Here is a 111,423-nt window from a genome sequence, read left to right as displayed (position 1 = left end):
CGTCGTCATGATCCTGATCTCGATCGCCCTGACCGGGGTGGTCCTGCTGCAACGCTCCGAAGGCGGCGCCCTCGGCATGGGCGGCGGCCCCTCGGGCTTCATGACCGCGCGCGGCGCGGGCAATCTACTTACCACGGTCACCTGGTGGCTGGCCGGCGCCTTCTTCGCCTGCGCCATCGGCCTGACCATCCTGGGCAACATCCAGCGCGGCAACGCCTCGGTGATCGACGCCAAGGCCGTCGGCTCCATCGCCGTCGACCAGGCTCCGGCCCAGACGGCGCCCGCCCAGCAGGCTCCGGCGACCCCGGCCGCTCCGGCGGCTCCGTCGCTCGACGATCTGGAGGCCAGCCTCCCGACCGCGGGCGTCGCCCCGGCTCCCGCCCAAAGCGCTCCGGCGCCCAAGCAATAAGGTGAGGACGGCGGGACCTTCCCCCCGCCGCTCCCGCCCCCAGTCCCCCCAGCGAGCGCGACCGGAGCCGATCCGGACCGCGCTCGTTCTGTTTTCAACAGCCGTTTCGTTCGCGATCCGGTCGAGCGGCCGCGAATCAGCGGTAAGGTGATCCCCCATGGCCCGTTATGTGTTCATCACCGGCGGCGTGGTTTCCTCTCTCGGAAAAGGCCTCGCTTCCGCCGCTCTCGGCGCGCTTCTGCAAGCGCGCGGTTACAAGGTGCGTCTGCGCAAGCTCGACCCCTATCTGAACGTCGATCCGGGCACGATGAGCCCCTATCAGCACGGCGAGGTCTTCGTGACCGACGACGGGGCCGAGACCGACCTCGACCTGGGCCACTATGAGCGGTTCACGGGCGTGTCGGCGGCCAGGTCCGACAACATCACGACCGGCCGCATCTATTCGACCATCCTGGAGAAGGAGCGTCGCGGCGACTATCTCGGCGCGACCGTCCAGGTGATCCCGCACGTCACCGACCAGATCAAATCCTTCTGTCTGACGCCCGCCTTCACCGACATCGGCGAGGACGTGGACTTCGTGCTGGTAGAGATCGGCGGCACCGTCGGAGACATCGAGGGCCTGCCGTTCTTCGAGGCCATTCGCCAGCTGGGCCAGGACCTGCCGCGCGGCCAGAGCTGCTTCGTGCACCTGACCCTGCTGCCCTTCATCAAGACCGCCGGCGAGATGAAGACCAAGCCGACCCAGCACTCGGTCAAGGAGCTGCGCTCCATCGGCATCCAGCCCGACATCCTGCTGTGCCGCTGCGAACAGCCGATCCCGGCCGAGGAAAAGCGCAAGATCGGCCTGTTCTGCAACGTGCGCGAAAGCGGCGTCATCCAGGCGATGGACTCGGCCGACATCTACGCCGTGCCGCTGGACTATCACCGCGAGGGTCTGGACGCCGAGGTGCTGGCCCACTTCGGGATCACCGACGCCCCGAAGCCCGATCTGACCATGTGGGAAGAGATCGCGCGCCGCCGGCTGCACCCTGACGGCGAGGTCACCGTCGCCGTGGTCGGCAAGTACACGGTGCTCAAGGACGCCTACAAATCCCTGATCGAGGCCCTGCATCACGGCGGGGTGGCCAACAACGTCAAGGTCAACATCGACTGGGTCGAGGCCGACACCTTCGAGGGCGACCGCGACGCCTGTGAGGAACGTCTGCAGTCGGCCCATGCGGTGCTGGTGCCCGGCGGCTTCGGCGAGCGCGGCTCCGAGGGCAAGATCGAGGCGGCCCGCTTCGCCCGCGAGCGCAACATCCCCTATTTCGGCATCTGCTTCGGCATGCAGATGGCGGTGATCGAGGCGGCCCGGAACCAGGCCGGCTATCCCAAGGCGTCCTCGACCGAGTTCGGCCCGACCGAGGAGCCGGTCGTGGGCCTGATGACAGAATGGACCCAAGGCAACCAGCGCGTCCTGCGCCAGCAGGGCGGGGACCTAGGCGGCACCATGCGTCTGGGCGCCTATGACTCGACCCTGGCTGCGGGCTCCAAGATCGCCGAGATCTACGGCTCGACCGCCATCAGCGAGCGGCACCGCCACCGCTATGAGGTCAACATCAACTACCGCGACGCCATCGAGGCCAAGGGTCTGGTCTTCGCCGGCCTGTCGCCCGACGGCGTCCTGCCCGAAACGGTGGAGCGCAACGACCACCCGTGGTTCATCGGCGTCCAATATCACCCCGAGCTGAAGAGCCGGCCGTTCAAGCCGCACCCGCTGTTCGCCAGCTTCATCGGCGCGGCCGTGGTGCAAAGCCGACTGGTCTGATCCCTCCGGCGCCACGCTCGCCAAACGCGAAAACTTGAACACGGTTTTTGAACGGTTTCATGTTACACATGTGACGCGTTCGATCCGTCGCGCGCGTGTTGAGGCTCCGAAAGCGAAGCGTCTTGGAGGGCGCGGGCGATGGTTGGTGAGTTCATCACCTTTCTGCACCGGCACGTCCGGATCGTGACCCCGGCCGTGGTGCTGGCGTTCGGGGCTGCGACCTTCGCCGTCTTCCATCTGCTGACCGCCCGCTAGACCTTCAATCCCGCTGGCCAGCCTTCGCGCTTTGGCGGAAGGTGAGCGTATGATTCAGCGCACCCTGTCCCGCCGCTCGACCTTTGCCCTGATGGCCGCCGCCGCCGCGACGCCAGCCTTCGCCCGCCAAGGGACGCCCCCGGAAGACTGGGTGGCTCTCGGCGCCGATGTGAAGGCCGAGTTCAAATGGGCCTGGGACCACTATGTCGACAAGGCCTGGGGCAGGGACGAGATCAATCCGGTCTCGGGCACGTCGCAGTCGTTTTTCATCGAGGGCCATGACCTCGGCCTCTCGCTGGTCGAGGCGCTGGACACCCTGTGGATCATGGAGCTGGACGACGAGTTCCGGGCCGGGGTCGACTGGGTCAAGGCCAACCTCGACTTCGACATCGACGGCGAGGCCCAGGTGTTCGAGACCAATATCCGCCTCGTCGGCGGGCTGCTGTCGGCCCATCTGGCCTGTGGCGATCCGGTGCTGCTCGAGAAGGCGAAGGATCTGGCCGACCGGCTGATGAAGGCCTTCGACGCCTCGCCGCACGGCCTGCCGTACCGATACGTAAACCTGAAGACCGGGGCGGTTCGCGATCCCGAGACCAACCTCGCCGAGATCGGCACCTATGCGACCGAGTTCGGCCTGCTGGGCCAGTTGACAGGCGACGACCGCTATTACGCCGCGGCCAAACGGGCGATGAAGCACGCACTGGACATGCGTTCGCCGCTGGGCCTGATGGCCGCCAACATCCATGCCGAGACGGGCAAATTCACCAGCCGCAACGCCTCGATCGACGTCTATGCGGACAGCTTCTACGAATACCTCTGGGACAGCTGGGAGATGTTCGGCGACGCGGAGATGAAGACGGCGGCCGAGGAATGTATGGCCGCCATGATCGCGCACCAGGGCCATCGCTATGACGGCAAGCTGTGGTTCCCCATGGTCGATTACGAGACCGGGGCGGTGACCAACACCTCCCAGACCGTGCTGGGCGCCTATCTGGCCGGACTGCTGGGGCAGGTGGGGCTCAAGGCCGCCGGCGACGACTTCCTGGCGACCTATACGGCCATGCAGGACAAGTACGTCATCATCCCGGAGTCGACCGATGTGACGACAGGCACGGCGCGCACCAAGCGGACCGGCCTGCGGCCCGAGTTCGCCGACGCCTGCCTGAACCTGTGGCTGGGCGATCGTGACGACCGGTATCGGGGTCTGGCCGCCATCCACTATCGCAACATGAAAACCACCTCGAAGGCGGCCTTTGGCTACACGGCGCTGAAGGACATCACGACCCGTCCGATGGAGCAGGGCGACAACTGCCCCGGCTACTGGTGGTCCGAGCAGATGAAATACTACTACCTGCTGTTCGCCGACGCGAAACGTGTCGACTACGGCCGGCTGCAGCTGAGCACGGAGGCGAATGTGCTCAGGGGATTTGTGAAGGCGTAGCGCGCCCTCCGGGCGCTACCGCCCGAACCCCGTCATCGAATAGGGCCGCGCCGCCTGCGCCGCCCCCCAGGTGCGGTTTGGCCGCGCGCTCATGATGAAGCGGAGTTCGCCACCGGCGCGGATTTCGTCGTCGCCGATCCAGCTGCGGGTGAGGGGGCGGCCGTTCAGGGTCGCCGAGGCGATGTAGGGGTGGGCGTCCGACAGGCCTTCGGTCGCGACGGTGAAGGTCTTGCCGTTGGGCAGGTTCAGGACGGCCCGGTCCACGAACGGCCGACCGATGACGTACTGGTTCGAGCCGGGCGTCACCGGATAGAAGCCCAGCCCCGTGAACACCAGCCAGGCCGACATCTGGCCGAGGTCGTCGTTGCCGGCAAGGCCGTCGGGGCGGGCGTGGTACTGGCTGTCGACGATCTGCTTCAGCCGCGCCTGGGTGCGCCAGGGCGCGCCCGCATAGACGTACATATAGGCAGAGTGGTGGCTGGGCTCGTTGCCGTGGATGTACTGGCCGATCAGGCCGGCGATGTCCTCGGCGTGGGAGTAGTCGAGCTTGGAGTTGTCGAAGTCGAACATGGCGTCCAGCTTGGCCACGGTCGCCGCATCCCCGCCCATGGCGCCGACGATGCCGCCGAGGTCCTGGGGTGCGAACCAGGAATACTGCCAGGCATTGCCCTCGGTGTAGTCGGATCCGTAGTTGATGGCGGTCGGGTCGAAGGGGGTGCGGTAGCTGCCGTCGGCCTTGCGGGCGCGCAGGAAGCCGGTCTCCAGATCGAAGCTGTTCCGCCAGTTCTGCGCGCGCTTCTCGAAGGTCGCGGCGATGTCGGCATGGCCGAGATCGCGGGCCATGCGGGCGATGGTCCAGTCGTCATAGGCGTATTCGACGGTCTTGGACGCGGCCTCCGGCTCCCGGTCGATGGGGACATAGCCGAGGTCCATATAGTCGCCGAGGCCGCCGTAGGGGCGGTAGGTGGCGCTGGCGACCATGGCCTTCAGCGCCACCTCGCCGTCGAAGCCGCGGATGCCCTTCATCCAGGCGTCGGCGATGACCGGAACGGCGTGATAGCCGATCATGGTCCAGGTCTCCTGACCCGAGAACTGCCAGACGGGCAGCAGGCCATAGGGGCTGTGCTGCTGGGACGCGATCAGGGAGTTGATCATGTCGGCGTTGCGCTGCTCGGGCTGAACGAGGGTCAGCAGCGGGTGCTCGGCGCGGAAGGTGTCCCACAGCGAAAAGGTCGAATGGAAGGTGAAGCCCTCGGCCGTATGCTCGGCCTGATCCGGCCCGCGATAGCGGCCGTCAACGTCGCCCATGACACTGGGCGCCATCAGGGCGTGATACAGCGCCGTGTAGAGGGTGGTGCGCATTTCGGCCGGGGCGTCGATCTGGACTGCGCCCAAGGCCTGTTCCCACTGCGCTTTCGTCGAGGCGCGCAAGCCGTTGAAATCGAAGTCGCCACCCTCGCTGTCGAGGTTCTTGATGGCGCCGGCTTCGTCAACTCCCGACAGAGCGACCTTGACCGTGAGCGGGCCGTCAATCTGGCCGAAGTCGAAGACGGCCTCCAGCGCGCGGCCCTCGACCTGGGCGCGGTCCTCGGGGGTGCGGCCGGGCTTGGTGAAGCCGTTGTAGGCGACATTCTCCTCGCGGTTCTGGATGGAGCGGCTGACCATGGGCTTCGAGAAGCGCATGGCGAAATAGAGCTGGCGGCCGGGGGCCCAGCCGCGCGTCTCGCGATAGCCGGTGACCGTGCCATCGGGCGTCACGCGGATGCGGGACCACGACACCTTGCCCGGGTAGTCGTAGATGGACGGGCGGAAGTCGAGCAGGACCCGGGCCGGGGCGCCGGCAGCGAACTGGTAGCGGTGCATGCCGACGCGCGTGCCGGCCGTCAGCTCCGCGTGGACCCCGCTGTCGGTCAGGTTGACGGCGTAATAGCCGGGCTCGGCGACCTCGGAGGCCTTGTCGTAGCGGGAGCGGTAACCCGAGCCGGGGGTCGCGGCCTCGCCGGGCTCCAGCTTCACCTCGCCGCCCCCCAGAGGTGTCAGCAGGACGTCGCCGAGGTCGGAGTGGCCTGAGCCCGAGAAATGGGTGTGGGAGAAGCCCAGAATGGTCGGATCGTCGTAGCGATAGCCCGAGGCCCAGTCGTAGCCCTGACGCAGCACCTTGTGCTCGGTGTCGGGGCTCAGCTGCACCATGCCGAAGGGGGCGACAGCGCCGGGGAAGGTGTGGCCCTGACCGGCCGTGCCGATGAAGGGATCGACGGCGTCATAGGGAGAAGGGGAGGGAGAGGGCGGCGCACTCTGCGCCATGGCCAGACCGCCGGGCCCGACGGCCAGCGCCGCACTGAGGACCATCGCCACCATCCGACGCACCATGACTCACTCCTGCTGACTGCGCCGGGACTTCACATGATCACGGGAGCGATCTCAAGCGGTCGCGGATGCCCGCGAAGCGGCGCGGCGCCAGTTTCGCGTGTGTGGGGTATGGACTTGGCGCGGGCCTTGACCGGCCCACAGATAGCGCAGGGCTGTCAGGCCGGAGCGGGGGCTCCGGAGCCCTTGGGGAAGAAGTCGTATGCCGCAAGAAATCATCGCCGGCGCCGTCGGTATGGGCCTGGTCGCAACCGTGTGGGCCGTGCAACGGTTGATCGTCCTTTCGGTCTCGCGACGGGAACGTCTGCGTTTCTGAGGGTGCAAACCCCTGTTTTCTATGGTTCATAGATAACGACTGAGGGGGCAAGCCTTGGTCAGGCGGCCCGGTGGATTTTCCAGTCACCAAGCCGGGTCGCCTCCACCCCTCTCCGGGGGCGAAGTCGCCAATCCCATAGTTCCAGCCTGTTTCCACCGTCCGGCGTCTGATGGCGTTCGTCGGCAAACGACGGTCTTTCGAAAAACCTGAGGTCGCGTGCGCGCGGCGACGTCCTACGAGCGGAGCCCTGTGTCAGGGGCATGGAATCCGCGTGGGAGGCCGTCTTGCTCTACAGCGAACTCACCCCCGAAGAGGTCGATGTCTTCCATCTGCTGGCCGAGCACGCCGGACAGGTCGCGCATCGGCTGCTGGCCGAACGGGGCATCGAACATCTCGAACAGGTGACGGCCGAGGCCGGGCGACGCGTCCTGCTGCAGGCTTGGCAGGAGGTGGCGGAGGCCTATTTCGCGCACATGGACGGCGTGGACCTCCGGTCGGCCATTCCCGAGTTCGTCGAGGCCATGATCGGCTGCTGCTCGACCGTCGGAACGCCCGGGCCGACCCTGCATTGACCTGCGTCAGTCGCCGAACAGGGCTTCCAGACCGCCCGGCAGGGCAGAGGCCTTGTCCGTGAACACGGCCTTGCGCTTTTCCATGAAGGCGGCGACGCCCTCCTTGCCGTCGGCCTGGCTCATGTCGAACATGGCCAGGCTCTCGATCAGATGCGCTTCCAGCGGACTGGGCAGGGCCGGGTTCCGGCGCAGCATCTGGCGTGTCAGGGCGACGGCGGCCGGCGACCGGTCCTTGATCAGCCGCCGCGCGAAGGCCTCGGCCTCGGCCAGTAGCTGATCCGGGGCGTGGACCGAGCGGATCAGCCCCGCCGCATGGCCGGTCGCGGCATCAAAGATGTCGCCGGTCAGGCACCACTCCAGGGCCTGCTGCTGGCCCACGAGGCGCGGCAGGAACCAGGTCGAACAGGCCTCGGGCACCACGCCCAGCCGCGCGAAGACGAAGCCGATCTTCGCCTCGGTCGAGGCCATGCGGAAATCCATGGCCAGGGTCATGGTCGCGCCCACGCCGACGGCGGCGCCGTTGATGGCGGCGATCACGGGCTTGCGGCAGTTATGGATCGCCAGGGCGACGCGGCCGCCCTTGTCCCGGATATTGCGGACCACATAGGGCTTGTCGAACCGCTCGCGGAGCATGGCCAGGTCGGGCCGCGCGGTCTCGTCCAGGGCGAAGACATTGTCCGCGCGGGTGAGGTCGGCGCCGGCGCAGAAGCTGCGGCCGTTCCCGGTGACGATGATCGCGCCCACGGCGTCGTTCGCGCTGGCGTCGATAAAGGCCGCCTCCAGCTCGTCGCCCATGGCCTCGTTGAAGGCATTGAGCTGGTCCGGGCGGTCGAGCCGGATCCAGAGGATGCGGTCGTCGAGTTGGAGATTCAGAGTCGTCATGGCGGCCACCTGTATCGAAGTTGCCGAAAGGGCGAAACGTCGCAGGCGCGACGGGGCGCGGCATCCTGTGCTATCCGGAGCGGATGCTGAAGGCGGCGCGACAGATTCTGCGGCGGTTCGGGGTGCTCGGCGCCCTGCTGATGGCGCTCGTCGCCATCGTGCCCGCCGGCGAGGCCCTGGCCTGCGCCGCGCCCGAGGCCGCCACGGCCGTGGCCCGGACGCCCGCGCCGGAATCGGACGGGTGCCGGGATTGCGGCCCCGCCTGCCTGCACGGCTGCTGCCACGCGTCCCACGTCGCCCTGCCGGGCGAGGACCGGCCTGTTCTGGCGCCGCTCCGCTTCCGGTCGCCCGTGTCCTGGACCCACATCGCCGGGGTTCCGCTGGGCGCGCCTGAAGGTCTCGACCGCCCTCCACGGGGCTGAGGCGTCCCCCTCATCGCCGCCGTGCACCAGGGCCTTGGCTCGTGCGCGACGCATCCGTGGACCCTGAGTGTCCGGCCGAAGGCTGAAACACGCCTCGCCGGACCGTGCGAGACCTTGAATGACTATCGACAGACACTGGCTGATGACCGGCGCCGCCGTCATCGCCGCTCTCGGCCTTGGACTGGGAGGCGGCTTCGGCGCGGCCCGCTGGCTTGAGCCCCGGCCGGCGAACCCCGCCGAGGCCGAAGACCACGAAGAGGCCGCGCCGGAAGGCGTCATCGCCCTGTCACCCCAGGCCGCCGCTGCGGCGGGCGTGACTATCGTCGAGGTGGCGCGGGGCGGAGGCTCCGAACTGATGTTGCCGGGTAGGGTGCAGACCATGCCCGGAGCGGAGGCGGTGGTGGACGCGCCCCTGCCGGGGACCGTCGTCCGGGTCCACGTCGGGCCGGGCAGCCGGGTCGCGGCGGGCGCGGTGCTCGTCACCCTGCGTAGTCCGGAGGGCGCCGCGTCGCGGGCCTCGACGGAGGCGACGGCCGCCGCGGCCGAGGTGGCCACGGCGGCCCTGCGCCGCGACCGCGCCCTGTTCGAGCGGGGCTTTATCGCCCGGGCCCGGCTGGACATCACCGAGGCGGAGGCCCGACGCGCCGATGCCGAACTGCGCGCCGCGCGGGCGAGAGCCGCCGCCTATGGCGCGCCGGGCGCGGACGGGCTGGTGCTGGTGCGCAGTCCGATCGCCGGCGTCGTCACCCGCCTGACCACGTCGCCGGGTCAGGTGCTGCACGAAGAGGATCAGGAGGTGGCGGCAGTGTCCGACGCCCGTCGGGTCGAGCTGGCCTTCGAGGCTCCGCCGGCGGCGGCGGCCCTGCTGCGGGTCGGCGACGCCGTCGAGGGCCGCACGCCGGACGGGAGGGCCGTAGCCGGCACGGTGACGGCCATCGCGCCGGCGACGGAGGCCGGGGTGGTGCTGGTCCGCGCCCGCATCGAAGGCGCTCCCCCGCCGGCGGGAACGGTGGTGTCCGCCCGGGTGTCCGGCGACGGCGGGCAGGGCCTGACCGTGCCGACGGACGCCGTACAGACCGTCGAAGGCAAACCCGCCGTCTTCGTCGTGGAAGGGCAGGGGTTCCGCGCCCGCCCGGTCGTCACTGGCCGCATCGCCGGGGGCCGCACCGAGATCGTCTCCGGCCTGACCGGATCCGAACGCATCGCCGGGACCGGCGCCTTCCTGCTCAAGGCCGAACTGGCCAAGGGCGAAGCCGAGCACGGACACTGATCATGCTGGACCGGATCATCGACGCCTCGGTGCGTTTCCGCTGGTGGGTCGTGGGCATCGCCTGCGTCCTCGCTGTCCTCGGCGCGCGCGAACTGCTCAAGCTGCCCATCGACGCCGTGCCCGACATCACCAACCGTCAGGTGCAGATCACCACGGTCGCCCCCGCCCTGGGGCCGGAAGAGGTGGAACGGCAGGTCACCTTCCCGCTGGAGACGGCGCTGGCGGGCCTGCCCGGCCTGACCGGGACGCGATCCCTGTCGCGCCATGGCTTTTCCCAGATCACCGCCGTCTTCGCCGACAGCACCGACATCTATTTCGCCCGCAACCTCGTCAACGAGCGCATCCAGTCGGCGCGGGAGGACCTGCCGGGTGGCCTGTCACCTTCGATGGGACCGGTCGTGACCGGTCTGGGCGAGGTCTATATCTGGACACTGGAGTTCAAGGGAGCGGCCGCGCAGACCGGCGTGCCCTATGTGACTCCGGAAGGGGAGCGGCTGGTCAGCGATGCCGAGAAGGCGACCTATCTGCGCACCGTGCAGGACTGGATCGTCGCGCCCCAGCTGAAGACCGTGCCGGGCGTCGCCGGGGTCGATGTGCTCGGCGGATACGTCAAGGAATATGCGGTCCATCCCGATCCGGCGCGGCTGGCGGCCTATGGCGTCGGTCTGGTGCAACTGGTCGAGGCGCTGGAGCACGCCAACCGCATCGCCGGGGCCGGCTACGTCAACCGGGCGGGCGAGGCCTATATCGTGCGCGCCGACGCGCGGGTGAAGTCGCTGGCCGAACTGGCCGAGACCCCGATCCTGAACCGGGGCGGGCAGGTGATCCGGGTGTCGGACGTCGCCGTGGTCGAAACCGGCCGGGCGCCGCGTCTGGGCTCGGCCAGCGCCGACGGCCGCGAGACCGTGGTCGGCACCGCCCTGATGCTGCAGGGTGAGAACTCCCGCGAGGTGGCGCACCGGGTCGGCGAACGGCTCAGGGCCATTGCGCCCAGCCTGCCGCCCGGCGTCGCCGTGGTTCCCGCGCTGGACCGGACCGAACTGGTCGAGGCCACCATCAGGACGGTGGAGCACAATCTGGCGCTCGGAGCCTTGCTGGTCATCGCCGTGCTCTTCCTGGCGCTCGGCAATGTGCGGGCGGCGATCATCACCGCCCTGGTGATCCCGCTGGCCTTCCTGTTCGCGGCCTCGGCCATGAACCGGTTCGGGATCAGCGCCAATCTGCTGAGCCTCGGGGCGCTGGACTTCGGCCTGATCGTCGACGGCGCCGTGGTGGTGATCGAGAACACCCTGAGGCGGCTCGGACTGAAACGGCATGAAACCGGACGGCCGCTGACCGTGGCCGAGCGGCTTTCGGTGGCGGCAGAGGCGGCGCGGGAGATGGCACGGCCCGCCGCCTTCGGTCAGGCGATTATCCTTCTCGTCTATGCGCCCCTGCTGATGTTCGAAGGGGTTGAGGGCAAGATGTTCGGGCCGATGGCCGCGACCGTCATGCTGGCGCTCCTGGCCGCCTTCGTCCTGAGCTTCACCTTCGTGCCGGCCATGGCCGCCCTGTGGGTGAAGGAACCGAAAGAAGACCACGAGGAGACGCGACTGACCCGGGCCGCCAAGGGTCGTTACCGGCCACTGTTGGAGGCCACCGTCGCTCGACCGCGCGCCGTGCTGGCGGGCGCGGGCGTCGCGCTTCTGGCCGGGGTCGTGGCCTTCCTGATGCTGGGGCGAGAGTTCGTGCCGACGCTGGACGAGGGCGATGTGCTGGTTCAGGCCATGCGCGTGCCCTCCACCTCGCTGGAACAGAGCCAGGCGATGCAGTTCCGTGTCGAACGGACCCTGAAGGGCATGCCCGAGGTGGAACGGGTCTTCACCCGCACCGGGACGGCGGAGGTGGCGTCGGACCCCATGCCGCCCTCGATCTCGGACACCTTCGTCATCCTGAAGGACCGCAAGGACTGGCCGAACCCGAACCTGCCCAAGGCCGAGCTGGTTGAGCGGATGGAGGGCCAGCTCGGCAAGCTGCTGGGCAATGCCTATGAGTTCACCCAGCCGATCCAGATGCGATTCAACGAGCTGATCGCCGGAGTTCGCTCCGACGTCGCGGTCAAGGTCTATGGCGACGATTTCGCGGCCATGAGCCGGACGGCCGATCAGGTCGCCGGCATCCTGCGCGATATCGAGGGGGCTGCGGACGTCAAGGTTGAGCAGATCAGCGGCCAGCCGACGATCACAGCCGGGGTCGACCGGACGCTCGCAGCGGCCCAGGGCATCCATGCCTCCGACGCCGCCGACGCCTTGGCCATCGCCCTGGCGGGACGCGAGGCCGGTCAGGTCCATGAGGGCGACCGGCGCTTCGACGTCGTCGTCCGGCTGGCCGACGATCTGAGGAACGACCCGGCGGTCATGGCCCAGTTGCCGGTCATGCCCGAGGACGCCGAATCCGGAGCCCCGACCGTGCCCCTGTCCGCCGTCGCCCGGTTCGACACCGCTGAGGGGCCGAACCAGATCAGTCGAGAGAATGGCAAGCGGCTGATCGTCGTTCAGGCCAATGTCCGCGGCCGCGATCTGGGGAGCTTCGTGAAGGAGGCGCAGGCGGCGATCGACGGCAAGGTCGCGCCCCCGCCCGGCGGCTGGCTGGACTGGGGCGGGCAGTTCGAGAACCTGCAACGAGCCTCGGCCCGGCTGGGGCTGATCGTGCCGATCGTCTTCCTGACCATCGGCGGGCTGCTGGTGCTGGCGCTGAGGTCGTGGAAGGACGCGGGGCTGGTGTTCGCGGGCGTGCCTCTGGCGCTGGTCGGCGGGGCGCTGGCCTTGCTGGCGCGAGGCATGCCGCTGTCGATCTCGGCAGCGGTGGGCTTCATCGCCGTGTCGGGGGTGGCGACCCTGAACGGGCTGGTGCTGATGCAGGGCATCCGCGAGCGGCTGGACGCGGGGATCGCGCCGGAGACGGCAGTGGTCGAGGGGGCGGTCGGGCGGCTGCGCGCCGTCCTGACCACGGCCCTGGTGGCGGTGCTGGGCTTCGCGCCCATGGCCTTCGCTTCGGGAGCCGGGGCCGAGGTGCAAAAACCGCTGGCGACGGTCGTCATCGGCGGCCTGATCACCGCGACCCTGCTGACGCTGATCGTCTTGCCGGCGCTGGGCGCAGCCCTGGTCAGGCGCGGCGGGCCTCGTCCCGGCGTGGCCTCGTCAGTCGGGGAGTGACGTGTCTCCGGTTGGCGGCTTCCTGACCGACTTGGCCACGATCGCGCCGATGATCAGCAGGAAAGCCGCCAGCCGGAGCAGATAGAAGGGGCTCTGCTCTTCCTTGGGAATGTGCAGGATCGCGGTCAGGCAGGGCGTCGCGGCCATCAGCAGGAAGGCGGCGGAGAAGGCGAGGAACAGGCCGTCACGCGTCCGCCGCCAGAACTTCAGGAAGAACAGGCTCGCCAGGGCGTAGCCCATGACGATCGCGCCGGGCGCCAAAGCGCTCATCGCTCGCTCTCCCAGACGAAGCCGTAGAGCAGGGTGGCGACGGCGGCCAGGGCGCTGATCTGGCGGGCGAGGGTGAAGTCGATGTCCGCGAAGATCACCATGTCCAGAACCACGAACAGGTTGTTGAGCGCCAGAAGGGCGAAGCAGATCGCACTCCAGAACAGCAGGGGCTGGCGTGAGGTCCACCAGGCCCGGCTGAGCAGGACCGCGCACACCATGCTGGCGAGCAGGCACAGGCCGTAGACGATCTGCGGACCGGGTTCTGTCATTTGTGCTTTCCCCCAAGCCGGAAGGCGTTCGCGAACGTCGCCAGGGAGCCCGCCCGACGCCGGATGATGGCGTTGACGACCGACACCGGACGATCACGGTAGGTCGCTTCGATGGCGGCGCAAAGTCCGTCGATCGCGGCGGGAGGGGCGTATCGCCAGTCCGCGCCTTCTGTGACGACGACGCCCGCGCGCTCGAGGGACCTGAGGCTTTCCGTGACGATCTGATCGCTGGCGCGCAGGGCGATGACCAGGGCGTCAGACGACCAGACGCGGCTGGAATCGTCCCGCATCAGGATCATCAGATCGAGCGCCCAGACGGAGGGAATCGCCGCGTCGATAAAGGAGATCAGCTCGTCGCCGAGGGTGTTTGAAGCCACTGGGCCTTTCCGGTGTCGCCGCGTTTTCGGCATCGGTTTCAGCGGGCCGGAGGCTAGCGAGTCCGGCCCCCGACGCAACCCGCGAAGTTTTCGCCGGCGTACGGAACCCGACGGCGGGTTGGTGGGTTTGTTTGGGTTGGTTGGGGCTTACGGGGACAGCGCTACATTCAGGTCGGGCTTCGGAGCGGAGACGCCCCCGTCGTCATGTCCCACGTGTTCGCTGCTTGCGGGTTCAGGCCGATTTCCGGGCCGTGGCCCTGTCTGTAGTGAGCGCATGATGACCGCTGCCGCCGTGGCTCAACCCACCCTCGACAACCGCCAGCTTCTCGCCGCGCTCCGGGCGTTCCGGCGTGGCGATTTCTCCGTCCGCCTGCCCGACGATCTGACCGGGATGGACGGCGATCTGGCCGAAGCCTTCAACGACGTCGTTGAGCTGAACGACGGAATGAGCAGGGAGTTCAATCGACTCGGCGAAATTGTGGGGCGGCAGGGCAAGATCAATCACCGGGCCAAGGTGGCAGGCGCCACGGGCTCCTGGGCCGCCAGTGTCGATGCGGTGAACACCCTGATCGCCGACATGGTCCACCCGACCGCCGAAATGGCGCGGGTGATCGGCGCCGTGGCCAAGGGCGACCTGTCGCAGACCATGGATCTGGAGAACGAGGAGCAGCCCCTGCGCGGCGAGTTCCTGCGCATCGGCCGGGTCGTGAACACCATGGTGGGCCAGCTCGGCTCCTTCGCCTCGGAAGTGACGCGGGTGGCGCGTGAAGTGGGCACCGAGGGCAAGCTGGGCGGTCAGGCGAACGTGAAGGGCGTCGCCGGCACCTGGAAGGACCTGACCGACAATGTGAACTTCATGGCGGCCAACCTGACGGGTCAGGTGCGCAACATCGCCGAGGTGACCACCGCCGTCGCCAACGGTGACCTGAGCCGCAAGATCACCGTGGACGTGAAGGGCGAGGTGCTGGAGCTCAAGAACACCATCAACACCATGGTGGACCAGCTCAACTCCTTCGCCTCCGAAGTGACCCGGATGGCGCGCGAGGTCGGGACCGAGGGCAAGCTGGGTGGTCAGGCGAACGTGAAGGGCGTCGCCGGCACCTGGAAGGACCTGACCGACAACGTGAACTTCATGGCGGCCAACCTGACGGGTCAGGTGCGGAACATCGCCGAGGTGACGACCGCGGTGGCCAAGGGCGACCTGTCCAAGAAGATCACCGTGGACGTGAAGGGCGAAATCCTCGAGCTCAAGTCCACGATCAACACCATGGTCGACCAGCTGAACGCCTTTGCTTCCGAAGTGACCCGGGTCGCGCGCGAAGTGGGCACCGAAGGCAAGCTGGGCGGGCAGGCGAGGGTGGAAGGCGTCGGCGGCACCTGGAAGGACCTGACCGACAACGTCAACCTGATGGCCGATAACCTGACCGGTCAGGTGCGTAACATCGCCGAGGTGACCACCGCAGTGGCCAAGGGCGATCTGTCCAAGAAGATCACCGTGCAGGTCCGGGGCGAGGTGCTGGAGCTGAAGGACACCATCAACGTCATGGTGGACCAGCTGAACGCCTTTGCCTCGGAAGTGACCCGCGTGGCCAAGGAAGTCGGCACCGACGGCAAGCTGGGCGGTCAGGCCCAGGTGGAGGGCGTCACCGGCGCCTGGAAGGACCTGACCGACAACGTCAACCTGATGGCCGACAACCTGACGGGTCAGGTCCGGAACATCGCCGAGGTGACCACGGCCGTCGCCAACGGGGACCTGTCCAAGAAGATCACCGTCGATGTGAAGGGCGAGATCCTGGAGCTGAAATCGACCATCAACGTCATGGTGGATCAGCTCAACTCCTTCGCCTCCGAAGTGTCGCGGGTGGCGCGCGAGGTCGGCACCGAGGGCAAGCTCGGCGGTCAGGCCAATGTGCGCGGCGTCGGCGGGGCCTGGAAGGATCTCACCGACAACGTGAACTTCATGGCGGCCAACCTGACCGGTCAGGTCCGGAACATCGCCGAAGTGACGACCGCGGTGGCCAACGGCGACCTGTCCAAGAAGATCACCGTGGACGTGAAGGGCGAGATTCTCGAGCTCAAGTCGACCATCAACGTCATGGTGGACCAGCTGAACGCCTTCGCCTCGGAAGTGTCGCGCGTGGCGCGCGAAGTGGGCACCGAGGGCAAGCTGGGCGGTCAGGCGCAGGTGACGGGCGTCACCGGCACCTGGAAGGACCTGACCGACAACGTCAACTCCATGGCCGACAACCTGACCGGCCAGGTGCGCAACATCGCCGAGGTCACGACCGCTGTCGCCAACGGCGACCTGTCCAAGAAGATCACCGTGGATGTGAAGGGCGAAATCCTGGAGCTGAAGTCGACGATCAACACCATGGTGGACCAGCTGAACGCCTTCGCCTCGGAAGTGACCCGGGTGGCGCGTGAAGTGGGCACCGAGGGCAAGCTGGGTGGTCAGGCGAATGTGAAGGGCGTCGCCGGCACCTGGAAGGATCTGACCGACAATGTGAACTTCATGGCCGGCAACCTGACCGGTCAGGTGCGTAACATCGCCGAAGTCACAACCGCCGTGGCCAAGGGCGACCTGTCCAAGAAGATCACCGTCGATGTGAAGGGCGAGATTCTGGAGCTGAAGAACACCATCAACGTCATGGTGGACCAGCTGAACGCCTTCGCCTCGGAAGTGACCCGGGTGGCCAAGGAGGTCGGCACCGAGGGCAAGCTGGGCGGGCAGGCGAGGGTGGAAGGCGTCGGCGGGACCTGGAAGGACCTGACCGACAATGTGAACTCCATGGCGGCCAACCTGACCGGTCAGGTGCGCGGCATCGCCGACGTCGTGACCGCGGTCGCCAACGGCGACCTGAAGCGCAAGCTGACCGTTGACGCCAAGGGCGAGATCGCCTCCCTGGCCGACACCATCAACGGCATGATCGAGACCCTAGCCATCTTCGCCGACCAGGTGACCAACGTGGCGCGCGAGGTCGGGATCGAGGGCAAGCTGGGCGGCCAGGCGCGGGTGCCGGGCGCGGCAGGCCTGTGGCGCGATCTGACCGACAACGTGAACCAGCTGGCCGGCAACCTGACCACACAGGTCCGCGCCATCGCCGAGGTCTCGACCGCGGTGACCAAGGGCGAGTTGACCCGGTCCATCACCGTCGAAGCCTCGGGCGAGGTCGCGGCGCTGAAGGACAACATCAACGAGATGATCCGGAACCTGAAGGATCAGACGCTCAAGAACACCGAGCAGGACTGGCTGAAGACCAACCTCGCCCGCTTCACCCGCATGCTGCAGGGCGAGCGCGATCTGGCGACGGTGTCGAACATGGTGCTGTCGGAGCTGGCGCCGCTGATCAACGCCCAGCACGCGGTCTTCTACGTCTCCGACCGGGACGCAGAGGAAGAGCCCATCCTGGTGCTGGCGGCCGCCTATGCCGCGACCGAGCGGGAACTGCTGTCGAGCACCTATCGCATGGGGCAGAGCCTGATCGGCCAGTGCGCCAAGGAGAAGGAGCGCATCCTTCTGACCAATGTGCCCCAGGACTATATCCGGGTTGCCTCGGGTCTGGGCAGCGCCGCGCCCCTGAACATCATCGTCCTGCCGGCCCTGTTCGAGGGCGAGGTCAAGGCGGTGATCGAGCTGGCGACCTTCGGAGAGTTCTCCGAGACCCACCAGTCCTTCCTGAGCCAGCTGATGGAATCGATCGGGATCGTTCTGAACACGATCGCGGCGAACATGCGCACCGAGGGGCTGCTGTCCCAGTCGCAGCTGCTGACGGCCGAGCTTCAGGTCCAGCAGGGCGAGCTCAAGACCACCAACGACCGGCTGGAACAGCAGGCGGCCTCGCTGCGCCAGTCCGAGGAATTGCTCCGCGCCAAGCAGGAGGAGTTGCAGCAGTCCAACGCCGAGCTTGAAGACAAGGCGATCCTGCTGTCGACCCAGAACAAGCAGGTGGAAGCCAAGAACCGGGAGGTCGAACAGGCCCGTTTCGCCCTGGAGGAAAAGGCCGAACAGCTGGCCCTGACGTCGAAATACAAGTCCGAGTTCCTGGCCAATATGAGCCACGAACTGCGCACGCCGCTGAACAGCCTGCTGATCCTGTCCAAGATGCTGAGCGAGAACACCCAGGGCAATCTGACGCTCAAACAGGTCGAGTTCGCCAAGAATATCCACGCCGCCGGCTCGGACCTGCTGGGTCTGATCAACGACATTCTCGACCTGTCCAAGATCGAGTCCGGCACCGTCACCCTGGACGTCAGCGACACGCCGTTCGCCTCCCTGCGCGAGCAGATGCAGCGGACCTTCGCCCAGCTGGCGCAGGACAAGAAGCTGGATTTCACGATCGACATCGATCCGACCCTGCCGGCCTCGATCTACACCGACGACAAGCGGCTGCGGCAGGTCATCAAGAACCTGCTGTCGAACGCCTTCAAGTTCACGGCGGCGGGCTCGGTGGCCTTGCGCGTCGCCCGGGTCGAGAGCGGCTGGACGCCCGGCAACGAGCATCTGGCGGCCGCCGACAGCGTCGTCGCCTTCTCCGTTCAGGACAGCGGCATCGGCATTCCGGAAGACAAGCAGCGGATCATCTTCGAGGCCTTCCAGCAGGCCGACGGCACCACCAGCCGCAAATACGGCGGGACGGGCCTCGGTCTTTCCATCAGCCGCGAAATCACCCGCACCCTGGGCGGGGAGCTTAAGGTCGAGAGCGAGCCTGACCAGGGCAGCGTCTTCACCCTGTATCTGCCGCTGGCCTTCACCCCGGCCCTGGCCCAGGCGCCGTCGACGCGCGAGCCGATGAAGCAGGTCACGGTCCGCAGCGCGCCCGCCGAAATGGTCGAGGACGTGGTCGAGCCCGTGACCGACGACCGTGAAACCCTGTCGCCCGAGGATGCGGTGGTCCTGATCGTCGAGGATGATCCGCGCTTCGGATCGATCCTGCTGGCCCTCGCCCACGACTGCGGCTTCAAGGGCGTGATCACCCGCGAGGGGATCACGGCGGCGTCGCTCGCGCTACGCTACGCGCCACAGGCCATCATGCTCGACGTCGGCCTGCCGGACATGGACGGGCTGGCGCTGCTCGATCTGCTGAAACGGACGCCCGAGACGCGTCACATCCCGGTGCACGTCATTTCCGCCGACGATCAGGCCGGCCTCGGCCTTGCCATCGGCGCCTTCGGCTTCACCGCTAAGCCGGTCGACCGGGAGGGGGTTGTCGCGGGGCTCGACGAGGTTCGCCGCTTTGTGGCGACGTCGGAGAGGCGTCTGGTCCTGGTCGGCAAGGGCGCCGAGGCGGTCGCGACGCTGGAGGCGGGCTTCGGCGCCGTCACCCGCGTGGCGCGCCTCAAGGACCTGGCCAAACTGCCCGCCCTGGCCAGCGACAGTCTGGTGATCGAGGTCGACGCCGCCTCGGTGGGCGAGCTGATCGACTATCTGAAGACGGCGGAACGTCCTGCGGTCGTCTACGCCGCCGGCGCCCTGTCGGCCGAGGACGAGCGGCGGCTGAGACTGGCGGTGTTCGCCGGCTATCTGCGGCTGGCGCGGACGCCGGACCAACTGGTCGAGCAGGCCACACTGATGCTGCACGAGCCGACCGACCGGCTGTCGGAATCGGCCCGCGCGACCCTGGCCCAGACTCGCAAGGAAGACGCCATCCTGACCGGACGGACGGTGCTGGTCATCGACGACGACATCCGCAACATCTTCTCCATGGCCAGCGCGCTGGAGGAGTTCGGCGTCGATCTCCACTATGCGGAAAGCGGCCGCGCCGGGATCGACCTGCTGCGTCAGCATCCGGAGGTCGATGTCGTTCTGGTCGACATCATGATGCCCGACATGGACGGCTATGAGACCATGAAGGAGATCCGCTCGCTGTCGAACTTCGCCAACCTGCCGATGATCGCCGTGACCGCCAAGGCGATGAAGGGCGACCGGCTAAAATGCATCCAGGCCGGGGCGTCGGACTATGTCTCCAAGCCCGTGGACATCGACTATCTGATTTCGGTGATGCGGGTGGCCATCCAGCGCACCGACGCCACCCGCTTTGCGTCCCAGACCCTGATGGCCGCGCCAGAACCGGCGGCCGGCTAGGATGGAAGCTTCAGACAAGCTCGGATCCCCGCCGCTTACGGCCAAGGTGCTGATCGTCGATGATGACGAGCGCAACGCCTTCGCCGCGACCGAAGCCCTGGCCTCGCTGGGGCATGAACTGATCATCGCCCGGTCCGGCGAGGAGGCCCTGCGCTGCCTGCTGACCAACGAGTTCGCGGTCATTCTGCTCGACCTGCACATGCCGGGAATGGACGGCTACGAGACCGCCCGGCTGATCCGCGAACACCCGCGGACCCGCGACACGCCGATCGTCTTTGTCACGGCGGTCTTCCGTGACGAGGCGCATATCTTCCAGGCCTATACCGCGGGCGCCGTGGATGTGGTGTTCAAGCCGGCGGACCCGTTCATCCTGCGCTCCAAGGTCGCCATCCTGGTCGATCTCTATCTCAAGACGCTGGAGGTGCGCCGTCAGGCCGACCAGAGCCGCCGGCTGCTGGAAGAGAACGCCCGGGTCAGCGCCGAGAAGAGCGAGGCCGAGGCCGCCCTGCGTCGCAGTCATGCGCGTCAGGACGCCATCCTCCAGTCGCTGCCCATCGTCTTCACCTCGCGCGCTCCGACCCATCCCTTCGGCGCCCTGTTCGTCAGCGACAGCATCACGCCGATGACCGGCTTCGCGCCGATGCGCTTCGTCGAGGAGCCCGAGATCGGTCTGGGCCGCATCCACCCCGACGATGTGTCGGCGGTCGCGGACTGCCTCCTGGCTGCGTCCGAGACCGGCGCCTACGCCTGCGAATACCGCTGGCTCTGCGCGGACGGGAACTACCGCGTCTTCCTCGACCAAGGCGTCCTTGCGCCCCGCCATGACGGCGACGGGATGGAGATCATCGGCACCATCCTGGACGTCACCGACAGGCGGTCGCTGGAGGAGCAGCTCACCCAGGCCCGCAAGATGGAGGCGGTGGGCCAGCTGACTGGCGGCGTGGCGCACGACTTCAACAACCTGCTCACCGTGGTCCTCGGCAATGCCGACATCCTGTTGCGGCGGGGCCTGTCCGACGAGAAGCAGACCCGGCAGGTCGGCGCCATCCGCCAGGCCGCCGAGCGTGGACAGACCCTGACGCGTCAGTTGCTCGCCTTCTCGCGTCGCCAGCAGCTGAACCCGGTGGTGGTCGAGCTCAACGGCCTGGTGCGCGACTTCGCCCCTCTGCTGCAGCAGGCGGTGGGCGAGGGGGTGACGCTCAATCTGACCCTGTCCGACGCCGCCGTCTGCGCCCATGTCGATCCGACGCATCTCGAGAACGCGCTGCTCAACCTCGCGGTCAATGCCCGCGACGCCATGGCGCGGGAGGGCACGCTGTCGATCCGGGTCGGGACCGGCGCCGAGGGGAAGGAGGCGGACGGCCGTGTCCTGATCACCGTCAGCGATACGGGGGCGGGCATGGCGCCCGAGGTCGCGGCGCGGATCTTCGAACCCTTCTACACCACCAAGGACGTCGGCAAGGGCTCGGGCCTGGGCCTGTCACAGGTCTATGGCTTTGTCCGGCAGTCGGGCGGGGAGGTGACCGTCGACACGGCGCTGGACCGCGGCGCCGCCTTCACCCTGAGCCTTCCGCGCAGCGCCGAGCCCGCGGAAAGCCGGACCCAGGCGGAGCCGGAGACCCTGGCCCAGGCGTCGGAGCGGGTGCTGATCGTGGAGGACGATCCCGAGGTGCTGAACCTCTGCGTCGACCTGCTGGAGTCGCAGGGCTATCGCTGCGACACGGCCTCGAACGCCGCCGAGGCGCTGGATCGGCTGGAAGGCTCCGGGCCCTATGACCTGCTGTTTTCCGACGTGGTCATGCCCGGCGGCATGACCGGCATCCAGCTGGCCCGAAAGGCCGTCGAGCGGTTCCCGCGGATGCACATCCTCCTGACCTCGGGCTATGTCGGCGAGAATGGCCTGCAGGAGGCGCATGAGTTCGACGTGATCGACAAGCCGTATGAGCAGATCGGACTGTCCCGCCGGCTGCGGCTCCTTCTCGACGGCGAAGCGGCCAAGGCGGTGGCCTGACGGGACGGCTGCGGATCGCGACGCCAACTGAGACTTCCATTCAGCACACTGACCGAGGTTTCGGGCCGGGCGGGGCGGGCGTAGCTCTGGTCGCCAACGACCGGGCAAATCCGGCGTGGCGAGGAAGCCGGGACATGCACACCACCATCGATCTGCCGACTTCAGACGCGGGGCCCGTCGTCGACGCCGGCCCGATCCGGAGAACTGCCTGGGGCGCGGTCATTCTGGTCTCGACCATCATCCTGATGGCCGGGATGGTGCGTCTGGCCTTCTCGCCGCTCCAGGAGGCCGCCAAGGCCGAACTGGGCCTGACCGACTATCAGATCAGCCTGATCCAGGGCATCGCCGCCGCCCTGCCCATGGCCCTGATCGCCATTCCGCTGGGCTGGCTGACCGACCACACCAATCGCGCCCGGATCATGCTGGTTCTGGGCCTGTGCTGGACCGTCGGCATGGTCGGTTCGGCCTTCGCCAACGACTTCACCACCCTGTTCGTGACGCGGATGCTGGCCGGGCTGGGCACCATGAGCCTGGTGCCGGTGGCCATCTCGGTGCTGGCCGACATGTCGGCGACCCAGCAGCGGGGCAGGGCCATGCTCTTCCTCGGCATGGGCAATACGCTGGGGCCGGCGCTGGCCTTCGTCATCGGCGGGGCGCTGTTCACCGCCTTCTCCGGAAACCTCAGCCTGCCGGGGATCGCCCTGACGCCCTGGCGCGAGACCTCCCTCGTCTTCGGTCTGGCCAGCGCCGCGATGTTGCTGCTTCAGTTGCTGGTCCGCGAGCCCGCGCGTCACGAGGTCGAGAACACCAGCAAGACCCTGAAGCCGCTGGTCCAGGCCCTGCTGCGTCGCTGGAAATTCCTCCTGCCCCTGTTCGTAGGCCAGATCAGCGTGATCATGGCCGACGCCGCCGCAGGCGTCTGGGCCGTGCCGGTGATGCAGCGCGACCTCGGCATGAGCGTGGGGGAGGCGAGCGGCCTGCTCGGCGGCATCCTTCTGCTCGCGGGCGTTCTCGGGCCGGTGGTCGCCGGCTTCGTCGCCGACCGGGGACACAAGAGTTCGATCCGCGGCGGCATCATGATCGGGGCGGTCATCGCCTCGGCCATCGGCATTCCCGCGGCCCTGTTCCCGATCATGACCAGCGTACCGGTCTTCGCAGGCGTCCTGTTCGTGCTGCTGATCGCCGGCTCCATGACCGGCCTGATCACCGCCACCGCCATCGCCGTTCTGGTGCCCAATGAGGAGCGTGGCGTCTGCCTCGGCGCCTTCATGATCCTCGGCGCCCTGATCGGTCTGGGCCTGTCGCCGATACTGGTGACGCTCGGCAGCCGCGCCTTGGGCGGCGAGAGCCATCTGGGTCTGTCCCTGGCCATCGTCGGGGTGGCGACCGGCGTGATCTCCTTCGCTGGCTTCGTCATCTCGATGATGAACGCCCCGGTGCGCGCCGTGCTGACGAGCCCCGACCATGGCTGAACGATCGCGGAAGTCGCGCTGGGCGGCACGGGGCTGCCTCTGCGTCCTCCTCATCCTGCTGGTGGTGGTCGTTCTGGCGACCGTCTTCGTCTGGATGCAGGCGCGACGCACCCCGGCCGGACCGCACGATTATGTGGCGCTGGGCAGTTCCTACGCCGCCGGCGCGGGGCTTGGAAAACTCGTGAAGGACAGTCCGCTGCTCTGCGCCCGTAGCGTCAACGGCTATCCGCAGCAGCTCGCCCGTCTGCGTCGCATCGCCATCACTGACATGAGCTGCGGCGGGGCGGTGACGAAGAATGTCCTCAAGGGCGGCCAGTTCTTCCAGGGACCACAGATCCGCACGATTGGCCCCGACACCCGTCTGGTGACCCTGACCGTCGGCGGCAATGACATCGGCTATGTCGGCGACCTGTCCCTGCTGGCGGCGCGCAAGGCCGACAGCCTGTTCGGCTGGACGGTGCGACGCCTGTGGAAGGGACCGAAGTCTCCGGCGGACCGCGACTACGCCGGTCTGCAGGCCGAGCTGGTCGCGACGCTGAAAGCGATCCATCAGCGCGCGCCGAACGCCACGGTCGTGGTCGCCACCTATCCGGCCATATTGCCGCCGTCGGGAACCTGCGCCCACATCAGCCTGACCGTCGCTGAGGCCGATATGATGCGTCAGGTCGGCGCGCGGCTGGCCGAGACCACGCGTGCGGCGGCGAAAGAGGGCGGGGCGATCCTCGTCGACATGAATGCGCTGGGCGCCGATCACCACGCCTGTTCCGTCTCGCCCTGGACCAGCGGTTGGCCCAGCCAGAACGGCGCGCCCTTCCACCCGACGCTTCAGGGGGCCGAGGCGGCGGCGGCCGCGGTCTCCGCCGCGCTGGACGGACGGCGATAAACCGTCAGGCGTCGTTGGCGCTCGGCCGTCCCGACATTCCCTGCAGCACATCGTCGATCGCGGCGTCGAAGTGATCCTGCATGGCCGCAACGGCGGCGACCGGGTCCCGGTCGCGGATGGCGTGGGCGACGGCGAGGTGGCGATCCAGTGTCGCCTGTTTGTCCTCTTCCTCCACCCGGGTGTCCCAGGCGGCGGGCACGGCCACCTCCATCAGATGGGCGAAAGAGGAGACGATCTGGACGAACAGGGCGTTGTGGCTGGCGGCGGCGATGGCCTGATGGAAGGCGATGTCGTGGCGCGTCATCGTCGGCCGGTCATCCACGTCGCGGACCATGGCCTCGGCCAGACGGACGATCCCGGCGGCCTCGGCGTCGGTGCGCGAGGTCGCGGCCAGAGCGACCGTCCGGGCCTCGATCGTGCGGCGCACATCCCAAACCTCGGGGACGGTGATCTGGGCCGTGGAGACGGCGTGGTTCAGGGAGGAGGCGATCACCGAACCGTCGATGGCCCCGACCCGGGCGCGGCGACCGTTGGCCACGTCGATCAGACCCAAGGCGGCAAGAGCCCCAAAGGCCTCGCGCGTCACGGCCCGGCTGACGCCCAGGCTGGCCACGAAATGGGACTCGCCCGGCAGATTGTCGCCGACGCGCAAGCCGTGGTCGCGGATATGGTCGGTGACGGCGTTGATCGTCGTCTGCACGAGGGAGACCGCCTGGGTCTCGGGGCTCGAGCCGGATGCGAACGGAATCCCCATCAGGCGGCCAGCCGGGCGGCGCGGTAGTCGGAGGGCGTCTGGCCGAAGCGGCGGCCAAAGGCGCGGGCGAAGCTGGCGTTGTTCAGATAGCCGTTCTCATAGCCGATGGAGGAGACGGGCAGGTCGGTGGTTTCCAGCATCCGGCTGGCCTCGATCAGGCGGCGCTCGACGATGGCCTCGGCGACGGTGCAGGCGAACATCTCGCGGAAACCGCGGGTCAGCTTGTCCCGGTTCAGGCCGCACTGGGCGGCGATGGAGCCCAGCGACAGCTTCTCGTGCCAGCGGGCGTCGATCAGTTCGCGCACGGCGAGGATCCGAACGGCGTCGGTGTGCGACAGCGACCCGTTGGTCGACAACGGCGTCAGGGCCCGGGCGTCCAGCCGACGCCAGGTCTCCCACAGCAGTTCGATAGCCTTGGCGGCGCGATAGATCTGGCCGGCCTCGCCGAAGCGGTCGCAGTCGCGCAGGGCCAGGGCGATGGCGCGCAGTTCGGGCGGCAGATGATAGCCCTGATGCGCATCGGCCTCCGGCTGGCTGACGCCCTCGATCCGGGCCAGGGCCGTCGGGGCGACCAGCAGCAGGATGCGGGTGGCGGCGGCATCCTCGGCGAGCAGATCGCTCACGGCATTGGCGCCGTAGACATGAACCGACGGCGCGACCTCGATCGCCCCGAGGCCATAGGCGACCGCGATGGCCTGGTTCGGAAGGACGATGCCCTCGAACGGGCCACGGCCAATCAGGACCGTCATCTCGGGCGAGACGACCAGGCTGATGAAGCGGGACGGACCCGAAGACGGAGTCCGGGCGTCAGGATGCGCGTCAGGCTGCATGATGTTCCTCCTGCTTCTCTGCTGGAAGCTAGAAGGGGACGATGCACCTATCCGATAGGTCGCGCAAGACCTTTCAGATAGGTCTTAAGTCAGGACGCGATGCAGGGCGGCGAAGCTGTCGCGGCGGGCCTGTTGGGCGACCGAAGCGGCCGGATCGAAATCGAAGCCGTGATAGCCGCCGGGATAGACATGCAACTCCGTCGCCACGCCCGCCCGAAGCAGCCGCCGCGCATATTCGAGGTCCTCCTCGAGGAAGAGGTCCAGCGATCCCGTCGAAACGAAGGTCGGCGGCAAGCCGGTCAGGTCTTCGGCGCGGGCGGCGGCAGCATAGGGGCTGACGCCGTCGGAACCCGGCTCGACGCCCAGAAGGGCCGCCCAGCCGAAGCGGTTGTTGTGCGGCGTCCAGATGAACTCGCCGGTGTGGGGATGCGGATCGGCATGGGTGACGGTGCGGTCGTCCAGCATCGGATAGATCAGGTGCTGGAAGGTGAGGGCGTATTCGCCACGGTCCCGGGCCAGCAGCGCCAGAGACGCGGCCAGACCGCCGCCGGCGCTTTCGCCCATCACGCCGATGCGCGCCGTGTCGACGCCGAGTTCGACGGCGTTGGCGAATGTCCAGGCCAGGGCGGCGTAGCAATCCTCGATCGCGCCGGGGAAGCGAGTCTCGGGCGCCAGCCGGTAGTCGACCGTCACGATCACGCAGTTCAGCCGGGCGACCATGCCGCGATGCTGGGCCTCCTGACCGTCCACGGCCCCGATCACATAGCCGCCACCGTGGATGTGGAAGATGCAGGGGAAGGGACCCGGGCCTGTCGGCCGATAGACCAGCACGCCGACATCGGGCGCGCCGTCCGGGCCGGGTACGGTGCGCCGCGTCAGTTCGACGGCCTTCGACGCCGCGTCCAGCTCGGGCGCCGGCAGGCGGTCGGCGCTCCTCAGGGCGGGCAGCATGTCCTCGGTCAGGTCCACCTTGGGCCAGGCATCGAGCAGGGTCAGCAGCTCCGGATCAACGAGGCGGCGGGTGTCGGTCGGTGTCATGAAGCAGTCTCTACAGGCTGAAGATCTTGCCCGGGTTGAAGAGGTCCTTCGGATCCAGAGCGCGTTTGATCATCCGCATAAGATCGACCGCGTCGCCCAGTTCCGCCACCAGCCAGTCCTGCTTGCCCAGGCCGATGCCGTGCTCGCCAGTGCAGGTGCCGTCCATATCCAGCGCGCGTTGCACCAGAAGCTGGTTCAGGGCCTCGGCCTCCTCGGCCTCTTCCGGCTTGTTCGGATCGAGGACGAAGACGACGTGGAAGTTTCCGTCGCCGACGTGGCCGAGAATGGTCGCCGGGATGCTGGCGGTGGCCAGATCCTTCTTGGTCTCGAGGATGCATTCGGCCAGTCGGCTGATCGGGACGCAGACGTCCGTGGCCCAGCCGACGCAGCCTTTCCTCAGGCCGACGGCGGCATAATAGGCCTCGTGCCGCGCCTTCCACAGTTTGGCCCGCTCCTCGGGCAGGTTGGACCAGCGGAATTCGCCGCCGCCGTTCTCGGCTGCGATGGCGGAGACGGTCTCGACCTGCTCCTCGACATAGCGTTCCGAGCCGTGGAACTCGAAGAAGAGGGTCGTCTTCTCGGGATAGTCCAGCTTCGACCAGGCGTTGACCGCCTTCATCTGCATGTCGTCGAGGATCTCGACGCGGGCGAGGGGAATGCCAAGCTGGATCGACTGGACGACGGTGTCGACCGCGCCGCCCAGGGTGTCGAAGCTGCACACCGCCGACATGATGGCCTCGGGGATGCCGTGCAGCCTCAGGGTCACCTCGGTGATGATCCCCAGAGTCCCTTCCGACCCGATCATCAACCGGGTCAGGTCATAGCCGGCGGCCGACTTGCGGGCGCGGCGGGCGGTGCGGATGTCGCGCCCGTCCGGGGTGACCACGCGCAGATTGAGCACCGCCTCGCGCATCGTGCCGTAACGCACCGCATTGGTGCCCGAGGCCCGCGTCGAGGCCATGCCGCCAATCGTGGCGTTGGCGCCCGGGTCGATCGGAAAGAACAGGCCGACGTCGCGCAGATGCTCGTTCAGCTGCTCGCGCCGCACCCCGGCCTGGACCGTGACGTCGAAGTCCTCGGCGTTGACCTGCAGGATGGCGTTCATCTCCGACAGGTCGACCGTGACCCCGCCCCGCGTCGGCGTGGTGTTGCCCTCGATCGAGGTTCCGGCGCCGTAGGGGATGACCGGGGTGTCGTGGGCGACGCACAGCTTGACCAGCGCGACCACTTCCTCGGTCGAGTGGGCGAAGACCACGGCGTCGGGCAGCACGGTCTCGAAGTGAGCCTCCGAGGCCCCGTGCTGGGCCCGCATCGCCTCGCCCAGGTGCAGGCGATCCTGGAAGATCGCCCGCAAGCCCGTGAGCACGGCCTCCGGCAGCGGTGGCGTCGTCACCGACGTCAGCAAGGCGCTCATGACGCTATCCCCCGCCTTCGCCCTAGAACTTCGCGCTCAGCCGCACGCCGACCCGCCGCCCGTCGCCCGTGATGCCCAGATCATGGACCAGCGCCGACGGGAAGCCGAAGGCCGCCAGCAGGGACTTGTCGAGATAGCTGTCATAATAGTCGGCGTCGAACAGGTTGGTCGCGAAGATCGAGGCCGTGTAGTTGCCCCACTCGTAGGCGACGTTGGCGTTGACGATCGTATAGGCTTCCAGCGTCGGGAAGACGGTCGGGCTGAGGGTCGAGCCGACGCGTTCGCCCTTGTAGCTGGCGGTCAGGTCGGTGCGCAGTTCGCCCGAGCCCAGCGGGTAGGTGAAGCTGCCGGTGACATAGCCGTTGACGTCCGGCTGGAACAGGATCCGGTCCGACGGCAGGCCGTGGCCGATGATCGCCGCGTACTCGCTGTCGTCGGTGATGCGCGCGTGGTTGTACGTGCCGCCCGCCTTCAGCTGGAACATCGAGTTCGGCGTCCAGACGCCTTCCAGTTCGACGCCGTAGCTCTCGACCGAACCGGTATTGAGGTTCACGGCGATCAGGCTGGGGGTCAGGGAGTTCTGGCCGATGTAGTGGCTGTAGTCGTTATAGTAGATCGCCGAGTTCAACGTCAGGGTGCGGCTCTCGTTGGTGAACTTGTCACCGATCTCATAGGTCCAGACCGAGTCGCCCTGATAGAAGGGGTTGGGCGCGCCGGCCGGGTTGGCGCCGCCGCCGCGGAAGCCGCGCGAGATCGAGGCGTAGCTGGAGTGCTGCGGGTTCCAGGTCCGGCGCAGGGTGACCCGCGGCTCCCATTCGTCCGCGGTGTACTGGCCGACGGTGCCGTCGATCGACACCTCCTGATGGTCGAAGCGGATGCCCGCCGACAGCTCCCAGTCCGAGCCGAGGTTGTAGAAGCCGTTGGCGTAGATGGCCTCGGACTGCAGTTCGCTGTCGCGAATGGTGTGCTGCGGCAGGACCAGGGCGCCGAGCGGCAGGCCGAGCAGGAGGTAGCCGACGTCGAGAGTCTGGCTGATGTCGTCGGTATTGTCCGACTTCTGGGCGAAGGCGCCGATCAGGGTCGAGAAGCGATCGTTCCACTGAGTGTCGAACCGCGCCTCGCCGGTATAGGTCTGGCGATCGTTACGGCCGTCGAGGACGTTGATGGCGTTGACCGCGCCGAAGTCGCCATCGCCCGAGGCCCGACCGTCCTTGTCGTCATAGGCCAGGATGGTTGTCATGGTGGTGTTCGGCGTCAGGTCGACCACCAGCTTCGCGTTGATCCCCGAGTAGGTGTACTCGGCGACGCTGTTGCGGTTCAGCAGGACGTCGTCGACATAGTTGGTCGGGCTGTTGACGGTGTTGTAGGCCGTCTGGGAGCCCGTCACGCGGTTCCAGTAGGCGTTGAGGCTGAGCTCGGTGCGCTGGGCCTGCGGGACTTCCCAGACGAGGGTCCCGTTGACCGCCTGGGTTTCCAGAGGACGGGCGTTTCCACCGGCCAGCAGGTTCTTCGAGAAGCCGTCCTGGGTGTGATAGTTGGCCGCCAGACGGCCGCGGAGGCTGCCCTGGATGATCGGCCCCGAGATGCTGGCGCCGTAGGTCTGATAGTTGTCCGGTCCGGCGTAGGAGGCCGTCGCGCGGCCTTCGAAATGGTCGGTCGGGGCCCGGGTGATGACGTTGATCGCCCCACCCAGGGTGTTGTTGCCGAACAGCGTCCCCTGCGGTCCGCGCAGCACCTCGATCCGCTCCACATCCACGACGGGGCTGTTCAGATAGGAGGTGTTGGGCTGGTAGATGCCGTCGATGAAGATGCCGACGCCCGGCTGGACGCTGTCGATCAGGGTGTTGCCGACGCCCCGGATGGCGAGGAAGGCGCGGCCGACGGCGTCGGAGGAAATGTTCAGGCCCGGGGTCAGGGCGGCGACGTCCTTGACCAGATTGATCTGCTCACGCTCCAGGGTCTCGCCGCTGGTGGCGGTGACGGCGATCGGCACGTCCTGCAGGCGCTCTTCGCGCTTTCGGGCGGTGACGACGACGTCGTCGACCTGGGAGGCGCCGTCAGGGCCGGCGGTCTGGGCGGTCTGGGCGTTGGCGGCGCCGCAGGTCATCAGGGTGGCGATCGCCGTGCCGGCGGCGAGGATGGTGGTCAGGCGCATCGTGTTTCCCCCTATGGGTCCGCGCCGGGATTTTTCCCGGTCGCTGTTGAGGGGAGGCTAGGCGCGCAACCGACCTGTCTGAAAGGTTCGTCGGTGTGCTGGCCCGCAGGAATTATGCGCAGGCCTGTGCCGGCCGCGGGATCGGGGCCGTCTCGCTTCCGTCGAGCGCGCCGAGTCCCAGGGCGATCGAGCCCAACGGCCCGGCCCGGTTGCCGAGTGCGGGATGCACGAGGAAGGCGTCGACATCCCCGGCGATTCGTGGCGCGACGGCATAGCCGTTCAGGCTCTCGACCAGGGCCGCACGAATGCGGGGCATCAGGTGCTTCTGGCCTAGGCCGACCCCGCCGCCGATCAGGATGCGCTCGGGCGCGGCGGTCAGGACCAGATTGTGGAAGCAGCCGGTCAGGGCGTGGACGACATCGTCCCAGACCGGATCGGTCCGGCTCAGGCTCTCGGCAGGGAAGCCTGCCTGGATGGCGATGGCGGGTCCCGAGGCGATCCCCTCGACGCAGTCGCCGTGATAGGGGCAGCCCCCCGGCCACGACCGACCCGCGAGGCGAGGAACCCTCAGGTGACCGAGCTCGGCATGGCCGAGACCGCGGATGGGCCGCCCCTCCACGATGGCGCCGACGCCGATCCCGGTGCCGACGGTGACATAGGCCCAGGACTGCAGGCCCTGCGCGCCGCCCCATCGGCCCTCCGCCTGGGCCGCCGCATTGACGTCGGTGTCCAGTCCGACCGGCACGCCGAAGCGCAGGGCGCGCTGGATCAGGGAGGTCCCGTCCCAGCCCGGCTTGGGCGTATTGACGATACAGCCGTAGTCCGCCCGTCGCGGATCGAGCGCCAGCGGGCCGAAGCCGGCGACGCCGATGGCTTCGAACCGATGTTTGATGCGCCATTCCCTCAGACGGTCCTCGATGGCGTCGAGCGTCTCCTGCGGGGTGGTGGTGGGGATCCGGGCTTCGGCGCGGATGTCATCCGGGCCCGTGGCCAGAAGGACGACGCATTTGGTGCCGCCCAGTTCGATCCCCGCGACCAGCGGAGCGTCTTCATGCGCGTTCATCACCAGCAACTGTACCCGCCGTCGGCGAGGACGATGGAGCCGGTCATCAGGCTGGAGGCGTTCGAGGCGAGGAACAGGACGACCGAGGCGACCTCTTCGGGCTCGCCCAGCCGCGCTATCGGAGTGGAATCGATCCAGCGTTTGTACATCGGCGCCTCGCGGTCGGCGAAGGCGTTCAGCGGGGTGGCGATATAGGTCGGGGCGACGGCATTGACCCGCACCCCGCGCGGGGCCCATTCGGCGGCGAGGGACTTGGTCATCTGATGCACGGCCGCCTTGGAGGCGTTGTAATGGGCCTGACCCTGCGGGCGGTTGACGATGAAGCCGCTCATCGAGCCGACGTTGACGATGCTGCCCGACCCTTGCGCCAGCATGTGGCGGCCAAAGGCGCGGGCGCACCAGAAACTGCCGTTCAGATTGACGTTCAGGACGTCGAGCCAGCGCTCGTCCTCCATGTCCTCGGCGGCGATCTCGCTGCGGGCGATGCCGGCGTTGTTGACCAGAACGTCGATGCGGCCGTGGCAAGCGACGACGTCGGCGGCGGCCTTCTGGACGGCGTCGGCGTCGGTGACATCCAGCGTCAGCCCTTCGACCGAATGCCCTTTGGCGGACATCTCGGAGACGGCGGTGTCGATGGCGTCGGGGTTGCGGTCGGCGATGATCACCCGCGCACCTGCCTCGGCCAAAGCGTCGACGCAGGACAGGCCGATGCCGCTGGCGCCGCCGGTGACGAAGGCCACGCGGCCGGTGAGCTTGAACAGATCGAGATACATGTCGGCCTCAGGACCAGAAGGGGGCGCAGGGGAGTTCGGCTTCGTGTTCGGCGACGCCCTTTTCCGGCCGGTAGACCTGCCGTGTCTTCGCGTCGAACTCGGGCCAGGGCAGGGAGCCGTCGCGAGCATAGTTGACCCAGATCCTGTGCACGTGGTCGGCCAGGGCCTGGGGCGGGGTCTCGCCGAGGAAGCCCTTCGCCCCCGTGCCGGTCGGCAGGGTGTCGAACACGAACGGCACCTCGACCGCATGGCAGGCGCCGAGTTCGCCGTCGAAGGCGGCCGAGCGCCAGCCGAACTCATACATATGGGTCCGGCCCTTGTGCGCGGCGGCATAGACCCGGGCCGGCCAGCGGAACATCAGGTCCCCCATGGCCTCGGTCAGGGCCTCGCCGGGCTTGCCGCCGGGTTTGCGATAGGCCTTCAGCGTCGCCCCGGCGCGCGGCGCCGAACGGCTGAGGACGAACCAGGCCAGCAGCTTGCCGACCTTGGCCTTCACCCCGGTGGGCACGAAGTAGAGGTTCATCTCTTCGCTGTTGGTGCCGATGAGGACGTCGACCTCGGCGCCCGCGCCCTGTTTCAGGGCGTCCAGCGGCTTGATCGGGATGATGTCGTCGCCGACGACGGGGGCGAAGCGGCTGACGCCGAAGGTCGGGTCGCGGCCTTCTTCATCGCGCATGTTGATGCGGGTGGTCGGCAGGGAGATCTTCTCCAGCGCCGCGAGGCCGCGCTCGATGGAGACTGAGCGGAAGCCCGCCAGCGTCGGGGCGACGCCCAGAAGCTTCGCCATCTTCGCCGTCACCCGTTTCGCGACCGACAGGGGGCGAACGATGGAGCCGTGACCGCTCTGGATGATGGCGCGGCGGAAAAGACCCTTGGCCGCCGGAGAGGGGACGAGGTCGCCGATCGACATGGCGCCGGCCGACTCACCAAAGACGGTGACGTTCGCCGGGTCGCCGCCGAAGGCCGCGATATTGTCCTGCACCCAGCGCAGGGCGGCGAGGGTGTCGTGCAGGCCGAGGTTCAGCGGCGCGCCAGGGATGGGCATGAAGCCGTCGACGCCCAGCCGATAGGTGATGGAGACCAGAATGACGCCGTCACGCGCGAAGGCGGTTCCGTCCTGCACCGGCGCCATGGCCGAGCCGCCGACCCAACCGCCGCCGTGAACCCAGACCATGACCGGCAGGCCGCCTTGAGACTTCTCGGGGGTCCAGATGTTGAGGTTCAGATAGTCCTCGCCCTGGTCCCAGCCCGATCCGACGAGAGGGACGAGGTCCAGCGCGGGAAAGTCCTTGAGCAGCCACGGCGCGCTGGGACCTTTGGTCCGGCCGTCCCACTCGTCCCATGGCGCATGCGGCTCGGGCAGGGCAAAGCGGCGCTCGCCGACGGGCGCGGCCGCATAGGGGATGCCGAGGAAGCGCGAGACGCCGTTCGCCGTCGTCCCCCTGACGGGGCCGCTACGGGTCGTGATGACGGGATCGGACATGGCGGGCTCCGGCGGATACGAAGACGCAGACTAGAGCCAAACGGCAGGTCGCGGTGCGGCGGCTATTTGCCGTTCCGCAGTTCCGCCTTGCGCGCGACGTGCTGTTCGACCCACGAGACGATCGTGGCGGTGGGCATGACGCCGGACGACCGGGCCACCTCGCGGCCGTTTTGCACGAGAATAAGGCAGGGAATGCCCCGGATGCCGTAGCGCTCGGCGATCGCAGGCTCCGCCTCGGTATCGAGCTTCGCCAGCCGAACGCTGGGCTCAAGCGCAATCGCTGCGGCCTCGAAATTCGGTGACATCATCCGACAGGGCCCACACCAGGCGGCCCAGAAGTCGATCACCACAGGCAGGTCGGCCTTGACGGCGTGGCGCTCGAACGTGGCGGCGGTCAAAGCAACGGGGCGTCCCTGAAACAGGCGCTGGCCGCAGGTTCCGCATTTCGGATTGTGTTGGAGTTTGTCGTCCGGGACGCGGTTCAGGGCTGCGTCATGAGGGCAGGCGACGATGGTGTGGCTCATGGCGCTACTCCGCCGCGAGCGGCGGGCGGCGGGCGGCGACGGGCGGAGCCGCTGCGCGCCAGGGCGTCGGGCGCGAAGTCGTCGACGGCGATGACAGCGGCGACGGCCTCGTCAGCGGCCTGAAGACGGGCGACGTCTTCCGGCGACAGAACGCCCTGGTCGCGCGCGTCCTGCCAGCGACGGATGCGCAGCCGGCGCATTTCGTCGTGCAAGGGCTGGGTGTCGATGACCTGTTCGAACGCATGCTCCAGCCGACCGACGGCGCCGTCGCCAATATAGACATTCTCGGTCAGCCGGTCCCGGGTCGGCGAAGGCTCCAGCAGAAGCCGGGCGCAGGCGCGCGCCGTCGCGTCGCGCGGGCCGGTGCGAACCACGCCGAACGGCAGGACGAAGACCCGCAGCAGCCAGGCCGCCGGGCGGCTGGGGAAGTTGTCGAGGATCTCCTTCAGCCGGCGTTCGATGGTCAGGAAGCCGTCGGCCATCACATAGTCGAGCAGGGGGCGATCAGCGGCCTGTTGGCCCTCGTCTTCCCAGCGCTTGAGGGCGGCGCTCAGCAGGTAAAGCTCCGACAGGATGTCACCGAACCGGGCCGACAACATTTCCTGCCGCTTCAACGAGCCGCCCATCGTCAGCAGGGCCATGTCCGAGGCGAGAGCGAAGGCCGCCGCATATCGGCCCAGGCGCCGATAATGCCGGCGCGCGGGGCTTGAGGCGGGGGCGGACCCGAAGGCGCCGTCGGTCCAGGCCGAGGCGAAGGCCCGGCGCGCGGTCCTGAGGCTATGGACCACATGAGTCCAGAAGACCGCGTCGAAGGCCTCGAGGCCGCGTCCGACATCCTTGTCGGCGAGGGCCTCCATTTCCTTGAGAATGTAGGGGTGAGCCCGGATCGCGCCCTGGCCGAAAACGATCAGGCTGCGGGTCAGGATGTTGGCGCCCTCGACGGTGATCCCCACCGGGACCGAGCGATAGAAGCCGCCCAGATAGTTGTTGGGCCCGTCGATCACCGCCTTGCCGGCGTGGACGTCCATGGCGTCATTGGCGGCGATGCGCATCCGCTCGGTCGCGCCGTGCTTCATGATGGCCGAGACGACGGACGGGTGATGGCCGAGAGCCAGACCCGAACAGGTGAAGCGTCGGGCGGCGTCCAGCAGCCAGGCGTTGGCGGCGATACGGGCGAGGCGCTCCTGCACCCCCTCGAACTCGCCGACGGGAATATGGAACTGCTGGCGGACTCGGGCATAGGCGCCGGTGGTGCGCGCGGCGAGGGCGGCCCCGGCGGCCGAGAGGGAGGGCAGGGAGATGCCACGCCCGGCGGCGAGGGCCGCATTGAGCATCATCCAGCCTTGGCCGATGCGTTCGGGACCGCCGAGGATGGCGTCCAGCGGCAGGAAGACGTCGTGGCCCTCGTTGGGGCCGTTGATGAAGGCCTGCATCGCCGGAATGTGCCGACGGCCGATGACGACGCCAGCGGTGTCGGTCGGGATCAGGGCGACGGTGATGCCGAGATCTTCCTCGCCGCCCAGAAGGCGGTCGGGGTCGCGCATCTTGAAGGCCAGCCCCAGCACTGTCGCGATCGGCCCCAGGGTGATGTAGCGCTTCTTCCAGTTCAGCCGCACGCCGAGCACCTTGCGGCCCTCGTATTCGCCCTCACAGATCACGCCCTCGTCGGTCATGGACGCGGCGTCCGATCCGGCCTCGGGGCTGGTCAGGCCGAAGGCCGGGATCTCCCGGCCGTCAGCCAGCCGGGGCAGCCAGCGCTCGCGCTGTTCATCAGTCCCGAACTTCATCAGGAGTTCGCCCGGCCCGAGGGAGTTGGGCACCATGACAGTGACGGCGGCCGCCACCGACCGGGTGGATATCTTCCGCACCACCTCGGAGTGGGCGTAGGCCGAGAACTCCAGACCGCCGTAGCGTTTGGGAATGATCATCCCGAGGAATTTCTCGCGCTTGATGAAGGCCCAGGCCTCCGGCGACAGGTCCATGTCCTCCCAGCTGATCTTCCAGTCGTCCAGCATGGCGCAAAGGGTCTCGACCGGCCCGTCGAGAAAGGCCTGTTCCTCTGCGGTCAGCTCGGCCGCGGGGATGTCGAGCAGGGCGTCCCAATCGGGCGCGCCGGTGAACAGTTCGGCGTCCCACCAGACGTCACCGGCCTGAATGGCTTCCGCCTCGGTCGCCGACATCTCTGGCAACACAGTTTTGGCCCAGGCGTAGAGCGGACGGGAGAGAAGGTCGCGGCGCAGGTCGGTGGGGGTCATCACAGCTCCAGAACAGGTCCGATCCGTAACGGCTCCGTCGCGGCGAGGTTCAGCACACAGGGTCGCTTCAGACGTCCGGATACGACCCGCGCAGAGCCCTGCGCCCCCGAAGAGGACGAACTCGCGCCGGCCTCACGCGTTGCCCTCGTTCATTTTCTGGAGAGCCCTGGTGCCCGACTACACCCTCTACTACTGGTCCGCGCCGTTCCGTGGACAGTTCGTCCGCGCCGTTCTGGCCTGGGCTGGAAAGACATGGACCGAGGCGGGTGACGAGAAGATCGGGGAGCTGATGGAAGGCCCGGTCAAGGCCATGCCGGCCCCCTTCATGGGGCCGCCGGTTCTGGTCGACGATCGATCCGGCTTCGCGGTCTCCCAGATGCCGGCCGTTCTGCTCTACCTCGGCGAAAGTCTCGATCTGTTGCCGGAGGACCCCGCCCAGCGGGCCCTGACCTTGAAGATTGTGTGCGACGCCAATGACGTCATCGACGAACTGACCCGCGACGGCGGCAAGTCGATGTGGACCGACGACCGCTGGACCGAGTTCGAGCCACGCCTGAGGAAGTGGATGTCGTTCTGGGAGGAGATGGGCCGCCGCAACGGGCTGACGATGACGGCCGGATATCTGCTGGGCGGAGACGCGCCGGGCATGGCCGACGTCGTGACGGCGACGCTGTGGACCACGATCACGGATCGGTTTGCGAAGATCGGTGAGATTCTGACGGAGACGGCGCCGCACACGGCGGCTCTGGCTCACCGGGTTTCGGACCTTCCGGCTCTGGTCGCGCTCGCGGACCGGGCGCGCGCGGACTACGGCGAGACCTGGAGCGGCGGGGAGATCGAGGCGTCCCTCCGCAAGGTGCTGAGGGCCTGACCCGTCTGGAGAAGGCGTTCTCCAGGGCGATGCCGCCGGACACCACGCAGCGGCGACGCGGACGCCTGTCTATCGTACGCAGATCCGCGTCCGGGCGTTGACCCAGCATCCTGCCTCAGGCGTGACGGTCCCGAGCGGATCCCAGGCGTGACTGTCGTCGGGGTCCTTGTTCCAGCTCGCGTCGGCAGGGCCCTGGCCGTTGATGGACACGACGGCAAAGTGCGATTGGGCGGGCTTGCCGTGGCTCCAGACATTCAGCGTGAACCCGCCGTCGCCCATCGGATAGACGAGACAGCGGCCGCTGACGTGGGTCACGCCGTCGACGACGAGCAGGCAATCCCGCTCCGTCATTGTCGGATCCACGGTCCCCGACGCACTCTCCCCGGCGCGGGCAGGCTTGTCAGAGGAGGGGGGAGCCACCGGTGCGGCCTTCGCATCCACGGCGATCGGGCTTTCGGACGGCTTGGGATCAGGACGCTGACGCTCGTCTGAGCAGGCGCTCACGGTGACCAGCGCGCAAACGGCGGCGATCGTGGGAAGGGCAGGGCGGGAGACCATGGGGCGCGATCGCTCGAGTTAGACTTCAAACACCCGGTAAGGCGTGTCGCCGAGGGTGCGCAGGACGGGCAGGGCGACGTTGTAGACGGGCGTGCCCTTGTGGGTCTTGCCCTCAGGCGCGCCGCGATGGGCATGGCCGTGCACGACCAGGCTGATGTTGTCATACCGGTCGATGGTCTCGGCCAGCCGTGAGGAGCCGAGGAAGGCGTGAATTTCCGGCGGTTCGCCAACGACCGTGTCGACCACCGGCGAATAGTGCAGCAGCACGACCGAGCGCTCGGTGCGCAGGGTGCGGATCGAGTTCTCGATCAGATTGGCGTCCTCGACGGCCTCCTGGACGAAGGTCTTGATCGAGCTCTCGCCGAAGGAACTGAGCATGTAGCGCCCGAAACCGCCGACGAATCCCTTGCCGCCGGCGAAGCCGACGCCCTCGATCTCATAGGCCTGACCGGTCAGCATCTTCACCCCGGCGTCGCACAGCATCTTCGTCACATGCTCGGGCTGGCCGCATTCGTGCTCGTGATTGCCCAGCACCCCGACCATGGGGATTTTGCACGACCGAATGTCCTCCAGCAGGATCTCCACCTCGCGCGTCTTGCCGAAATTGGTCAGGTCGCCGCACAGGCAGAGGACGTCGGCGTCCTCATGCACATTTTCGAACAGGGCGCGGTGCGGCCGGTCGTGATTTTCGCCCACATGCAGATCACCGACGGCGGCCACGCGGAGCTTCTTCTTCGGACCGGTGTCCATGCCGGGCTGGGGCGTCTGGGGGGCGGTCGAAGCCGGGGGAATATCGCTCATGCCGTCGCCTTCAGTGACCGAGGTCGACCGGATCGTGCCGCTCGTCGAGGCCCTTGCCGACCACGTCGCCGAAGCCCCATTCGGAGATGTCGAGGACATAGTCTCGCGCGCTGAACAGCCGCCCACGGCAGACCTTCACGCGCGGCGACGGCAGGGTCACCTGCGCCTGAAGCCGCTCGGTCAGCTCCTTCATCAGCCAGGCCGGCGCCTTGTCCCGTTCGGTAGGATAGGCGAAGCGGAAGTTCAGCAGATGAGCCATCAGCACCTCCCAGTAGAGATCCATCTGGTCGAGCAGGGCCTTCCAGTCGATGGCGTCGGACTGCTTCAGGATGATGTGATTCACATCGGCGCCGTCGTAGCGGTAGCGGTCCTGGATGAAGACCTTGGACAGGATCAGGGCCGTGGGCGGGGTGATCGCGACCTCATGGCCATAGACCTCGATCCGGTCGTCGCCGAACCAGCTGTCGTTGACCGCGATCGTGCCGTTGGACATGGCGAAGATGACATCGAAGAAATGCTTTTCGTCCTTCCAGACCTTGGCGATCCAGCGCTCGTCCTCGACGTCGGTCCGGTAGCCGCGAGCCTGGAACCAGGCGAGAATGCGAGGGTAGTCGCCGGGCTTGCAGAAGACGTCCAGATCCTTGGTCGGGCGCCGGATGCCGGTATAGGCGGTCACCGCATAGGTGCCGCTCAGGAGGAAGGGGATGCCGCTTTCCTTGAGCAAGCGCAGGCTCTCCTCATAGAAGGCGAGCGCATCCGCCGGCGGATGGAAGGTGGGTTCAGGAACGATATCGGACACGCGGTTCAACTCTCTGGAAGCGCTGAACAACGAGCCTTGCGGAAAGGGGTTCCGGCTTGCGCCCGGGGGCCGCGGCGCGGCTGGAGCCCTCGGGTCCTGACCGGTTGCTGGTCCTTCGATCAGGCCGGCTCAACTGCGCCTGGCGATCCGGGCCGTGGCCGCGCCTGGCGCACAGCCAGATGCGCCTTTTCCGGACGGATGTAGATCGAGGTGATCTCAGGGAAGGCCGCCTTCAATCGGCTCTCCAGCTCCTCGATGATCGTTTCGGCCTGACCCAGCTTCAGATCGTCATGGAAGTCAGCGCTGATGGCGACGAACACCGCATCCGGGGCGGTGTGGATGGTCCGCACGTGGTTGACTGCCGTGATGGCCGGACTGGCCTCGACCACCTCCCACACGCCCGCGACCAGTCGAGGGTCCGCGCTCTCGCCGATGATCAGCCCCTTGGCCTCGCGGGCCAGCAGAAGCGCGACGACGGCCAGTATCGTCCCGATGACCATCGAGGCCAGACCATCGATCCGGGCGTCGCCGAAAGCATGGCTGGCCCAGACCCCGAGCCCCGCGACAGCAAGCCCGACCAGGGCCGCGCTGTCCTCGAACAGGACGATGAAGCCGGCCGGGTCCTTGGAGCGTCGGATGGCGCGCCACCAGCTGGCGCCCTGACGCTGGCCGTTGAATTCCTTGACCGCGATCGCCCAGGAGCTGCCTTCCAGAAGCGCGGCGATGGCGAGGACAACGTAGTTGAGCGTCGGATTGCGTAGCGGCTCGGGATCCATGAAATGGAGCCAGCCCTCGTAGATCGAGACCCCCGCGCCGACGGCGAAGATGAGGATCGCGACCACGAAGGCCCAGAAATACAGCTCGCGCCCGTAGCCGAAGGGATGCTGGGCGTCCGGCGCGCGCCGGGCCTGTCGCTGTCCATAGAGAAGAAGGATCTGGTTGCCGCTGTCGACGAGGGAGTGAACCCCTTCCGTCAGCATCGAGGACGAGCCGCTGATGGCGGCCGCCACGAACTTGGCGACGGCGATGCCGAGGTTGGCGAACAGGGCCCCGAAGAGCACGATGTTCGCCTTGAAGCCCTCGCGCGCCCCTGTTGCGCCCGGTCCATCCGTGGCGGACGCCCCGGGCGACGATCGACGAACGGGCGAAGACGCCATCAGCATTGCCTGCGAAAGAGGGTGGGCGCTTGAACGGCCTTGTGGGCCGCCAAGGCGCTCACAGGTTTGACCAAGTGTGGGGCGGCGCATTGAAAGCTCCCGCGGGGCAAACCTGTTCCGTCAACCCTCGGCGGTGCTGTCCCTCGGGGGCCGACATGTCTCTATCGGCTGCCTCGAGGACCCTCTCTAGACAATCGGTTGCGGCCGATCGCGGATCCACTGCGACAGCAGCCATTTGCCGCCGGAGGTCGGCGGCAGGCCGGCATGGACTGTGCGCGGATCGCCGCGACCTGAAGCATCGACGTTCCAGAACACGAGAGCGTCACCGGCCTGGCCCTTGAAGCGAACACCGAGTTCCGGGAAGTCCGTCTCGCCGCCCTCGTAGTCGTCGTTGAGATAGATCAATGCCGTGGCGATGCGCTGACCACCGCTGGCCACGACCTGCGCCAGTTGAGGGACCGACGTGTTGAAAAAGTCGAAGTGGGGCTCGTATCGCTGGCCTGGCGCGTAGTGCAGCACGTTTGGCGGCTCGAAGCATGGCGTCGTGAGACCCGTCGCCGCGGCGAGGCGGGCGCGGATCATCGCCATAACGACATCCGATTCCAGAACACCGAAGCCGGCGCCCCGCGCCGTGCGTATTCCCAGGGACCGATTGCCGGCGCCGTCGGCGCCGACGACGGCCGTCTGTTGCAGGCGGCCAGCCGCACATTCACGGATCCAGTCGCAGGCCGCTGACGGAATGAACCGCCGGTACACACGGACCAGCGGACTCTCACTCAGCACTTCGGGGGCGGTGACCCGGGTCCACGCTGCGGGGTCAATGGAGCGCCGCGCGTGCGTCAAGGCGTTCTCCGAGATGGCTTCTGCGCTTTTTAGCCGCGCCGACATGCCTTCAATGGTCGACAACGCCGCCAACTCCTGTCGCGCAGCCGCGCTGCCTCCGATCGCCGCCTTCAGGAGTTCATCCAGGGCGCGATGGAGATTGCAGGGTTCGCCGATACCGGCGGCGATGAGGGCGGATGCGAGGCGGCGTGAAGCCGGACCGCCGGTCTCGCCGGCCCGTATGAGCCAACGTGCGCCAGCCTCCGGTTGATAGGGCGCTTGAGCGCCGCGGATCAATCGTGCGCCGAGCATCGTCATCGCCGTCGGGTCACTGTTGCGCGACGCGGAGTGAAGAAGATCGAGCGCCTGCGAGTGCTGGCCGGCTTGATCCAGCTCGGCGACGCGAGAGAGGTCTACTGTAGAGGGGGGCAATCTACGCATACCCCCCTCTGATACCGCTGCCCGGTGGCGAAGGGGAGCTAAAGTTGACCGAACGTCAGGATGTGGACCTGGGATTTTCTCCGTGCTGGCGGCGAGGTCGTCACGCCCACCCCGCCGGGAGTGTCCTGCAGCGAGCGGATGAGGGCCGCCGTTTAGCTTTTCTCGGATCGGGTTCAGCCGATCTGGAGTGCCGCCCTCCGGAGGGCGGATTAGGTGACTCTCATGGAAGGCTGAAGTCTTGGCGCCCCGTAACGCCATCTCCGCGTCCGGCCGATGTCCGGGCGGTCGCCTAACCTCTGAAGGAACGAGCCATGGGCGATGTCGCGCGCGCCGACCTGTTTCTGCTGAAGCCGGGCTTCGAGGATCCCGCGTTTCCGGGGCAGGCCTTCTTCGACCGCTATTCGGCGCTGCTGGAGGGCGTTCTCCAGTCCTTCCCGGTCCTGCGCGAGCGGCTGGCGGTGCACAGGGTCGAGTTCGAGCGGCCGCGCAATGCGGTCGCGGCTTTGGCGGGGGAGGAGAACCAGACCCTGCCAAGACTGGTGCTGCCGGCCGGCGCCGCCTCTGCCCATTCGGCGTCGGAGCATCTCGGGCGGCAGTCGGTGGTCGGGGTCTCGGCCGTGATCGCGGCCCTGGTCGAGCTCTACGGCATCGAGCCGCCCCACCCGTAGGCAGGGCGGCGTTTCGCCGGTCAATTGGCGGGGATGACCGCGCCGTCGTATTTGCGAGCGATGAAGTCCTTGACCGCCTGGCTGCGCAGGGCGGCGGCGAGCGCCTGAACGCGCGGGTCGTTCTGGTTGTCGGCGCGGGTCACCAGATAGTTCACATAGGGGCTGTCGCCGCTCTCGAGGGCCAGGGCGTCGGTCCTCGGCTTCAGGCCCGCGTCGAGCGCATAGTTGGTGTTGATCACCGCCAGATCGACCTGATCGAGGATGCGGGGCAGGGTGGCGGCCTCGATCTCGCGGAACTTGAGGCCCTTCGGATTGCCGGTGATGTCGCGCACGGTCTGCAGCGGGTTCTGGCCGTCGCGCAGGGTGATCAGCCCGGCCTTCTGCAGCAGCAGCAGCGACCGGCCGGTGTTGGAGGCGTCGTTGGGCAGGGCGACATCGGCGCCGTTCGGCAGCTCCGCCAGCGTCTTGTGCTTGCGCGAATAGGCGCCGAGCGGCTCGACGTGGACGCCCGCCACCGTCACCAGGGTCGCGCCGCGCGCGGCGTTGAACTCGTCCAGATAGGGCTTGGTCTGGAAGTAGTTGGCGTCCAGCCGGCGCTCGGCGAGTTGGGTGTTGGGCTGAACATAGTCGTTGAAGACCTTGATTTCGATCGGCGTTCCAGCGGCGGCCAGGGTCGGCTTGATGAACTCGAGGATCTCGGCATGGGGCACGGCGGTGGCGCCGATGATCAGCGGGCCCTTGCCGTCGGCCTTCGGCGCGGCGCCCTGGCCGCAGGCGGCGAGAGTCAGGCCGGCGGCGGCGATGAGCAGGAACGAACGACGGATCATGACAGGGCCTCGGGTTCGGGGAAGGGACATCAGCGGTGCGACACCCGGCCGACCAGACGGTCACCGAGCATCTGAAGAATCTGGACGAGCACCAGCAGCAGGACCACGGTCACGACCATGACGTCTGTCTGGAAGCGCTGATAGCCGAAGCGGACGGCGAGGTCGCCGAGCCCGCCCGCGCCGACAACGCCGGCCATCGCGGTGTAGCTGACCAGGGCGATGGCGGTGACGGTGGCGCCGGCGAGGATGCCGGGCAGGGCCTCGGGCAGCAGGGCGCGGGTGACGATCTGGAAGGTCGAGCCGCCCATGGCCTGGGTCGCCTCGACGACGCCCTTGTCGACCTCGCGCAGGGCCGTCTCGACCAGCCGGGCATAGAAGGGCGCGGCGCCGACGACCAGCGGCGGAATGGCCCCGGCGACGCCCAGCGACGTCCCGACCAGCAGCACCGTCACCGGCAGCATGACGATCAGCAGGATGATGAAGGGCACGGACCGCAGGATATTGACCACCAGCGACAGGACACCGTTCAGCAGCGGATTGGCCGCCAGCCGTCCCTTGCCGGACAGGTAGAGCAGGACGCCCAGCGGAATGCCGAACGCCACGGTCAGGACCATGGACCCGGCCAGCATCAGCAGGGTGTCGAGCGAGGCCTGGGCGATCTCGGTCCAGTCGACATTGGCGAAGAGAGCTTGCATCAGATCGCCTCCACCACGACGCCGCGTGTGGTCAGTTGCGTGATCGCGGCCTCGGCGTCGCCGCCGGTGAAGGCCACGACCATCTGGCCATAGGGCTCGTCCCGGATGCGGCTGATCCGGCCGGACAGGATCGAATAGTCGATGCCGGCCGAGCGGGCGACACGGCTGAGTTCGGGCTCATAGGTGGCCGGGCCGCGGAAGGTCAGCTTCGCCAGCCGTCCGCCGGCGGGCACGATCGAGGCGTCGAAGCTTTCGGCGCCTTCGCCCTCGGCCAGCATGGCGCGGGTCGCTGCGGCCTTCGGATGCAGGAAGACGTCGGCGGTCGCGCCTTCCTCGACCAGACGCCCGTCCTGAAGCACGGCGACGCGATCGCAGACGCGGCGCACCACCTCCATCTGGTGGGTGATCAGGACGATGGTCAGGCCCAGTTCGCGGTTCAGCCCGTCCAGCAGGGTCAGGATCTCGTCGGTGGTCTCGGGGTCGAGCGCGCTGGTCGCCTCGTCGCACAGCAGGACGCGCGGTTCGCAGGCCAAGGCGCGGGCGATGCCGACCCGCTGCTTCTGGCCGCCGGACAGCTGGGCCGGATATTTGTTCGCGTGCTCGGCCAGACCCAGCCGGTCCAGCAGGTCGGCGACGCGACGGTCGATCTCGGCGCGCGGACGGCCTTCCAGCTCCAGCGGGAAGGCGACGTTCCCGGCGATGGTGCGGGCGTTCAGCAGGTTGAAATGCTGGAAGATCATGCCGATCCGGCGGCGCGCGGCGCGGAGCTGGGCGGGCTTCAGGGCGGTGATCTCGTCGTCGCCGACGAAGATGCGGCCGGCGTCAGGCGTCTCCAGCCGGTTGATGGTGCGGATCAGGGTGGACTTGCCGGCGCCCGAGCGGCCGACGACGCCATAGACCTGACCCTCGCCCACATTCAGGCTGACGGCGTCCAGCGCCACCCGCTCGCCCGCCGCGCTGCGATAGCGCCTGGTCACCTGTTCAAGCCGGATCATGTCGAACGGGTCGCAAGGCGGGAGGAGTGGGGCAAGGTCTGTCCGGTCGGGAAGGCGAAACGTCAGGCCGGATATAGGCCAGTACGGGGATTTGGCCAGCCGCTAAGGGTAGGCAGGGCCGGTCGAAAGAGGTTCAGTGTCCCCGGATCTGGGCCGGACGCGAAGCAGGCGGCTGAGGCGTCGTCGGCCCCGTCTCCGGGCGCAGGGTCGGGGCGACGTTCGGATAGATGACCTCGATCTCCGCGTCGCTGACGTGCGACGGAAGGCCATAGCCGTTCACCGGCTGGGCGCGATTGACCCAGAGCGCATAGTGCAGGTGGTCGGCCCTCGGGTCGTTGGTGTTCGGATGCAGCAGGATGGTCAGGCCGAGGCTGTTCAGTTGCAGCCACGGCACGATCACCGGCAGCAGGTCATTGGTGAAGCCGAAGTAGAACGACGGCGTCACATGCGGTCCGCGCGGCTGCAGGTTCCAGTTGCCCAGCTCGACCGGGAACCGCTCGATCGTCCATTGCCGCAGCAAGGCCGCCTTCTGGTAGCTGTCCTCATCGAAATAGATGTGGGCGTGATAGCTCCGGATGTCGGTGTAGGGGCGCGGCGCCGTGGGCAGGGTTTGCTCGCCGGGGCGGATGCTGGCCGGGCGCGTCGCCGGCTCCTTCCAGGTCTCATAACCCCAGGGGCTTTGGCCCTCGGGATGCGCCGGCTCCGTCGGCGCGGGCGTCGACGCGGGCGCCGTCTGGGCCGAGGCTGAGGACGCCGTCAGCGCGCCCGCCGCCGCCAGACCCGAACCGATCAGCAGCCGTCGCCGTCCGGGCGACAGCAGGTCGGCCCATTGCTGGTCGTCATCCGGGCTGGACGGGAGATCGGTGCGGGCGTCTGTCATGTCGGGATCCGGGAGTGTCTGCTGGAGGAAGGCGGGCCGATCGTCTTCTCGCGAAAACGACCGGCCCGGCCCATCACCACTTCAGGCTGACGCGGGCGTAGCCGTAGCGGCCGTTGAAGCCGTAGGGCGAGTAGTAGGGGAAGCCGAGGACGCCGTTGGAGTTCAGCGCCGCCGGGACCGCGTCGGGGTATTCGTCGAGCAGGTTGTCCACCCCGACCGACAGTCCGACCCGGTCGGTCAGCTGGAACCGGCCTTCCAGATCCACGACAGTCTTGGCGCCGGTCGAATAGTCGGCCGCCGCGGTCGAGCCCGGCTGGACCACATCGCCGTAATAGGTGGCGCGCAGGGTTCCGCCGAGACGGCCCGAGGTCCAGTCCGCCGAAGCCGAGACCTTGGTGTCCGGCGTGCCCTGCTGGATGGTCTCGATCCGGCTGCGCGCGAACAGGGTCGGCACGGGGTTCAGGACCGAGGAGGAGGTCGGGACCTTGGTCACCTCCACATCGTTGAAGTTGGCCGCGACGGTGAAGTCGAAGGCCCCGGCCGCTTCGGTGCGCCAGCGGTAGTGGCCGACCACGTCCACACCCTTGGTCGTCGTCTCCACGCCGTTGAGGAAGAAGCGCGCGGCCTGGATGCCGAGCGGATCGAGCAAGGCCGCAACCTGGGTCGAGAAGCTGCGGTTGATCAGCTCCGACAGCACGATCTGGTTCTCGATGTCGATCTGATAGGCGTCGACGGTGAAGTCGAAGCCGCCGAACCGGATGACCGTGCCCAGCGAATAGTTGGTCGAGGTCTCCGCCTTGAGCGGACGGCCCCCGAGAAGGGTGGCGACGGCGCTGGTCGAGGGGAAGGTGCCGGTCTCGACGACCGCGCCGTTCTGGATCACCGACGAGGTCGAGGTGAAGTAGCTCTGTTGCAGCGACGGGGCGCGGAAGCCGGTCGAGACCGAACCGCGCAGGGCGAAGTTCGGGCTGAAATCGTAGCGGGCCGAGAACTTGCCGGTCTGGCTGTCGCCGAAGTCGGAATAGTCCTCGAAGCGGACGGCGCCTTCGACGGTCAGCTTCTCGGTCAGCGGGATTTCGATGTCGGCATAGACCCCGACCGCGTCGCGGTCCTCGTCCACGACGTTCGAGGGCTGGAAGCCGACGAAGCCCTGGGCGCCGCCGGCGAGGGCGGTGTTCGACCCCAGCGGGCCGCGGTTGTAGCTGGCCGCTTCGCCCGCCTGGATCTCATAACCTTCGCGACGCGCTTCCAGACCAAAGGCCAGGTTCAGCGGGCGGCTGAGGCCAACCTCGAACTGACGATTGAAGTCGGCGCCGAAGACGAGCTGGTCATAGATCAGGCTGCCGTCGTCGAAGCTGGTCTGGGAGGCCGCGCCATAGGTGGCGTTCAACGTGTTCTCGGTGCGGAAATCGAGCGCATTGCGGCCGTAGACCAGGTTGAAGTCCGCGTCCCAGCCGCCGATCTGGCCGCGCAGGCCGCCGGCGACAGACAGGTCCTTCGACGTCACATTGATCAGCGGCAGGAAGCCGTTCGGATAGATGGAGACGACGTTGTTGACGTTGTCGGCCAGGCGCGGGAAGGCCGCGCTCTCGCTCTCGCGCTGCTGATAGCCGGCCCAGCCATAGGCTTCCCACCCTGCGGCCAGCGGCTTGCCGGCGTTGGCGAAGACGGTCCACTGGTCGACCTCGGGATCGCCGACGCGGGCGGTCACCCGGTTCGGCGTCACGCGCGGGTCGAGGTCCGAACGGTTGGTCGGATCGCGTTGCAGATACTCTCCCGACAGGGTCAGGAAGCCGTCCGAGCCGAGGGCGAAGCCCTGCCACGCCGAGGCGGTGACCGTCTGGCCGTCGGTCTCGTCGCGCGAGCCCCGGGCGGTGTCGACGCTGGTAAAATACTGGCCGTAGGTGACGTTGGCGCCGCCGCCGGACGAAGCCTCACGCAGACGCAGGTTCACAACCCCGGCGATGGCGTCGGAACCGTACTGGGCCGAGGCGCCGTCACGCAGGACCTCGACGCGGTCCAGCGCCACGGTCGGGATGGTGTTCAGGTCGACGGCGGCCGAACCGCGCCCGACCGAGCCGTTGACGTTGACCAGGGCCGAGGCGTGGCGGCGCGTGCCGTTGACCAGCACCAGGGTCTGGTCGGGCGACAGGCCGCGCAGGGTTGCGGGGCGGATGGAGTCGGTTCCGTCGACGACCGCGGGGCGCTGGAAGGTCAGCGACGGAATGGCCTGTGCGAGGGCGGCGGCGAACTCGGTTGTGCCGCGGTTCTGCAGGGTCTGGGCGGTGACGACGTCGACGGGGGCGAGGGTGTCCAGCCGCGAACGGTTGGGCACGCGGGTGCCGGTGACGACGACGTCCTCGACGGCGGCGGCGTCGGGATCGTTGGCGGGCGCGGCGGTCTGGGCGGCTGCGGCGCCGGCGATCAGAAGGGCGCCGGTCGAGACGGCGGCGAACAGCCGGCGGCGGGCAGTGGTGGAGGAGGAGTAGGTCATGACAGTCCTTGGCGTGAGAGCGCAGGCCAGCCTCTCGCGCGGGACGAGCCCGGCGGGGATGGCGCTTTATGGGTGGGGGGAGGAGAACCGGCGGCGGCCGGTCAGGTCGTGGGGAGGCGGGTCAGGGTCGACAGCGGCCGGGCGGCCCGGTCCGGCGGTCATAGGCGGCTGTGATGGCGGCTCGCATCGTCTTCGTCCCCGTCATCGGAACCCCTTCGATGGCGACGGGAGGGCGAACACCCGAAGGCGTTCGTGGCCTCTCATCTACCGCGGACCGGGATCGGTCCTTGCGAAGGAGTTGGCACCTTACGGAGGTCCGCAGGTTGCCCCGGCGTCCAAGGGCCTGTCCCTCAGCCGGTCTCGATGAGCTTGCCGATATTGCCGCCGGGCCGGGCCGGGTCAACGCAGGCGCTGCTCAGAATATCTGGGCCGGGCGACAGGAAATCTAAATCAGAGTTCGTCGGCGACGACGGCGCCCTCGCGTGCCTCTTCCCGCAGCCAGGCGACGAAGACCTGCGCCTCGGGCCGGACGTGGGACCGGCGGGTGACCACCCGATAGGCCATGTCGGTCGGCAGATAGCCGTCCGCGAACGGAATGATCAGCCGCCCGGCGGCAAGGTCCTCGGTGACGAAGGCCCGGGGCGCCAGGGCCACGCCCCGTCCCCGCGCGGCATCCTCGATGGCGAAGGCGGTCTGGTCGAAGCGGGGGCCGACGGTCGCATCGACAGCGTCGAGCTTGCGGGAGCCCAGCCAGGTCGACCAGTCGGGCCGGGGCTCTTCCATCGGGCTGGGGCTGACGTGGATCAGGGTGTGGTGCGCCAAGTCCGCCGGTCGATGCAGCGGGTGCTCGCCTTTGAGCAGTTCGGGGCTGCAGACGGGCAGCACCCCGCCGTCAAGCAGGGTCTCGGTGCGCACGCCCGGATAGTCGCCATGGCCGTAGCGTACGGCGACATCGGCCCGGCCGCCCGCCACGTCCGCCAGCTGCATGTCGGCGGAGACCCAGACCTCGATCTCGGGATGATCGGCCGAAAAGCGGGCCAGACGGGGCACCAGCCAGCGATTGGCGAAGGACGGCGGCACGCTGACCGTCAGCGACTGGCGAACGCCCGCGCCATAGACGATGTCGGCCGCACGCTTCAGGTGCTCGAACGCCTCTCGCAACACGGGCTGCAGCGTCGCCCCGAGCGTGGTCAGGGCGGTCACGCCGGAATCGCGTTTGAACAGAGGCCCGCCCGCATGGTCCTCGAGCACGCGGATTTGCTGGCTGACAGCGCCCGGCGTCACGCCCAGTTCGCGGGCCGCCAGCGAGACGCTGAGATGCCGGGCGCAGGCCTCGAAAGCCTTCAGGGCGTTGAGCGGCGGGAGCTTGCGTCCCGGGGTGATGTCGGTGTCGGTCACAGCCCCTCCAGCCAGTCGGGCACGGCCAGATCCTTCGAACGCAGGAAGGCCGGGTTGTAGATCTTGCCCGCATAGCGCTGACCCGGATCGCACAGGACGGTCACGATGGTCTTGCCGGGGCCGAGCGCCTTCCCGAGCCGGATGGCGCCCGCGATATTGACGCCGCTGGACGGGCCCAGCGTCAGGCCCTCGTGCACCACCAGATCGAACAGCAGGGACAGGGCCTCTGCGTCCTCGATCCGCCAGGCGTGGTCGACGGTGACGCCTTCGAGGTTGCCGGTGATCCGGTTCACGCCGATCCCCTCGGTCACTGAACTGCCTTCGGATTTCAGGACGCCTTCGGTGAACCAGCTGTAGAGGGCGGCGCCCGGCGGGTCGGCGAGGCCGATGGCGACCTCAGGGTTCCGCTCGCGCAGATACTGGGACACTCCGGCCAGGGTGCCGCCTGTCCCGGCCGCGCAGATGAAGCCATCGACCGTGCCGTTTGTCTGCTCCCAGATCTCGCGGCCGGTGGTCTCATAGTGGGTGCGGCGGTTGGCGGGATTGTCGAACTGGTCGGCGTACCAGGCGCCGTTCGGTTCGCTCGCGTTCAGGTCCTCGGCCAGACGACGCGAGAAGTGGACGAAATGGTTGGGGCTGGCGAAGGGGGCGGGGTCGACCTCGACCAGCCGGGCGCCATGCATCCGCACCGCCTGCTTCTTCTCCGCCGTCTGGCTGCGCGGCATGACGATGACGACGGGGTGGCCGAGGGCGGCGCCGACCAAGGCCAGGCCGATGCCGGTATTGCCCGCCGTGCCCTCGACGATCGTGCCGCCGGGCCGCAGCAGGCCCCTGGCGCGGGCGTCCTGAACCAGACCCAGGGCCGTGCGATCCTTGATCGACTGGCCGGCGTTCAGAAACTCCGCCTTGCCGAAGATTTCGCAGCCGGTCGCCTCGGAGGCGGCGCGCAACCGGATCAGGGGCGTGTCGCCGATCAGGTCGATGACGGTGGCGGCGGACATGGGCGACGACTCGGGCTTCGGGCCGAGTCTTATAGAAATACTTCCAGCCGGAAGAGAACCCGTCATTCGACACACGCCCGGCAGGCCCAATGGTGCGGCGTGAAAAACTCTCACCGACCGTTTTCAGGCAAAAAGGCCGCGCCCGGGATATGACGCGGCCTTGAGTGCGAGATTAAGCGTTCCAAGGAACGAGGCTGTCTTAGCCTGAGCGGCTGAAACGGCCTCATCAGAAGTCCTGAGGTTCGGCCCAGAAACACTATATCCCATGCTGCGCAGGGAGGTGACGGCCAGCGGATAAGCGCCTGAACGAAAAAAGGCCGCGTCCTGCGACGCGGCCTGAAGTTCTGAGGGAGGAAACGCTCCGAGAAGGAACGCTGGACCTATGGCCGTTCCAATCACGCGGATCGAGCCAGAAAAACTGCAGGGGACGGCAGAGCTTCTGCGCCCCAGCCCGGAAGGCGGCGAGGAAGGGTGATTTAGCGAAACTACATTGATTGTGAGCCGATCTCGATTGGCTACGCTGGCGCCCGGTCGCATCAGGAAGGGGCAAACCTTCGAGGCTCTTCATGCGCGTCACCCTCTTCACCCACGGCGGCTCGGCCCTGATTTCCCGGCTCGTCGTCGCCCCCGAGGCCCCCGCCGATGCTCGCGCGACGCCTGCCGCGCCTGTCGCGCCGCGGAGACGCCGGCTTTCCAGCAAGGCGCGGGCGATCATCGCCTCGGGCTCCTGACATGACCGCGCGGCCTGTGAAATGCGCGCGGCTGCGGGTTCCGGTCGGGTCCGCCGCGCTCGGCGCCTGGACCATTCATGTGCCCCGGTCGGCGAAGGCTGAGCCCCATGCAAGGGTCAGCCCCCCGCCTGCGATGGTCGGCGCTCCCTTCCGGCCGGGCAGGACCGCGGCCGATCTTTGCCCCTTCTGAACCCCGGACATTCCATGACCTCGCGTTTCCTCTTCGGCGTGGCAGCGGCCACTCTCCTGTTTACGGCGGGACAGGCCCCGGCCCAGACGCCCGACGCGGCCGCTGTCCACGCCCGGGCGCTGGTGCTCGACAGCCATGCCGACATCCTGCTGCCGTCGACTCCCGCGCGCTATTACCTGCCCGGCGGAGGATCGCGGGCGGACCTCGATCACCTGACGCGGGGCGGCGTTGATGCGGTGGTCTTCTCCCTCGCCGTCGGCCCGGGCCCACGTGACGCCGCCGGCGTCCAGGCCGCCCGCGCCGAGGTCGACGCCAAGCTGGCGAAGATCCGCGCCTTCGCCGCTGACAATCCCTCGCGCGTCGGCATCGCCCTCAGCGCCGACGACGTCGTGCGGCTGGCCGGGGAGGGGAAGGTCGCGGTCCTGATCGGCTTCCAGAACGCCCGATCACTCGGCGACGACCTTTCACAGATCGACGTCCTTTATCGCGACGGGGTGCGGGTCTTCGCCTTCAACCATGCGGGCCACAACAGCTGGTCGGACTCCTCGCGGCCGGGTGAGGGCCCCGTCGCCGAGCACCACGGCCTTTCGCCGATCGGACGGCAGGCGGTGACGCGGTTGAACGATCTCGGCCTGCTGATCGACGTGTCGCAGCTGTCAACCGAGGCCCTGCTCCAGACCCTGCAACTGACCCGGGCGCCTGTCGCCGCCACCCATTCCGACGCCCGCGCCCTGGTCGACAACAGCCGCAACCTGAGCGACGCCGAACTCGATGCGATCAAGGCCAATGGCGGGGTGGTCCAGCTGACACCCTTCAACAGCTATCTGGTCACGCCCGACGCCGCCGCGCGCGAGCGGATCTCGGCGGTGAGGCTGCGGCACGGCCTGCCGGCGACCTTCGTCTCGCCCAACGATGGCTACGGCGGGTTGGCGCCGGAACCGCAGCAGGCCTTCCTCGACGACCTGACCCCGGTCCTGCCGCGCGCGACGGTGTCCGACTTCGTGGACCACCTCGACTATGTGGCGAAGCGCATCGGCTGGGAGCATGTCGGCATCGGCACGGACTTCGACCACGGCGCCGGGATCACGGGCTTCGACAGCGAGGCCGAGGCGCCGAACGTCACGGCCGAACTTCTGAAGCGCGGCTATACCGAGGCCCAGATCGACGCCATCTGGAGCGGCAACTTCCTGCGCGTCCTGCGGGCGGCGGAGGCGGCCCGTCGCAGTTGATGGGCCGCCCCCTGACTTCGCGGGGCGACCGCATCCCGGGACCGCGCCGGGCGCTGGGACGGAGACTGGGCAACGCCCGCCGAAACGGCTCGTGCGACACTGCGAATGTCCCTTGTTCATACGCAGTCCGGATGACGGCTGCTGACATCAAGCGGCGGCGCCATCGTTTGGCGGACAGGGTGGGATTCGAACCCACGGTAGGCTTCCACCTACGGCGGTTTTCAAGACCGCTGCCTTAAACCACTCGGCCACCTGTCCATCCGGACTTCACGCGGTGGGCTGGCCGCGCGGAGGGGCTCCTTAGCAGCGAAATGCCCGGTTAACCAAAACGGAAATTTCGTCGTCCACAATGAGAGCTCGGGATTGGCCCGAGGTTTCCGGACGGACCATGCGGGCAGGATCGCTGAAAGGCGTCATACGAGCGGCGGCGGTGGCGGCGGCGACCGCGACACTGGCCGCCTGCGCCAGCGTGCCCGGAATGGGCGGGCCGGGAAGCGGGGGTGGGCGGCCGCGCATCCCCGTGGTCACCGATCCGGCGCCGATCGTGCCGGGCACCATGCGGCCTTATCAGGTGCGCGGACGCTGGTATCGGCCGATGAGCGACGCCCGAGGCTATGACGAGACCGGCTTGGCGTCCTGGTACGGCGACCAGTTCAACGGACGGCCGACCTCGACCGGCGAGCGGTTCGACATGCATGGCCTCAGCGCCGCCCACAAGACCTTGCCGCTTCCAGCCCTGGTCGAGGTGACCAATGAGGCCAACGGCCGCTCCATCGTCGTGCGCGTAAACGACCGCGGCCCCTTCGTCGACAGCCGCATCATCGACCTGTCGCGCGGCGCGGCCGAGCAACTGGATCTGCTTTCGCGCGGCGTCGGAGAGGTCAGGGTTCGCTATCTGGGTCCGGCCCCACGCGGCGGCGGCACCGGCACGGGCGGGGCGTATCAGATCGCGTCCAACGACCGCCCCCCACCGCAGCCGCAACAGCCTGCCGGCGACCGCTTCTGGGTTCAGGCCGGATCCTTCTCCGACCCAACCCTGGCCCATCTCGCCGCCGAATCGCTCGGGGCCCAGGCCAGCGTGAACACCGCCTCGGTGGACGGTCAGCGCTATTTCCGCGTCCTCGTGGGCCCGTGGGACGACGCCAACGCCGCCGAACGCGAGCGTCAGTCCATCGTGGCGCGCGGCGTCCGTGACGCCCTGTTGATTTCAGGCCGCTGATCGCCCGGCCGGGGTTGTTGCCGGGGACCCACGTCGCCATCATGCGCCGGTGACCACCCATCCCCGCGACCGTTTCGATCTGCAGCCGTCTTCCGAAGCCGAAGCCGCCTTCGAGGACGCGCGCCTGCGCGGGCGGCTACACCACGCCTGGCTGCTGTGCGGGCCCGAGGGCGTGGGCAAGGCGACCTTCGCCTATCGCGCCGCGCGCCGTCTGCTGGGCGCCACGCCCGATCCCTCGCGCGGCGTCCTCGGCGCCCGGCCGGACGATCCGGTGTCGAAACTGATCTCGGCCCAGGCCCACCCGGACCTGCTGGTGCTCGAAAAGCTCGTCGAAAACGGCAAGACCAAGAAGTCCATCTCCGTGGATCAGGCGCGCGACCTGCCGGAGTTCTTTTCCAAGAGCCCGTCCCAAGCCCAGGCCCGGGTCGCGATCATCGACGCCGCCGACGACCTGAACGTCAACGCTGCCAATGCCTTGCTGAAGATTCTTGAGGAACCGCCGGAACATGGCGTGCTGCTGATGGTGACCCATGCGCCGGGCCGGCTGCTGGCCACCATCCGCTCGCGCTGCCGCCGTCTGGCCTTTCCGGTCTGGTCGCAGCATGCGCTGGCCGAACTGGTGCTGGATCGTTCGGGTGTCGATCCCTCCGAGGCCGACCGCATCGCCGCCATGGCCGGAGGGTCTCCCGGTCAGGCCCTGGCCCTCAGCGCCGGTGCGACCTCCGAGGCCGACCAGTTGGCGCGGCGCTGGGTGTCCGAGCCATCGCTCGACCGCGCCGAGGCCCTGGCCGTCGCCGACGGGTTCCGGGGCGCGGAGGGTCAGGCGAGGTTCGACATGGTGCTGGACCGGCTGATCGCGGCTGTGAAGGAACAGGCATTGCATGCGCCGGCAGGGCAGGGCGCGGCCGCCTGGGCTGAGCTCTGGGGCCGGCTCAGCGAGCTTCCGGACCGGACGGCGGGGCTGAACCTCGACCGGGGGGACGCCTTGGCCGGCGCCCTGATCGATGTGGCCCGTACGCGCAGGATCGCCGGATGATCATCGACAGTCACGTCAATCTCCACGCGCCCCAGTTCGACGAGGACCGCGACGCCGTCATCGTCCGCGCCCGCGAGGCCGGGGTGCAGATGATGGTCGAGATCTCCGACAAGCTGTCGACCTTCGAGGCCACCCACGCCCTGGCCATGGCCCACGACGACATCTGGTGCACCGTCGGGGCTCATCCGCACGAGGCCAAGGACCATACGGCCATGACTACTGCCGATCTGGTGGCGCTGGCGAAGCGTCCGCGCGTGATCGGGATCGGCGAATGCGGTCTGGACTTCCACTACGACCTGAGCCCGCGTGATGTGCAGGCCGAGGTGTTCCGTCGCCATATCGAGGCCGCGCGCGAGACCGGCCTGCCGCTGGTCGTCCACACCCGCGAGGCCGATGACGTCATGGCCGCCATCCTGAAGGAGGAACAGGGCAGGGGGGCGTTCAAATTCCTCATGCATTGCTACACCAGTGGTCAAGAACTGGCGGATATTGCTCATGAACTGGGCGGATGGTTCTCGGTTTCCGGCATCGCCACCTTCAAGGCCGCAGAGGAGGTTCGCGCCGTGATCCGCACCATGCCGGCGGACCGGATCATCGTCGAAACCGACTGTCCGTATCTGGCGCCCATGCCGCATCGCGGTCGCCGCAACGAGCCGGCCTATGTGGGTCACGTGCTCGACAAGCTGGCCGAGGTGCGCGGCTGGGACCGGTCCGAGGCCGAGGCGCGCACAACGAACGCCTTCTTTGACCTGTTCGATCGGATACCGCATCCGGAGCTCACCTGATGGATGAAGTCGCGGCGCTAGAGATCATAATTCTGGGCTCTGGCTCATCCGGTGGCGTGCCGCGCGGTGACGGCGACTGGGGCGCCTGTGATCCGGCCGAACCGAAGAACCGCCGGACGCGCTGTTCGATGCTGGCCCGCCGGCAAGGCCCCGAAGGCGTCACCAGTGTGCTGATCGACACATCGCCGGACCTGCGTCAGCAGATGCTGGCGGCGAAGGCCACGTCCGTCGATGCGGTTCTCTATACCCACGACCACGCCGACCAGACCCACGGTATCGACGACCTCAGGGTCTTCGCCATGCGCCGGCGCAAACGGATTCCGGCCTGGATGGACCAGGCGACCGCCAATGCGCTCCAGCCGCGGTTTCCCTATATCTTCGAAAGCATCCAGAACTATCCGGCTCTGCTGGATCTCCATCTGATCCCGCCGCATGGGCAGCGCTGGAGTGTTAACGGCCCCGGCGGCGAGATTCCGGTGGTGACTTTCGATCAGGCTCACGGACCGATCCGCTCGGTCGGCTATCGGCTTGGAGACGTCAGCTATTCCAGCGACGTGTCCGATCTGGACGACGCGGCCATTGAGGCCGTGCGTGGCTCGAAGCTCTGGATCGTCGATGCCTTGCGCTGGACGCCGCATCCGACGCACGCGACGGTCGATCAGGCGCTGGACTGGATCGCGCGCAGCGGCGTCGAACGGGCCGTGCTGACGAACCTGCACCTTGATCTGGATTACAACGACTTGAGAGCCAGAGTTCCGGCAAACGTTGAGGTCGCATATGACGGCTGGACCGCGTCCATCCCGCTCTGATCCCACGTCTCATTTCGCATAATATATCTTAGGCGAGAAACGGATACATAGAAATCCGGGCCTCTGGAACGGTTCTGGCGGCTCAAAGCCCGCCCTCCTGCTCGTCCGAATTCGCTCTGAACGCCCTGCCGACGTGAGGCGCATCCCGGATCTCAGTCTTTCCGAAGAACCGCGGCCGATCCGTCGCCGTATTCCGACCTGGCGCCCGGCGAACCGCTCTGGCGGCCGCCTTGTGGACCGGGTGCGTCCGGTGTTGTGGTCAGGCCGAACGACTCCTTGACGTCCGCGCGCCCAACCTGTTCGACTTCATCGCAATCCTGCGGAATCCTGTCGGTGGCGGACCACGCCGGAGTCTGGGCCAGGAATGCGCCTGAACGCGCGAATATTCTGACTCAGAATGCGCGCCCTACCATCTGATTTTATTAACAAACGAGAGAATTCTATGGCCGGCCTCAAGGACAAGCGCGGCTTCATCGACAAGGACCGGCTTGACCTGTCGGAACGTCAGGCCGTCGAGTACTGGATGAAGCGTTGGGGCGTGACGAAGGACCAGATCACCGCCGCCCACCGCAAGGTCGGCCGGATGACCAAGGACATCGCGGCCGAGCTGGGCAAGAAGCGCTAGGCCCCCGCCTCACGGTTTCGTCTCGACCTTCGCGCCCTCAAGCCGCGGCGGGCTGTTGTAGCCGCGGGCGCTGGCGGCGACGTAGTCGGCGAATTCCTGCGGCGTCTTCAGGACCTCGCCCTCGCTCCAGCCGGCGGCCAGCATGTAGCGATAGGTCCCGTCGGCGCGGGCCGGGATGCGATAGACGTGATTGCCGCCGCGCGTCTCCACGAACTGATAGCGACCGTTCTCGTCGTCGGGTACGACCAGCGCGGTGCCCGCATAGAGGATCGGCGCCTGCTGCTGCAGGCCCTCGACGTCGTCGGGATTGCGCAGGGCCTCGGGTGCGGCGGTGACGACCAGATTGCCGTCCTGGACCTCGAAATTCTGGCCCGGCCGACGCCGGATGCCTACGGCGAAGTCGGCCCCTTGCGCGCCCGGCCGCCAGGTCAGGAACCGGGCCTCGGCAGTCGTATAGTTCTGCCCGGCCCAGGCGGAATATGTCTGTTCCAGCGCATAGGTCCCCTGCCCCGTGTTCCAGTTCATCGTGCGGATGCGGACCATGCTGCGCACCGGCCCGTTGGTGATCACCTCGAAGGCGTAACGGGTGTCGGTCTGCTGACCGCTGTTGAAGCGGTGCTCGACATCGGCTGTGGGCGAGAAGCGCGGCCGCTGCAGCGCATCCCCCTCGAACACCCCGATGCCGCCGCCGCCGAAGCTGTCGTCGACCGACTGGATGTCGGCGCCGTAGTCCGGGTTCTCCGCCGAGACGCCATAACCGTCGAGATTGCCCATATAGAGCCGGTTCGACATCAGGAGTGGTTTGCGCTTGGCGTAGATGTCGATGTCGGTCGGAAACCACAGCTTCCAGCCCACATTCTCGCTCTCCCAGAAGGGCACGGTGTGGCGCATGTAGGAGCCGATGGCCGCATGAGTCCGGTGCGGGTTCCAGCCGCGTTGCTGATAGCCGCGATAGACGTAGAAGCGCTTGTGCTCCCCGGCCTTCAGATCCGAGACGAAGACCAGCTCGTCCCAGATGCCGTCCTTGTCGAGATCGTCGAACTGATAGTCGAGCGCCCGGCCATTGGTCTCGCCGCGCCGTTCGTGCGGCCCCTGACGGGCCAGCAGGGCCGCCGAAGGCTCGGGGCGCGGCTCGCCGTCGGGATCGACCACGGTGGCGGTCAGCTCCTGGATATCGGCCAGCATGGGCAGCTGGTCGCGGCGCACGACGATGGGCTGGCCCTTGCGGTCTTCGTTCAGGTCATTGGCGATGACGATCTCGACCCGCTCGACGGGGATGAAATCGCCCTGCGTGTACCAGCCGGGGCTTTGCGCGAAGGCCGGGCCCCCTGCCCCGCCGAGCGCCAACCCTGCGGCCGTTACGGCCCACAGCATCTTTCCCATGGTCGTCCTCCGTCGGTCTCAAGCCGATTTGTATGACGAATGTAATTGAACGAAAGGAAATGTCTACCGGTGTCATTTCCAGCGAGACCTTTGAAAAGACGGGTCGCCAACAAGGTTTGGTTGTCGCGACAGACTACATTAGGCTGGCCGAATGGCGCTCCCTCCCTTTCAGGTCACTTCCGACGAACAGGCGCTGATCGACCAGGTATTGCTGGGCCAGACCTTTGTTACCTCCCCTGCCGCACCCAAGGTTATCAGGGGCGAGGTGATCGGGTTGTTGCTTCGGGGCAGCCCTCGACTTGCGAACGTCACGCCGGAGGGCGTTCGTACGGGTATCACTGCGATCGGCATTCGTATCGACGGGGCCATATCGCTGCAAAAGTTGCGATTGGGGGAAATCGGAGGACTACCCGCGCTGCGATTGAAGGCATGTACCCTTGAGGGGCCCCTCGATCTCGATGGATCAACGATCACCGCACTCGAACTCACGGATTGCATCGTTGAAGAAGTGCGTGGAGACGGCTGCTGGGTCGAGGGCACCGTCGATATCTCGGGCCTCACTTTTTCAGGCAATGGCCCCACGCCGATCATGTCATTTCGTGGGGCGCGGATCGCCGGAGACTTCAAGGCAAGCAACGTCAGGCTGATCCGCCCGGCCTCTTCACACCCGATAACAGGGCGACCGCGATACGCCCTCGCTCTGAGTGAAGCCAGGATAGATGGTCGCGTTGAACTGCTTGATGCAGTCATCCAGGGGGGAGCCACCCTCGCCAGCAGCGAAATCGGGTCCGATCTGCTGGCCCGGGGCTTACAGGCAAGCGCTGGCGACGACGAGGCGCTAAACTTGCGAGCGTCCAGAATTCGGGGTTCGCTATATCTTGAAAAGGGGTCTCAACCCAGTCGCATCACTGGCCGCGTCTACCTGGCAAACGCCGATATCTCAGGGGCCGCACGTTTTTCCGATGCGGAGTTGGACCAATCCGGCTCCCGATCGATGCTCAACCTGCGGTCGGCCAACATAGGCAGCGACGTCGTACTGGCCAATGTAGCCCTGAAACCCGGGCGCCTCGATTTCAGAGGCGCCGCCATCAACGGCGTTCTGAAAGTCGACTTCGCAAGCGCCAAAGCCGTTTCCGTAGATCTGGCTGAAGCCCGGGTCGGAAGACTGTCAGATAACGGTGGGCGTGGCTGGTCCAGCGAGATCGGGCATATTGAGCTGAGCGCCGCCGATATCACGCAGATCGAGGTTGCAGGTGAAGAGCGAACGGTCTCGCGAGGACTGTGGAACGACTTCGTTTCACGGGTCCGCACAGAGCTGGTCCACAAACCCTCCTGGTCCGTCAGGCAGGACTGGTTTGCGCGCCACGTGGATGTGGCCGGACGCTACGACCCACACCCCTACGAAACTTTCGCAGCAGCCCTGGCGCGATCGGGCCACAACGAGGACTCCCGGCGCCTTCTTCGACGAAGCCGTTGGCGGTACCTCACAAAGGCCGAAGCCTGGATAACCCGCCCCGCTTCGATAGCATTTGGAGTGTTCTTTGGCTTTGGCTACTCCGCCAAGCGCGCCCTCCTGACATTGGCGCTCTTCATTATCGCGGGGGCCCTGGCGACTGACTACGCCAACAGAACTGGCATGCTTTCACTTGATGCGTCTCCGGTAACGGCGTTCGCTTCCGAGACAGGAGCAGGCCCAAGTCCGATGGTCATGGTCTTTCCCGGGAATCCTGCGTGGGCGAGCCAGCTGATCTGCGGAGACGCCATCGATCCGGGGCTGTACGCAATAGACGTCTTCGTACCCTTGCTGGATCTCAGGCAAGAATCCAAATGCGAGCCCGCCACAACCCCCATTCCGACTCGCGGCGGCCCCGCGGTCAATCTGCCGCTTCGAGTTGGAGCCGTTACGGTCAAGATTCCGGTTGGCCAGCCTGCTTTCTGGCGTTGGGCCAAGGCAATCTACGCCTTTACGGGCTGGATTCTCGTATCCCTGTCCATCCTGACCTTCACCGGACTTCTGCAACGCCGCGGGTCTTGAATCCTACAGGTGGATCGTCCGCCCGTAGGCGTCCAGGGCCGCCTCATGCATGGCTTCCGACATGGTCGGGTGCGGATAGACGATGCCGTGGATGTCTTCCTCGGTCGCTTCCATGGTGATGGCGGTGACATAGCCCTGGATCATCTCGGTGACCTCGTGGCCGATCATATGGGCGCCGATCAGGGCGCCGGTCTTCGCATCGAAGATGACCTTGACGAAGCCATCGACCTCGCCGGCAGCCACGGCCTTGCCGTTCACGCGGAAGGGGAAGCGGCCGACCTTGACCTCGCGCTTGGCCTCGCGTGCGCCCTGCTCCGTGACGCCGACCGAGGCGACCTGGGGCTGGGTGTAGGTGCAGCCGGCGATCGGCGAGACGACGTTCGGGGTCTTGTAGCCGGCGATGTATTCGGCGGCGTGGATGCCCTCGTGCGAGGCCTTGTGCGCCAGCCAGGGGGCGCCGGCGCAGTCGCCGATGGCGAACAGGCCCTTCACATTGGTCTGGCAGTGGCTGTCGATGACGATATGGCCGCGGTCCAGGGTGACGCCCAGCGCCTCCAGGCCGATGCCGTCGGTGTTGGCGGTGATGCCCACCGCCGAGATGCAGACCTCGGCTTCCAGGCTCTCGGCCTTGCCGGCGATCTCGACGTCAACCTTCACGCCTGAGGTCGTCTTGGTGACCTTCGATACCTTGGCGCCGACGCGGAACTTGATACCGCGCTTCTCGAACGACTTCTGGGCGGCCTTGGAGACCTCCTCGTCCTCGACGGGCATGATGCGGTCCACGGCCTCGACGACCGTCACTTCCGAGCCCAGGGCGCGGTAGAAGCTGGCGAACTCCAGGCCGATGGCGCCCGAACCGATGACCACGAAGGTCTTGGGCAGCTTCTTGGGGGCCAAGGCGTCGCGATAGGCCCAGATCTTGTCGCCGTCGGCCTCCAGGCCGATCTGCGGCAGGGCGCGGGCGCGGGCGCCGACGGCCAGCATGACCGCCTTGGCCTCGACAGTGCGCGAACCGCCGGCCTTCAGATCGATGACCACCTTCGGGGCCGCCGGGCCCTTCTCGAGCTTCGCCGAGCCCTCGATGACCTCGATCTTGTTCTTCTTCATCAGGAAGGTGACGCCCTTGTTCATCGTCGACGCCACGCCACGCGAGCGCTGGATGATGGCGTCGAAGTCGAACGTCGCGCCCGAGGCGGACAGGCCATAGTCCTTCAGGTGCGACAGGCTCTCGAACTTCTCGCCCGACTTGAGCAGGGCCTTGGTCGGGATACAGCCCCAGTTCAGGCAGATGCCGCCCAGGCTTTCGCGCTCGACGATGGCGACCTTCTGGCCCAGCTGCGCTGCGCGGATAGCCGCGACATAGCCGCCGGGGCCCGAACCGATGACGATGAGATCGAATTCAGCAGCCATGGTCAGATCAACTTCTCTATGTCGGCCTGGATCGCCGAGGGTTCAGTCTGGGGGGAATAGCGGGCGACCACCCTTCCCTCCCGGTCGGTCAGGAATTTGGTGAAGTTCCACTTGATGGTCTTCGAGCCGAGGAAGCCGCGCTTCTGACTGGTCAGCCAGGCGTAGAGCGGATGCCGGTTCGGCCCGTTGACCTCGACCTTGTCGAACATCGGGAACGACACGTCGAAGGAGGTCGAGCAGAAGGCCGCGATCTCACCGGCCAGTCCGGGCTCCTGATTGCCGAACTGGTTGCAAGGAAAACCCAGGACCTCGAACGGCTGGTTGGCGAACTGGCGGTGCAGGGTCTCCAGACCGGCGTACTGGCCGGTGAAGCCGCATTTGGACGCCGTGTTCACGATCAGCAGGGCCTGACCGCGAAACCGGTCGAAGGAGACCGCCTCGCCGTCGAGGGCCTGGGCGCTGAAGTCATAGACCGAGGTCATGCTGCTGACCTCAGGCCAGCATCGTCACGGGATCTTCGATCAGGGGCTTGAAGGCCTGCAGGAAGCGGGCGCCGGTGGCGCCGTCGACCACGCGGTGATCGCAGGTGACGGTGACCGTCATCACGGTCGCCACGGTCAGCTGACCGTTCTTGACGACCGGACGCTGCTCGCCCGCACCCACGCTCATGATCGCGCCCTGGGGCTCGTTGATGATCGAGGAGAACTGCTTGATCCCGAACATGCCGAGGTTGGACACCGAGAAGGTGCCGCCCTGGAACTCTTCCGGCTTCAGCTTGCGCTCACGCGCCCGTTTGGCCAGATCCTTCGACTCTACAGCGATTTGCGACAGGGTCTTGGTTTCGGCTTTGAAGATGATCGGGGTGATCAGGCCGCCGTCGATCGCCACCGCCATCGCCACGTCGGCGTTGTGGTGCATGGCGATGCCCTCGGGGCTGTAGCTGGCGTTGGCTTCCGGCACCGCCTTCAGGGCCATGGCGGCGGCCTTGATGACGAAGTCGTTGACCGAGACCTTCACGCCCGACTTCTCGAGCAGGGCGTTGACCTTCGTCCGCGCGGCCAGCAGGGCGTCGATCTCGACGTCGATGGTCAGCGGGAAGTGCGGCACCTGCTGGATGGATTCGACCATGCGGCGGGCGATGGCCTTGCGCATGCCGTCCAGCGGGATCAGGTCGTAGCTGCCGTCCGGAATGCCCATCTGGGCCAGGGACTGAACCTTGCGGAACTCGGGCGAAGGCGCAGCGGCGGACGCCGGAGCCTTGGCGGCGCCGCCCTTGCCCGCGGCCTCAACGTCGCGCTTGACGACACGGCCGTGCGGACCGGTGCCGGCGATGGTCTTCAGGTCCAGACCGGCCTGCGCGGCCAGGCGGCGCGCCAGGGGCGAGGAGAAGACGCGTTCGCCCGAAGCGGCCTTCGGCGCGGCCGGGGCCGTAGCAGCAGTGGTGGGTGCGGCGGTGGCCTTTGGCGCTTCAGCGGCGGCCGGAGCCGCCTTCGGAGCGTCAGCCTTGGGCGCGGGAGCAGCGGCGCCGCCCTCATCCTTCAGGCGCGCGATCGGGGTGTTGACCTTCACGCCCTCGGTGCCTTCCGGCACCAGGATGTCGGTGATCTCGCCCTCGTCGACGGCCTCGACTTCCATCGTGGCCTTGTCGGTCTCGATTTCGGCGATCACGTCGCCGGCCTTGACCACATCGCCGGCCTTGACGTGCCACTTGGCCAGAACGCCCTCTTCCATGGTGGGCGACAGGGCGGGCATCAGGATGTCGGTCATGCCATCACCGCCTTAACGGCCGCGACGATCTTGTCCACGCCCGGCAGGGAGAGGATTTCAAGGTTGGCGGCATAGGGCAGCGGCACGTCTTCCTGGTGGACCCGCAGCGGCGGGGCATCGAGGTAGTCGAAGGCGTGTTCGATGACCCGGGCCACGACCTCGGCGCCGACGCCCATCGGCCCCCAGCCTTCCTCAGCCGAGACCAGACGGCTGGTCTTCTTGACGCTGGCGACGATGGTCTCGTGATCCAGCGGACGCAGGGTGCGCAGGTCGATGACCTCGCAGCTGATGCCGTCCTCGGCCAGCTTCTCGGCGGCCTGCAGGGCGAAGCCGACCATGCGGGCGTGGGCCGTGATGGTGACGTCCGTGCCTTCGCGGCGGACCTTGGCCTTGCCAATCGGCACAACGTAGTCCTCGACCTCCGGCACGTCGAACTCGATGCCGTACATCATCTCGTGTTCGAGGAAGACGACGGGGTTCGGGTCGCGGATCGCGGCCTTGAGCAGGCCCTTGGCGTCGGCCGAGTCATAGGGGGCGACGACCTTCAGGCCGGGCACCTGGGCGTACCAGGCGGAATAGTCCTGGCTGTGCTGGGCGCCGACGCGGCTGGCGGCGCCATTCGGACCGCGGAACACGATGGGCGCCCGGATCTGGCCGCCCGACATGTACAGGGTCTTGGCCGCAGAGTTGATGATGTGGTCGATGGCCTGCATGGCGAAGTTGAACGTCATGAACTCGACGATCGGCTTCAGGCCCGACATGGCGGCGCCGACGCCGAGACCGGCGAAGCCGTGCTCGGTGATCGGGGTGTCGACCACGCGGCGGTCGCCGAACTCCTGCAGCAGCTCGCGGCTGACCTTGTAGGCGCCCTGATACTGGGCGACTTCCTCACCGATCAGGAAGACGGCCTCGTCGCGGCGCATTTCCTCGGCCATGGCGTCGCGCAGGGCGTCGCGCACGGTCGTCTTGACCAGCTTCGTGCCTTCCGGGAACTCCGGATCGCGCAGCTCGACCTTCGGAGCGGCGACCGGGGCGGCCTCGGACGATTTCGCGTCGGCGGCCTCTTCCTTGGGCGCTTCGGGAGCGGCTTCGGCGGCGGCGGCCGGGGCCTTGGCGCCGGCGTCATCGCCGGACAGGCGGGCGATCAGGGCGTTGACCTTCACGCCTTCCGTGCCTTCGGGCACCAGGATTTCCAGCACCTCGCCCTCGTCGACGGCCTCGACTTCCATCGTGGCCTTGTCGGTTTCGATCTCGGCGATGACGTCACCGGCCTTGACGGTGTCGCCGGCCTTGATGTGCCATTTCGTCAGCGTGCCCTCTTCCATGGTGGGGGACAGCGCCGGCATCAGAATATCGGTCACGGATCAGGCCTCTACGTAGACGTCGGTATAGAGCTCGGACGGATCCGGCTCCGGGCTCTCTTGAGCGAACTGCACGGCCTCGGCGACGATGGCCTTGATCTCGTTGTCGATCGCCTTCAGCTCGTCCTCGGTGGCCTTCGCCTCCTCCAGCAGCAGCTTGACGTGATCGATCGGGTCGCGCGTCTTCTTGACCTCGTCGACCTCTTCCTTGGACCGATACTTGGCCGGATCGGACATCGAGTGACCGCGGTAGCGATAGGTCTTCACCTCGAGGATGAAGGGGCCCTCGCCTGCCCGGGCGCGGGCCACGGCGCGTTCGACCGCATCCTTGACCGCCAGGACGTCCATGCCGTCGACCTGCTCGCCCGGGATGCCGAACGAGGCGCCGCGCATATAGAGTTCGGTCGTGGACGACGAGCGCTCGATGCTCGTGCCCATGGCGTACTGGTTGTTCTCGATGATGTAGATGGCCGGCAGCTTCCACAGCTGGGCCATGTTGAAGCTCTCGTAGACCTGACCCTGGTTCGAGGCGCCGTCACCGAAATAGACGAAGGCGACCGAGTCATCGCCGCGGTACTTGCCGGCGAAGGCCAGGCCGGTGCCGAGCGCCACCTGGGCGCCAACGATGCCGTGACCGCCGTAGAAGCCGGTCGGCACGTCGAACATGTGCATCGAGCCGCCCTTGCCCTTGGACGAACCGCCCGAGCGGCCGGTCAGCTCGGCCATCACTTCCTTGGGGTCCATCCCGGCGGCCAGCATGTGGCCGTGGTCGCGATAGCCGGTGATAATCTTGTCGTGGCCCTGTTTGACGCTCTCCTGAACGCCGACGGCGACGGCTTCCTGGCCGATGTACAGGTGGCAGAAGCCCCCGATCAGTCCCATGCCGTACAGCTGGCCGGCGCGCTCCTCGAAGCGGCGGATCAGCACCATCTCGCGATAGTAGCGGAGCAGGTCTTCCTTGGACGCTGTGGGCGTGTTCGGGATCTTGTCGGTCTTTGCCGCGGGTTTCGCGGCGGTCTTAGCGGAGGGGGCTTTCGCCATCCGGCATCTCCCGGCTGGAGCCCCGAAGAACCACACTGGCTTCAGGGCTTCTTATCGTTACGGAAAGCGGCTTTAGCAGCCTTCGAACGCATAACGCAAAGCGAGCCGGTCCGGCTGTAACAATAGTTCAGGAAGCCATAACTTTTGCGTCCGGGGCGGCCGGGACGGAAACATGCACCACATAGTCACGCGGGTCGGCGAAACCGAGCACGACACGGGCCCGCTCCTCGAGCAGGTCGCGCGACAGGCTATTGGTTCGCAGATAGCGGGCGCGGACCTCAAGGTCGGCGCGTTTCTGGCTAAGCTCGGTCAGCTGGGCCTCGCGTTCGGCCAGCAGGCTGTCGCGGGCGTGGCCGCTGAGAAGGCCCCGCTCGCCCGTCATCGCCTGAACGCCGAGGTAGGCGAACAGAAGAAGCAGGAATGCGGACAGGGAATACGGTTTCATCCGTTCGGGCAAAGCGAACGCTCCTTCTGAGCGTGGGTACAGTTCACTGAACATGACCGAAAATGCCTAACAAACGGTAGCTTGGCCATAAGTTCGTAACCTTTGTTTCAATCGTGAAACCGGGATTCGACGAACCGTGGGCGCGCGGGGGATGTTGGCAGTCTAATGCAGACAGACCCGCCGGTCGGGGCTGCCGACGGGCGGGTCTGTGGAGGAACGGCGTTGGTCGGTGGACAGACCGGAGGCCTGCCCACTTCCCCTTTTATTTCAGCAGCATGCCGTCGCCGTAATAGGCGCCCTGGTCGCCCAGCATCTCTTCGATGCGGAGCAGCTGGTTGTATTTGGCCGTGCGGTCCGAACGGGCCAGCGAGCCCGTCTTGATCTGTCCGCAGTTGGTGGCCACGGCCAGGTCGGCGATGGTCGAGTCCTCGGTCTCGCCCGAGCGGTGGCTCATGACGGAGGTGTAGCCCGCGCGGTTGGCCATATCGACCGCATCCAGGGTCTCCGAAAGCGTGCCGATCTGGTTGACCTTGATCAGGATCGAGTTGGCCAGGCCTTCGCCGATGCCGGCCGCCAGACGGGCCGGGTTGGTCACGAACAGATCGTCGCCGACCAGCTGGATACGGTCGCCCAGACGCTCGGTCAGCAGCTTCCAGCCGTCGAAGTCGTCCTCGGCGCAGCCGTCCTCGATCGAGACGATCGGGAAGCGCTCGCACAGGTCGGCCAGGTAGCCCACCATGCCGTCGGCGTCGAAGGACTTGCCCTCGCCGGTCAGCTCGTACTTGCCCTTCTTGAAGAACTCGGTCGAGGCGACGTCGAGGCCCAGGTGGAAGTCCTCACCGGCCAGATAACCGGCCGACTGGCCCGCCTTGGTGATGAAGCTCAGGGCTTCCTCGGCCGAGGCCAGGTTGGGGGCGAAGCCGCCCTCGTCGCCGACGTTGGTGTTGTGACCGGCGTCCTTCAGGGCCTTCTTCAGGGCGTGGAAGATCTCCGAACCCATGCGCAGGGCTTCGGAGAAGCTCTCGGCGCCGGTCGGCAGGATCATGAACTCCTGGATGTCGATCGGATTGTCGGCATGCATGCCGCCGTTGATGATGTTCATCATCGGGGTCGGCAGGACGCGGGCCGAGACGCCGCCCACGTAGCGGTACAGCGGCAGGCCGGCCGAGATGGCGCTGGCCTTGGCGACCGCCAGGGAGACGCCGAGGATGGCGTTGGCGCCCAGGCGACCCTTGTTCTCGGTGCCGTCGAGGGCGATCATCGCCTCGTCGATGCGGCGCTGGTCTTCTGCGTCCATGCCCGACAGGGCGTCGAAGATCTCGCCATTGACGGCGTCGACCGCGTTCTGGACGCCCTTGCCGCCCCACAGCCCCTTGTCGCCGTCACGCAGCTCGACGGCCTCGTGGGCGCCGGTCGAGGCGCCCGAGGGCACGGCGGCGCGGCCGAAGGAGCCGTCGTCCAGGGTCACATCGACCTCAACGGTCGGATTGCCACGGCTGTCGAGGATCTGGCGGGCGACGATGTCGGCGATGTCGGTCATTCAGGCGCTTCTCTGACGGCTGATTTCGGGAATGCCTCGGGGTTTAGCCCGCGACCGCCGAAACTTAAACCCGCAAGCGTCCGGTTGCGGATCAGCCGCAGCTTTCCGCCAGCTGGATCGAGGGGCCGCCCGCGTGGACCGCCGTCACCTTGCCGTCGGCGCCGACCTCGTAACGGACGCCGCGCGCCTCGGGATCTGCGACATACTGGGTCGAGCCGCCCTTCGACCAGACATAGAGGTCCTGGGCCGGCGCGGGTTCGTATTTGGAGGGCTGGACGATGACACCGCCGCCATAGGCCGCCTTGATCACTGAACCTTCCGAACCGACGCCGAAGCCCTTGGCCGTCTTCACCGTCGCGCCGTCGTGCAGGGTGATGCGGGTGACGTGGCCCAGTTCAGCCATGACCATGACCCCGGCGGGCGCGCGCGAGGGGTGGAAGATGTTGCAGCCGGACGGATCAGCGATCGGGGTGTCGGACATGCCCGACAGGGCCTGGACCTCGCCGACGCTCTGACCGATGCGAATCACGCCGATGCCGTCGGGGGTCAGGAGATTCGGATCGGCGGGAGTGGGCTCGGCCGGCGCCGCAGTCGCCGGCGCCTCGGCCTTTTCGGCGGGCTTGGGCTCACCGCAGGCCGCGAGAGCCAGAACGGCCAGGGAGGTCAGAACGGTTGCGCGGCGAATCATGAGGAAGGCTCCGAAGGTCGAAGCCGGACTGTAACGCACGAAAACGGCGCGCGAGACTATCGCGCGCCGTTCAATTCCTGGTCGGCCGCATCGGCAGCCAAACGCCTGAAAAGACTAGTCTTCCTTGGGCGTCAGAACCTGGCGGCCGCGGTAGGTGCCGGTCTTCAGGTCGATGTGGTGCGAGCGGCGCAGCTCGCCCGTGTCCTTGTCCTCGGTGTAGGCGTTCGAGGTCAGGGCGTCGTGGGCGCGGCGCATGTTGCGACGCGAGGGGGATACTTTGCGCTTCGGAACAGCCATGTCCGTCTCAATCTCAGGGCTCGGCGCTCCCGGAGGGGAAACGCGAAAAACAGAAGCGGCGGCCCATCGGTGAGCCGCCTGCGAGCGGGGGCTTATGCCGGAACACGCCCGAAGTTTCAAGGGGCAGTTTCGCCTCTCAGGAACCCCGGTCGATCAGGGCCTCCGCGACCGCCTCGCCGATAGCCAGCGAGCTGGTCAGACCGGGGCTTTCGATGCCGAACAGGGCCATAAGGCCCTCGATCCCATGATCCTCGGCGCCGCGCAGCTGGAAGTCGGGCTGGGGCTCGCCCGGGCCATGCAGCTTGGGCCGGATGCCGGCGTAGTCGGGGGTCAGGGCGCCGTCGGGCAGGCCCGGCCAGAAGCGGCGGATATAGCGGGCGAACTCCTCGGCCTTGGCCGGATCGACGGAGTAGTCCTCGGTCTCGACATAGACGAGGTCCGGCCCGAACACGGCCTGACCGCCCAGATCCTTGCGGTAGTGGGTGCCGAGCGCCCCGGCGATGGGCGGCGGATAGATGAGCTTGTCGAACGGCGCCTTGCCGGTCAGGCGGAAATAGACGCCCTTGCCGAAATGGCCGGCCGGGATGCGGTCTGCGGGGAAGCCCTCGATCAGGCCGGCGACGTGCTGGGCCTGCAGGCCCGGGGCAGTGACCAGAAGGCGGGTCGTCAGGGTCGCGCCCCCCTCGCCTCCCGCCGTGATGGTGAAGCCGCCGCCCGGCAGGGGTTCGGCCCGCTCGAACGGCGTCGACAGGACCACCGAGCCGCCCGCGTCCTCGATCTCGCCCTGCAGGGCCAGCATATAGTCGTGGCTGGCGAACAGGCCGCTCTCAGGCGACAGGATGGCGGCATGGGCGTTGAGCGCCGGCTCCAGCGCCCGCGCCTGGGCCCCGCTCAGATGCTCCAGTCCCTCAACGCCGTTGGTCGTGGCCTGTTTGAAGATGTCCTCGATATGGGCGACCTCGCCCTCCTCCGTGGCCACGACCAGCTTTCCGCATTTGCGGTAGTCGATCTTGTGGCTCTCGAGGAAGGCGTACAGCGCCCGACGGCCCTCGACGCAGAACCGGGCCTTCAGCGAGCCGGTCGGGTAATAGAGACCGCCGTGGATGACCTCGGAGTTTCGCGAGGAGACGCCCTGGCCGATATGGCCTTCCTTCTCCAGCACCAGAACGGTGAGGCCGCGCTTCGCCAGCGCCCGCCCACAGGCGAGACCCACGGCCCCTGCCCCCACCACGGTCGCGTCGAAGTCGAAGGCCATGGTCATCCGTACCTGCGTTTCGCCTCGGCCTCGAAGCTGGAGATCAGCTTGGACACGGCCAGATCGAAGTTGGCCTGAAGCATGGCGTTCAGGATCGGGCTCTTGAAGGCGAAGTCGATCATGAACTCCAGCCGCGTTCCCGCCGGGTCCTCATGGAAGTCCCAGCGGTTCTTGAGATGTTTGAACGGCCCGCGGATCAGGCCGACCTCGACGCGCGGCAGGTTGCGGTCGTGGCGCACCCAGGTCGAGAACCGCTCCTTCAGAAAGGAGAAGCCCACCTGGGCCTCGGCATCCAGCAAGGACACGCCCGGCGCCTCCTCACGCGCGTTCCAGACGCGCATGGAGGTCACCCACTTCACGAACTCCGGGTAGGCGCGCACATCCGCCACCAGCGCGGCGAGCTGGGCGGGTTCGTACGGGAGGGTTCGGGTGACGCGGTGGAGGGCCAAGAAGAACTCAAAGAATGCTGGCGCTGACCGGGCTTAGCAGCACCACAGGCCCAAGGATATTAAGCGCCGCCAGCGCGCCGGCCGCACGCCTGTGTCCCAACACTCTCAGGATGATCGCAGCGAGGACGACAAGCGCCACCACAGCGCACGGGAGATAGTTGGGCCAGACCTCGGGGGAGTCGATCAGAGGCTTGCCCGAAGCCACGCCCACGCTGGCCCAAGCGCCCGCGAAGGCGGCGATCCAGAAGTTCGCGGCGGCGAACACAAGCCCGATCAGGCCCAGGACGTCCCAGACGACGGACCCACGCCCCGTTCCGGTCACCGCGAGCGTCAGCGGCCGGTCTGCGCCAGACGCGCGGCCTTCAGACGGGCGAAGTCGTCGCCGGCGTGGTGCGAGGAGCGGGTCAGGGGCGAGGACGAGACCATCAGGAAGCCCTTGGCCCGGGCGATGGCCTCATAGGCCTTGAACTCTTCGGGCGTCACGAAGCGCTCGATGGCCGCGTGCTTGCGGGTCGGCGCCAGGTACTGGCCGATGGTGATGAAGTCGACGCCGGCGGAGCGCATGTCGTCCATGACCTGCATGACCTCCTCCTTGGTCTCGCCCAGACCGACCATGATGCCGGACTTGGTGAACTGGTTGGGGTCCCGCTCCTTGACCATCTGCAGCAGGCGCAGGGAGTGGAAGTAGCGGGCGCCGGGCCGGATCTTCAGATACAGGCGCGGCACGGTCTCCAGGTTGTGGTTGAACACGTCCGGGGTGGCGTCGATCATCACCTCGGCCGCGCCGTCCTTGCGCAGGAAGTCGGGGGTCAGGATCTCGATGGTGGTGTTCGGGGCCTGCAGCCGGATCTGGCGAACCACTTCCGCGAAGTGGGCGGCGCCGCCGTCGGACACGTCGTCGCGGTCCACCGAGGTGATCACGACATGGTTCAGGCCCATCTGCTGGACGGCCAGGCCGACCTTGGCGGGTTCTTCCGGATCCAGCGGCTGGGGCAGGCCCGTCTTGACGTTGCAGAAGGCGCAGGCCCGGGTGCAGGTGTCGCCCATGATCATCAGGGTGGCGTGCTTCTGGCTCCAGCACTCGCCGATGTTCGGGCAGGCCGCCTCTTCGCAGACCGTCACCAGCCCCTTGGAGCGGACGATGTCCTTGGTGGCGTTATACTGGCCCGAGCCGGGCGCCTTGACCCGCAGCCAGTCAGGCTTCTTCAGAACGGCCGCTTCGGGGCGATTCTGCTTCTCGGGGTGACGCAGGGCCGAAGGCGACGTCTTCAGGGTATCGATCAGGGTGACCATCGCCGGTATTTCGTCTTTCCGGGCCCGGATGGCAAGGCGGGGCGGGCGCACAAGCGGTTTCACTGTTGCGGGCCGGCCAGGGATCGGGAACGCCTTCACGCGACGTAACTTATCTTTTCAAGCCGCGCCGAGGGCTCTAGGTTCCGCCGCCTGACGCGAGGAAGCCGTTTCGAGCTTCCCGGAGGAGATTACCGCTTGCCGTTCGCCCCGAACTCCAGCGCCCTTAAGCCGGCCGCCTATGAAGAGACCCTGTTCGACGCCCTGATCGCGGCGCGGGCGAGGTTCGGCGACAAGGAGATCCTGGAGGACCAGGACCGCAAGCCCCTTACCTATACCGGCCTGATCCGCGCCGCCTTCGTGCTGGGCCGCAAGATCGCCGCCATGACCGAGCCGGGCGAGCGGGTCGGGGTGTTGCTGCCGTCCTCGATGGGGGTGGTGGTCACCTTCTTCGGCCTGCACGCCTTCGGGCGGGTGCCGGTGATGCTCAACTTCACCGCCGGCGAGGCCAATCTGAAGGCGGCGCTGGCGACCTCGGGCGTCAAGCGCATCCTCTCGGCCAAGCGCTTCATCCAGCAGGCCAAGCTGGAAGAGCTGACCGACGCCCTGGGCAAGGTCGCGGAGATCACCTGGCTGGACGACGTCCGCGCCACCATCGGCCTGTCCGACAAGCTCTATGGCCTGGCCGCCGGCATGGCGCCGAAGCGGTTCCGCACGAAGACCGACCCGGACGGCCCGGGCGTGGTCCTGTTCACCTCTGGCAGCTTCGGCGCGCCCAAGGGCGTGGTCCTCAGCCAGAAGAACCTGGTCGCCAACGCCCGTCAGGTGGCGCTGCACATCGACCTGAAGCCCGAGTGGGTGATGTTCAACCCGCTGCCGACCTTCCACTCCTTCGGACTGACGGGCGGGGTCATCCTGCCGCTGCTGCAGGGGATGAAGGCGTTCGAATACCCCTCCCCGCTGCACGCCAAACAGATCACCGACCTGCTGCCGCAGGTGAAGGCCTCGATCCTGTTCGCGACCGACACCTTCCTGAACCAGTACGCCCGGGTCGCCGAGCCTGACGACTTCGCGACGCTTCAGTTCGCCGTCGCCGGGGCGGAGAAGGTCCGCGACGAGACCCGGCACATCTTCAACACCAAGTTCGGCGGCGTGGCCCTGCTGGAAGGCTATGGGGCGACCGAGGCCGCGCCCGTGGTCGCCGTCAACCACCCGGACCGCAACCGGCCGGGCTCGGTCGGCCAGATCCTGCCGGGCATCGAATACCGCATCGACGAGGTGCCGGGCATCACCGGCGGCGGCCGGCTGTACCTGCGCGGCCCGAACGTCATGGAGGGCTATATCTCGCCAGAGGACCCTGAGGCCCTGGATCCGCTTCACGAGGGCTGGCACGACACTGGCGACATCGTCGACATCGACGATGAAGGCTATGTCACCATCCTCGGCCGGGTGAAGCGCTTCGCCAAGATCGGCGGCGAGATGGTCTCCCTGACCGCCGTCGAGGGCCTTGCCTCGGCCGTGTGGCCCGACAACCGCCACGCGGTGGTCGCCGTCCCCGACAGCCGCAAGGGCGAGAAGCTGGTGCTGGTGACCGACAACAAGGACGCCTCGTCCAGCCGCCTGTCCGAATGGGCCCGCGACCACGGCGCCCCCGAGCTGGCCATCCCCAAGAAGATCATCACCGTCGCCGAGGTGCCCGTGCTGGGCACCGGCAAGACCGACTATGTGGCGATCCAGAAGATGGTCGAGGCGGCTTAGCCGATCCGCACACCCGTCATCGAGATCGACCCGCCGACGATCTCGTCGTTGAAGAAGGCGACGGGTTCGCCGGGCTTCTGCTGGGCGGCGATATAGAGCAGCGGCAGATAGTGTTCGTCGGTCGGGACGCTGAGTTGGGCGTCCTCGGCCAGATGGACCCAGTCGATCAGGGCGTCGTGGTCGCCGCTGACAAAGGCCGCCTTGACCGCCTCGTTGAAGCTCGTCGCCCACGGATAGGGGCCATCGTCCTCCGCCCGCTTCCAGGTGCGCAGGTTGTGGACGAAGTCGCCGGAGCCGGCGATGACGATCCCCTCCTCCCGCAGCGGACGCAGGGCCTTGGCCAGCTCATAGTGCTGGCGCGCGGTCAGGTCGCGGTTCAGCGACAACTGGACGACCGGCACATCGGCCTCGGGCCAGACGTGGACCAGCACCGACCAGGTCCCGTGGTCCAGACCCCATTGCTCGACCGGCAGGGCGCCGGCCAGTTCGGCGACGCGCGCCGCCAGATCCGGCGATCCCGGAGCGGGGTACTGGACCGCATGCAGCGCCGGCGGGAAGCCGCCGAAGTCATGGATGGTCTCAGGCCGCGTCTGCGCCGTCACGCCCAGCCCACGGGTCTCCCAGTGGGCCGAGATCATGACCACGCCCTTCGGCTTGCCCACCGCCTGCCCCAGGTCGCGCCAGGCGGCGGTATAGGGACCGCCCAGCGCGTTCATGGGAGAGCCGTGGCCGAAGAAGATCGCCGGTTGGGTCATGGCTTAGCCGTGCAGCTTCTTCGCGATCTCGGCGATGTGCTTGCCCTGATGGCGGGCGCCGCCGAGGTCGATGTCCGAGGGCTGACGCGAGCCGTCGCCGCCGGTGATGGTGGTGGCGCCGTAGGGGCTGCCGCCGTGGATGGCTTCGAGGGTCATCTGCTCCTGATAGTTATAGGGCAGGCCGACGACGACGAGGCCGTGGTGCAGCAGGGTCGGGATGAAGCCGAGGATGGTCGATTCCTGGCCGCCGTGCTGGGTCGCGGTCGAGGTGAAGACGCCGCCGACCTTGCCGATCAGGCCGCCCGAGAACCACAGACCGCCGGTCTGGTCCCAGAAGGCGCGCATCTGCGAGGCCACGGTGCCGAAGCGGGTGCCGGCGCCGACGATGATGGCGTCATAGTCCTTCAGGTCATCGACGGTGGCGATCGGGGCGGCCTGGTCCAGCTTGTAGTGCGAGGCCTTGGCCAGCTCTTCCGGCACAGTCTCGGGCACGCGCTTGATGTCGACGGTCACGCCCTCGACCGAGCCCGCGCCTTCGGCGACGGCTTGCGCCATCGTCTCGAGGTGGCCGTAGGTGGAATGATAGAGAACCAGAACCTTCGCCATGGGGCGCTCCTTGAGAATGAGGGACGCGGTTCAGTAACAGCGTCGGTAGCGGATTTAGCTCATCCCGCGCGCGGTTCAAGCCTCAAGGTCGAAACGCTCGGTTTCGGAAACGGGCACAACTGGTCGTAAAAAGCGGAGTGCGCAGGCATTTTCTGGCCGCGCGACAGGCGGAAACGATGCTCCACCGCCGTCGCCTGCTGCTCGATGTTGAGATGGTCCCAGCCGCAGGCCGGATCAAGGGGATAGGCGTAGGAGGCCGCGCTGTCGCCCGCCTTCAGCTTGGCCAGCAGCAGGTTCACGCCGTTCAGGGCCTGCCAGACGTGGACCAGCTCGTGGATCAGGGTGGCCTGCAGTGAGACCGGCGCGAGCGCGATGTCGGCGGGCAGACTGCGCCCCGGCCAGACGATCCAGCCCCTGCCTCGCCAGACGCCTGGCACGAAGGCGCGGTCGAAGGGGCTGGCCAGCAGGCGCACGGTTTCCAGCGGGATCGCCTCGGCGAAGACGGATCGGGCCAGCGCCTGTTCGCCGGGCGTCAGGGGCCGCGTCCTCAGCATCAGCCGACGGGCGCGCCGAAGCGGTCGGGTTCGACGCGGCCGGCGCCGGAGAGCTGGATCACGAGAGTCAGCAGCACACCCAGATAGACGATGCTGTTCAGGAAGATGGCGAGGAACCACCAAGCGACCACTACGCTCGGCCCGGCCATGATCTGGCGCATCAGCGCGTCCACGGCGGTCAGGCCGAAGACGAGGAACGGCAGAGGCGCCAGCCCCCAAAAGGCCGAACGCCCGCGGTCATGCAGACGCCGCGCCACCGACGCGGCCAGAAGCCACACGGCGACCAGGGTGATGGCCGCCGTAGCCCAGACCAGAACATGGAAGGCCGAGAACAGCTCCGGGTGCGAGCCTTCGAGCGCTCTGTAGGTCGTGTTCCCCCTCCGGGTGACGGTCGTAAGCTCCGGGTGCGCGTCGATATAGGTCGAGACCTTCTGAGCGCTCATCCCTGCGGCCATACAGAGCGCGACACACCAGATCAGGGCGGCGCCGGCCACCACGCAGGCAGCCCATAGCCAGAACTGCCCGCGCGTGTCCCGTCCCCTGAAGTCGGTCAGGCGACCCAGGTTGTGCGTGATCGGGTTCGGCATGGGTCAGGATCCGGCGGCGTAACGGGCGGCCGGAACCCCGACAAACTCCCAGTGCCAGGGCTCGTAGAGGTAGGGGACGAAGCCGAAGCGGGCGGCGTTGGCGACGAGCCAGCGGTAGGTCGGGCCGCGCGTCATGTAGAGGCGGCTGGCGGGGTCGGTCGAGTCGACGCCCATCCCCTCCATATGGCCGACATAGAGGTCGACGGCGGCGCCGGTGCGGTGGGGCGAGCAGGCGGCGCGGCGGACGCCGTCGCAGTTGGCCTCGGCGGCGCAGCGGGCGGCGTCGGCCTCCGGATCGCGGAAGCCCGAGAAGATCTGCAGCAGCTCCGGATCGGAAGCGATGGCCGGGACCTCGCGCCGGGCGGCGGCGGCCATGGCGCGGTAGGCGTCGAGGGTGTCGCGGCGCAGGAGGCGGGTCAGGCGGTCGGCGTGCTCCTCCTCCGGCGAGAGGTAGCCCAGCTGGTTGATCGGCGGCGGATCCGGGCATTCGTCGCGGGTCCGGGCCATGACGAAGGACCGGCGCTCCTGCAGAACGCCCTTGAGCACGGTGAAGGTCTCCTGATCGAAGACGCCGGTCGGGGTCAGGGCGTAGCGGCCCTGAAAGGCGGCCAGCGCCGCGGCGAAGTCCGGCGTACCGGGGGCGCAGTCGGTGTGAAGCTCCCTCTGCAGCAGGGGCAGATAGGTCTCCCAGCCCATCTCCGGCTTGCCGAAGGGTGACCACTCCAGCGAATAGACCGAGATGGCGTTGGAGAAGGCCTGACCCGACCACTGGCTCCCAGCCCGGTCGCACGACTGCGCCTGCGCTCCGCCCGCGAAGGCCAGCAGGATCAAGGCGGTGACGGTGGCGAAGGCGGCGCGTGGACCCATGCCCTGAGGAAGCCTGAGGACGGGCCGGGCCGCAAGCGGAATTGGCCTTCTGCGCCCGGCGTCATTGCTGCGATAACGGGACAGGCCGAATCCTCCGGCCGGCCGCATGGATCGCCGCATGACCGACGTCCCCGCAGCTCCCGCCGGAGCGCCCCGCCGCAGCAATTGGGTTTTGGCCGCCTTCTCCGGCCCCTGCCTGCCCTATGCGGCGGTCGGCCTGCCGCTCGCGGTCAGCCTGCCGGCCTTCTACAGCCAGTATGTCGGGCTGGATCTGGCGGCCGTCGGACTGGCCTTCCTGCTGGTCCGCTGCATCGACATCTTCTTCGACCCGCTGGTCGGCTGGGGCATGGACCGGACGAAGAGCAAATGGGGGCCGTACCGGACGTGGCTGACCATCGGGACGCCGGTCCTGATGCTGGCCGTGGCCTTCATCTTCTTCGTCAAGCCGGGCGCGGGCTTCGCCTATCTGTTCGGCTGGCTGCTGGTCCTCTACCTCGGCTTCTCGATCACCACCCTGGCCCAGCTGGCCTGGGGCGCGGTGCTGGCGCCCCAGTACGACGAGCGGTCGCGGCTGTACGGCTGGTGGCAGGCGGCCAATATCGTCGGCGTCCTGATCGCCCTGTTCATCCCGACCCTCGTGCTTCAGCTCCACTGGGGCACCTATGAGGACGGGGTGCGGGCCATGGGCTGGTTCATCCTGATCAGCTTGCCGCTGACCCTGATCGCGGCGGTCCTGCTGGCCCCCGAGCCCCAGAACGTCCGGCCGCAGCCGCACGGCGCCCTGAAGGCCTGGATCGCCCTGATCACCCGGCCCGTGGTGCGCAAGGTGCTGTGGTGCGACCTGCTGCTGGGCATCGCGCCGGGCATCACCGGAGCCCTGCTGTTCTTCTACTTCGAGAGCATCAAGGGCTTCGACCGGGGCCAGAGCCAGATCTTCATGGTCCTCTACTTCGTCGCCGGCCTGATCGCCGCGCCGTTCTGGAGCTGGCTGGCGGTCAAGGTGGGCAAGGACCGGGCGCTGCAGATCGCCTCCTATGCCTTCGCCGTCCTGTATGCGCTGGTGGGCTTCCTGCCGGCGGGGAACTTCACGGTCACGGCCATCGGCCTGTTCATCGCGGGCCTGCCCTATGCGGCCGGGTTGCTGCTGACGCGGGCGATGATGGCGGACGTCGCCGACGAGGTGCGACTGGACACCGGCGAGGACCGGACCGGTCTGCTGTTCTCCTTCCTGAGCCTGACGACCAAGCTGGGCTATGCGATCAGCGTGGGCGTGCTGATCATCCTGGGCCGGGTCGGGTTCGATGAGGCGCCCGGCGCGGCCAACAGCCCACTGGCCCTGACGACGCTGCAGATCCTGTTCCTGGCCGTGCCGACGGTGCTGCTGGCGGCCTCCGCCTTCGTGCTCAACCGCTATCCGCTGGGCGCGAGGCGGCACGCCGAGGTGCGGGCGGCGCTGGAGGCGCGTGACGCGGAGACCACTACGGCATGACCCCGATCGAGCGCCTTCTGGGCATCATGGCGAAGCTGAGAAACCCCGACGGCGGCTGTCCGTGGGATCTGGAGCAGACCTTCGCCACCATCGCCGCCTATACGATCGAGGAGGCCTATGAGGTCGCCGACGCCATCGAACGCGGCGACATGACCGAGCTGAAGTCCGAGCTGGGCGACCTGCTGTTCCAGACCGTCTTCCACGCCCGTATGGCCGAGGAGGCCGGGCTGTTCGCCTTCGATGACGTTGCAAACGCCATGTCAGACAAGCTGGTACGCCGACATCCTCATGTGTTTGCTGATGAGGCCGCGAAGGGCGATGCGGCCGAACAGAAGGCGCGCTGGGAGGACATCAAGGCGGCCGAGCGCGCGGCCAAGGCCCAGCATGGGGTGCTGGACGACGTGCCCGTCGGCCTGCCGGCCCTGGCCCGGGCGGCCAAGCTGACGAAGCGGGCGGCGCGGGTCGGGTTCGACTGGCCGTCCACCGACGAGGTCTTCGACAAGCTGGACGAGGAGGTCGGGGAGCTGAAGGCCGAGATCGCCGCCGGCGATCTGGACAAGGCGCGGGAGGAGATGGGCGATCTGCTGTTCGTGGTCGCCAACCTGGCCCGCAAGCTGGGGGTCGAGCCCGAGGACGCCCTGCGCGGCGCCAACGCCAAGTTCGTGCGCCGCTTCGGCTTCATCGAGGCCGAACTGGCGAAGGACGGGCGCACGCCCGACCAGTCCGACCTCGCCGAGATGGATGGGCTGTGGGACGCGGCCAAGGTGGCGGAGAAGGCCGACTGAGGGTTGGAGAGCGGTATTCGCAGGCCGCCGTTGCACTCGAAAAAAGGCGGGTGCAAAAAGTGCAATCCGGAAGTCCGGCCTGAGAAAATCGTCGCAAGCTACTGAATTTCAATGTCTGGAAACCCCGCCTCAGCCCGCCCCGAAAAGGCGGAGTGCAAAGAGGCTTGCGGGTTCGCCGCGAATGTCAAAGACCAGAGCCGAAGTCTAACACAGCGGGAATCGGCGCCAGTTCGAATCCCGGGAGCCCGCATATGACCGCTGACAAACACGACCCCGGCGGCAAGGTGCGGCTGGCGCTGATGCCCGGGGTGAAAGGGGATGCGGCGTTCAGCGCGGACGGCCGCTATCGTCAGCTGATGCGACGCTGGACGGGAGAGACCTTCCCCGAGCGGTATGTGCTGTTCATCGGCATGAACCCCTCGACCGCCGACGCCCTGGTCAACGATCCAACCTGCGCGCGCGAATGGACCTTCACCCGGCGCGAGGGCTTCGAGGCCATGGTCAAGGCCAATGTCGGCGACTATCGCGCCACCGACCCGAAGATGCTGCTGGCGCCCGGCGTCGAGGCGGTTTCGCCCGACAATCTGCCGACGATCCGCGCCCAGGCCGCGAAGGCGGGCAAGGTCGTCGTCTGCCACGGCAAGCTGAACAAGGCCCTGGCGCCCGCCGGCAAGGCCCTGATCGAGGCCCTGAGGGCCGACGGGGTCGAGCTGTGGTGCTTCGGTCAGAATGGCGACGGCAGCCCGAAACATCCCCTTTATTTACGAGGGGATACGCCGCTGATCCCCTACGTCGTCTGAAGTTCAGTCGTCGGTGGAAACGCCGTCCACGGCGCCAGCCACCAGCTTGCGCCAGGTCGGGTCGGTGTCGTCGACGATGTCGAGGTCTTCCAGCAGGGCGATGGCCGCCTCCCCGTCCGGCAGGATCAGGCCGACGACCTCCATCTCCTCGCCCTCGGCGGTGGTGTGGCATTCGGCCTGAACGGCGACGGCCGCCTGTTCGCCGTCCTCCTCCCACCAGATCACGGGCTGGGGAAGGTCGAGATCCAGCGGGAACGGCCGTTCGGTGTCGTCCAGGGCGAAGACCGCCTGTTTGGCCTGGACGTCGTCCAGCGTCGCAACCCGGCCGGTGAAGGCCACGAGCCGCGACCAGTCGTCGATGTCGTAACCGCCGGAGTCAAAGTCGGGATCGGTGTCTGGGGTCGTCACGGGCGGGGCCTCCGGTTTCAGGACCGCTCCCTAGACCCGTCCGCCCCCGGAAGGCTACCCCTCAACCGACGGCGCGAGGTCGGCTTCCAGCCTTGTCCAGTAGGTGCGGCCGACGCCCAGGCGCTCGCCGCCCTCCATCTCCACCATGCGCGCGAACCGGCCGGCGCGGTGGACCACGGCGATACGGCGCGGATTGACGGCGTGGCTGCGGTGGATGCGCAGAAACCGGTCGGGGGCCAACGCCATCAACGCCGAGAGATTGGCTGTCGACAGCAGTTCGCGCCCGTCCGCCAGCCGGACCAGACAATAGTCGTCGGCAGCGCGGATATGCAGGATGTCTCCGGCGCGGACCCGGTGGCGCGAGCCGCCGTCGGGGATCGACAGCAGGCTGTCGTCGGGCGCCGGGAGCGCCACGACGGGGTCTGACGCCTCGCGCCGCAATGAGCGGACAGCGTGGACTCCCCACCAACCGAACAGGGCGAGGAAGCCCCAGTAATAGCCTGTATCGAGGAAGTTGCGGGTCCAGGACAGGCCAAGGGCGGCGACGCAGGTCAGGCCGACCCACAGGGCGCCGCGCCTGCCCCCGGCCTGCCCGAGCACGGCTCCGGCCAGCAGGACGGCGACGCCGCAGCGGAAGGCCCACAGCGCCTTGGCGTCCCACCACGGCGGGCCGAAGGCGGCGATCGCCAGTCCTGCGGCCAGGGCGAGGTTCAGGACAAGGCGCGCACGCCGGTCGGGCGTGAAGCGCGACGCCAGATTGCCCAAGGCGGCGGCGGCGAGCGCGGCGAAGACGACGATCCCCATCAACCGCCCGAGCTGCCAGGGATAGCCATAGGTCTGGACCAGCTTGCCGGCCTCGATCACGGCCTGACACAACACCGCCCCGGCCATGACGGCGAAGGCGGCCGAGCCGGGCGGACGGCGCGTCGCCCACAGCAGGACGTTGAACAGCAGGGCGAGGGCCAGCAGTCCGACCGCCAGCAAGGTCGGCAGATAATGGACAAGCGCGCCCCTCAGCGGGTCGTCATAGCCGCCGATGGCGATCAGATGGATCGGCCGGGCGACCGGCGCCCACAGGTGATGCGCCGACAGCCGAACCTCGATCGTGTTGGGACCCTCGCGCACCAGATCCGGCGGCACGAACAGGACGGCGCTGAACCGCCCGGGCGTTTCGGCGGCGCGGTCGGGGCCGACCCGGCCGTTGCGCCCGATCAGATGTCCGTTCCACCAGACCTCGCCGCTGGCCATGGCGACGAGGTGGACGGAGAGCGGCGCCGGGGTCCGGGTCCGATCGGGAGCGAAGGTGGTGCGCAGGACGGTGACCGGTCGGTCGAGGCGCAGACCGTCGATCCGGACCGGTTGGCAGGTCGAGGAGGGGTCGCACAGGCTCCAGCTCAGGGCCGGGCGCGGCGGCGGCGGCGTGAGCAATGGCTGGAGCGCCGGCCCGATCAGGACCGTCAGGCCGGCGAGCAGGAGGATAAGCGCCGTCGCCCGGCCGCGCAGACGCTCACCGACGCCCACGGTCGTTCACCGAAATCCGGTTGGAAGGATGGTCGGCGAGACCAATGAGACAGGCTCCGGGCGACGGATCAGGGTATCAGGACGACCCTGCCGCGACCGGATAGTCCCCGACAAGAGTGAGGAGTGTTCTAGCGTGACCGAGACCAGACCCCAAGGCTTCAACCGCCGTTCGCTGTTGACCGCGGCCGGCGCCGCAGTCGCCGCGACAGCCCTGCCCGCGTCGGCCTCCGCGGGTGCAGGTTCGCTGGACAGCCGCGTTATTCCCCTGATCGACGGCATGGTCAGGGACAGCGGGTTCCAGGGTGTGGTGCTGTTGGGTCGGGGCGGCCGGACACATTTCGCCCGGGCGACGGGTCAGGCCGTCATCGATCGCGCCGTTCCCATGACGACCGACACACCGCTCGGCATCGCCTCGATCTCCAAGCGGATCACGGCGGCGGCGGTGATGCGGCTGGTGGACATGGGCAAACTCGATCTCGACGCCCCGATCACCACCTGGCTGACCGACTACCGCGCCGACACGGGCGCCCGGATCACCCTGCGACGGCTGCTGTCGAACAGCAGCGGCGTGCCGAACCTGTTCGGCGGGCTGAACAGCGCCGATCCCACACTCATCAACAAGCCGATGACCACGCGCGAGGCCATCGCCCTGTTCGCCTCGGGCGACATGGTGTTCGAGCCCGGCGCGCGCTTCGACTACGCCATGACCAACTGGATCATCATCCTGGGCGTGATCGAGGCCGTCACAGGCATGCCCTACCCCGAAGCCATGCGGGCCCTGGTCCTGAATCCGCTGCGGATGGCCGATACGACCCAACTGGCCTCGGCCAATGCGACCTCGTACCGGACCGTGACGCCGCCGGTGGAATGGATCAGTCCGAGGCCCAACTATCTGGTCGCGGCCGGAGGGTATTTCAGCACGGCGGCGGACCTGCAGCGCTTCTCGCACGGCGTCTATGACACCGGCTTCCTTAGCCCGGCCTCCCGGCGGGCTCTGACCACGGTCGAGGTCGCCTCGGACAGATATGCGCTGGGCGGCCGTATCTGGCAGGTCGAGATTGCAGGCGCGACCATTCCCGCAGCGTGGGAGACGGGCAATACGGCTGGCTATCGCTCGGTTCTGGGTCACCGGCTCGACGGGCGCGGCACGGTCGTGATCCTGAACAACACCGCCGTGTCCCAGCGCACGATGGACGAGTTCGCCCTGGCCCTGCTGCGGGTGTTCGTCTGACGGGCAGACGGCAAGGAAAGGGGATACATCCGGGCCCCGGCGTCCGACCCGGGGGCGGGGCCCGACGGATTGCGCTAGAGTCGCCGCGCGGCCGCCGCCGCGAGGAGATTCCCAGATGCCCCTGCCCTTCCCTGCATCCGTCCTGAAGGTCGCCGCCGTCGGAGGCCTTGCGATCGCGGCGCTCGCGGGCTGCGGTTCGCTGCCCGATCTGGGCGAGCTGGCACCGACGGCGAGGCCAGCCCCGGGGCCCGTGGCGGGGGTGCGGGACGGCGAGACGGTGCTGAGGCCGGGCCAGACCCTGACCATCGCCCTGCCGGGGAACGCCGGGACGGGCTATGCGTGGCGGCTCGAAGGCTTCGACGCTACGGTCCTGACGCGCGGCGAGCCGTTCGGGGCCGTGGTGGCGACGGCGGCCAACAGGCCCGGCGGGCCCGCCGAGACCCGATGGGCGTTCACGGCGGCCAAACGGGGCCAGACCACCCTGACCTTCGCCTATGCCCGCCCGTGGGAGGCGGGATCGCGCCCGGCCGAGACGGCGCGCTATCAGATCACCGTCCGCTGACGGCATGAAAAAGGGGCGCTCCCCGAAGGAAGCGCCCCCTGATCGTTTGGGCTGTGACCCGGCTTACGCCGCGCCGTCGGCCGCCTTCTTCTTCTCGGCATAGATCAGCAGCGGCTGGGCCTTGCCGTCGATGACCTCGGCGTTGACGACCACTTCCTCGACGCCCTCGAAGGTCGGCAGCTCGAACATGGTCTCGAGCAGGATGCCTTCCAGGATCGAGCGCAGGCCGCGCGCACCGGTCTTGCGGGTGATGGCCTTCTTGGCGACGGCGTTGAGCGCGTCGTCGGTGAAGGTCAGGTTGACGTTCTCCATCTCGAACAGGCGCTTGTACTGTTTGATCAGGGCGTTCTTGGGCTCGGTCAGGATGGTGACCAGGGCCGGTTCGTCCAGATCTTCCAGCGTCGCCAGAACCGGCAGACGGCCGATGAACTCGGGGATCAGGCCGAAGCGCATCAGGTCGTCAGGCTCGACGCCCTTGAGGATGTCGCCGGTGCGGCGCTCGTCGATTTCCTTGACCTTGGCCCCGAAGCCGATGGAAGCGCCCGCGCCGCGCGCCGAGATCACCTTCTCCAGGCCGGCGAAGGCGCCGCCGACGATGAAGAGGATGTTGGCGGTGTCGACCTGCAGGAACTCCTGCTGGGGATGCTTGCGGCCGCCCTGCGGGGGCACGGAGGCGACGGTGCCTTCCATGATCTTCAGCAGGGCCTGCTGCACGCCCTCGCCCGAGACGTCGCGGGTGATCGAGGGGTTGTCCGACTTCCGGGAAATCTTGTCGATTTCATCGATGTAGACGATGCCGCGCTGGGCGCGTTCGACGTTGTAGTCCGAGGCCTGGAGCAGCTTCAGGATGATGTTCTCGACGTCTTCACCCACGTAACCGGCTTCGGTCAGGGTGGTGGCGTCGGCCATGGTGAAAGGCACGTCGATGATGCGCGCCAGCGTCTGGGCCAGCAGCGTCTTGCCCGAGCCGGTCGGCCCGATCAGCATGATGTTCGACTTGGCCAGCTCGACGTCGTTGTTCTTCGTCGCGTGGTTCAGGCGCTTGTAGTGGTTGTGCACCGCGACCGAGAGGACCTTCTTGGCGTGGCCCTGACCGATGACGTAGTCGTCGAGAACCTCGCGGATCTCCTTCGGGGTCGGGACGCCGTCCTTCGACTTCACGAAGCCGATCTTGTGCTCTTCGCGGATGATATCCATGCACAGCTCGACGCATTCATCGCAGATGAACACGGTCGGGCCGGCGATGAGCTTGCGCACTTCGTGCTGGCTCTTGCCGCAGAAGGAGCAATACAGCGTGCTCTTGGCGTCAGTTCCGGCGGCTTTGGTCATGGACCCTTCTCACTCTCGCGGCGTCTTTCCCCTCAGGTGAGGATGGGACTCTCGCGCTTCCTTCGCGTTGATTCCATCACTATGGACGCGAAGATATTCAAAAAATGACAATCACCCATCCAAACGCCACTCACAACCCCGCTCAAGGTGAGCAGTTCGTGATGGACGTGGATTGGTCTGTATCGATGGGGATCACGGCGGATGAGTGACATGGGGAGCGCAGACACGGTTCGCCAGAGGGTTGAGGCCGGCCAACCCCCGAATGGGCCGGTCGTGGCCTTCGATTTCGACGGCACCCTGACGATCCGCGACAGTTTCACCGAATTCCTGCGCTGGCGGGCCGGTCCGGCGGGCTGGGCGCTGGGGCTGCTGAAGATGGCGCCCGCCGTGGCCCACTATGCGCGCGATCGCGATCGGGGACGGATCAAGGCGGCTTCGGTGCGCGAGTTTCTGGGCGGAATGGACCGCGAGACGCTGGAATCGGAGGCCGAACGGTTCGCCGATGCGGTCTGGGACCGGTTCATGCGCCCGGACGCCCTGGCCTGCTGGAACGCCTGGGGCGACAAAGGCGCGCACCGGGTGATCGTCACCGCCTCGCCCGTAACCACGGTCGCGCCCTTCGCCAAGCGGCTGGGCGCCGAGAACCTGCTGGGCACGCCCCTGTTCTTTGACGCCGAGGACCGTGTGTCGGGCGCCTTCGCGGGTCCGAACTGCCGCGGGCCGGAGAAGGTGCGGCGGTTACACGCGGTCTATGGGCCCGACATCCGGCTGGCCGCCGCCTATGGCGACACCTCCGGCGACACGGAAATGCTCGAGATCGCCGACGAAAAGGGCTTCCGGGTCTTTACAGGCCGGCCCTAGCGCCCCTGGGCGTCGACGTCGAACTCGACGGCCTTGCCGCGCGAGGTGGGCTCCCAGCCGGCCTCGATGGCGGCCGTGATCGCGTTCTTGACGTAGTCGACGTTGACCTTCTGCTTCTCGAGGTCAGGATGGCCGTTGGCGCGCATGGGCATGGGGAACTGGATGATGGCCTCGCGCTTGTAGCCCTGCATCCAGAGGCTGACGGCGATGCCTTCCCAGTTGTTGCCGGTGGTGCGCCGGGGCTGGCGGCGCAGCTCCCAGTCGTAAAGTTCGCCGTCGACCTCGACGGTCCCCTTTTGATCGCGTGTGTGCTGCATGGGCGGGGCCATAGCACAGAGTCGGAGCGTTAGTCGCCGAAGCCCGCGGCTTTGAGGGCCTCGGCGATCTGGTCGATCAGGCCGGGGGTCTCCTGGATACGGGAATGGTCAGCGGCGGGCAGGACGATCATCCGCGTCGCCACGCCCTCGCGGCGCAGGGTCTGTTCCAGCCGCGAGGTGGCCAGGAAGGGAACGGTGTCGTCATTGCGGGCGCCGACCACGATCGCCGTGCCCTGATAACCCTCAAGCGCGACGCCCAGATCGAAGCGGGGCACGTCGTCGGACAGGACGGGCCGGACCAGACCGCCGAGCGGACCGGCCTTCTGGGCGGCGCCGGCGCGAATGACCTGTTCGAAGCTCTGGAAGGTCGAAATGAGGACGAGGTCGGACGCCTGGTCGGTACGCCCGGCCAGATCGCCGCAGACCGTGCCGCCCAGCGAATGGCCCCAGAAGGCGAGATCGCCCGTGCGGCCCGTGGCGAAGGCGTGGTCGACGCGGGCGGAGATGGTCTGGTTCAGGGCTTCGAACTGGTCGGGTTTCCCCTGCCCCCCGCTGTCGCCATAGCCGGGATAGTCGAAGATCCAGACGTCGCCGAGTGGGGCCAGCAGGGCCACGACCTTCTGGCCTCCCAACTCGCGCCGGAACATGTTGCCGCCGCAGAAGACGATGAGGGGTTTGGATGTGGCGTGTTCGAACCGGGTCAGGGCCACGGGGCCGAACGCCGCCGGCAGCGTCTCCTCGGTCACCGTCAGGCCCAGCCGGGCGCCGACCTCGGCCAGGGGCAGGCCCGGCGTCATCCGCATTCCCGCCGCCGTCAGCCGTGCATCGGTCGGGACCACATCGTCGCCGGTCAGACGATAGGGGTAGCAACCGGACAGGGTCGCGGCGGCCGAGAAGGCGACGACGAGGGTGCGGAAAGCGTTCATGGCCAGTTTCATGGAACGACGCTAGCACAAAGAAAAAGGGGCGCGCCGTGTCCGGCGCGCCCCTCTTCGATCGGAAAAGATCGTCTGGATCAGACGGTCTTGATGCCGTCGGCCTCGGCTTCAGTGCGCTTGTCGTAGACGTGGTCAACGATGCCCCAGGCCTTGGCGGCCTCGGCGTCCATGAAATGGTCGCGGTCGAGGGTGGATTCGACCTCTTCATAGGTGCGGCCGGTGTGCTGGACGTAGATCTCGTTCAGGCGGCGCTTCGTGTAGCGGATGTCGGCGGCGTGCAGCTCGATGTCCGAAGCCTGACCGCGGAACCCGCCCGAGGGCTGGTGGACCATGATGCGGGCGTTCGGCAGGGCAATGCGCTGGCCCGCCTCACCGGCCGTCAGGATCAGGGAGCCGGCCGAGGCGGCCATGCCCATGACCACGGTCGAAACCGGGGACTTGATGTACTGCATGGTGTCGTAGATCGCGAGCGCCGAGGTCACCTGACCGCCGGGGCTGTTGATGTACATGGAGATTTCCTTCTTCGGGTTTTCCGATTCCAGGAACAGCAGCTGGGCGCAGATCAGCGACGCCATCGTGTCCTCGAACGGACCCGTCAGAAAGATGATCCGCTCGCGCAGCAGGCGGGAGAAGATATCGAAGGACCGCTCGCCCCGGCTGGATTGCTCCACGACCATGGGCACGAGGTTGTTGGAGATATAGTCGATCGGATCGCGCATATGGCCTTCTCGGATGCTTGTGGGCGGCGACTCGGGAGTTCGCCGCCTCGTTCAACAGCATATCGCGTTGCGGAAGCGTTCACGCAAGGTGGGCGCTATTCGCCCGCGTCGGACGCCTTGGCGATCTGAGCCCCCTGGTTGTGGACCAGGCTGTCGATGAGCTCGCCCTGGCGTTGACGCTGGTTCATCCGGTTGTTTCGGGTCGTATACAGGGCCTTCAGATAGTCCTGGTCCCAATTGCTGAGCCCGGGCCCCTGGTTGGGATTGTCGAAGACGTTCAGGACGGTGTCGAACGCCTTCAGATCCGCGTCGGGGTCGATCTGGGCCAGGGCGACCATGGAGACATAGTCCGCGACCGTCCCCAGCGGCACGCCTTTGGTGCGGTTCATGTCGACGACGATGATGACCCAGCCGATGTCGTAACGGATGCTGGAGGTCAGGCGCGAGCCAGCATGGACGTTGAGCGTCGGGGCTTCGCTGCCGCGCAACCGGACGGCCAGTTCGCCGAAGTCCTCGCCCACGGGCATGGACACATGCCACCAGCGCACGGGGGCGTCAGAGTCCTGGAATTCGCGAAGGGCGGCGCGCGAAGGGTTGGTGGGGCCGTCCGTGGGGCGGAAACCGACGCCGGCCTCGGACACCAGATGCCGGGCCATGGCGCGACCGTCCTGGGTCGCCATGATGATCACGTTCGGTTCGCATCCCGGCTCACCGACATCGAGACCCAGAGCCGCAGCCTCGGCGGAGACGTGATCGACCAGATACTGGCCGAACGGCGCGCGGACGTTGGAGACGCTGACGCAGATGGGGCCGTTCCAGCGCGCGGTCTGGGCGCCCATCGGCGCCGCGCCGATTTCCTCAACGAACTCGGTCGCGGCTTCACGCGGGCGACGGCCGTCGACGACGACTTCGGGGAGTTGGGTCGCCGACGGATCGGCTTGAGACCCCGGTTGGGGGGCCGTCTGGGGTGCGGTCTCGGGTGAGGACTGGCCCGTGGCCAGAAGCGCGAGGGCTGCGAAAAGAGCGGCAAGCATCGGTTACGGTTCCTGACTGGAAGCGAGAGCTTATCGCGTCGCCCAACGGCCGATGCAAGGCCGGCGGTACGCCGCGAATATCGCCTGCGCCGGCGTGGAAACGGCCTGTTTCGACGCCAGGCGCGAAAGAAGCAGGACCGTCAGGGTCATGAAGGCGGATCTCCAGGATCGCAGACATGAAAAAGGGAGGCGTCAATCGACGCCTCCCTTTCTAGTCCGGCCGCCGATGGCGAGCCAGTTAACGTTGTGAAAGAATCAGCCCTCGTCTTCTTCCTTAAGAAGCTCTTCCTTGGTGATCGGCGTGTCCGTCGTTTCGGCCTGACCGAAGATCAGGTCGACGACCTTCTCCTCATAGATCGGAGCGCGCATCTGGGCGGCGGCGTTGGGGTTCTGGCGGTAGAAGTCGAGAACCATACGCTCCTGACCCGGATAGTTGCGGGCCTCGGCCATGATGGCGTTGTTCAGTTCCTGATCGGTGACGCCGACGTTGTTGGCGCGGCCGATCTCGGCCAGGACCAGACCCAGGCGCACGCGGCGCTCGGCGATCTTGCGGTACTCGACCTTCAGCTCGTCGTCCGACTTCTTCGCGTCTTCTTCCGTCAGGTCGCCCTTGGCCTTGTCGGCCTGGACCTGTTGCCAGATGCCGTCGAACTCGGCGTCGACCATCTTGGGCGGCAGGTCGAAGCTGTGGGCGGTGTCCAGCTGGTCCAGCAGGGCGCGCTTCTGCTTGAAGCGGGCGGCGCCGGCGTATTGCTGGTTCAGGTTGCCGCGCAGCAGCTCCTTGAGCTTGTCCAGCGATTCCAGACCGATGCGCTCGGCGAAGGCGTCGTCGACCACGCCGGCGACTTCCGACTTCAGGGCCTTCACCTTGATGTCGAAGGTGGCCAGCTTGCCGGCCAGGTTGGCGGCCTGATAGTCGGCCGGGAAGGTCACTTCGATGGTCTTCTCGTCGCCGACCTTGGCGCCGACCAGTTGTTCTTCGAAGCCGGGGATGAAGCGGCCCGAGCCGATCACCAGGTCCGCGTCCTCGGCGGCGCCGCCGTCGAAGGGTTCGCCGTCCAGCTTGCCCAGGAAGTCGATGGTCAGTTGGTCGCCGTCGGCGGCCTTGGCGGTCTTGCCCTTCTTGTCCTCATAGGACTTGGCTTGGCCGGCCAGTTCGGTGAGCGCTTCGTCCAGATCGGCGTCGGTCGCCTCATAGGTCGGACGGGTCAGCTTCAGGGTCTTGGGATCGACGGGCGTGAAGTCGGGCATGACTTCCAGCTCCATCTCATAGGCCAGGTCTTCCTGGCCCAGGATCACCTTGTCCATGTCCGAGATCAGCTTCATCTCGGCCGGGGCGGCGGGGCGCACCTTGACCTCGTCGAGGGCCTTCTGGCTCGTCTCGTTCAGCTCGGCGTTGATGATCTCGCCCATGAACTCACGGCCGAAGGTCTTCTTGACGTGGGCGGCGGGCACCTTGCCGGGACGGAAGCCCTTGAGCTTCATCTGCGGCGCGACTTCCTTCAGCTTGGCGTCCAGCTTGGCGTTCAGCTCGGTGGCGGGGATGGTCACGGCGATGACGCGGCTGAGACCTTCGGTGGATTTTTCGACGACTTGCATGGTCGGGATCTGACGTTCTGGGGCGCAACCGGCCAACGCGGCCATACGCGGAATGGATAAAGCAGAAAGGCCGCCCGGATAGGGCGGCGCCTCGAAGCCCGCCCTTATGTCGAGACAGGCCCCAAAGGTCAACGCGAACGTGGCGTTCTAGAGGCCGAGCCCGTCCATGGCGGGCTTCTCCCAGGGCCCGTCCTCGCCGGGAGAGCGCAACCGGGCCTCGAATCGGCCGTCAACCTTCGCCAATTGCCAGATCAGGCTGTTGGCGGCGGGGGCGATATCCGGCTTCGACTGGAAGACCGGATCGGCGAAGGCGGTCTCCGCGTCGATCAGGGTCCACCCTGCCGCTTTGAAGCCCGCCAGCACCTTCGGCAGGAACAGGGCCGTCGCGAGCGTGTGGTGGATCAGCAGGGTGTGCGGCGGGCTGTGGCCCAGCACGTCGCGGGCCAGACCGTCGTAGAAGGCGGCGCGGTCCAGCAGGTGCCGCACGAGGAAATCGCCATAGGGCGTGACGTCGGCGCCGGGGTCCTTGTCCAGCCGCTCGCGCAGGCGCTGGTCGACGTACCAGTCCGAGGCGTCGATGGTGACATGGGCGTTGCTGAGGCCCCGGTCGGCGAGGACGGCGCGCATCCGGTCGCGGGTCTCGGCCGTGCGGCCCTCGGCCAGAAAGGGGAAACGGAACAGGGGCCGGGCGGTAGCATAGGGCGCGATCAGGGGCGCGCAGCGGTCGATGTCGGCGCCGAGGTCGCCGGGGTTGGCGCCGCCGTAATAGGCGTGCCCCCAGGTGTGGTTGCCGATCAGATGCCCGGCCTCGGCCCAGGCGGCCAGGTGGGCGGCGCCCGTGGGGTTGTCGACATATTTGCCCGCGACGAGGCCGGCGGCCTTGATCCCGGCGCCGTCAAGGGCGTCGAGCACCGCGCGATGACGGGCGGCTCCGTCCAGCAGGGCGCCGTCGGCGATGTTGAAGTCGTCGATGGTGATCGCCAGGCGGGGCCCGTCGGCAGCGCGGGCGCCCGTGGCGCTCAGGGCGGAGACGGCGGCGAGGCCGGACAGGAGGTGGCGGCGGTTCAGCATGAAGCCTTCGTACAGGCCGGTGCGGTTCGGCGCGACGGCTTTCGCCTGCGGGCGCGGACCGCTATCTGTCGGGGATGAGCCAGAGCCCCTCCCCTCAAGCCCCTGTCGGCGTCTTCATCACCCCCGGTCACGCCGCTGCAGCAGAACCGCACGACCGTCTGGTGCACCAAGACCAACAAGGCGGCCGTGATCGATCCGGGCGGGTCGGCCGACGCCATCCTCGGCGAGATCGCGCGGCGCGGCCTGACGCTGGACCAGATCTGGATCACCCACGGCCACCTCGACCATGCCGGCGGCGCCGCCGAGATGCAGGAGAAGTCGGGCGTCGAAATCATCGGCCCGCACATCGAGGACCTGTTCTGGATTGAGGGCATTCCGATGCAGGGCCAGATGTACGGCCTGCCCGAGGCGCGGACCTTCACCCCGAACCGCTGGCTGAGCGACGGCGACGTCCTGACGCTGGGCGAGACGACCTGGGAGGTGGTGCACTGCCCGGGCCATACGCCGGGCCACGTCGTCTTCTTCAACCGCGCCATCGGCTTCGCCCAGGTCGGGGACGTCCTGTTCCAGGGCTCGGTCGGCCGCACCGACTTCCCGAAGAGCGATCCGGAAGCCCTGATCCAGTCGATCACGAAGAAGCTCTGGCCGCTGGGCGAAGGCGTCACCTTCGTCCCAGGCCACGGCCCGCACTCGACCTTTGGCCAGGAGCGCCAGACCAATCCGTTCGTGTCTGACCGGGCGCTGCTCGGGCCGCGGGTGTTCCGGGAGCCGACCGGGCCGTCCTAGGGTCGAGGCCCGACAAACAACGGGGGCCTTTCAACCGCACGTAGCGGCGCCTTAACCCTCATCGTAGAAACCCTGTTCATCAGGGTCGATGCGGAACCGAAATGGCGACGAGGTTGCGAATGAGATGTTCCATCGCAGCGCTTGCCTTCACCGTGGCGCTTTCAGCGGGCACGGCGGCCCGCGCCTGTATCGTCCAAACGGAGCTACAGATCGAGGACGTCCGACAAGCGGACCTGATTGTCGTCGGTCGAGTGACGCATTTCGATCCGATCCGCCGGGACCGGGACGGGAACGTCGCTTCGAGCCGTCCGGCAAAACTGACGCTAGAGGTTGATGCGGTAATCCTTGGTCGAGCGCCGACGACCCTGACGGCCGACTGGCATCGGGGGTTGAACCATGGGCCGCCAGACTCAATCCGCGGCAGCTATCTGGTCGCGCTTATCAAACAACCTCCCTCGCCCGCCGCCGATGCGACTGAGTACACAGTGCTGCGGGACGCCTGCTCCGGGTCTTTCGTCTTCCAGCGGGGCGGCGGCACAGCCAACATCGTGCGGGCGATGTACGGATTTCCACCAGAGCCTCTTTTCCCCATACCGAAATCGTTCGCTGAGAGGTTGGGCTACCGACCGCTGCAATGGCCGACACTGGTCGCCTATGGCCTCGGCGCGTTCGGGGCCTTGCTGGTAAGCCTCATCGTGTTGTGGCCAAGGCGACGCACGTCCGGTTCGGCCGAAGACAGTTCCGGGACATCGCTCCCGTCCTAGCGTCGCAGCAGCAGGCCCAACAGCACGCCCGCGCCGAGGGCGTAGAGGGCGGTCTTCGTGGGGTTGTCGCGGATCAGCTCGCGGGTCTGTTCGGCGTGGTCCTTCGCCCAGAGGCGGCCCTGATGCAGGTCGGAGCGGACGGCCTTGCGGATGCCTTCCGAGCGGGCGAAGGCGCGGCCTTCGGCGTCGGCGATCAGGGTGTCGGCCTTGCGGCCCAGGCGTTCGCCCGGCCCTTCCTCGCGCAGGTCGTCGGAGAGGATGTCGTCGGCGGTCGGGGTGTAGGATTCGGTCATTGGAAAGCTCCCTGGAGTTCGGCGAAAGAACCGCCGCCCGCCGGGTCGGGTTCCGCCCGCGTCTGAACATCGCGGACGTTTGAACGTTCTCCTCCGACAGGAGACCGACATGACCCACATTGATCCCGGCGCCCCGCCCGAATTCCCCGACGAACCCGCGGAAACGCCGGATATCGATCCGGGCGGCGCCCCCGATGAGTTGCCTCAGATTGATCCCGGCATTGGGGATGAACCCGATTCCCGAACGTTTGATCAGAATGCAAGTTGATTGTTCCGGCGACTGAATGCGTCGGCCTCGGAACCTTGACCGACTCCCGGGGTTCTTCATCGCAAGCACCACACTACTCAGGAAGGAACAGCCGAATGGCCGAAGGTCAGACCAACCGCCCCTCGGGTGTCTCCAAGCGGGGCTTCGCCTCGATGGACCCGGAACGTCAGCGTGAAATCGCCCGCAAGGGTGGAGCCAGCGTCCCGTCGGAGAAGCGGAGCTTCTCGCAAGACCGCGGTCTGGCCGCCCAGGCCGGTCGCAAGGGCGGAGAGGCCTCGCACGGCTCGCGGCGTCCCGGCGACGTCGAAGGCCAGGCGGAGTAATCCTCCCCGGAGAACGCAAGGATCAGGCGGTGAGACCAGAACGGTTTCGCCGCCTTTTTCTTGTGCCTGTCAGTTGACCCTGTTCAGGTGGCGCTGAGCAGGGCCAGGGCGACCGAGGGCTCGGGACTGGTCTCGAACAGGGTGACGGTCCAGCCGGCCGCCTCGGCCATCTTGATCACCGAGGCGCGGGTGTATTTGCGCGAGCTTTCGGTGTGGATGGTCTCGCCTTTTGCAAAGCGAATGGTCGCCTCACCGATGCGGACGCTCTGATCCCGAGTCGAGCGCAGGTGCATCTCCATGCGGGATTCCGCCGCGTTCCAGACCGCCAGATGCTCGAAGGCGTCCAGATCGAAATCGGCGCCCAGTTCGGCATTGGCCCGGACCAGCAGGTTCCTGTTGAACGCCGCCGTCACGCCCTGGGCGTCATCGTAGGCGGCGACCAGCAGCTCGGGCGCCTTGACCAGATCGACGCCCAGAATGAACAGCGAGCCGTCGTCCAGCCGGGCGCGGGCCGTCTTCAGGAAGTCGATGGCCGCGTCGCGGTCCAGATTGCCGATGGTCGATCCGGGGAAGAAGCCGATGCGACGTCCACGTCCCAGTTCCGGCAGGGCCGGCAGGTTCAGGAAGTCCCCGACCACCGGCACCACATCGATCGACGGATAGGCCGCGGTAATCCGCCCGGCCGCCTCGTTCAGGGCGTCGGGGCTGATGTCGATGGGGATATAGGTCGACAGGTTCGGGGCCGCGTCGAGGAGGATGCGGGTCTTTTCACTGGCTCCCGAGCCGAACTCTACGAGCACGGCGTTGTCGCCGAAGTCCCGGGTCAGGCGTGGGGCCAGATCCCTGAGCAGGCCCGCCTCCTGCCGCGTCGGATAATATTCCGGCAGGCGGGTGATGTCCTCGAACAGGCGCGAGCCCTCGGCGTCGTAGAACCACTTCGGCGAGACCGCCTTCTGGGGCTTCGACAGCCCCTCGATCAGTTCGGCGCGGAACTCGGCGGCGTCATCGGTATCAGCGAGCGCGGCTTCGGGCGCCGTGTCTTCGGCCAGTCTGAGGCCCATGAACGCCCACCTTTGATGCGGATAGAAGAAGTTGCGGTAGGTCGCGCGGGCGTGGCCCGGCGGGGTGGCGAAGCAGGAGCCGCGCAGGACCATCTGATTGGCCATGAACTTGCCGTTGTACTCGGACGCCGTGCCGTCGGTTGGCTGGAACCCGGGATAGGGGGAGTAGCTGCTGGCCGTGTGCTGCCAGACCTCTCCGAACAGGTTCGCGAAGGCGGCGGGTTCGGTTACAGCCGCATGCTCCCACTCCGCCTCGGTCGGCAGGCGCTTGCCGGCCCAGCGGGCGTAGGCGTCGGCTTCGTAGAGCGAGATGTGGCGCACAGGGGCGGTCGGATCGACGGGGGCGAGGCCGGACAGGCCGAAAACAGACCAGCCCCCCTCCTCCGCATGCCAGTAGAGGGGCGCGCTCCAGCCTTCGCCCTTCACCGTCGCCCAGCCGTCGGAGAGCCAGAGTTCGGGCCGGCCGTAGCCGTTGTCCTGAATGAATCGGATCCAGTCGCCGTTGGTGACCAGATCGTTGGCCAGGGCGAAGGGCTGGAGGAAGGTCTGATGCGCCGGGCCCTCGTTGTCGAAGGCGAAGCCCGCGCCGTCATGGCCGATGGTGACCAGACCGCCGTCGAAGCGGGTCACGCTCCCGACCGCAGGCTGAACCGGCGTCTCGCGCGGCTCGACGGCATAAGCGGCCGGATCCAGCGGCGAGCGCGACATCAGATAGAGCAGGTCCATCAGGAACAGCTCCTGATGCTGCTGGTCGTGATGGAGACCCAGGGCGAACAGATAGCGTTCGGCGCCCGAGGTCAGGCCGCGCGAGAGCCGGTCGACCATGCGGCGGTCGATCTCGCGACGATAGGCCATGACCTCGTCCAGCGAGGGCCGGGTCATGAGGCCGCGCTCGGGCCGGGCGACGCGTTGGCCGAGGGCTTCGTAGTAGGAGTTGAACAGCCGGCGCCAGCGCGGGTCGACGGGCGTATAGCCCGGCTCGGCGGCAAGGATCATCTCCTCGAAGAACCAGCTGGTGTGGGCCAGATGCCATTTGCCCGGGCTGGCGTCGGCCATGGGCTGGGCGGCCAGATCTTCGGCGGACAGTCCCTGCGCCAGTTCCGGCATGCGGGCGCGGACGGCCCGATACAGGTCGATGTCGTCCGAGGCGGACGACGGAATACGTGCGAGATCGTTCATAGTGACAGCCTCCGCCCGGGTTGCCCACGGCGGTTCCCCACCCGGCCCTGAAATGTCACCGGCGCGGTTTGGTTCCTGTGTCGGGAACCGCAAGCGTCGATGGCGGGGAGATGGGGACGGCCGTCAGCTTCGCCATGGATCAACCACCGTTCGCCGGAAGAAAAGCCCCTTCGGCGAACGGCTGCTGACAAAAACGGGCGACCGCCGTTTTACCGGACCGGCTTGCCGCCGTGCTTGGCGTATTCGAGCCGCGCGATGGTGCGGTTGTGGACCTCGTCCGGACCGTCGGCGAGGCGCAGGGTCCGCACCCCGGCGTAGAGTTCGGCCAGGGGCGTGTCGCCCGAAACGCCGGCGCCGCCGAAGGCCTGGATGGCGTCGTCGATGATCTTGAGCGCCATGCGCGGGGCCGCGACCTTGATCTGGGCGATCTCGGACTTGGCGTTCTTGGCGCCGGCCTGATCGATCATCCAGGCGGCCTTGAGCACCATCAGGCGGCACATCTCGATATTGGTGCGGGCCTCGCCGACGCGCTGCTCCCAGACCGAATGCTCGGCCAACTGCTTGCGGAAGGCGGTGCGGTTGAGCAGGCGCTCGCACATCAGGTCCAGGGCACGCTCCGCCGCGCCGATCGTGCGCATGCAGTGGTGGATACGGCCCGGCCCGAGACGCCCCTGCGCGATCTCGAAGCCCCGGCCCTCGCCGGCGATCAGATTCGTCACGGGCACCCGGACGTTGTCGAGGACGACCTCGGCGTGACCGATCGGGCGCTCGTCATAGCCGAAGACGGTCAGCATCCGCTCGACGCGGAAGCCGGGCGTGTCGGTGGGGACGAGGATCTGGGACTGCTGCTGGTGGGTCGCCGCCGAGGTGTCGGTCTTGCCCATGACGATGGCGATCCTGACGTTCGGGTGACCCATATTGGTCGACCACCATTTGCGGCCGTTGATCACATACTCATCGCCGTCGCGGACGATGGAGGTCTGGATATTGGTGGCGTCGGACGAGGCCACGGCCGGTTCGGTCATCAGGAAGGCCGAGCGGATGGTCCCGGCCATCAGGGGCTTGAGCCACTGCTCCTGCTGGGCCTCGTTGCCGTACATATGGAGCACTTCCATATTGCCGGTGTCGGGGGCGTTGCAGTTGAACACCTCGGCCGACCACAGCGACCGGCCCATGATCTCGGCCAGGGGCGCGTATTCGAGGTTGGTCAGGCCCGCGCCGTGCTCGCCGGGCAGGAACATGTTCCACAGACCGGCCTCGCGCGCCTCGGCCTTCATGGTCTCCATGATCGGCGGCTGGACGGTGTGGTCGGCGTGGACCTGGGCCCAGTATTCCTCGGCGCGCGGATAGACCTTGTCGTCCATGAAGCGCTGCACCCGCTCCTGCCAGTGCAGGCCGCGTTCGCTGTGCTTGAAGTCCATGTGCGTATCCTCTTCTCGTTGTCCCCGGTCGTGCGCCGGGCTTGGGGAGCAGAAACGAAAACGGCGCGGCCCCCGAGGAGCCGCGCCGTCCGTCAGTCGTGTTGTCGCCTGCGCATCAGCGCTTCAGCAGCGCCGGCAGCTTCTGGGCGATCATCATGTCGCCCGCGATCTTCAGCTTGCCCTGCATGAAGGCCATCATGCCGTCCAGCTTGCCTTCCGACAGGGCGATGAAGTCGTCCCAGCTGATGGTGACGGTGGCGTCGGCGGGCTTGTCCTCATTGGTGACCGTGTTCGGGGTCGAGGCGCCGTCGATGTAGATCTTGCCGACATCGCCCAGGTCGATCTTCACGGTCTTGCCCAGACCGGAGTTGTCGCCGACGGCGTTGCGGATGTGATCGGTGACTTGAGCCAGATCGGCCATGGGTCGTCTCCCTAGGATTTTGTCGCCCGGATTTCGGTGACCAGAGCCCTAGACCGCCGCGCGGAGCCTCACAAGATCACGTCGGGGAAAGATCGACTTAGAACAGGGAGAAGGCCTTGCCGACGAAGACGCCGAACTTGAATTCATCGTCCGTGTTCACGTAGCCGAACCGAACCCCGCCGGTGAGATTGCCGTCGCCGTTCGGTGCGAGATAGATCGGAAAGTCGACGGCGACCTCTCCTGACAACACGTCAAATTCGATACGGGGGGCGATTCCTACAGCTGGAATCAGGGGGATGCCTTTCAGGTTCTGAATATACTTCAGCTCGGAAGCCATAATGAGCTTCTCCCCGAATTCCGGTCCTGCAAGCGGTCCGGGCACACAGGTAACGAAGGTAGCCCCTGCAACCGGGATCGGGCAGGCGGTAGCGGCTTTGGCCGCTTCATAACCGCGTTGATAATCCAGATCGATCGAGGCGGAAGAGCGGTCGAACGGGAAGAAGGTCAGGCCCGCGCCCACACTCCAGGAGACCCGCTCGGTCTTCGTCTTATCAAGGCTCGGCGATGCATAGTATGTGAATTCGTCATACCCCAACGCGCCTCGGAGCGACCAATCGTAACTCCGCTGCAAGGCTGCGCGGGCGTACTCCAGCTCGTAGGTTTCTTCCTCACCCTCCTCGAAGAATTTTTCCTTGAACGCATCGTCAAGCTGCACGCAACCGCGTGCATAGGCTGGCGTCGCTGCGCGGCACCGCTGGCGCGCCGCCTGCGCTATTGCACTCAGGCGCGCAGCGGCAGCGGTCAAGGTTCTGGCATGTCCGCGCGTGAATTCGACCTCGAACTTGGCGCCCGAGGCCAAACCGTCCAGGGTCGCGAAAGGTGTGTCGCCGTCCTTCGCAAGCGGCGCTGACAGGGTCAGACTCGTGACCTCACGAATGATGTCGACAGCCCCCTCGGATGCTCGGCCGTCGTAGTCCAGGGTTCTGCTCAGCGCGAACGACGCGCGCCCCCCGTCCGGACCCGCGATCAATCCAAACTCTGTGTTCCGTGCTTCATGTCTGGCCGCCGGTGTCTGTTCCTCGTCATCCGCCACAATCCAGGACACGCCCCAACTGCTGATGGGGGGGGGATTGTCCTGCTCCGACGATGCGCCTTCGACGTTCCCCGCCGCCGCGATGCTTACCGGAGCGGCCGCTGGCGCTGCGGAGGGCGCTTCAAGCCTGGCCAATCGGGATTCGAGCGCATCCATATTGCTGCGAGCCGCCGCAAGCTGGCTCCGCAACGCCGCGATTTCATTGTCGCGGTCCTGCGCCGATGCGGGAGACGAGAGCAGCCCGGCCGTGACGGCGCATGCCAACAAAAATCTCATTGCGCCGAGACCGTGAACTGGCTGTCGCCATGGTCGATGCCGGCTTGGCTACCGACAGTGACGCTCAGCGGCGAAATGACATCGTCGCCGCCCCGCGTGATCCTGATCGTCGTGCTAGCATTGATCGTCCCACGGCAAACGACTGTGAGGTCGTAGAGATGATCGGACTGCACATAGATATTGCAGTCGTTATTGCCATTAAACGGCACAACCCGATCGTCGATCAGAACGTCCGTCCGCTTTACTTTGGCGTTGTCCTGTCTCGTAACCTTGATCTTCACCGGCACAGCGGTCATTGCCTTCCCTCCCAAGGAAATTCAAATTACACCGTTATTCCAGATCAGCATCCCGTCAAGATTGTTCTGATAGAATTCCACCAACCTCAGGATCTCAACTTTCGCTGCGCCGCCGTCCCCCTTGGCGCATGTCAGAACGCCGCCTCCCGCTCCGTCCACAGGTCGAGGTCCGTCTCGCGGCCGATCAGCGCCAGTCCCGAGGCGATGGATTCGAACTCGCCGCCGGTTTCGATGCGGTCGGCGCCGAAGCGGCGCGCGAAGATGTCGCGGACGGCGGGGACGAAGGAGGTGCCGCCGGTGAGGAAGATGCGGTCGACGCCGGACGCCTCCAGCCCGGCTTCATTCAGGGCCTGGTCGACGGCGGCTTCCATGGCCGCAAGCTCGGGCGCGATCCAGCCTTCGAAGGTCTGGCGGGTGACCTCGGCCTCGATCTCCACCGAGCCGGCCTCGAAGGCGAAGGTCGCCTCTTCGTCCTGCGACAGGGCCATCTTGAGCGCCGACACGGCCTGATAGAGGGCGTAGCCGTGGTTGTCGTCCAGCACCTCGACCAGCCGCTCCAGTTTCTCGGGCTCCACCGCATTGCGGGCGATGTCGCGGATATCCTTCATGTCGCGCGAGGCGCGCAACAGGGCCAGCTGGTCCCAGCGGGCGAAGGCGGCGTAGTAGCGCTGGGGGATCGGCAGGGTCTTGTCGAAGGTCCGGTACTGACCGCCCTTGCCCAGCTCGGGCGAGACCAGATGATCGATGATGCGGTAGTCGAAGGCGTCGCCGGCCACGCCCACCCCGGACCGGGCCAGGGCGTGGGAGCGAAGGCCGTCCGGCGTCTGTTCGAAGCGGACGATGGAGAAGTCGCTGGTGCCGCCGCCGAAGTCGGCGACCAGGACCGTGGCGTCCGTCTTCAGGGTGCGGGCGAAGAAGAAGGCCGCGCCGACGGGCTCATAGGCATAACGGATATCGGTGAAGCCCAGCCGCTCGAACCCCGCCTGATAGCGCTCCAGCGCCAGGGCCGCGTCGGGCGAACCACCGGCGAAGGTGACGGGCCGCCCGACCACGATCCGGGGCGGCAGGTCGGCCATCCCCTCCCCGCCATGGCCGCGCAGCTGGAGCAGAAAGGCGCCCAGCAGATCCTCGAACCTGTAGCGGCGGTTGTCGATGACCGTCTCGGTGAAGGCGGCGCTGGCGGCGAAACTCTTGAACGACTGGATGAAGCGGGTGTCGAGCGGGTCCTCGACATAGGCGTCGATGGCCCAGGGCCCGGCCGTGACCACCCGCTCCGGCGCCTGTCCCGGCGTCTGGTGCAGCTGGAAGCCCAGGGTCGAGCGGAAGGCGGTCAGGTCGCCGGTCGGCGCCTCGAACCGCAGCACCTCGGCCTGGCCGTCCGCGCGCGTCACCGCGACCACCGTATTGGTGGTGCCGAAGTCGATGCCGATGGTGAGGACGGGGTCAGTCTTGAGGCCGGGGGGCATGGCGGACTTTCGAAGCGCAGCAAAACCCGCCGCTTCGCAAAGCGCAGGATCTGGAATGGGATGAGATCGAGACAACAGAGGCCCCCGCCTCGACGCCACCGGTGTCCCGCGCGTGAGTGGGCTTGTCAGAAGTTCTTAGGCCGGGGAGTCAGTCCTGCAAAGCCCGGCGGCGCGGAAACAGGTGACGACGCCCCCGGAGCGCCAATTCTGGCCCGCGTGGACGGCGATTGTCCCTCGACAGGTCGTGGCGCAGCATGCCGTCCCCAACCGGAGATTTCACAATGATCGCTCGCCTTCACCTTGTCGCCGCTTCGGGCGCTATCGCGCTGATCTGCGGGGCTTCCGCCGTTCAGGCCCAGACCACGGGGCCTGAAGGTCCCGCTGTCATGGTTTGCAATGTCTCCGGCATCTTCGCCACATGCGCCAACGGGATCATCGGCGGTCCGGGCGTGCCGTCGTCCTTCGTGCCGTTGTCCGACTTCGCCTCAAGCGGAGACCTCTCCCGTTCCTCCAATCTGCTTTCTGCCGGCGTGGCCATGAGCAGCGCTCTTGATTTCCAGTCGCCCGCGGACGGTGAGACGAACCGGATTGGCGCCGGAGCCGCGACCTTCAATGATCAAACGGGTGTCGGAGTCACCCTGACGCACCGCGAAGGGGCCTGGGACGCGAGCGTCGGTTTCGCCGCCTCGAACTACCAGCACCTTTCCAAGGTGTCCGTCGGGTTTTCCTGGTAGCCTCTCGCCCTACCCTTGCCGTCCGTGGGCGGCGGCAAGGGTGGGCGGCGGGAAATCTGGCGGAGACGGAGGGATTCGAACCCTCGATACCCCTTACAGGGTATGACGATTTAGCAAACCGTTGCCTTCAGCCACTCGGCCACGTCTCCGGCAGGAGGCGTCGATAGCGAAGGTCGTCGCCGGGCGCAATCGGCAAGACGTCAGTTGAGGCCAGAAGTTTGATCGAACGGCAAAACGCCGGGCGTTAACGCGACATCCACGGCGGCTGTGCAGGATGCGGCGGAGTTCCCCAGCCGACGGACGACGATGTCGAACACCCTGAACGTGACCCGCCTTCACAAGGGCGAGCCCGAAGTCCCGGCGCGTGCCGGCGACAGCGGGGCGTTGCAGGCGCTCGCGCCCAAGGCGGACACCAAGGCCGACGGGGCTTCGCGGCGGGGTCCGTTCCGGCCCGAGGTCTGGCTGAATGCGCGCCAGAAGCACGGTTCGCGGCTATCGGTGCACTATTTCCGCGCGGTGGACGTGCTGGCGGTCATCGCCGTGACCCTGGCCTGCGGCTGGGCCATGTCGCCGACCAATCTGATGGCGCTGGAGATCGCGCGCGCCGTGCCGATGATCCTGGGCTGCGTCGTCCTGCTGGGGCTGATGAAGTCGCTGGGCCTGTACCAATTCGACCGCGAACAGTCGCTGACCCTGCATCTGGCCGCCCTGACAGGAATGGCCGCGACCGCGGGCGCCCTGGCGCTCGGCGCGGGCTGGCTGCTGCGTGGCTCGGCGCTCGAGCTCGAGACCCTGGCCGGCTGGACCGGCGCGGCCCTGATCGCCGTCATGATCCTGCACAGCCTGTGGAGCTGGATGGTGGCCCACTGGCGCGACACCGGCGCCCTGACACCCAATATCGTGGTGGTCGGCGCAACCCGCCATGCCGAACGTCTGATCAGGGACGCCCTCAAGCGCCGCGACATCAATGTGCTGGGCGTATTCGACGACCGTCTGGCCCGCAACCCCGACAGCGTCGAGGGCGTACCGGTCCTCGGCGCCGCCGGGGCCCTCCTGAACCACAAGATCACCCCCTACGTCGACCGCATCGTCCTGGCCATCGACCCCGAGGCCCAGGCCCGGGTGCGCGAGCTGACGGCGCAGCTGCAGACCCTGCCCAATGAAGTCACCCTGCTGGTGGATCCTCAAGGGGAACAGGAGCGCACCGCCGCCCTGACGAAGCTGGCCCGCGCGCCGCTGGCCTCGCTCAACGCCGCCGACGCCGACCGCCGCGCCTTCCACAAACGACTGCAGGACATCGTCATCGGCGGGCTGGGCCTGATCGCCGTCTCGCCGATCATCGGCCTGTGCGCCCTGGCCGTGAAGCTGGACAGCCCCGGCCCGATCTTCTTCCGCCAGCGCCGCCACGGCTTCAATCAGGAAGCCATCGTGGTGTGGAAATTCCGCTCCATGCGTCAGGAGGCTTCCGACGCCACCGCTTCGCGCCAGGTCACAGCCGACGACGACCGGATCACCAAGGTCGGCAAATTCCTGCGCAAGACCAGCCTCGACGAACTGCCGCAGCTTCTGAACGTCCTGACCGGCGAGATGTCGCTGGTCGGCCCGCGCCCCCACGCCATCGGCATGAAGACGGGTCCGGTCGAGTCGGCCCTGCTGGTCGCCGAATACGCCCATCGCCACCGCATCAAGCCGGGCATGACCGGCTGGGCCGCCATCAACGGCTCGCGCGGTCCCCTGGACAGCGCCCATGACGTGCGCCGCCGGGTACAGCTGGACGTCGACTATATCGAGCGCCAGTCCTTCTGGCTGGACCTGTGGATCATGGCCGTGACCCTGCCCGTCCTGCTGGGCGACCGGTCGGCGGTCCGGTGATCATCTGATGTTCTGGCGTGGCGTCTGGGGCTATCTGCCCGCGAATATCGTTCAGGGGGTGGTCGGGTTTCTGGCCATCTTCATCTTCACACGCCTGCTGACGCCCGAGGATTTCGGCCGCTACGCCCTGGCCTTCTCCATCGTGACCCTGTGCCACGTCGCCGTCTTCAGCTGGCTGGAGGCGGCGATGGCGCGGTTCTGGGCCGCGCAGCAGGCGGGCGCCGACATGGCCGCCCATTTCGCCAGCATCTATCGCACCGCCTTCATCCTGATTGCCGGTTTCATCCCGGTGGCGGCCGTCGTCCTGTGGTTCGCCCCCATCGACCCGCTGTTCAAGGCGGCCATCGGCGCGGGCCTGCTCGGCAGTCCGGCGCGGTGCCTGGCCAAGCTGGCGCAGGAGCGGTTCCGCGCGGCGGGCGAGGTCTCGCGCTCGGCCATGTTGGACATGGCGACCACCATCGGCGGCCTGTGCATCGGGGTGGCCTTCGCACTTTGTGGAGCCGGTGGGGCAGCGCCTCTGGCGGGGCTGGGTCTGGCCCCTCTGGCCGCCCTGCCCTTCATCCTGCCGGGCGAGCTGAGACAGGCGAAGTCGGGCGTGGTCGATCCGGCGCGGCTGAAGTCCTATGCGGCCTATGGCTATCCGATCGCGGCGTCCCTGACGCTGGCGCTGGTGCTGGCCTCGACCGACCGCTTCCTGCTGGCCCTGTTCATGGATGAGGCCGCGGTCGGCGCCTACCATGCGGGCTATTCGATCGCGAACCGGACGCTGGACGTGCTGTTCCTGTGGCTCGGCGCGGCGGGCCAGCCGGCGCTGGTCATGGCGCTGGAGCGCGGCGGGCTGGAGAAGCTGAAGATCGCCGCCCGCGAACAGGCCTCGACCTTCTTCCTGATCGGCTTCCCGGCCGCGGCGGGCGTGGCCCTGGTCGCCAAGCCGCTCGGCGAGGTGATGATCGGCGAGAGCCTGAGGGTCGCCGCCGCCCAGGTGACGCCCTGGGTCGCCCTGTCGGCCCTACTCTACGGTCTCACCGCCTATTATTTCGGACAGGCCTTCACCCTCGGCCGCAGGACAAAGCTGCTGCTGGTCGCCATGAGCGTGCCGGCCTTCGGCAATGTGGTCCTGAACTTCATCCTGATCCCGCGCTTCGGCGTCGTCGGGGCGGCCTGGTCGACGGCGATCAGCTTCGGCCTCGGCATGCTGGCGACCATGCTTCTGGGCCGCAAGGTCGTGCCCCTGCCCATCCCGTGGGAACCGCTGGTCCGCTGCGGGATCGCGACCGGGATCATGGCGCTGGCGGTCTCGGCGCTTCCCGCCATCGGCGGCCTGCCGGAACTGATCCTCGACGCCTCGGTCGGCGGCGTCGTCTATGCGGCCGTGGCCCTGACCATCAATGCGGCGGGGGTGCGCGACATCGCCCTGTCCCTGCTGCAGAAGTTCCGCGCCCGGCAGGTGACGGCATGACCGCCAGGCCGCGCACCACCGAAAACGCCGCATGGACCGGCGCCGAGCCGATCCTGTCGGTGCTGATGCCCTTCCTGCGCGACGATCCGCGCGATCTGCTGCGGTTGCTGGACCGCGAGGCCGCCTCGGTCGGCCGTTCGGTCGAGATCGTGGTTCTGGACGACGGCACCGGCGACAAGGTCCTGACCGGCGGCCTGATCGACGTGATCAATGCCATGAGCCTGCCCGTCCGCCTGATCACCCTGGCGCAGAACGAGGGACGGTCCGTCGGGCGTAACCGTCTGGCGGCTGCGGCGCGGGGCGGCAGCCTGCTGTTCCTCGACAGCGACATGCGGCCGGACACCTTCCATTTCCTGGGGACATGGGCCGATCTGGTGAAGACGCAGGGCCCGGCCGTGGCCTTCGGCGGCTTCTCCCTGCTGCAGGCCCCCACCGACGGGAAATTCTCGGTCCACCGGGCCATGGCGACCAAGTCGGAGTGCCTGCCGCGCAACGTGCGCGCCCTGACGCCCGAGAAATACGTCTTCACCTCCAACCTTCTGGTCCGCCGCGACGTGTTCGAGGCCGAGGCCTTCGATTCGGCCTTCACCGGCTGGGGCTGGGAGGATGTAGAATGGGCCATGCGGGTCTCGCGCCGCTGGCCGGTGATCCACGTCGACAATCCCGCGACCCATATGGGCCTCGACACCACGGCGTCCCTGGCCGGAAAATATGAGCAGTCGGCGGCCAATTTCGCCCGGGTGGTGGCTAAACACCCGGACATCGTCTCCGGCTATCCCAGCTTCCGCGTGGCGAAGAAGCTCAAGCGCCTGCCGATGCTGAAGACGGTGCGGCCGCTGATCAAACAGGCGGCGATGACCGACTGGCTGCCGGTCAAGGCCCGCGCCTTTTCGCTCAGGCTCTACCGCGCCGCTCTCTATGCCGAGGCCGTATGAAGGGCCCGCCGCCAAAAGACGTGGCCGTAATCATCCCGACGATGCGTCGTCCGGAATTCCTCGAGCGCGCCCTGAAGTCGGTGTTCGCGCAAAAGGGCGTGGAGCATCGGCTGGCCAGTGTCGTCGTCGTGGACAACGATCCCGAAGGCAGCGCGGCGGTCGTCGTCGGGCGGCTGACGGAGAAATGCCCCGTGCCTCTGGTTTATCGGCACGAGCCGAGGCCGGGGGTGTCGACGGCGCGCAATGCCGGGCTGGCCGCGACCCTCTCGCCCCTGATCGCCTTCCTCGACGACGACGAGAAGGCCACGCCGACCTGGCTGGCGAAGCTGATCAAGGCGCGCGAGACGCTGAAGTGCGACGTCGTCTTCGGCCCCATCCACGGCCGGGTGCCGCCGGGCACGGGCTGGACGACCCGTTATCTGGAGACCTTCTTCGGACGGCAGGGGCCGGAGAAGACGGGCCTGATCGACCATGCCTACGGCTGCGGCAATTCCCTGATGCTGAGGGCCACCGCCCTGCCCGGCGACGCTCCGTTCGATCCCAAGACTGACCAGAGCGGCGGCGAGGATGACGCCCTGTTCTCGGCCCTGTCGATGCGCGGCGGGACCTTCGGCTGGGCCGCGGACGCCTGGGTCGACGAGTTCGCCCCGCCCCATCGCGCCACCCTGAACTACGCCCTGACCCGCGCCTTCGCCTATGGCCAGAGCCCGCCCCAGCTGGCCTGGCGCGAGGGCAAGCCGGTGCGGATGCTGCTGTGGATGGGCGTCGGGGCCGCACAGGCCGGGATCTGGGGTCTGGTCGCGCTGGCCCTGACCGTGATCAACAGCGACAGGCGCGCCGAGGCGCTGGACAAGGCCGCGCGTGGTCTGGGCAAGGTCTTCTGGACCAGGGGCTTCGAGCCGCATTTCTACGGCGTGCGCGAGCTGGCGCGGCTGGAGAAGGCGAAAGCCTAGCCCACCAGCCGCCGCAGGAACGACGGCGGCTTGTAGGTTGAGCGGTTCACGACGACGCCGGCGATGCGGCCGCCGACGGCCTCGATCTCGTCGCGCAGGATCACGGGTTCGTTGGGCGAGGTGCTCTCGGCGGCGACCACGAGGATGGTGGCGTCGACATAGGGGGCCAGGGTGATGGCGACGTCGTTGCGGTCGGCGGCGGGGGCGTCGATGACCACGGTGTCGGCGTGTTTGCGCATGGCGTCCCAGTAGCGCGGATCCGGCAGGGGCTCGGCGCGCTGGCCCGAGCGCAGGGTCTCTGTGCGGAAGCGGGTCACCCACAGACGGCCCCCCAGACAGGCGCGCGCGGTCATCAGCCGGGCCGGATCCACCGGGCGGCCGTCACGACCGAGGATCGGCGGCGTCACCGCATAGAAGACCGAACCGTCGGGAGACGCCGCAGCGGGCGAGCCCAGGCGGCCGAAGCGCTCGACCTCGGCGGCGACGGTCTCCTGCTGCCCCTGCTGGGCCAGGTCGGCGTCGACCAGCCAGACGGGCTTTCTCGCACGCACGGCGGCCAGACGGGCGAACTCGCGGGCGACCGTCGAGGCGCCCTCGCCGGTGCCGGCGCAGGCGAACTGGATCACCCGCCCGCGATGGGCGGGGCCGGAGCCCAGGGCGGCCCAGAGGCCGGCCATTTCGGTTGTGAGATCGACCATCGAATCGGTTACGCGTTCTCCGCCGTCCTCAGGCTATCACGCCCTTGAAAAAGCGGAGACATCCAGCTTCAGGCCTTCACCGGCGCGACCGCGAGGACGGGCATCTGCAAGGTGCGTCCGGCCGAGGCCGGGGTGGCGAAGCCGCGCCGGGTGAAGACCCGCAGCAGGCCGACGCACAGGGCGGTGAAGCCGGCGAACAGGAAGACCAGGATCATCAGCGGCGCCTTCAGGCTGGAACCCTTGGTCGGAGCCGCCGGGTGGGACAGGATCTTCACATTGTCCGCGCCCGAGGCGACGAGGCCGTTGTCGGCCCGGCTCTGGCTGCCGCGCTGCTGGAATTCCTTGATGTTGGCGGTCAGGACGTCGCGGTTGCCCGCGAAGATGGCGTTCTTCGATTCCAGCTGGGTCAATCGGGCCTGACGCTCGCGCAGGGCCGCCAGCTGACCGTCCAGCACCGCCAGACGGGCGGCCAGGGCGTCGCGGTCGGCCTCGGCCGTCGTTCGCGCCGTATCCAGCGCCACCCAGCTCGGGTTGGGACCGGTGCGGACCTCCTTGGCCCCCACGGTGTCGCCGCCGGCGACGTAGGCCTGGAGCTGGGCGATCTGGGCGTCGATGTCGCGGACCGGCTGGGAATCGGGCCGATAGCGCGACAGCAGGGTCTCGCGCTCGGTGCGCTTCTGCAGGATCTGGTCTTGGGCGGCGATGTTCAGATCCTGCTGCAGGACAATCTCGGCCGGGACCGACGCCAGCTGGGCGGTGATGGTCTCGACACGCCGTGCGGCCTGGCTCAGCTGGGCCTGGGTCGAGAGCCGGTCGGTGAAGGTGGTTTGATAGGTCGCGGTCGCCGCGGCCTTGGCGGTGGCGAAGTCGCCGATGTCGTTCGAGGCCAGGAACTGCTCATAGGCGTCGTCGACATTGCCCAGCTCGTCCTCGAAAGTCTGGCGCTGGGTGTCGATGGCCTGGGTCGAGTTGTCCTGGAAGACCTCGCGGCGGTAGTTCTTGTAGGCCTCGAGCACGGCGGCCAGGATGCGGGCCGACTTCTCGGCGTTGTCGCTCTCATAGCTGAGAGAGATGATCGAGCTGGTGGGGCTGGTGCCGACGACCAGGCCTTCGGTGATGGCGCGAATGGCGTCGCCTTCCTGCTTTGCCAGCGATCCGGCGGCGGGCTTGCCGGGCTTCTGGAAGGTCTGGACCCCCAGGGCGCGGACGGCGCGCAGCTTCACGTCGCGGCTGGTCAGGATGTTGGCCTCGGTCTGGGCGATCTCGCCCGACGGCGGCGGGCTGGCCCGCTCGGTGACCGTGCCGACGCGCGGCTCATAGACATATTCCTGACCGGCCCCGGCATAGACCTCTGCCGTGGCGGTATAGGTCTTCTTCAGGGTCATGACCGCGGCGGCGCCGAGGACAAAGACCACCAGGAAGATGAGAATCATCAGTCCCAGCTCGCGGAACATCAGGCCGACGATGTCCGCGAGGCCGTAACGTGGGCGGGCGGTCACATAGGCCGTGCGCATAGGGCGAGCGAATCCATCGGATGAGGTACTGATGCGATCCTTCGCCGAGCGGCGTTAACCATCAGTTACCCATAACCGGTGAAGGTCCCCTCACCGCTTCATAGTCCCGGGCCGCCGGAAGTTTCATGACCGCTGACCGTCGCCAGATCCTGTTCGCCCTCGGCGCCCTGACCGCGTCGGGCGCCCTTTCGGCCTGCGGCGGCGCTCCGCATGTGCCGCTGGTCAATCCGGCCCCGCGCACGGGAAACCGTGTCCAGACGGGCGGTTTTCAGGAGATCGGCTTCTCGGACTGGACCGATCAGGAGCCCGAATACCTCTTCTATCCCGGCGACGAGCTGGAGGTCGCCACCCCGACCGCCGCCGAACTGACCCGCACGGTCAAGGTCGGGCCGGACGGCCGAATCGCCCTGCCTCTGATCGGCCAGGTGATGGCGGCGGACCGCTCCATCTCCCAGCTGCAGCAGGATATCTCGGGCGCCTATTCGACCCAGTTGGTACGGCCGGTGGTCGAGATCACGCTGAAGACGGCGGGGCCGATCCGGGTCTGGGTGGACGGCGAGGTCAAGACGCCGGGCGTCTATGAGATGCAGGGCGATATCGACGCCTATCAGGCCGTGGTCATGGCCGGCGGCTATCTGGCCAGCGGCAAGCCCGAACAGGCGGCCCTGATCCGGCGCGGCCCGGGCGGAACCCGGATGTTGCGGGTGGTGGACCTGAGGCCCCGTCGCGGCGAGGTCGTGGCGCTGCGCCGCGGAGACCTGATCTATGTGCCGCGCTCGACGCTCGGCGAACTGGCGGTCTTCTTCACCCAGGTGAAGGCGGCGCTGCCCATCGGCTTCACCTACACGATCAACGGCCAGTATCAGCAGTTCTAGATCTGCTTCCCTCTCCCGTTGGGAGAGGGCTTGAGGCTCGCAGAGCGGAGCGATGCGCCAAGCCGAAAGGGTGAGGGGTAATGTCGCTCACCGGTGAGGGCATAACCCCTCACCCTCCCATCGCTACGCGACGGGCCCCTCCCTCTCCCTCCGGGAGAGGGGTTGGACTTTTAGGCGGCCAGGGTGACCACGCCGGCGTCGATGTAGCGACGGGCGGCCTTCTGGGCTTCGGCGATCTCTTCGCGTTCCATTTCCTGGCTCATCTCGCGGCGATAGACGCGCGCCTCGATGGAGCCCTTCATGGCGGCCAGGTTGAAGATCATATGGGCCGAAACCCGGTCCATCGGGCAGCCGCCCGAACCGGA

103 protein-coding genes, 2 tRNA genes and 1 riboswitch (2 of these 106 running past the window's edge) are annotated in these 111,423 nt (G+C 67.5%); of the genes, 38 read left to right on the top strand and 67 right to left on the bottom strand.

Annotated features, from left to right (window positions below; translation table 11 throughout):
* The 3 genes from secG to AC07U0_RS10595 form a co-directional block, all read left to right on the top strand.
* Positions 1-409, top strand: partial view of a preprotein translocase subunit SecG gene (gene secG, locus AC07U0_RS10605; RefSeq protein WP_494719983.1) — the 3' portion only. Its footprint begins 20 nt before the window's first position; the window shows 409 of its 429 coding nt (coding positions 21-429); its start codon lies off the left edge, out of view; it ends in the stop codon at positions 407-409.
* 157 nt (positions 410-566) lie between these two features.
* Complete coding sequence (pyrG, locus tag AC07U0_RS10600) at positions 567-2,216, top strand: CTP synthase (RefSeq protein ID WP_494719982.1); 1,650 nt, start codon at positions 567-569, stop codon at positions 2,214-2,216.
* A gap of 304 nt (positions 2,217-2,520) precedes the next feature.
* The gene (locus tag AC07U0_RS10595; RefSeq protein WP_494719981.1) at positions 2,521-3,912 is read left to right on the top strand and encodes a glycoside hydrolase family 47 protein; all 1,392 of its coding nucleotides are present in this window, start codon (positions 2,521-2,523) and stop codon (positions 3,910-3,912) included.
* 15 nt (positions 3,913-3,927) lie between these two features.
* Here the strand turns inward: AC07U0_RS10595 and AC07U0_RS10590 are convergent, their stop codons facing one another.
* Entirely contained in the window at positions 3,928-6,282 is a 2,355-nt protein-coding gene (locus AC07U0_RS10590; RefSeq protein WP_494719980.1) for a GH92 family glycosyl hydrolase, read from the bottom strand.
* Between the two features lie 573 nt (positions 6,283-6,855).
* Between AC07U0_RS10590 and AC07U0_RS10585 the strand changes: the two genes are divergently transcribed.
* The gene (locus AC07U0_RS10585; RefSeq protein WP_494719979.1) at positions 6,856-7,167 is read left to right on the top strand and encodes a hypothetical protein; all 312 of its coding nucleotides are present in this window, start codon (positions 6,856-6,858) and stop codon (positions 7,165-7,167) included.
* Positions 7,168-7,173: 6 nt separating this feature from the next.
* Here the strand turns inward: AC07U0_RS10585 and AC07U0_RS10580 are convergent, their stop codons facing one another.
* Positions 7,174-8,049, bottom strand: coding sequence for an enoyl-CoA hydratase-related protein (locus tag AC07U0_RS10580; RefSeq protein WP_494719978.1), 876 nt, complete (start codon positions 8,047-8,049; stop codon positions 7,174-7,176).
* Positions 8,050-8,069: 20 nt separating this feature from the next.
* Between AC07U0_RS10580 and AC07U0_RS10575 the strand changes: the two genes are divergently transcribed.
* The 3 genes from AC07U0_RS10575 (at position 8,070) to AC07U0_RS10565 (ending at position 12,935) form a co-directional block, all read left to right on the top strand.
* Positions 8,070-8,471 (top strand): hypothetical protein, encoded by a 402-nt coding sequence (locus AC07U0_RS10575; protein ID WP_494719977.1) that lies wholly within the window; start codon positions 8,070-8,072, stop codon positions 8,469-8,471.
* Positions 8,472-8,589: 118 nt separating this feature from the next.
* Positions 8,590-9,741 (top strand): efflux RND transporter periplasmic adaptor subunit, encoded by a 1,152-nt coding sequence (locus tag AC07U0_RS10570; RefSeq protein ID WP_494719976.1) that lies wholly within the window; start codon positions 8,590-8,592, stop codon positions 9,739-9,741.
* 2 nt (positions 9,742-9,743) lie between these two features.
* Positions 9,744-12,935, top strand: a complete 3,192-nt coding sequence (locus AC07U0_RS10565) for an efflux RND transporter permease subunit (protein WP_494719975.1) — start codon at positions 9,744-9,746, stop codon at positions 12,933-12,935.
* Here the strand turns inward: AC07U0_RS10565 and AC07U0_RS10560 are convergent.
* From AC07U0_RS10560 to AC07U0_RS10550, 3 genes are read right to left on the bottom strand one after another with little or no spacing between them, the layout of a single operon-like run.
* Positions 12,921-13,205, bottom strand: a complete 285-nt coding sequence (locus AC07U0_RS10560; RefSeq protein WP_494719974.1) for a DUF5985 family protein — start codon at positions 13,203-13,205, stop codon at positions 12,921-12,923. The two genes, AC07U0_RS10565 and AC07U0_RS10560, sit on opposite strands and share 15 nt — an antisense overlap.
* Positions 13,202-13,474 (bottom strand): DUF5985 family protein, encoded by a 273-nt coding sequence (locus AC07U0_RS10555; protein ID WP_494719973.1) that lies wholly within the window; start codon positions 13,472-13,474, stop codon positions 13,202-13,204. Before AC07U0_RS10555 ends, AC07U0_RS10560 begins: the two co-directional genes overlap by 4 nt.
* Entirely contained in the window at positions 13,471-13,851 is a 381-nt protein-coding gene (locus AC07U0_RS10550) for a hypothetical protein (RefSeq protein ID WP_494719972.1), read from the bottom strand. The genes AC07U0_RS10555 and AC07U0_RS10550 overlap by 4 nt, the downstream gene beginning before the upstream one ends.
* 277 nt (positions 13,852-14,128) lie before the next feature.
* Here AC07U0_RS10550 and AC07U0_RS10545 point away from each other — a divergent pair, with 277 nt between their 5' ends.
* The 4 genes from AC07U0_RS10545 to AC07U0_RS10530 all read left to right on the top strand — a co-directional run bounded on the left by AC07U0_RS10545 (position 14,129) and on the right by AC07U0_RS10530 (position 24,299).
* Positions 14,129-19,933: a HAMP domain-containing protein gene (locus AC07U0_RS10545; protein ID WP_494720277.1), complete on the top strand. Its 5,805-nt coding sequence runs from the start codon at positions 14,129-14,131 to the stop codon at positions 19,931-19,933.
* 1 nt (position 19,934) lies between these two features.
* Positions 19,935-21,944 (top strand): response regulator, encoded by a 2,010-nt coding sequence (locus AC07U0_RS10540; RefSeq protein WP_494719971.1) that lies wholly within the window; start codon positions 19,935-19,937, stop codon positions 21,942-21,944.
* Positions 21,945-22,078: 134 nt separating this feature from the next.
* A complete protein-coding gene (locus AC07U0_RS10535; RefSeq protein ID WP_494719970.1) occupies positions 22,079-23,416 on the top strand; it encodes an MFS transporter in 1,338 nt (445 codons plus the stop codon).
* The gene (locus AC07U0_RS10530) at positions 23,409-24,299 is read left to right on the top strand and encodes an SGNH/GDSL hydrolase family protein (protein WP_494719969.1); all 891 of its coding nucleotides are present in this window, start codon (positions 23,409-23,411) and stop codon (positions 24,297-24,299) included. Before AC07U0_RS10535 ends, AC07U0_RS10530 begins: the two co-directional genes overlap by 8 nt.
* 4 nt (positions 24,300-24,303) lie before the next feature.
* Here AC07U0_RS10530 and AC07U0_RS10525 read toward each other — a convergent pair whose 3' ends face one another.
* The 10 genes from AC07U0_RS10525 to AC07U0_RS10480 form a co-directional block, all read right to left on the bottom strand.
* Positions 24,304-25,053, bottom strand: a complete 750-nt coding sequence (locus AC07U0_RS10525) for a FadR/GntR family transcriptional regulator (RefSeq protein ID WP_494719968.1) — start codon at positions 25,051-25,053, stop codon at positions 24,304-24,306.
* A complete protein-coding gene (locus tag AC07U0_RS10520; protein WP_494719967.1) occupies positions 25,053-25,883 on the bottom strand; it encodes a helix-turn-helix transcriptional regulator in 831 nt (276 codons plus the stop codon). Before AC07U0_RS10520 ends, AC07U0_RS10525 begins: the two co-directional genes overlap by 1 nt.
* 84 nt (positions 25,884-25,967) lie before the next feature.
* Positions 25,968-26,921 carry an alpha/beta hydrolase gene (locus tag AC07U0_RS10515; protein ID WP_494719966.1) on the bottom strand — a complete coding sequence of 318 codons (954 nt, stop codon included), beginning with the start codon at positions 26,919-26,921 and terminating at the stop codon, positions 25,968-25,970.
* A gap of 10 nt (positions 26,922-26,931) precedes the next feature.
* Positions 26,932-28,335, bottom strand: a complete 1,404-nt coding sequence (locus AC07U0_RS10510) for an FAD-binding oxidoreductase (RefSeq protein ID WP_494719965.1) — start codon at positions 28,333-28,335, stop codon at positions 26,932-26,934.
* Positions 28,336-28,357: 22 nt separating this feature from the next.
* Complete coding sequence (locus tag AC07U0_RS10505) at positions 28,358-30,490, bottom strand: TonB-dependent receptor (protein WP_494719964.1); 2,133 nt, start codon at positions 30,488-30,490, stop codon at positions 28,358-28,360.
* 112 nt (positions 30,491-30,602) lie between these two features.
* Positions 30,603-31,553 (bottom strand): ROK family protein, encoded by a 951-nt coding sequence (locus AC07U0_RS10500; RefSeq protein WP_494719963.1) that lies wholly within the window; start codon positions 31,551-31,553, stop codon positions 30,603-30,605.
* The gene (locus AC07U0_RS10495) at positions 31,553-32,326 is read right to left on the bottom strand and encodes an SDR family NAD(P)-dependent oxidoreductase (RefSeq protein ID WP_494719962.1); all 774 of its coding nucleotides are present in this window, start codon (positions 32,324-32,326) and stop codon (positions 31,553-31,555) included. Before AC07U0_RS10495 ends, AC07U0_RS10500 begins: the two co-directional genes overlap by 1 nt.
* A gap of 7 nt (positions 32,327-32,333) precedes the next feature.
* Positions 32,334-33,809, bottom strand: coding sequence for a carboxylesterase/lipase family protein (locus AC07U0_RS10490; RefSeq protein ID WP_494719961.1), 1,476 nt, complete (start codon positions 33,807-33,809; stop codon positions 32,334-32,336).
* A 62-nt stretch (positions 33,810-33,871) separates the two neighbouring features.
* A complete protein-coding gene (gene trxC / locus AC07U0_RS10485; RefSeq protein ID WP_494719960.1) occupies positions 33,872-34,333 on the bottom strand; it encodes a thioredoxin TrxC in 462 nt (153 codons plus the stop codon).
* Positions 34,330-36,588 carry an acyl-CoA dehydrogenase gene (locus tag AC07U0_RS10480; protein ID WP_494719959.1) on the bottom strand — a complete coding sequence of 753 codons (2,259 nt, stop codon included), beginning with the start codon at positions 36,586-36,588 and terminating at the stop codon, positions 34,330-34,332. Before AC07U0_RS10480 ends, trxC begins: the two co-directional genes overlap by 4 nt.
* Before the next feature lie 169 nt (positions 36,589-36,757).
* On the opposite strand from AC07U0_RS10480, the gene gst reads away from it, so the two are divergent.
* The gene (gene gst, locus AC07U0_RS10475; RefSeq protein WP_494719958.1) at positions 36,758-37,459 is read left to right on the top strand and encodes a glutathione transferase, Atu5508 family; all 702 of its coding nucleotides are present in this window, start codon (positions 36,758-36,760) and stop codon (positions 37,457-37,459) included.
* A 69-nt stretch (positions 37,460-37,528) separates the two neighbouring features.
* Here the strand turns inward: gst and AC07U0_RS10470 are convergent, their stop codons facing one another.
* The 5 genes from AC07U0_RS10470 to AC07U0_RS10450 all read right to left on the bottom strand — a co-directional run bounded on the left by AC07U0_RS10470 (position 37,529) and on the right by AC07U0_RS10450 (position 42,037).
* Positions 37,529-38,017: a hypothetical protein gene (locus tag AC07U0_RS10470; protein WP_494719957.1), complete on the bottom strand. Its 489-nt coding sequence runs from the start codon at positions 38,015-38,017 to the stop codon at positions 37,529-37,531.
* A gap of 18 nt (positions 38,018-38,035) precedes the next feature.
* Positions 38,036-38,818, bottom strand: a complete 783-nt coding sequence (locus tag AC07U0_RS10465) for a metallophosphoesterase family protein (protein WP_494719956.1) — start codon at positions 38,816-38,818, stop codon at positions 38,036-38,038.
* 10 nt (positions 38,819-38,828) lie between these two features.
* Positions 38,829-39,617, bottom strand: coding sequence for a nucleotidyltransferase family protein (locus AC07U0_RS10460; protein WP_494719955.1), 789 nt, complete (start codon positions 39,615-39,617; stop codon positions 38,829-38,831).
* 119 nt (positions 39,618-39,736) lie between these two features.
* Positions 39,737-40,774, bottom strand: coding sequence for a cation diffusion facilitator family transporter (locus tag AC07U0_RS10455; RefSeq protein ID WP_494719954.1), 1,038 nt, complete (start codon positions 40,772-40,774; stop codon positions 39,737-39,739).
* 186 nt (positions 40,775-40,960) lie between these two features.
* Positions 40,961-42,037: a 2OG-Fe(II) oxygenase gene (locus tag AC07U0_RS10450; RefSeq protein ID WP_494719953.1), complete on the bottom strand. Its 1,077-nt coding sequence runs from the start codon at positions 42,035-42,037 to the stop codon at positions 40,961-40,963.
* Positions 42,038-42,348: 311 nt separating this feature from the next.
* On the opposite strand from AC07U0_RS10450, the gene AC07U0_RS10445 reads away from it, so the two are divergent.
* Complete coding sequence (locus AC07U0_RS10445) at positions 42,349-42,705, top strand: DUF3088 family protein (protein ID WP_494719952.1); 357 nt, start codon at positions 42,349-42,351, stop codon at positions 42,703-42,705.
* Between the two features lie 20 nt (positions 42,706-42,725).
* On the opposite strand, the gene AC07U0_RS10440 is transcribed toward AC07U0_RS10445, so the two are convergent.
* The 7 genes from AC07U0_RS10440 to AC07U0_RS10410 all read right to left on the bottom strand — a co-directional run bounded on the left by AC07U0_RS10440 (position 42,726) and on the right by AC07U0_RS10410 (position 50,995).
* Entirely contained in the window at positions 42,726-43,532 is an 807-nt protein-coding gene (locus AC07U0_RS10440) for a MetQ/NlpA family ABC transporter substrate-binding protein (protein ID WP_494719951.1), read from the bottom strand.
* Between the two features lie 29 nt (positions 43,533-43,561).
* Entirely contained in the window at positions 43,562-44,227 is a 666-nt protein-coding gene (locus AC07U0_RS10435; RefSeq protein ID WP_494719950.1) for a methionine ABC transporter permease, read from the bottom strand.
* Positions 44,227-45,222 (bottom strand): methionine ABC transporter ATP-binding protein, encoded by a 996-nt coding sequence (locus AC07U0_RS10430; RefSeq protein ID WP_494719949.1) that lies wholly within the window; start codon positions 45,220-45,222, stop codon positions 44,227-44,229. The genes AC07U0_RS10435 and AC07U0_RS10430 overlap by 1 nt, the downstream gene beginning before the upstream one ends.
* Positions 45,223-45,355: 133 nt before the next feature.
* Positions 45,356-46,102, bottom strand: a complete 747-nt coding sequence (locus tag AC07U0_RS10425; RefSeq protein ID WP_494719948.1) for a DOPA 4,5-dioxygenase family protein — start codon at positions 46,100-46,102, stop codon at positions 45,356-45,358.
* A 73-nt stretch (positions 46,103-46,175) separates the two neighbouring features.
* Positions 46,176-48,596, bottom strand: a complete 2,421-nt coding sequence (locus AC07U0_RS10420) for a TonB-dependent receptor plug domain-containing protein (protein ID WP_494719947.1) — start codon at positions 48,594-48,596, stop codon at positions 46,176-46,178.
* Between the two features lie 257 nt (positions 48,597-48,853).
* A riboswitch (SAM riboswitch) is annotated at positions 48,854-48,966 on the bottom strand.
* 80 nt (positions 48,967-49,046) lie between these two features.
* Positions 49,047-49,994: a transcriptional regulator GcvA gene (gene gcvA, locus AC07U0_RS10415; RefSeq protein WP_494719946.1), complete on the bottom strand. Its 948-nt coding sequence runs from the start codon at positions 49,992-49,994 to the stop codon at positions 49,047-49,049.
* Positions 49,991-50,995 carry a cysteine synthase A gene (locus tag AC07U0_RS10410; protein ID WP_494719945.1) on the bottom strand — a complete coding sequence of 335 codons (1,005 nt, stop codon included), beginning with the start codon at positions 50,993-50,995 and terminating at the stop codon, positions 49,991-49,993. Before AC07U0_RS10410 ends, gcvA begins: the two co-directional genes overlap by 4 nt.
* A 566-nt stretch (positions 50,996-51,561) precedes the next feature.
* On the opposite strand from AC07U0_RS10410, the gene AC07U0_RS10405 reads away from it, so the two are divergent.
* Together AC07U0_RS10405 and AC07U0_RS10400 are read left to right on the top strand one after the other, a co-directional pair.
* Positions 51,562-51,726 (top strand): hypothetical protein, encoded by a 165-nt coding sequence (locus tag AC07U0_RS10405; protein ID WP_494719944.1) that lies wholly within the window; start codon positions 51,562-51,564, stop codon positions 51,724-51,726.
* 204 nt (positions 51,727-51,930) lie between these two features.
* A complete protein-coding gene (locus AC07U0_RS10400; RefSeq protein ID WP_494719943.1) occupies positions 51,931-53,145 on the top strand; it encodes a dipeptidase in 1,215 nt (404 codons plus the stop codon).
* Between the two features lie 168 nt (positions 53,146-53,313).
* Here AC07U0_RS10400 and AC07U0_RS10395 read toward each other — a convergent pair.
* Positions 53,314-53,403 (bottom strand) — tRNA-Ser (locus tag AC07U0_RS10395).
* Positions 53,404-53,533: 130 nt separating this feature from the next.
* On the opposite strand from AC07U0_RS10395, the gene AC07U0_RS10390 reads away from it, so the two are divergent.
* The 5 genes from AC07U0_RS10390 to AC07U0_RS10370 all read left to right on the top strand — a co-directional run bounded on the left by AC07U0_RS10390 (position 53,534) and on the right by AC07U0_RS10370 (position 57,619).
* Positions 53,534-54,364 (top strand): septal ring lytic transglycosylase RlpA family protein, encoded by an 831-nt coding sequence (locus AC07U0_RS10390; RefSeq protein ID WP_494719942.1) that lies wholly within the window; start codon positions 53,534-53,536, stop codon positions 54,362-54,364.
* Positions 54,365-54,413: 49 nt separating this feature from the next.
* On the top strand, positions 54,414-55,400 hold the full coding sequence (locus tag AC07U0_RS10385; RefSeq protein ID WP_494719941.1) for a DNA polymerase III subunit delta': 987 nt from the start codon (positions 54,414-54,416) through the stop codon (positions 55,398-55,400).
* Positions 55,397-56,185, top strand: coding sequence for a TatD family hydrolase (locus AC07U0_RS10380; RefSeq protein WP_494719940.1), 789 nt, complete (start codon positions 55,397-55,399; stop codon positions 56,183-56,185). The genes AC07U0_RS10385 and AC07U0_RS10380 overlap by 4 nt, the downstream gene beginning before the upstream one ends.
* Entirely contained in the window at positions 56,185-56,994 is an 810-nt protein-coding gene (locus tag AC07U0_RS10375) for an MBL fold metallo-hydrolase (RefSeq protein WP_494719939.1), read from the top strand. The genes AC07U0_RS10380 and AC07U0_RS10375 overlap by 1 nt, the downstream gene beginning before the upstream one ends.
* A 442-nt stretch (positions 56,995-57,436) precedes the next feature.
* Positions 57,437-57,619, top strand: coding sequence for a DUF3606 domain-containing protein (locus AC07U0_RS10370; RefSeq protein ID WP_087120133.1), 183 nt, complete (start codon positions 57,437-57,439; stop codon positions 57,617-57,619).
* Positions 57,620-57,628: 9 nt separating this feature from the next.
* On the opposite strand, the gene AC07U0_RS10365 is transcribed toward AC07U0_RS10370, so the two are convergent.
* On the bottom strand, positions 57,629-59,002 hold the full coding sequence (locus tag AC07U0_RS10365) for a DUF4861 family protein (protein ID WP_494719938.1): 1,374 nt from the start codon (positions 59,000-59,002) through the stop codon (positions 57,629-57,631).
* 151 nt (positions 59,003-59,153) lie between these two features.
* On the opposite strand from AC07U0_RS10365, the gene AC07U0_RS10360 reads away from it, so the two are divergent.
* Positions 59,154-61,037: a hypothetical protein gene (locus tag AC07U0_RS10360; RefSeq protein WP_494719937.1), complete on the top strand. Its 1,884-nt coding sequence runs from the start codon at positions 59,154-59,156 to the stop codon at positions 61,035-61,037.
* A 3-nt stretch (positions 61,038-61,040) separates the two neighbouring features.
* Here the strand turns inward: AC07U0_RS10360 and lpdA are convergent, their stop codons facing one another.
* The 13 genes from lpdA to lipA form a co-directional block, all read right to left on the bottom strand.
* Positions 61,041-62,447, bottom strand: coding sequence for a dihydrolipoyl dehydrogenase (lpdA, locus tag AC07U0_RS10355; RefSeq protein WP_494719936.1), 1,407 nt, complete (start codon positions 62,445-62,447; stop codon positions 61,041-61,043).
* 2 nt (positions 62,448-62,449) lie between these two features.
* On the bottom strand, positions 62,450-62,929 hold the full coding sequence (locus AC07U0_RS10350) for a glutathione peroxidase (RefSeq protein WP_494719935.1): 480 nt from the start codon (positions 62,927-62,929) through the stop codon (positions 62,450-62,452).
* 10 nt (positions 62,930-62,939) lie between these two features.
* Complete coding sequence (locus tag AC07U0_RS10345) at positions 62,940-64,214, bottom strand: pyruvate dehydrogenase complex dihydrolipoamide acetyltransferase (protein WP_494719934.1); 1,275 nt, start codon at positions 64,212-64,214, stop codon at positions 62,940-62,942.
* Positions 64,211-65,575 (bottom strand): pyruvate dehydrogenase complex E1 component subunit beta, encoded by a 1,365-nt coding sequence (locus AC07U0_RS10340; RefSeq protein WP_494719933.1) that lies wholly within the window; start codon positions 65,573-65,575, stop codon positions 64,211-64,213. Before AC07U0_RS10340 ends, AC07U0_RS10345 begins: the two co-directional genes overlap by 4 nt.
* Positions 65,576-65,578: 3 nt before the next feature.
* The gene (pdhA, locus tag AC07U0_RS10335) at positions 65,579-66,616 is read right to left on the bottom strand and encodes a pyruvate dehydrogenase (acetyl-transferring) E1 component subunit alpha (protein WP_492947893.1); all 1,038 of its coding nucleotides are present in this window, start codon (positions 66,614-66,616) and stop codon (positions 65,579-65,581) included.
* Between the two features lie 127 nt (positions 66,617-66,743).
* The gene (locus tag AC07U0_RS10330) at positions 66,744-67,061 is read right to left on the bottom strand and encodes an FtsB family cell division protein (RefSeq protein WP_494719932.1); all 318 of its coding nucleotides are present in this window, start codon (positions 67,059-67,061) and stop codon (positions 66,744-66,746) included.
* A gap of 262 nt (positions 67,062-67,323) precedes the next feature.
* The gene (eno, locus tag AC07U0_RS10325) at positions 67,324-68,601 is read right to left on the bottom strand and encodes a phosphopyruvate hydratase (protein WP_207931839.1); all 1,278 of its coding nucleotides are present in this window, start codon (positions 68,599-68,601) and stop codon (positions 67,324-67,326) included.
* A gap of 91 nt (positions 68,602-68,692) precedes the next feature.
* A complete protein-coding gene (locus tag AC07U0_RS10320; protein WP_494719931.1) occupies positions 68,693-69,289 on the bottom strand; it encodes a hypothetical protein in 597 nt (198 codons plus the stop codon).
* Positions 69,290-69,403: 114 nt separating this feature from the next.
* The gene (gene rpmF, locus AC07U0_RS10315; RefSeq protein WP_207931837.1) at positions 69,404-69,586 is read right to left on the bottom strand and encodes a 50S ribosomal protein L32; all 183 of its coding nucleotides are present in this window, start codon (positions 69,584-69,586) and stop codon (positions 69,404-69,406) included.
* Positions 69,587-69,722: 136 nt separating this feature from the next.
* On the bottom strand, positions 69,723-70,841 hold the full coding sequence (locus tag AC07U0_RS10310; RefSeq protein ID WP_494720276.1) for an NAD(P)/FAD-dependent oxidoreductase: 1,119 nt from the start codon (positions 70,839-70,841) through the stop codon (positions 69,723-69,725).
* Positions 70,842-70,843: 2 nt separating this feature from the next.
* Positions 70,844-71,290, bottom strand: coding sequence for a type II toxin-antitoxin system RatA family toxin (locus AC07U0_RS10305; protein ID WP_494719930.1), 447 nt, complete (start codon positions 71,288-71,290; stop codon positions 70,844-70,846).
* A gap of 7 nt (positions 71,291-71,297) precedes the next feature.
* Positions 71,298-71,612, bottom strand: coding sequence for a hypothetical protein (locus AC07U0_RS10300; protein WP_494719929.1), 315 nt, complete (start codon positions 71,610-71,612; stop codon positions 71,298-71,300).
* A gap of 8 nt (positions 71,613-71,620) precedes the next feature.
* Positions 71,621-72,583, bottom strand: coding sequence for a lipoyl synthase (lipA, locus tag AC07U0_RS10295; protein ID WP_494719928.1), 963 nt, complete (start codon positions 72,581-72,583; stop codon positions 71,621-71,623).
* Positions 72,584-72,778: 195 nt separating this feature from the next.
* On the opposite strand from lipA, the gene AC07U0_RS10290 reads away from it, so the two are divergent.
* Complete coding sequence (locus tag AC07U0_RS10290; RefSeq protein WP_494719927.1) at positions 72,779-74,338, top strand: AMP-binding protein; 1,560 nt, start codon at positions 72,779-72,781, stop codon at positions 74,336-74,338.
* On the opposite strand, the gene ygiD is transcribed toward AC07U0_RS10290, so the two are convergent.
* Genes ygiD through AC07U0_RS10265 form a run of 5 tightly spaced genes read right to left on the bottom strand, consistent with a single transcriptional unit; the run spans position 74,335 to position 77,707 of the window.
* A complete protein-coding gene (gene ygiD / locus AC07U0_RS10285; protein WP_494719926.1) occupies positions 74,335-75,093 on the bottom strand; it encodes a 4,5-DOPA-extradiol-dioxygenase in 759 nt (252 codons plus the stop codon). The genes AC07U0_RS10290 and ygiD overlap by 4 nt on opposite strands.
* Before the next feature lie 3 nt (positions 75,094-75,096).
* Positions 75,097-75,699: an NAD(P)H:quinone oxidoreductase gene (gene wrbA / locus AC07U0_RS10280; RefSeq protein ID WP_494719925.1), complete on the bottom strand. Its 603-nt coding sequence runs from the start codon at positions 75,697-75,699 to the stop codon at positions 75,097-75,099.
* A gap of 59 nt (positions 75,700-75,758) precedes the next feature.
* On the bottom strand, positions 75,759-76,253 hold the full coding sequence (locus tag AC07U0_RS10275; protein ID WP_494719924.1) for a hypothetical protein: 495 nt from the start codon (positions 76,251-76,253) through the stop codon (positions 75,759-75,761).
* Complete coding sequence (locus AC07U0_RS10270) at positions 76,253-76,840, bottom strand: DUF805 domain-containing protein (RefSeq protein WP_494719923.1); 588 nt, start codon at positions 76,838-76,840, stop codon at positions 76,253-76,255. The genes AC07U0_RS10275 and AC07U0_RS10270 overlap by 1 nt, the downstream gene beginning before the upstream one ends.
* 3 nt (positions 76,841-76,843) lie before the next feature.
* Complete coding sequence (locus AC07U0_RS10265; protein ID WP_494719922.1) at positions 76,844-77,707, bottom strand: M15 family metallopeptidase; 864 nt, start codon at positions 77,705-77,707, stop codon at positions 76,844-76,846.
* Between the two features lie 118 nt (positions 77,708-77,825).
* Here AC07U0_RS10265 and AC07U0_RS10260 point away from each other — a divergent pair, with 118 nt between their 5' ends.
* From AC07U0_RS10260 to AC07U0_RS10250, 3 genes are all read left to right on the top strand, one after another.
* On the top strand, positions 77,826-79,196 hold the full coding sequence (locus AC07U0_RS10260) for an MFS transporter (protein ID WP_494719921.1): 1,371 nt from the start codon (positions 77,826-77,828) through the stop codon (positions 79,194-79,196).
* Positions 79,193-79,981, top strand: a complete 789-nt coding sequence (gene mazG, locus AC07U0_RS10255) for a nucleoside triphosphate pyrophosphohydrolase (protein ID WP_494719920.1) — start codon at positions 79,193-79,195, stop codon at positions 79,979-79,981. Before AC07U0_RS10260 ends, mazG begins: the two co-directional genes overlap by 4 nt.
* Before the next feature lie 251 nt (positions 79,982-80,232).
* Positions 80,233-80,781 (top strand): DUF1643 domain-containing protein, encoded by a 549-nt coding sequence (locus AC07U0_RS10250; RefSeq protein WP_494719919.1) that lies wholly within the window; start codon positions 80,233-80,235, stop codon positions 80,779-80,781.
* 3 nt (positions 80,782-80,784) lie between these two features.
* On the opposite strand, the gene AC07U0_RS10245 is transcribed toward AC07U0_RS10250, so the two are convergent.
* Both AC07U0_RS10245 and AC07U0_RS10240 read right to left on the bottom strand, forming a co-directional pair.
* A complete protein-coding gene (locus tag AC07U0_RS10245; protein WP_494719918.1) occupies positions 80,785-81,189 on the bottom strand; it encodes a hypothetical protein in 405 nt (134 codons plus the stop codon).
* Between the two features lie 54 nt (positions 81,190-81,243).
* Positions 81,244-82,710 (bottom strand): LytR/AlgR family response regulator transcription factor, encoded by a 1,467-nt coding sequence (locus tag AC07U0_RS10240; RefSeq protein ID WP_494719917.1) that lies wholly within the window; start codon positions 82,708-82,710, stop codon positions 81,244-81,246.
* 133 nt (positions 82,711-82,843) lie between these two features.
* On the opposite strand from AC07U0_RS10240, the gene AC07U0_RS10235 reads away from it, so the two are divergent.
* Positions 82,844-83,941, top strand: coding sequence for a serine hydrolase domain-containing protein (locus AC07U0_RS10235; RefSeq protein WP_494719916.1), 1,098 nt, complete (start codon positions 82,844-82,846; stop codon positions 83,939-83,941).
* A 115-nt stretch (positions 83,942-84,056) separates the two neighbouring features.
* Positions 84,057-84,503 (top strand): protease inhibitor I42 family protein, encoded by a 447-nt coding sequence (locus AC07U0_RS10230; RefSeq protein WP_494719915.1) that lies wholly within the window; start codon positions 84,057-84,059, stop codon positions 84,501-84,503.
* Between the two features lie 63 nt (positions 84,504-84,566).
* On the opposite strand, the gene clpX is transcribed toward AC07U0_RS10230, so the two are convergent.
* On the bottom strand, positions 84,567-85,832 hold the full coding sequence (gene clpX, locus AC07U0_RS10225) for an ATP-dependent Clp protease ATP-binding subunit ClpX (protein WP_494719914.1): 1,266 nt from the start codon (positions 85,830-85,832) through the stop codon (positions 84,567-84,569).
* 210 nt (positions 85,833-86,042) lie between these two features.
* Between clpX and AC07U0_RS10220 the strand changes: the two genes are divergently transcribed.
* Positions 86,043-86,693: an HAD-IB family hydrolase gene (locus AC07U0_RS10220; protein ID WP_494719913.1), complete on the top strand. Its 651-nt coding sequence runs from the start codon at positions 86,043-86,045 to the stop codon at positions 86,691-86,693.
* Here AC07U0_RS10220 and AC07U0_RS10215 read toward each other — a convergent pair.
* The 6 genes from AC07U0_RS10215 to AC07U0_RS10190 all read right to left on the bottom strand — a co-directional run bounded on the left by AC07U0_RS10215 (position 86,690) and on the right by AC07U0_RS10190 (position 92,371).
* Positions 86,690-87,010, bottom strand: a complete 321-nt coding sequence (locus tag AC07U0_RS10215; protein ID WP_492947874.1) for a hypothetical protein — start codon at positions 87,008-87,010, stop codon at positions 86,690-86,692. The two genes, AC07U0_RS10220 and AC07U0_RS10215, sit on opposite strands and share 4 nt — an antisense overlap.
* 29 nt (positions 87,011-87,039) lie before the next feature.
* A complete protein-coding gene (locus AC07U0_RS10210; protein WP_494719912.1) occupies positions 87,040-87,936 on the bottom strand; it encodes an alpha/beta hydrolase family protein in 897 nt (298 codons plus the stop codon).
* Between the two features lie 89 nt (positions 87,937-88,025).
* A complete protein-coding gene (locus AC07U0_RS10205; protein ID WP_207931818.1) occupies positions 88,026-88,667 on the bottom strand; it encodes an ATP-dependent Clp protease proteolytic subunit in 642 nt (213 codons plus the stop codon).
* Positions 88,668-88,762: 95 nt separating this feature from the next.
* Positions 88,763-89,701 (bottom strand): hypothetical protein, encoded by a 939-nt coding sequence (locus tag AC07U0_RS10200; RefSeq protein ID WP_494719911.1) that lies wholly within the window; start codon positions 89,699-89,701, stop codon positions 88,763-88,765.
* A gap of 255 nt (positions 89,702-89,956) precedes the next feature.
* On the bottom strand, positions 89,957-91,300 hold the full coding sequence (gene tig / locus AC07U0_RS10195; protein ID WP_494719910.1) for a trigger factor: 1,344 nt from the start codon (positions 91,298-91,300) through the stop codon (positions 89,957-89,959).
* A 147-nt stretch (positions 91,301-91,447) separates the two neighbouring features.
* Positions 91,448-92,371: a polysaccharide deacetylase family protein gene (locus tag AC07U0_RS10190; RefSeq protein WP_494719909.1), complete on the bottom strand. Its 924-nt coding sequence runs from the start codon at positions 92,369-92,371 to the stop codon at positions 91,448-91,450.
* 186 nt (positions 92,372-92,557) lie between these two features.
* Here AC07U0_RS10190 and AC07U0_RS10185 point away from each other — a divergent pair, with 186 nt between their 5' ends.
* The gene (locus AC07U0_RS10185; RefSeq protein WP_494719908.1) at positions 92,558-93,157 is read left to right on the top strand and encodes an MBL fold metallo-hydrolase; all 600 of its coding nucleotides are present in this window, start codon (positions 92,558-92,560) and stop codon (positions 93,155-93,157) included.
* A 119-nt stretch (positions 93,158-93,276) separates the two neighbouring features.
* Entirely contained in the window at positions 93,277-93,921 is a 645-nt protein-coding gene (locus AC07U0_RS10180) for a hypothetical protein (protein ID WP_494719907.1), read from the top strand.
* Here the strand turns inward: AC07U0_RS10180 and AC07U0_RS10175 are convergent.
* Entirely contained in the window at positions 93,918-94,214 is a 297-nt protein-coding gene (locus tag AC07U0_RS10175; protein WP_494719906.1) for a hypothetical protein, read from the bottom strand. The genes AC07U0_RS10180 and AC07U0_RS10175 overlap by 4 nt on opposite strands.
* A 109-nt stretch (positions 94,215-94,323) precedes the next feature.
* On the opposite strand from AC07U0_RS10175, the gene AC07U0_RS10170 reads away from it, so the two are divergent.
* Together AC07U0_RS10170 and AC07U0_RS10165 are read left to right on the top strand one after the other, a co-directional pair.
* Complete coding sequence (locus AC07U0_RS10170) at positions 94,324-94,482, top strand: hypothetical protein (protein WP_207931810.1); 159 nt, start codon at positions 94,324-94,326, stop codon at positions 94,480-94,482.
* A gap of 95 nt (positions 94,483-94,577) precedes the next feature.
* A complete protein-coding gene (locus tag AC07U0_RS10165; RefSeq protein WP_494719905.1) occupies positions 94,578-94,805 on the top strand; it encodes a con-10 family general stress protein in 228 nt (75 codons plus the stop codon).
* 83 nt (positions 94,806-94,888) lie between these two features.
* Here the strand turns inward: AC07U0_RS10165 and egtB are convergent, their stop codons facing one another.
* From egtB to AC07U0_RS10135, 6 genes are all read right to left on the bottom strand, one after another.
* Positions 94,889-97,045, bottom strand: a complete 2,157-nt coding sequence (gene egtB / locus AC07U0_RS10160) for an ergothioneine biosynthesis protein EgtB (protein ID WP_494719904.1) — start codon at positions 97,043-97,045, stop codon at positions 94,889-94,891.
* A gap of 209 nt (positions 97,046-97,254) precedes the next feature.
* On the bottom strand, positions 97,255-98,466 hold the full coding sequence (locus AC07U0_RS10155; protein WP_494719903.1) for an acyl-CoA dehydrogenase family protein: 1,212 nt from the start codon (positions 98,464-98,466) through the stop codon (positions 97,255-97,257).
* Between the two features lie 115 nt (positions 98,467-98,581).
* Positions 98,582-98,887, bottom strand: a complete 306-nt coding sequence (locus AC07U0_RS10150) for an SCP2 sterol-binding domain-containing protein (RefSeq protein WP_494719902.1) — start codon at positions 98,885-98,887, stop codon at positions 98,582-98,584.
* 97 nt (positions 98,888-98,984) lie between these two features.
* Positions 98,985-100,244, bottom strand: coding sequence for a hypothetical protein (locus AC07U0_RS10145; protein ID WP_494719901.1), 1,260 nt, complete (start codon positions 100,242-100,244; stop codon positions 98,985-98,987).
* Positions 100,245-100,252: 8 nt separating this feature from the next.
* A complete protein-coding gene (locus AC07U0_RS10140; RefSeq protein ID WP_494719900.1) occupies positions 100,253-100,552 on the bottom strand; it encodes a hypothetical protein in 300 nt (99 codons plus the stop codon).
* A gap of 131 nt (positions 100,553-100,683) precedes the next feature.
* On the bottom strand, positions 100,684-102,018 hold the full coding sequence (locus tag AC07U0_RS10135; RefSeq protein WP_494719899.1) for an Hsp70 family protein: 1,335 nt from the start codon (positions 102,016-102,018) through the stop codon (positions 100,684-100,686).
* A gap of 281 nt (positions 102,019-102,299) precedes the next feature.
* Between AC07U0_RS10135 and AC07U0_RS10130 the strand changes: the two genes are divergently transcribed.
* The gene (locus AC07U0_RS10130) at positions 102,300-102,752 is read left to right on the top strand and encodes a hypothetical protein (protein ID WP_494719898.1); all 453 of its coding nucleotides are present in this window, start codon (positions 102,300-102,302) and stop codon (positions 102,750-102,752) included.
* A gap of 57 nt (positions 102,753-102,809) precedes the next feature.
* Here the strand turns inward: AC07U0_RS10130 and AC07U0_RS10125 are convergent.
* A tRNA-Ser gene (locus tag AC07U0_RS10125) sits at positions 102,810-102,901 on the bottom strand.
* 157 nt (positions 102,902-103,058) lie between these two features.
* Between AC07U0_RS10125 and AC07U0_RS10120 the strand changes: the two genes are divergently transcribed.
* The 4 genes from AC07U0_RS10120 to AC07U0_RS10105 are packed head-to-tail and all read left to right on the top strand — an operon-like array spanning position 103,059 to position 107,971.
* Positions 103,059-104,624, top strand: a complete 1,566-nt coding sequence (locus tag AC07U0_RS10120; protein ID WP_494719897.1) for an exopolysaccharide biosynthesis polyprenyl glycosylphosphotransferase — start codon at positions 103,059-103,061, stop codon at positions 104,622-104,624.
* Positions 104,625-104,631: 7 nt separating this feature from the next.
* Entirely contained in the window at positions 104,632-106,083 is a 1,452-nt protein-coding gene (locus AC07U0_RS10115; protein WP_494719896.1) for a lipopolysaccharide biosynthesis protein, read from the top strand.
* Positions 106,080-107,018 (top strand): glycosyltransferase family 2 protein, encoded by a 939-nt coding sequence (locus AC07U0_RS10110; RefSeq protein WP_494719895.1) that lies wholly within the window; start codon positions 106,080-106,082, stop codon positions 107,016-107,018. Before AC07U0_RS10115 ends, AC07U0_RS10110 begins: the two co-directional genes overlap by 4 nt.
* A gap of 20 nt (positions 107,019-107,038) precedes the next feature.
* Complete coding sequence (locus tag AC07U0_RS10105) at positions 107,039-107,971, top strand: glycosyltransferase (RefSeq protein WP_494719894.1); 933 nt, start codon at positions 107,039-107,041, stop codon at positions 107,969-107,971.
* On the opposite strand, the gene AC07U0_RS10100 is transcribed toward AC07U0_RS10105, so the two are convergent.
* Together AC07U0_RS10100 and AC07U0_RS10095 are read right to left on the bottom strand one after the other, a co-directional pair.
* Entirely contained in the window at positions 107,968-108,669 is a 702-nt protein-coding gene (locus AC07U0_RS10100; protein ID WP_494719893.1) for a P-loop NTPase family protein, read from the bottom strand. The two genes, AC07U0_RS10105 and AC07U0_RS10100, sit on opposite strands and share 4 nt — an antisense overlap.
* Positions 108,670-108,737: 68 nt before the next feature.
* Complete coding sequence (locus AC07U0_RS10095) at positions 108,738-110,183, bottom strand: GumC family protein (protein ID WP_494719892.1); 1,446 nt, start codon at positions 110,181-110,183, stop codon at positions 108,738-108,740.
* A 125-nt stretch (positions 110,184-110,308) separates the two neighbouring features.
* Here AC07U0_RS10095 and AC07U0_RS10090 point away from each other — a divergent pair, with 125 nt between their 5' ends.
* Positions 110,309-111,058, top strand: a complete 750-nt coding sequence (locus AC07U0_RS10090; protein WP_494719891.1) for a polysaccharide biosynthesis/export family protein — start codon at positions 110,309-110,311, stop codon at positions 111,056-111,058.
* Positions 111,059-111,228: 170 nt separating this feature from the next.
* Here AC07U0_RS10090 and AC07U0_RS10085 read toward each other — a convergent pair whose 3' ends face one another.
* Positions 111,229-111,423 carry the 3' portion of a sel1 repeat family protein gene (locus tag AC07U0_RS10085; RefSeq protein ID WP_494719890.1) on the bottom strand. Its footprint extends 120 nt past the window's final position, so only the last 195 of its 315 coding nucleotides appear in the window; its start codon lies off the right edge, out of view; the stop codon is at positions 111,229-111,231.

Source organism: Brevundimonas sp. GW821-FHT02A10, assembly GCF_059422025.1.
The sequence above is the reverse complement of the archived record's forward strand: the minus strand, read 5'-3'. Positions and strand labels throughout refer to the sequence as shown.

What these genes read in the sequence shown, in the direction of transcription:
- ygiD (WP_494719926.1), bottom strand. Translation starts at nt 75,093, where the DNA reads ATGACCCAACCGGCGATCTTCTTCGGCCACGGCTCTCCCATGAACGCG.
- AC07U0_RS10565 (WP_494719975.1), top strand. Translation starts at nt 9,744, where the DNA reads ATGCTGGACCGGATCATCGACGCCTCGGTGCGTTTCCGCTGGTGGGTC.
- AC07U0_RS10450 (WP_494719953.1), bottom strand. Translation starts at nt 42,037, where the DNA reads ATGCGTAGATTGCCCCCCTCTACAGTAGACCTCTCTCGCGTCGCCGAG.
- AC07U0_RS10435 (WP_494719950.1), bottom strand. Translation starts at nt 44,227, where the DNA reads ATGCAAGCTCTCTTCGCCAATGTCGACTGGACCGAGATCGCCCAGGCC.
- AC07U0_RS10095 (WP_494719892.1), bottom strand. Translation starts at nt 110,183, where the DNA reads ATGCGCACGGCCTATGTGACCGCCCGCCCACGTTACGGCCTCGCGGAC.
- AC07U0_RS10560 (WP_494719974.1), bottom strand. Translation starts at nt 13,205, where the DNA reads ATGAGCGCTTTGGCGCCCGGCGCGATCGTCATGGGCTACGCCCTGGCG.
- AC07U0_RS10410 (WP_494719945.1), bottom strand. Translation starts at nt 50,995, where the DNA reads ATGTCCGCCGCCACCGTCATCGACCTGATCGGCGACACGCCCCTGATC.
- AC07U0_RS10445 (WP_494719952.1), top strand. Translation starts at nt 42,349, where the DNA reads ATGGGCGATGTCGCGCGCGCCGACCTGTTTCTGCTGAAGCCGGGCTTC.
- egtB (WP_494719904.1), bottom strand. Translation starts at nt 97,045, where the DNA reads ATGAACGATCTCGCACGTATTCCGTCGTCCGCCTCGGACGACATCGAC.
- AC07U0_RS10345 (WP_494719934.1), bottom strand. Translation starts at nt 64,214, where the DNA reads ATGACCGACATCCTGATGCCCGCCCTGTCGCCCACCATGGAAGAGGGC.
- AC07U0_RS10380 (WP_494719940.1), top strand. Translation starts at nt 55,397, where the DNA reads ATGATCATCGACAGTCACGTCAATCTCCACGCGCCCCAGTTCGACGAG.
- AC07U0_RS10400 (WP_494719943.1), top strand. Translation starts at nt 51,931, where the DNA reads ATGACCTCGCGTTTCCTCTTCGGCGTGGCAGCGGCCACTCTCCTGTTT.
- AC07U0_RS10175 (WP_494719906.1), bottom strand. Translation starts at nt 94,214, where the DNA reads ATGACCGAATCCTACACCCCGACCGCCGACGACATCCTCTCCGACGAC.
- AC07U0_RS10360 (WP_494719937.1), top strand. Translation starts at nt 59,154, where the DNA reads ATGGCGCTCCCTCCCTTTCAGGTCACTTCCGACGAACAGGCGCTGATC.
- AC07U0_RS10490 (WP_494719961.1), bottom strand. Translation starts at nt 33,809, where the DNA reads ATGTCCGATCCCGTCATCACGACCCGTAGCGGCCCCGTCAGGGGGACG.
- AC07U0_RS10590 (WP_494719980.1), bottom strand. Translation starts at nt 6,282, where the DNA reads ATGGTGCGTCGGATGGTGGCGATGGTCCTCAGTGCGGCGCTGGCCGTC.
- AC07U0_RS10150 (WP_494719902.1), bottom strand. Translation starts at nt 98,887, where the DNA reads ATGGCCGATCTGGCTCAAGTCACCGATCACATCCGCAACGCCGTCGGC.
- AC07U0_RS10585 (WP_494719979.1), top strand. Translation starts at nt 6,856, where the DNA reads ATGGAATCCGCGTGGGAGGCCGTCTTGCTCTACAGCGAACTCACCCCC.
- AC07U0_RS10215 (WP_492947874.1), bottom strand. Translation starts at nt 87,010, where the DNA reads ATGCAGCACACACGCGATCAAAAGGGGACCGTCGAGGTCGACGGCGAA.
- AC07U0_RS10230 (WP_494719915.1), top strand. Translation starts at nt 84,057, where the DNA reads ATGCCCCTGCCCTTCCCTGCATCCGTCCTGAAGGTCGCCGCCGTCGGA.
- AC07U0_RS10420 (WP_494719947.1), bottom strand. Translation starts at nt 48,596, where the DNA reads ATGACCTACTCCTCCTCCACCACTGCCCGCCGCCGGCTGTTCGCCGCC.
- AC07U0_RS10120 (WP_494719897.1), top strand. Translation starts at nt 103,059, where the DNA reads ATGTCGAACACCCTGAACGTGACCCGCCTTCACAAGGGCGAGCCCGAA.
- AC07U0_RS10455 (WP_494719954.1), bottom strand. Translation starts at nt 40,774, where the DNA reads ATGGCGTCTTCGCCCGTTCGTCGATCGTCGCCCGGGGCGTCCGCCACG.
- AC07U0_RS10525 (WP_494719968.1), bottom strand. Translation starts at nt 25,053, where the DNA reads ATGGGGATTCCGTTCGCATCCGGCTCGAGCCCCGAGACCCAGGCGGTC.
- lpdA (WP_494719936.1), bottom strand. Translation starts at nt 62,447, where the DNA reads ATGGCTGCTGAATTCGATCTCATCGTCATCGGTTCGGGCCCCGGCGGC.
- AC07U0_RS10135 (WP_494719899.1), bottom strand. Translation starts at nt 102,018, where the DNA reads ATGCCCCCCGGCCTCAAGACTGACCCCGTCCTCACCATCGGCATCGAC.
- AC07U0_RS10155 (WP_494719903.1), bottom strand. Translation starts at nt 98,466, where the DNA reads ATGGACTTCAAGCACAGCGAACGCGGCCTGCACTGGCAGGAGCGGGTG.
- AC07U0_RS10510 (WP_494719965.1), bottom strand. Translation starts at nt 28,335, where the DNA reads ATGAGCGCCTTGCTGACGTCGGTGACGACGCCACCGCTGCCGGAGGCC.
- AC07U0_RS10260 (WP_494719921.1), top strand. Translation starts at nt 77,826, where the DNA reads ATGACCGACGTCCCCGCAGCTCCCGCCGGAGCGCCCCGCCGCAGCAAT.
- AC07U0_RS10115 (WP_494719896.1), top strand. Translation starts at nt 104,632, where the DNA reads ATGTTCTGGCGTGGCGTCTGGGGCTATCTGCCCGCGAATATCGTTCAG.
- AC07U0_RS10205 (WP_207931818.1), bottom strand. Translation starts at nt 88,667, where the DNA reads ATGCGCGATCCGATCGACTATATCTCCAACAACCTCGTGCCCATGGTC.
- AC07U0_RS10270 (WP_494719923.1), bottom strand. Translation starts at nt 76,840, where the DNA reads ATGCCGAACCCGATCACGCACAACCTGGGTCGCCTGACCGACTTCAGG.
- AC07U0_RS10210 (WP_494719912.1), bottom strand. Translation starts at nt 87,936, where the DNA reads ATGAACGCTTTCCGCACCCTCGTCGTCGCCTTCTCGGCCGCCGCGACC.
- AC07U0_RS10365 (WP_494719938.1), bottom strand. Translation starts at nt 59,002, where the DNA reads ATGGGAAAGATGCTGTGGGCCGTAACGGCCGCAGGGTTGGCGCTCGGC.
- AC07U0_RS10165 (WP_494719905.1), top strand. Translation starts at nt 94,578, where the DNA reads ATGGCCGAAGGTCAGACCAACCGCCCCTCGGGTGTCTCCAAGCGGGGC.
- clpX (WP_494719914.1), bottom strand. Translation starts at nt 85,832, where the DNA reads ATGACCAAAGCCGCCGGAACTGACGCCAAGAGCACGCTGTATTGCTCC.
- AC07U0_RS10570 (WP_494719976.1), top strand. Translation starts at nt 8,590, where the DNA reads ATGACTATCGACAGACACTGGCTGATGACCGGCGCCGCCGTCATCGCC.
- AC07U0_RS10170 (WP_207931810.1), top strand. Translation starts at nt 94,324, where the DNA reads ATGACCCACATTGATCCCGGCGCCCCGCCCGAATTCCCCGACGAACCC.
- AC07U0_RS10500 (WP_494719963.1), bottom strand. Translation starts at nt 31,553, where the DNA reads ATGAACGCGCATGAAGACGCTCCGCTGGTCGCGGGGATCGAACTGGGC.
- AC07U0_RS10555 (WP_494719973.1), bottom strand. Translation starts at nt 13,474, where the DNA reads ATGACAGAACCCGGTCCGCAGATCGTCTACGGCCTGTGCCTGCTCGCC.
- trxC (WP_494719960.1), bottom strand. Translation starts at nt 34,333, where the DNA reads ATGAGCCACACCATCGTCGCCTGCCCTCATGACGCAGCCCTGAACCGC.
- AC07U0_RS10440 (WP_494719951.1), bottom strand. Translation starts at nt 43,532, where the DNA reads ATGATCCGTCGTTCGTTCCTGCTCATCGCCGCCGCCGGCCTGACTCTC.
- mazG (WP_494719920.1), top strand. Translation starts at nt 79,193, where the DNA reads ATGACCCCGATCGAGCGCCTTCTGGGCATCATGGCGAAGCTGAGAAAC.
- AC07U0_RS10535 (WP_494719970.1), top strand. Translation starts at nt 22,079, where the DNA reads ATGCACACCACCATCGATCTGCCGACTTCAGACGCGGGGCCCGTCGTC.
- AC07U0_RS10390 (WP_494719942.1), top strand. Translation starts at nt 53,534, where the DNA reads ATGCGGGCAGGATCGCTGAAAGGCGTCATACGAGCGGCGGCGGTGGCG.
- eno (WP_207931839.1), bottom strand. Translation starts at nt 68,601, where the DNA reads ATGACCGACATCGCCGACATCGTCGCCCGCCAGATCCTCGACAGCCGT.
- AC07U0_RS10330 (WP_494719932.1), bottom strand. Translation starts at nt 67,061, where the DNA reads ATGAAACCGTATTCCCTGTCCGCATTCCTGCTTCTTCTGTTCGCCTAC.
- AC07U0_RS10310 (WP_494720276.1), bottom strand. Translation starts at nt 70,841, where the DNA reads ATGGCCTTCGACTTCGACGCGACCGTGGTGGGGGCAGGGGCCGTGGGT.
- AC07U0_RS10180 (WP_494719907.1), top strand. Translation starts at nt 93,277, where the DNA reads ATGAGATGTTCCATCGCAGCGCTTGCCTTCACCGTGGCGCTTTCAGCG.
- AC07U0_RS10540 (WP_494719971.1), top strand. Translation starts at nt 19,935, where the DNA reads ATGGAAGCTTCAGACAAGCTCGGATCCCCGCCGCTTACGGCCAAGGTG.
- AC07U0_RS10190 (WP_494719909.1), bottom strand. Translation starts at nt 92,371, where the DNA reads ATGCTGAACCGCCGCCACCTCCTGTCCGGCCTCGCCGCCGTCTCCGCC.
- pyrG (WP_494719982.1), top strand. Translation starts at nt 567, where the DNA reads ATGGCCCGTTATGTGTTCATCACCGGCGGCGTGGTTTCCTCTCTCGGA.
- AC07U0_RS10265 (WP_494719922.1), bottom strand. Translation starts at nt 77,707, where the DNA reads ATGGGTCCACGCGCCGCCTTCGCCACCGTCACCGCCTTGATCCTGCTG.
- AC07U0_RS10465 (WP_494719956.1), bottom strand. Translation starts at nt 38,818, where the DNA reads ATGAGCGATATTCCCCCGGCTTCGACCGCCCCCCAGACGCCCCAGCCC.
- pdhA (WP_492947893.1), bottom strand. Translation starts at nt 66,616, where the DNA reads ATGGCGAAAGCCCCCTCCGCTAAGACCGCCGCGAAACCCGCGGCAAAG.
- tig (WP_494719910.1), bottom strand. Translation starts at nt 91,300, where the DNA reads ATGCAAGTCGTCGAAAAATCCACCGAAGGTCTCAGCCGCGTCATCGCC.
- wrbA (WP_494719925.1), bottom strand. Translation starts at nt 75,699, where the DNA reads ATGGCGAAGGTTCTGGTTCTCTATCATTCCACCTACGGCCACCTCGAG.
- AC07U0_RS10595 (WP_494719981.1), top strand. Translation starts at nt 2,521, where the DNA reads ATGATTCAGCGCACCCTGTCCCGCCGCTCGACCTTTGCCCTGATGGCC.
- AC07U0_RS10430 (WP_494719949.1), bottom strand. Translation starts at nt 45,222, where the DNA reads ATGATCCGGCTTGAACAGGTGACCAGGCGCTATCGCAGCGCGGCGGGC.
- AC07U0_RS10480 (WP_494719959.1), bottom strand. Translation starts at nt 36,588, where the DNA reads ATGACCCCCACCGACCTGCGCCGCGACCTTCTCTCCCGTCCGCTCTAC.
- AC07U0_RS10370 (WP_087120133.1), top strand. Translation starts at nt 57,437, where the DNA reads ATGGCCGGCCTCAAGGACAAGCGCGGCTTCATCGACAAGGACCGGCTT.
- AC07U0_RS10200 (WP_494719911.1), bottom strand. Translation starts at nt 89,701, where the DNA reads ATGCTTGCCGCTCTTTTCGCAGCCCTCGCGCTTCTGGCCACGGGCCAG.
- AC07U0_RS10140 (WP_494719900.1), bottom strand. Translation starts at nt 100,552, where the DNA reads ATGACCGCTGTGCCGGTGAAGATCAAGGTTACGAGACAGGACAACGCC.
- AC07U0_RS10505 (WP_494719964.1), bottom strand. Translation starts at nt 30,490, where the DNA reads ATGCGCCTGACCACCATCCTCGCCGCCGGCACGGCGATCGCCACCCTG.
- AC07U0_RS10470 (WP_494719957.1), bottom strand. Translation starts at nt 38,017, where the DNA reads ATGGTCTCCCGCCCTGCCCTTCCCACGATCGCCGCCGTTTGCGCGCTG.
- AC07U0_RS10275 (WP_494719924.1), bottom strand. Translation starts at nt 76,253, where the DNA reads ATGCTGAGGACGCGGCCCCTGACGCCCGGCGAACAGGCGCTGGCCCGA.
- AC07U0_RS10515 (WP_494719966.1), bottom strand. Translation starts at nt 26,921, where the DNA reads ATGACACCGACCGACACCCGCCGCCTCGTTGATCCGGAGCTGCTGACC.
- AC07U0_RS10110 (WP_494719895.1), top strand. Translation starts at nt 106,080, where the DNA reads ATGACCGCCAGGCCGCGCACCACCGAAAACGCCGCATGGACCGGCGCC.
- AC07U0_RS10520 (WP_494719967.1), bottom strand. Translation starts at nt 25,883, where the DNA reads ATGCAGCCTGACGCGCATCCTGACGCCCGGACTCCGTCTTCGGGTCCG.
- AC07U0_RS10350 (WP_494719935.1), bottom strand. Translation starts at nt 62,929, where the DNA reads ATGACCTCGGTCTATGACTTCAGCGCCCAGGCCCTCGACGGCGAGGCG.
- rpmF (WP_207931837.1), bottom strand. Translation starts at nt 69,586, where the DNA reads ATGGCTGTTCCGAAGCGCAAAGTATCCCCCTCGCGTCGCAACATGCGC.
- AC07U0_RS10545 (WP_494720277.1), top strand. Translation starts at nt 14,129, where the DNA reads ATGACCGCTGCCGCCGTGGCTCAACCCACCCTCGACAACCGCCAGCTT.
- AC07U0_RS10130 (WP_494719898.1), top strand. Translation starts at nt 102,300, where the DNA reads ATGATCGCTCGCCTTCACCTTGTCGCCGCTTCGGGCGCTATCGCGCTG.
- AC07U0_RS10100 (WP_494719893.1), bottom strand. Translation starts at nt 108,669, where the DNA reads ATGGTCGATCTCACAACCGAAATGGCCGGCCTCTGGGCCGCCCTGGGC.
- AC07U0_RS10090 (WP_494719891.1), top strand. Translation starts at nt 110,309, where the DNA reads ATGACCGCTGACCGTCGCCAGATCCTGTTCGCCCTCGGCGCCCTGACC.
- AC07U0_RS10495 (WP_494719962.1), bottom strand. Translation starts at nt 32,326, where the DNA reads ATGTATCTCGATCTGTTCAAGCTCACCGGCCGCGTGGCCTTCGTCACC.
- AC07U0_RS10375 (WP_494719939.1), top strand. Translation starts at nt 56,185, where the DNA reads ATGGATGAAGTCGCGGCGCTAGAGATCATAATTCTGGGCTCTGGCTCA.
- AC07U0_RS10250 (WP_494719919.1), top strand. Translation starts at nt 80,233, where the DNA reads ATGACCGCTGACAAACACGACCCCGGCGGCAAGGTGCGGCTGGCGCTG.
- AC07U0_RS10220 (WP_494719913.1), top strand. Translation starts at nt 86,043, where the DNA reads ATGGGGAGCGCAGACACGGTTCGCCAGAGGGTTGAGGCCGGCCAACCC.
- AC07U0_RS10425 (WP_494719948.1), bottom strand. Translation starts at nt 46,102, where the DNA reads ATGACAGACGCCCGCACCGATCTCCCGTCCAGCCCGGATGACGACCAG.
- AC07U0_RS10580 (WP_494719978.1), bottom strand. Translation starts at nt 8,049, where the DNA reads ATGACGACTCTGAATCTCCAACTCGACGACCGCATCCTCTGGATCCGG.
- lipA (WP_494719928.1), bottom strand. Translation starts at nt 72,583, where the DNA reads ATGGTCACCCTGATCGATACCCTGAAGACGTCGCCTTCGGCCCTGCGT.
- AC07U0_RS10530 (WP_494719969.1), top strand. Translation starts at nt 23,409, where the DNA reads ATGGCTGAACGATCGCGGAAGTCGCGCTGGGCGGCACGGGGCTGCCTC.
- AC07U0_RS10405 (WP_494719944.1), top strand. Translation starts at nt 51,562, where the DNA reads ATGCGCGTCACCCTCTTCACCCACGGCGGCTCGGCCCTGATTTCCCGG.
- AC07U0_RS10320 (WP_494719931.1), bottom strand. Translation starts at nt 69,289, where the DNA reads ATGATTCGCCGCGCAACCGTTCTGACCTCCCTGGCCGTTCTGGCTCTC.